The sequence below is a fragment of the Arthrobacter sp. SDR-2R genome (genome assembly GCF_057747955.1).
In genome coordinates, this window is record NZ_CM173231.1 from 3,644,804 (window position 1) to 3,755,205 (window position 110,402).

114 protein-coding genes and 1 pseudogene (2 of these 115 running past the window's edge) are annotated in these 110,402 nt (G+C 66.1%); 61 read left to right on the forward strand and 54 right to left on the reverse strand.

What is annotated here, in order from left to right; translation table 11 throughout:
- On the forward strand, nt 1-308 hold the final stretch of the coding sequence (locus AC3ANU_RS16770) for a PucR family transcriptional regulator (protein WP_134164626.1). Its footprint begins 1,312 nt before the window's first position; 308 of the gene's 1,620 nt are visible here — the last part of the coding sequence; its start codon lies beyond the left edge, outside the window; it ends in the stop codon at nt 306-308.
- A 6-nt stretch (nt 309-314) separates the two neighbouring features.
- On the opposite strand, the gene AC3ANU_RS16775 is transcribed toward AC3ANU_RS16770, so the two are convergent.
- A complete protein-coding gene (locus tag AC3ANU_RS16775; RefSeq protein ID WP_018770237.1) occupies nt 315-1,172 on the reverse strand; it encodes a nitrilase-related carbon-nitrogen hydrolase in 858 nt (285 codons plus the stop codon).
- Between the two features lie 239 nt (nt 1,173-1,411).
- On the opposite strand from AC3ANU_RS16775, the gene AC3ANU_RS16780 reads away from it, so the two are divergent.
- The 4 genes from AC3ANU_RS16780 to AC3ANU_RS16795 all read left to right on the forward strand — a co-directional run bounded on the left by AC3ANU_RS16780 (nt 1,412) and on the right by AC3ANU_RS16795 (nt 6,768).
- On the forward strand, nt 1,412-2,602 hold the full coding sequence (locus tag AC3ANU_RS16780; RefSeq protein ID WP_018770238.1) for an ROK family transcriptional regulator: 1,191 nt from the start codon (nt 1,412-1,414) through the stop codon (nt 2,600-2,602).
- Between the two features lie 131 nt (nt 2,603-2,733).
- Nucleotides 2,734-4,296: a multiple monosaccharide ABC transporter ATP-binding protein gene (mmsA, locus tag AC3ANU_RS16785; protein WP_018770239.1), complete on the forward strand. Its 1,563-nt coding sequence runs from the start codon at nt 2,734-2,736 to the stop codon at nt 4,294-4,296.
- Between the two features lie 44 nt (nt 4,297-4,340).
- Nucleotides 4,341-5,627, forward strand: coding sequence for a multiple monosaccharide ABC transporter permease (gene mmsB, locus AC3ANU_RS16790; RefSeq protein WP_018770240.1), 1,287 nt, complete (start codon nt 4,341-4,343; stop codon nt 5,625-5,627).
- Nucleotides 5,628-5,673: 46 nt separating this feature from the next.
- Nucleotides 5,674-6,768: a substrate-binding domain-containing protein gene (locus tag AC3ANU_RS16795; protein WP_026265927.1), complete on the forward strand. Its 1,095-nt coding sequence runs from the start codon at nt 5,674-5,676 to the stop codon at nt 6,766-6,768.
- A gap of 176 nt (nt 6,769-6,944) precedes the next feature.
- Here the strand turns inward: AC3ANU_RS16795 and AC3ANU_RS16800 are convergent, their stop codons facing one another.
- A complete protein-coding gene (locus tag AC3ANU_RS16800; protein ID WP_056393433.1) occupies nt 6,945-7,979 on the reverse strand; it encodes an AAA family ATPase in 1,035 nt (344 codons plus the stop codon).
- Nucleotides 7,980-8,123: 144 nt separating this feature from the next.
- On the opposite strand from AC3ANU_RS16800, the gene AC3ANU_RS16805 reads away from it, so the two are divergent.
- The 7 genes from AC3ANU_RS16805 (at nt 8,124) to AC3ANU_RS16835 (ending at nt 16,585) form a co-directional block, all read left to right on the forward strand.
- On the forward strand, nt 8,124-9,584 hold the full coding sequence (locus AC3ANU_RS16805) for an ABC transporter permease (protein WP_488314892.1): 1,461 nt from the start codon (nt 8,124-8,126) through the stop codon (nt 9,582-9,584).
- A gap of 2 nt (nt 9,585-9,586) precedes the next feature.
- A complete protein-coding gene (locus AC3ANU_RS16810; RefSeq protein WP_488314893.1) occupies nt 9,587-10,309 on the forward strand; it encodes an ABC transporter ATP-binding protein in 723 nt (240 codons plus the stop codon).
- A gap of 167 nt (nt 10,310-10,476) precedes the next feature.
- Nucleotides 10,477-11,547, forward strand: coding sequence for a Gfo/Idh/MocA family protein (locus AC3ANU_RS16815; RefSeq protein WP_056393428.1), 1,071 nt, complete (start codon nt 10,477-10,479; stop codon nt 11,545-11,547).
- A gap of 208 nt (nt 11,548-11,755) precedes the next feature.
- Nucleotides 11,756-12,724, forward strand: a complete 969-nt coding sequence (locus AC3ANU_RS16820; protein WP_488314894.1) for a hypothetical protein — start codon at nt 11,756-11,758, stop codon at nt 12,722-12,724.
- A gap of 88 nt (nt 12,725-12,812) precedes the next feature.
- On the forward strand, nt 12,813-14,510 hold the full coding sequence (locus AC3ANU_RS16825) for a hypothetical protein (RefSeq protein ID WP_488314895.1): 1,698 nt from the start codon (nt 12,813-12,815) through the stop codon (nt 14,508-14,510).
- Nucleotides 14,511-14,792: 282 nt separating this feature from the next.
- Nucleotides 14,793-16,076 (forward strand): serine/threonine-protein kinase, encoded by a 1,284-nt coding sequence (locus tag AC3ANU_RS16830; protein ID WP_488314896.1) that lies wholly within the window; start codon nt 14,793-14,795, stop codon nt 16,074-16,076.
- Nucleotides 16,073-16,585, forward strand: a complete 513-nt coding sequence (locus tag AC3ANU_RS16835) for a hypothetical protein (protein ID WP_018771791.1) — start codon at nt 16,073-16,075, stop codon at nt 16,583-16,585. The genes AC3ANU_RS16830 and AC3ANU_RS16835 overlap by 4 nt, the downstream gene beginning before the upstream one ends.
- A gap of 93 nt (nt 16,586-16,678) precedes the next feature.
- Here the strand turns inward: AC3ANU_RS16835 and AC3ANU_RS16840 are convergent, their stop codons facing one another.
- Entirely contained in the window at nt 16,679-18,898 is a 2,220-nt protein-coding gene (locus tag AC3ANU_RS16840; RefSeq protein WP_144600502.1) for an NADP-dependent isocitrate dehydrogenase, read from the reverse strand.
- Nucleotides 18,899-19,226: 328 nt separating this feature from the next.
- Between AC3ANU_RS16840 and AC3ANU_RS16845 the strand changes: the two genes are divergently transcribed.
- Together AC3ANU_RS16845 and AC3ANU_RS16850 are read left to right on the forward strand one after the other, a co-directional pair.
- Nucleotides 19,227-20,192 carry a trypsin-like serine peptidase gene (locus AC3ANU_RS16845; RefSeq protein ID WP_018771793.1) on the forward strand — a complete coding sequence of 322 codons (966 nt, stop codon included), beginning with the start codon at nt 19,227-19,229 and terminating at the stop codon, nt 20,190-20,192.
- Nucleotides 20,176-20,349 (forward strand): hypothetical protein, encoded by a 174-nt coding sequence (locus tag AC3ANU_RS16850; protein WP_166673078.1) that lies wholly within the window; start codon nt 20,176-20,178, stop codon nt 20,347-20,349. The genes AC3ANU_RS16845 and AC3ANU_RS16850 overlap by 17 nt, the downstream gene beginning before the upstream one ends.
- 61 nt (nt 20,350-20,410) lie before the next feature.
- On the opposite strand, the gene purH is transcribed toward AC3ANU_RS16850, so the two are convergent.
- Nucleotides 20,411-22,096 carry a bifunctional phosphoribosylaminoimidazolecarboxamide formyltransferase/IMP cyclohydrolase gene (gene purH, locus AC3ANU_RS16855; RefSeq protein ID WP_018771794.1) on the reverse strand — a complete coding sequence of 562 codons (1,686 nt, stop codon included), beginning with the start codon at nt 22,094-22,096 and terminating at the stop codon, nt 20,411-20,413.
- Between the two features lie 143 nt (nt 22,097-22,239).
- Between purH and AC3ANU_RS16860 the strand changes: the two genes are divergently transcribed.
- The gene (locus tag AC3ANU_RS16860; protein WP_488314897.1) at nt 22,240-23,592 is read left to right on the forward strand and encodes an MFS transporter; all 1,353 of its coding nucleotides are present in this window, start codon (nt 22,240-22,242) and stop codon (nt 23,590-23,592) included.
- A gap of 63 nt (nt 23,593-23,655) precedes the next feature.
- On the opposite strand, the gene AC3ANU_RS16865 is transcribed toward AC3ANU_RS16860, so the two are convergent.
- Entirely contained in the window at nt 23,656-24,384 is a 729-nt protein-coding gene (locus AC3ANU_RS16865) for a hypothetical protein (RefSeq protein WP_488314898.1), read from the reverse strand.
- Nucleotides 24,385-24,726: 342 nt separating this feature from the next.
- Complete coding sequence (purN, locus tag AC3ANU_RS16870) at nt 24,727-25,320, reverse strand: phosphoribosylglycinamide formyltransferase (RefSeq protein ID WP_018771797.1); 594 nt, start codon at nt 25,318-25,320, stop codon at nt 24,727-24,729.
- Between the two features lie 39 nt (nt 25,321-25,359).
- Here purN and AC3ANU_RS16875 point away from each other — a divergent pair, with 39 nt between their 5' ends.
- Nucleotides 25,360-25,791 carry a hypothetical protein gene (locus tag AC3ANU_RS16875; protein WP_056393416.1) on the forward strand — a complete coding sequence of 144 codons (432 nt, stop codon included), beginning with the start codon at nt 25,360-25,362 and terminating at the stop codon, nt 25,789-25,791.
- Between the two features lie 14 nt (nt 25,792-25,805).
- Here AC3ANU_RS16875 and AC3ANU_RS16880 read toward each other — a convergent pair whose 3' ends face one another.
- Nucleotides 25,806-27,122 (reverse strand): cell division protein PerM, encoded by a 1,317-nt coding sequence (locus AC3ANU_RS16880; RefSeq protein WP_488314899.1) that lies wholly within the window; start codon nt 27,120-27,122, stop codon nt 25,806-25,808.
- Between the two features lie 119 nt (nt 27,123-27,241).
- On the opposite strand from AC3ANU_RS16880, the gene AC3ANU_RS16885 reads away from it, so the two are divergent.
- Complete coding sequence (locus tag AC3ANU_RS16885; RefSeq protein WP_018771800.1) at nt 27,242-27,367, forward strand: hypothetical protein; 126 nt, start codon at nt 27,242-27,244, stop codon at nt 27,365-27,367.
- A 191-nt stretch (nt 27,368-27,558) separates the two neighbouring features.
- Here AC3ANU_RS16885 and AC3ANU_RS16890 read toward each other — a convergent pair whose 3' ends face one another.
- Entirely contained in the window at nt 27,559-28,413 is an 855-nt protein-coding gene (locus tag AC3ANU_RS16890) for a PRC and DUF2382 domain-containing protein (RefSeq protein WP_018771801.1), read from the reverse strand.
- Between the two features lie 258 nt (nt 28,414-28,671).
- On the opposite strand from AC3ANU_RS16890, the gene AC3ANU_RS16895 reads away from it, so the two are divergent.
- Both AC3ANU_RS16895 and AC3ANU_RS16900 read left to right on the forward strand, forming a co-directional pair.
- Complete coding sequence (locus AC3ANU_RS16895; RefSeq protein ID WP_488314900.1) at nt 28,672-29,829, forward strand: glycosyltransferase family 4 protein; 1,158 nt, start codon at nt 28,672-28,674, stop codon at nt 29,827-29,829.
- A complete protein-coding gene (locus tag AC3ANU_RS16900; RefSeq protein WP_488314901.1) occupies nt 29,826-31,196 on the forward strand; it encodes a UDP-glucose dehydrogenase family protein in 1,371 nt (456 codons plus the stop codon). The genes AC3ANU_RS16895 and AC3ANU_RS16900 overlap by 4 nt, the downstream gene beginning before the upstream one ends.
- A gap of 18 nt (nt 31,197-31,214) precedes the next feature.
- On the opposite strand, the gene AC3ANU_RS16905 is transcribed toward AC3ANU_RS16900, so the two are convergent.
- A complete protein-coding gene (locus tag AC3ANU_RS16905) occupies nt 31,215-32,078 on the reverse strand; it encodes an HAD hydrolase family protein (RefSeq protein WP_056393407.1) in 864 nt (287 codons plus the stop codon).
- Between the two features lie 275 nt (nt 32,079-32,353).
- Here AC3ANU_RS16905 and AC3ANU_RS16910 point away from each other — a divergent pair, with 275 nt between their 5' ends.
- From AC3ANU_RS16910 to AC3ANU_RS16925, 4 genes are all read left to right on the forward strand, one after another.
- A complete protein-coding gene (locus AC3ANU_RS16910) occupies nt 32,354-32,623 on the forward strand; it encodes a GlsB/YeaQ/YmgE family stress response membrane protein (RefSeq protein ID WP_018771805.1) in 270 nt (89 codons plus the stop codon).
- Nucleotides 32,624-32,827: 204 nt separating this feature from the next.
- Nucleotides 32,828-34,960 (forward strand): putative bifunctional diguanylate cyclase/phosphodiesterase, encoded by a 2,133-nt coding sequence (locus AC3ANU_RS16915; RefSeq protein ID WP_488315988.1) that lies wholly within the window; start codon nt 32,828-32,830, stop codon nt 34,958-34,960.
- 135 nt (nt 34,961-35,095) lie between these two features.
- Nucleotides 35,096-38,098, forward strand: coding sequence for a response regulator (locus tag AC3ANU_RS16920; protein WP_488314902.1), 3,003 nt, complete (start codon nt 35,096-35,098; stop codon nt 38,096-38,098).
- Nucleotides 38,095-39,003, forward strand: a complete 909-nt coding sequence (locus AC3ANU_RS16925; RefSeq protein ID WP_488314903.1) for a GGDEF domain-containing response regulator — start codon at nt 38,095-38,097, stop codon at nt 39,001-39,003. The genes AC3ANU_RS16920 and AC3ANU_RS16925 overlap by 4 nt, the downstream gene beginning before the upstream one ends.
- Nucleotides 39,004-39,006: 3 nt before the next feature.
- On the opposite strand, the gene AC3ANU_RS16930 is transcribed toward AC3ANU_RS16925, so the two are convergent.
- Nucleotides 39,007-39,411, reverse strand: coding sequence for a hypothetical protein (locus AC3ANU_RS16930; RefSeq protein ID WP_018771809.1), 405 nt, complete (start codon nt 39,409-39,411; stop codon nt 39,007-39,009).
- A gap of 222 nt (nt 39,412-39,633) precedes the next feature.
- Between AC3ANU_RS16930 and AC3ANU_RS16935 the strand changes: the two genes are divergently transcribed.
- Complete coding sequence (locus AC3ANU_RS16935; protein WP_018771810.1) at nt 39,634-40,185, forward strand: dihydrofolate reductase family protein; 552 nt, start codon at nt 39,634-39,636, stop codon at nt 40,183-40,185.
- Between the two features lie 2 nt (nt 40,186-40,187).
- Here the strand turns inward: AC3ANU_RS16935 and AC3ANU_RS16940 are convergent, their stop codons facing one another.
- Both AC3ANU_RS16940 and mmuM read right to left on the reverse strand, forming a co-directional pair.
- On the reverse strand, nt 40,188-40,538 hold the full coding sequence (locus tag AC3ANU_RS16940) for a DUF3846 domain-containing protein (protein WP_018771811.1): 351 nt from the start codon (nt 40,536-40,538) through the stop codon (nt 40,188-40,190).
- Nucleotides 40,539-40,592: 54 nt separating this feature from the next.
- Complete coding sequence (gene mmuM / locus AC3ANU_RS16945; RefSeq protein ID WP_018771812.1) at nt 40,593-41,537, reverse strand: homocysteine S-methyltransferase; 945 nt, start codon at nt 41,535-41,537, stop codon at nt 40,593-40,595.
- Between the two features lie 117 nt (nt 41,538-41,654).
- On the opposite strand from mmuM, the gene AC3ANU_RS16950 reads away from it, so the two are divergent.
- From AC3ANU_RS16950 to AC3ANU_RS16960, 3 genes are read left to right on the forward strand one after another with little or no spacing between them, the layout of a single operon-like run.
- Nucleotides 41,655-42,104, forward strand: coding sequence for a hypothetical protein (locus AC3ANU_RS16950; protein ID WP_018771813.1), 450 nt, complete (start codon nt 41,655-41,657; stop codon nt 42,102-42,104).
- Complete coding sequence (locus tag AC3ANU_RS16955; RefSeq protein WP_488314904.1) at nt 42,101-42,850, forward strand: cyclase family protein; 750 nt, start codon at nt 42,101-42,103, stop codon at nt 42,848-42,850. Before AC3ANU_RS16950 ends, AC3ANU_RS16955 begins: the two co-directional genes overlap by 4 nt.
- Before the next feature lie 30 nt (nt 42,851-42,880).
- The gene (locus tag AC3ANU_RS16960) at nt 42,881-43,657 is read left to right on the forward strand and encodes an IclR family transcriptional regulator (RefSeq protein WP_488314905.1); all 777 of its coding nucleotides are present in this window, start codon (nt 42,881-42,883) and stop codon (nt 43,655-43,657) included.
- Between the two features lie 7 nt (nt 43,658-43,664).
- Here the strand turns inward: AC3ANU_RS16960 and AC3ANU_RS16965 are convergent, their stop codons facing one another.
- Both AC3ANU_RS16965 and AC3ANU_RS16970 read right to left on the reverse strand, forming a co-directional pair.
- Nucleotides 43,665-44,438, reverse strand: coding sequence for an IclR family transcriptional regulator (locus AC3ANU_RS16965; RefSeq protein WP_488314906.1), 774 nt, complete (start codon nt 44,436-44,438; stop codon nt 43,665-43,667).
- Nucleotides 44,439-44,591: 153 nt separating this feature from the next.
- Entirely contained in the window at nt 44,592-46,037 is a 1,446-nt protein-coding gene (locus AC3ANU_RS16970) for an amino acid permease (protein ID WP_488314907.1), read from the reverse strand.
- Between the two features lie 285 nt (nt 46,038-46,322).
- On the opposite strand from AC3ANU_RS16970, the gene AC3ANU_RS16975 reads away from it, so the two are divergent.
- The gene (locus AC3ANU_RS16975) at nt 46,323-47,375 is read left to right on the forward strand and encodes a homoserine dehydrogenase (RefSeq protein WP_018771818.1); all 1,053 of its coding nucleotides are present in this window, start codon (nt 46,323-46,325) and stop codon (nt 47,373-47,375) included.
- Nucleotides 47,368-48,786, forward strand: coding sequence for an aldehyde dehydrogenase family protein (locus AC3ANU_RS16980; RefSeq protein WP_488314908.1), 1,419 nt, complete (start codon nt 47,368-47,370; stop codon nt 48,784-48,786). The genes AC3ANU_RS16975 and AC3ANU_RS16980 overlap by 8 nt, the downstream gene beginning before the upstream one ends.
- Here AC3ANU_RS16980 and AC3ANU_RS16985 read toward each other — a convergent pair.
- Entirely contained in the window at nt 48,770-49,285 is a 516-nt protein-coding gene (locus AC3ANU_RS16985; protein ID WP_018771820.1) for an Lrp/AsnC family transcriptional regulator, read from the reverse strand. The genes AC3ANU_RS16980 and AC3ANU_RS16985 overlap by 17 nt on opposite strands.
- Nucleotides 49,286-49,410: 125 nt before the next feature.
- On the opposite strand from AC3ANU_RS16985, the gene AC3ANU_RS16990 reads away from it, so the two are divergent.
- Complete coding sequence (locus AC3ANU_RS16990) at nt 49,411-50,046, forward strand: HAD hydrolase-like protein (RefSeq protein WP_488314909.1); 636 nt, start codon at nt 49,411-49,413, stop codon at nt 50,044-50,046.
- A gap of 100 nt (nt 50,047-50,146) precedes the next feature.
- Nucleotides 50,147-51,274 carry a 23S rRNA (uracil(747)-C(5))-methyltransferase RlmC gene (gene rlmC, locus AC3ANU_RS16995; RefSeq protein WP_488314910.1) on the forward strand — a complete coding sequence of 376 codons (1,128 nt, stop codon included), beginning with the start codon at nt 50,147-50,149 and terminating at the stop codon, nt 51,272-51,274.
- 12 nt (nt 51,275-51,286) lie between these two features.
- Here the strand turns inward: rlmC and AC3ANU_RS17000 are convergent.
- A pseudogene (locus AC3ANU_RS17000) lies at nt 51,287-51,910 on the reverse strand (FMN-binding negative transcriptional regulator).
- Nucleotides 51,911-51,929: 19 nt separating this feature from the next.
- The gene (locus AC3ANU_RS17005) at nt 51,930-52,856 is read right to left on the reverse strand and encodes a DMT family transporter (RefSeq protein WP_488314911.1); all 927 of its coding nucleotides are present in this window, start codon (nt 52,854-52,856) and stop codon (nt 51,930-51,932) included.
- On the opposite strand from AC3ANU_RS17005, the gene AC3ANU_RS17010 reads away from it, so the two are divergent.
- Nucleotides 52,855-54,264 carry an aminotransferase-like domain-containing protein gene (locus tag AC3ANU_RS17010; protein ID WP_478222178.1) on the forward strand — a complete coding sequence of 470 codons (1,410 nt, stop codon included), beginning with the start codon at nt 52,855-52,857 and terminating at the stop codon, nt 54,262-54,264. The two genes, AC3ANU_RS17005 and AC3ANU_RS17010, sit on opposite strands and share 2 nt — an antisense overlap.
- Nucleotides 54,265-54,395: 131 nt before the next feature.
- A complete protein-coding gene (locus tag AC3ANU_RS17015; RefSeq protein ID WP_155845660.1) occupies nt 54,396-55,163 on the forward strand; it encodes a hypothetical protein in 768 nt (255 codons plus the stop codon).
- On the opposite strand, the gene AC3ANU_RS17020 is transcribed toward AC3ANU_RS17015, so the two are convergent.
- The 4 genes from AC3ANU_RS17020 to AC3ANU_RS17035 all read right to left on the reverse strand — a co-directional run bounded on the left by AC3ANU_RS17020 (nt 55,160) and on the right by AC3ANU_RS17035 (nt 59,155).
- A complete protein-coding gene (locus tag AC3ANU_RS17020; protein WP_488314912.1) occupies nt 55,160-55,990 on the reverse strand; it encodes an SDR family NAD(P)-dependent oxidoreductase in 831 nt (276 codons plus the stop codon). The two genes, AC3ANU_RS17015 and AC3ANU_RS17020, sit on opposite strands and share 4 nt — an antisense overlap.
- Before the next feature lie 199 nt (nt 55,991-56,189).
- On the reverse strand, nt 56,190-56,717 hold the full coding sequence (locus AC3ANU_RS17025; RefSeq protein WP_488314913.1) for a hypothetical protein: 528 nt from the start codon (nt 56,715-56,717) through the stop codon (nt 56,190-56,192).
- Nucleotides 56,718-57,170: 453 nt separating this feature from the next.
- Nucleotides 57,171-58,574: a GntP family permease gene (locus AC3ANU_RS17030; RefSeq protein ID WP_018771829.1), complete on the reverse strand. Its 1,404-nt coding sequence runs from the start codon at nt 58,572-58,574 to the stop codon at nt 57,171-57,173.
- Nucleotides 58,575-58,609: 35 nt separating this feature from the next.
- Nucleotides 58,610-59,155, reverse strand: coding sequence for a gluconokinase (locus AC3ANU_RS17035; RefSeq protein WP_056393373.1), 546 nt, complete (start codon nt 59,153-59,155; stop codon nt 58,610-58,612).
- Nucleotides 59,156-59,347: 192 nt separating this feature from the next.
- Here AC3ANU_RS17035 and AC3ANU_RS17040 point away from each other — a divergent pair, with 192 nt between their 5' ends.
- On the forward strand, nt 59,348-60,082 hold the full coding sequence (locus AC3ANU_RS17040; RefSeq protein WP_026266159.1) for a FadR/GntR family transcriptional regulator: 735 nt from the start codon (nt 59,348-59,350) through the stop codon (nt 60,080-60,082).
- Nucleotides 60,083-60,139: 57 nt separating this feature from the next.
- Here AC3ANU_RS17040 and AC3ANU_RS17045 read toward each other — a convergent pair whose 3' ends face one another.
- The 8 genes from AC3ANU_RS17045 to AC3ANU_RS17080 all read right to left on the reverse strand — a co-directional run bounded on the left by AC3ANU_RS17045 (nt 60,140) and on the right by AC3ANU_RS17080 (nt 66,431).
- On the reverse strand, nt 60,140-61,096 hold the full coding sequence (locus tag AC3ANU_RS17045) for a plastocyanin/azurin family copper-binding protein (protein WP_488314914.1): 957 nt from the start codon (nt 61,094-61,096) through the stop codon (nt 60,140-60,142).
- A 963-nt stretch (nt 61,097-62,059) separates the two neighbouring features.
- On the reverse strand, nt 62,060-62,896 hold the full coding sequence (locus AC3ANU_RS17050; protein ID WP_224084482.1) for an IS3 family transposase: 837 nt from the start codon (nt 62,894-62,896) through the stop codon (nt 62,060-62,062).
- 14 nt (nt 62,897-62,910) lie between these two features.
- Nucleotides 62,911-63,381 (reverse strand): helix-turn-helix domain-containing protein, encoded by a 471-nt coding sequence (locus tag AC3ANU_RS17055; protein WP_478222907.1) that lies wholly within the window; start codon nt 63,379-63,381, stop codon nt 62,911-62,913.
- 127 nt (nt 63,382-63,508) lie between these two features.
- Complete coding sequence (locus tag AC3ANU_RS17060) at nt 63,509-63,712, reverse strand: cold-shock protein (RefSeq protein ID WP_009372930.1); 204 nt, start codon at nt 63,710-63,712, stop codon at nt 63,509-63,511.
- Between the two features lie 201 nt (nt 63,713-63,913).
- Nucleotides 63,914-64,261 carry a PRC-barrel domain-containing protein gene (locus AC3ANU_RS17065; protein ID WP_018770411.1) on the reverse strand — a complete coding sequence of 116 codons (348 nt, stop codon included), beginning with the start codon at nt 64,259-64,261 and terminating at the stop codon, nt 63,914-63,916.
- Nucleotides 64,248-64,658: a hypothetical protein gene (locus AC3ANU_RS17070; protein ID WP_488314915.1), complete on the reverse strand. Its 411-nt coding sequence runs from the start codon at nt 64,656-64,658 to the stop codon at nt 64,248-64,250. The genes AC3ANU_RS17065 and AC3ANU_RS17070 overlap by 14 nt, the downstream gene beginning before the upstream one ends.
- Nucleotides 64,655-65,881 carry an Nramp family divalent metal transporter gene (locus AC3ANU_RS17075; RefSeq protein WP_134164600.1) on the reverse strand — a complete coding sequence of 409 codons (1,227 nt, stop codon included), beginning with the start codon at nt 65,879-65,881 and terminating at the stop codon, nt 64,655-64,657. The genes AC3ANU_RS17070 and AC3ANU_RS17075 overlap by 4 nt, the downstream gene beginning before the upstream one ends.
- A 10-nt stretch (nt 65,882-65,891) precedes the next feature.
- Nucleotides 65,892-66,431 carry a hypothetical protein gene (locus AC3ANU_RS17080; protein WP_155845587.1) on the reverse strand — a complete coding sequence of 180 codons (540 nt, stop codon included), beginning with the start codon at nt 66,429-66,431 and terminating at the stop codon, nt 65,892-65,894.
- A gap of 192 nt (nt 66,432-66,623) precedes the next feature.
- On the opposite strand from AC3ANU_RS17080, the gene AC3ANU_RS17085 reads away from it, so the two are divergent.
- From AC3ANU_RS17085 to AC3ANU_RS17095, 3 genes are read left to right on the forward strand one after another with little or no spacing between them, the layout of a single operon-like run.
- Entirely contained in the window at nt 66,624-67,025 is a 402-nt protein-coding gene (locus tag AC3ANU_RS17085; protein WP_478222184.1) for a TfoX/Sxy family protein, read from the forward strand.
- 2 nt (nt 67,026-67,027) lie between these two features.
- A complete protein-coding gene (locus AC3ANU_RS17090) occupies nt 67,028-68,293 on the forward strand; it encodes a flavin-containing monooxygenase (protein ID WP_223994378.1) in 1,266 nt (421 codons plus the stop codon).
- A 24-nt stretch (nt 68,294-68,317) separates the two neighbouring features.
- Entirely contained in the window at nt 68,318-69,082 is a 765-nt protein-coding gene (locus tag AC3ANU_RS17095; protein ID WP_488314916.1) for an alpha/beta fold hydrolase, read from the forward strand.
- A gap of 46 nt (nt 69,083-69,128) precedes the next feature.
- Here AC3ANU_RS17095 and AC3ANU_RS17100 read toward each other — a convergent pair whose 3' ends face one another.
- Nucleotides 69,129-69,836, reverse strand: coding sequence for a hypothetical protein (locus tag AC3ANU_RS17100; RefSeq protein WP_488314917.1), 708 nt, complete (start codon nt 69,834-69,836; stop codon nt 69,129-69,131).
- A gap of 405 nt (nt 69,837-70,241) precedes the next feature.
- Here AC3ANU_RS17100 and AC3ANU_RS17105 point away from each other — a divergent pair, with 405 nt between their 5' ends.
- The 3 genes from AC3ANU_RS17105 (at nt 70,242) to AC3ANU_RS17115 (ending at nt 71,963) form a co-directional block, all read left to right on the forward strand.
- On the forward strand, nt 70,242-70,802 hold the full coding sequence (locus AC3ANU_RS17105) for a hypothetical protein (RefSeq protein ID WP_144600563.1): 561 nt from the start codon (nt 70,242-70,244) through the stop codon (nt 70,800-70,802).
- Nucleotides 70,803-70,815: 13 nt separating this feature from the next.
- Nucleotides 70,816-71,142, forward strand: a complete 327-nt coding sequence (locus AC3ANU_RS17110) for a hypothetical protein (RefSeq protein WP_134164607.1) — start codon at nt 70,816-70,818, stop codon at nt 71,140-71,142.
- A 134-nt stretch (nt 71,143-71,276) separates the two neighbouring features.
- Nucleotides 71,277-71,963, forward strand: a complete 687-nt coding sequence (locus tag AC3ANU_RS17115) for a response regulator (RefSeq protein ID WP_018770421.1) — start codon at nt 71,277-71,279, stop codon at nt 71,961-71,963.
- Nucleotides 71,964-71,978: 15 nt separating this feature from the next.
- Here AC3ANU_RS17115 and AC3ANU_RS17120 read toward each other — a convergent pair whose 3' ends face one another.
- The 5 genes from AC3ANU_RS17120 to AC3ANU_RS17140 all read right to left on the reverse strand — a co-directional run bounded on the left by AC3ANU_RS17120 (nt 71,979) and on the right by AC3ANU_RS17140 (nt 79,044).
- Nucleotides 71,979-73,658 (reverse strand): GAF domain-containing sensor histidine kinase, encoded by a 1,680-nt coding sequence (locus tag AC3ANU_RS17120; protein WP_488314918.1) that lies wholly within the window; start codon nt 73,656-73,658, stop codon nt 71,979-71,981.
- Nucleotides 73,659-73,781: 123 nt separating this feature from the next.
- Nucleotides 73,782-76,505, reverse strand: coding sequence for a magnesium-translocating P-type ATPase (gene mgtA / locus AC3ANU_RS17125; RefSeq protein WP_488314919.1), 2,724 nt, complete (start codon nt 76,503-76,505; stop codon nt 73,782-73,784).
- Between the two features lie 155 nt (nt 76,506-76,660).
- Complete coding sequence (locus AC3ANU_RS17130; RefSeq protein WP_488314920.1) at nt 76,661-77,341, reverse strand: class I SAM-dependent methyltransferase; 681 nt, start codon at nt 77,339-77,341, stop codon at nt 76,661-76,663.
- Nucleotides 77,342-77,429: 88 nt separating this feature from the next.
- Entirely contained in the window at nt 77,430-78,278 is an 849-nt protein-coding gene (locus AC3ANU_RS17135) for an esterase/lipase family protein (protein ID WP_142068195.1), read from the reverse strand.
- Nucleotides 78,279-78,639: 361 nt separating this feature from the next.
- Nucleotides 78,640-79,044: a GerMN domain-containing protein gene (locus AC3ANU_RS17140; protein WP_056393347.1), complete on the reverse strand. Its 405-nt coding sequence runs from the start codon at nt 79,042-79,044 to the stop codon at nt 78,640-78,642.
- On the opposite strand from AC3ANU_RS17140, the gene AC3ANU_RS17145 reads away from it, so the two are divergent.
- On the forward strand, nt 79,028-79,366 hold the full coding sequence (locus AC3ANU_RS17145; protein ID WP_142068197.1) for a hypothetical protein: 339 nt from the start codon (nt 79,028-79,030) through the stop codon (nt 79,364-79,366). The two genes, AC3ANU_RS17140 and AC3ANU_RS17145, sit on opposite strands and share 17 nt — an antisense overlap.
- Before the next feature lie 88 nt (nt 79,367-79,454).
- On the opposite strand, the gene AC3ANU_RS17150 is transcribed toward AC3ANU_RS17145, so the two are convergent.
- On the reverse strand, nt 79,455-80,237 hold the full coding sequence (locus AC3ANU_RS17150) for an SDR family oxidoreductase (protein ID WP_488314921.1): 783 nt from the start codon (nt 80,235-80,237) through the stop codon (nt 79,455-79,457).
- A 202-nt stretch (nt 80,238-80,439) separates the two neighbouring features.
- Here AC3ANU_RS17150 and AC3ANU_RS17155 point away from each other — a divergent pair, with 202 nt between their 5' ends.
- Nucleotides 80,440-82,029, forward strand: a complete 1,590-nt coding sequence (locus AC3ANU_RS17155) for an alkaline phosphatase D family protein (protein ID WP_488314922.1) — start codon at nt 80,440-80,442, stop codon at nt 82,027-82,029.
- Nucleotides 82,030-82,126: 97 nt separating this feature from the next.
- Entirely contained in the window at nt 82,127-82,852 is a 726-nt protein-coding gene (locus AC3ANU_RS17160) for an SRPBCC family protein (RefSeq protein ID WP_488314923.1), read from the forward strand.
- Here the strand turns inward: AC3ANU_RS17160 and AC3ANU_RS17165 are convergent.
- Complete coding sequence (locus tag AC3ANU_RS17165; RefSeq protein ID WP_488314924.1) at nt 82,830-83,720, reverse strand: alpha/beta fold hydrolase; 891 nt, start codon at nt 83,718-83,720, stop codon at nt 82,830-82,832. The two genes, AC3ANU_RS17160 and AC3ANU_RS17165, sit on opposite strands and share 23 nt — an antisense overlap.
- 199 nt (nt 83,721-83,919) lie before the next feature.
- On the opposite strand from AC3ANU_RS17165, the gene AC3ANU_RS17170 reads away from it, so the two are divergent.
- From AC3ANU_RS17170 to AC3ANU_RS17185, 4 genes are all read left to right on the forward strand, one after another.
- On the forward strand, nt 83,920-84,645 hold the full coding sequence (locus AC3ANU_RS17170) for a hemerythrin domain-containing protein (RefSeq protein WP_134165589.1): 726 nt from the start codon (nt 83,920-83,922) through the stop codon (nt 84,643-84,645).
- Nucleotides 84,646-84,653: 8 nt separating this feature from the next.
- Nucleotides 84,654-85,007, forward strand: coding sequence for a hypothetical protein (locus tag AC3ANU_RS17175; protein ID WP_478222195.1), 354 nt, complete (start codon nt 84,654-84,656; stop codon nt 85,005-85,007).
- 96 nt (nt 85,008-85,103) lie between these two features.
- Nucleotides 85,104-85,370, forward strand: coding sequence for a PfkB family carbohydrate kinase (locus AC3ANU_RS17180; RefSeq protein WP_018770434.1), 267 nt, complete (start codon nt 85,104-85,106; stop codon nt 85,368-85,370).
- Nucleotides 85,367-85,609: a hypothetical protein gene (locus tag AC3ANU_RS17185; protein ID WP_488314925.1), complete on the forward strand. Its 243-nt coding sequence runs from the start codon at nt 85,367-85,369 to the stop codon at nt 85,607-85,609. Before AC3ANU_RS17180 ends, AC3ANU_RS17185 begins: the two co-directional genes overlap by 4 nt.
- Nucleotides 85,610-85,618: 9 nt before the next feature.
- Here AC3ANU_RS17185 and AC3ANU_RS17190 read toward each other — a convergent pair whose 3' ends face one another.
- Together AC3ANU_RS17190 and AC3ANU_RS17195 are read right to left on the reverse strand one after the other, a co-directional pair.
- Entirely contained in the window at nt 85,619-86,077 is a 459-nt protein-coding gene (locus AC3ANU_RS17190) for a nuclear transport factor 2 family protein (RefSeq protein WP_488314926.1), read from the reverse strand.
- 13 nt (nt 86,078-86,090) lie between these two features.
- Complete coding sequence (locus AC3ANU_RS17195) at nt 86,091-86,531, reverse strand: nuclear transport factor 2 family protein (RefSeq protein ID WP_134165586.1); 441 nt, start codon at nt 86,529-86,531, stop codon at nt 86,091-86,093.
- A gap of 51 nt (nt 86,532-86,582) precedes the next feature.
- Here AC3ANU_RS17195 and AC3ANU_RS17200 point away from each other — a divergent pair, with 51 nt between their 5' ends.
- A complete protein-coding gene (locus tag AC3ANU_RS17200) occupies nt 86,583-87,224 on the forward strand; it encodes a TetR/AcrR family transcriptional regulator (RefSeq protein WP_488314927.1) in 642 nt (213 codons plus the stop codon).
- Nucleotides 87,225-87,235: 11 nt separating this feature from the next.
- Here AC3ANU_RS17200 and AC3ANU_RS17205 read toward each other — a convergent pair whose 3' ends face one another.
- The 4 genes from AC3ANU_RS17205 to AC3ANU_RS17220 form a co-directional block, all read right to left on the reverse strand.
- Nucleotides 87,236-87,568 (reverse strand): hypothetical protein, encoded by a 333-nt coding sequence (locus AC3ANU_RS17205; protein WP_488314928.1) that lies wholly within the window; start codon nt 87,566-87,568, stop codon nt 87,236-87,238.
- 107 nt (nt 87,569-87,675) lie between these two features.
- On the reverse strand, nt 87,676-88,671 hold the full coding sequence (locus AC3ANU_RS17210) for a metallophosphoesterase family protein (protein WP_478222198.1): 996 nt from the start codon (nt 88,669-88,671) through the stop codon (nt 87,676-87,678).
- 162 nt (nt 88,672-88,833) lie between these two features.
- A complete protein-coding gene (locus AC3ANU_RS17215; protein WP_488314929.1) occupies nt 88,834-89,238 on the reverse strand; it encodes a hypothetical protein in 405 nt (134 codons plus the stop codon).
- Nucleotides 89,239-89,283: 45 nt separating this feature from the next.
- On the reverse strand, nt 89,284-89,490 hold the full coding sequence (locus AC3ANU_RS17220) for a DUF4177 domain-containing protein (RefSeq protein ID WP_134165583.1): 207 nt from the start codon (nt 89,488-89,490) through the stop codon (nt 89,284-89,286).
- Between the two features lie 208 nt (nt 89,491-89,698).
- Here AC3ANU_RS17220 and AC3ANU_RS17225 point away from each other — a divergent pair, with 208 nt between their 5' ends.
- From AC3ANU_RS17225 to AC3ANU_RS17250, 6 genes are all read left to right on the forward strand, one after another.
- Nucleotides 89,699-90,688 (forward strand): 2-keto-3-deoxygluconate permease, encoded by a 990-nt coding sequence (locus AC3ANU_RS17225; RefSeq protein ID WP_018770443.1) that lies wholly within the window; start codon nt 89,699-89,701, stop codon nt 90,686-90,688.
- The gene (locus AC3ANU_RS17230) at nt 90,685-91,887 is read left to right on the forward strand and encodes a four-carbon acid sugar kinase family protein (protein ID WP_488314930.1); all 1,203 of its coding nucleotides are present in this window, start codon (nt 90,685-90,687) and stop codon (nt 91,885-91,887) included. The genes AC3ANU_RS17225 and AC3ANU_RS17230 overlap by 4 nt, the downstream gene beginning before the upstream one ends.
- Nucleotides 91,887-92,891 (forward strand): 4-hydroxythreonine-4-phosphate dehydrogenase PdxA, encoded by a 1,005-nt coding sequence (gene pdxA, locus AC3ANU_RS17235; RefSeq protein WP_056393322.1) that lies wholly within the window; start codon nt 91,887-91,889, stop codon nt 92,889-92,891. Before AC3ANU_RS17230 ends, pdxA begins: the two co-directional genes overlap by 1 nt.
- 135 nt (nt 92,892-93,026) lie before the next feature.
- Nucleotides 93,027-93,800 carry a DeoR/GlpR family DNA-binding transcription regulator gene (locus tag AC3ANU_RS17240; RefSeq protein ID WP_488314931.1) on the forward strand — a complete coding sequence of 258 codons (774 nt, stop codon included), beginning with the start codon at nt 93,027-93,029 and terminating at the stop codon, nt 93,798-93,800.
- 46 nt (nt 93,801-93,846) lie between these two features.
- A complete protein-coding gene (locus AC3ANU_RS17245; RefSeq protein ID WP_488314932.1) occupies nt 93,847-94,113 on the forward strand; it encodes a type II toxin-antitoxin system Phd/YefM family antitoxin in 267 nt (88 codons plus the stop codon).
- A gap of 35 nt (nt 94,114-94,148) precedes the next feature.
- The gene (locus tag AC3ANU_RS17250) at nt 94,149-94,502 is read left to right on the forward strand and encodes a type II toxin-antitoxin system VapC family toxin (RefSeq protein ID WP_488315989.1); all 354 of its coding nucleotides are present in this window, start codon (nt 94,149-94,151) and stop codon (nt 94,500-94,502) included.
- A gap of 18 nt (nt 94,503-94,520) precedes the next feature.
- Here AC3ANU_RS17250 and AC3ANU_RS17255 read toward each other — a convergent pair whose 3' ends face one another.
- From AC3ANU_RS17255 to AC3ANU_RS17265, 3 genes are read right to left on the reverse strand one after another with little or no spacing between them, the layout of a single operon-like run.
- Nucleotides 94,521-95,000 (reverse strand): nucleoside deaminase, encoded by a 480-nt coding sequence (locus AC3ANU_RS17255; RefSeq protein WP_488314933.1) that lies wholly within the window; start codon nt 94,998-95,000, stop codon nt 94,521-94,523.
- Between the two features lie 20 nt (nt 95,001-95,020).
- Entirely contained in the window at nt 95,021-95,911 is an 891-nt protein-coding gene (locus AC3ANU_RS17260; protein ID WP_488314934.1) for an NAD(P)H-binding protein, read from the reverse strand.
- Nucleotides 95,908-96,357, reverse strand: coding sequence for a nuclear transport factor 2 family protein (locus AC3ANU_RS17265; RefSeq protein ID WP_018770451.1), 450 nt, complete (start codon nt 96,355-96,357; stop codon nt 95,908-95,910). The genes AC3ANU_RS17260 and AC3ANU_RS17265 overlap by 4 nt, the downstream gene beginning before the upstream one ends.
- 98 nt (nt 96,358-96,455) lie before the next feature.
- Between AC3ANU_RS17265 and AC3ANU_RS17270 the strand changes: the two genes are divergently transcribed.
- Nucleotides 96,456-97,118: a TetR/AcrR family transcriptional regulator gene (locus AC3ANU_RS17270; protein WP_488314935.1), complete on the forward strand. Its 663-nt coding sequence runs from the start codon at nt 96,456-96,458 to the stop codon at nt 97,116-97,118.
- A 24-nt stretch (nt 97,119-97,142) separates the two neighbouring features.
- Here the strand turns inward: AC3ANU_RS17270 and AC3ANU_RS17275 are convergent, their stop codons facing one another.
- Nucleotides 97,143-98,234: a HoxN/HupN/NixA family nickel/cobalt transporter gene (locus tag AC3ANU_RS17275; RefSeq protein ID WP_051081400.1), complete on the reverse strand. Its 1,092-nt coding sequence runs from the start codon at nt 98,232-98,234 to the stop codon at nt 97,143-97,145.
- Nucleotides 98,235-98,244: 10 nt separating this feature from the next.
- A complete protein-coding gene (locus AC3ANU_RS17280; RefSeq protein WP_026265952.1) occupies nt 98,245-98,760 on the reverse strand; it encodes a cupin domain-containing protein in 516 nt (171 codons plus the stop codon).
- Between the two features lie 77 nt (nt 98,761-98,837).
- Here AC3ANU_RS17280 and AC3ANU_RS17285 point away from each other — a divergent pair, with 77 nt between their 5' ends.
- Entirely contained in the window at nt 98,838-99,476 is a 639-nt protein-coding gene (locus tag AC3ANU_RS17285; protein ID WP_478222204.1) for a TetR/AcrR family transcriptional regulator, read from the forward strand.
- A 78-nt stretch (nt 99,477-99,554) separates the two neighbouring features.
- On the opposite strand, the gene AC3ANU_RS17290 is transcribed toward AC3ANU_RS17285, so the two are convergent.
- Together AC3ANU_RS17290 and AC3ANU_RS17295 are read right to left on the reverse strand one after the other, a co-directional pair.
- Nucleotides 99,555-100,808: a M20 family metallo-hydrolase gene (locus AC3ANU_RS17290; protein ID WP_488314936.1), complete on the reverse strand. Its 1,254-nt coding sequence runs from the start codon at nt 100,806-100,808 to the stop codon at nt 99,555-99,557.
- Nucleotides 100,805-102,499, reverse strand: a complete 1,695-nt coding sequence (locus AC3ANU_RS17295; protein WP_488314937.1) for an amidohydrolase — start codon at nt 102,497-102,499, stop codon at nt 100,805-100,807. The genes AC3ANU_RS17290 and AC3ANU_RS17295 overlap by 4 nt, the downstream gene beginning before the upstream one ends.
- A gap of 157 nt (nt 102,500-102,656) precedes the next feature.
- On the opposite strand from AC3ANU_RS17295, the gene AC3ANU_RS17300 reads away from it, so the two are divergent.
- The 4 genes from AC3ANU_RS17300 to AC3ANU_RS17315 all read left to right on the forward strand — a co-directional run bounded on the left by AC3ANU_RS17300 (nt 102,657) and on the right by AC3ANU_RS17315 (nt 107,122).
- A complete protein-coding gene (locus AC3ANU_RS17300) occupies nt 102,657-103,850 on the forward strand; it encodes a helix-turn-helix domain-containing protein (protein ID WP_223994294.1) in 1,194 nt (397 codons plus the stop codon).
- A gap of 171 nt (nt 103,851-104,021) precedes the next feature.
- Nucleotides 104,022-105,353, forward strand: coding sequence for an MFS transporter (locus tag AC3ANU_RS17305; protein WP_018770459.1), 1,332 nt, complete (start codon nt 104,022-104,024; stop codon nt 105,351-105,353).
- Nucleotides 105,354-105,458: 105 nt separating this feature from the next.
- Nucleotides 105,459-106,751, forward strand: coding sequence for an ArgE/DapE family deacylase (locus AC3ANU_RS17310; RefSeq protein ID WP_018770460.1), 1,293 nt, complete (start codon nt 105,459-105,461; stop codon nt 106,749-106,751).
- Between the two features lie 68 nt (nt 106,752-106,819).
- Nucleotides 106,820-107,122, forward strand: a complete 303-nt coding sequence (locus AC3ANU_RS17315; protein ID WP_018770461.1) for a YciI-like protein — start codon at nt 106,820-106,822, stop codon at nt 107,120-107,122.
- Here AC3ANU_RS17315 and AC3ANU_RS17320 read toward each other — a convergent pair.
- On the reverse strand, nt 107,087-107,593 hold the full coding sequence (locus tag AC3ANU_RS17320) for an SRPBCC family protein (protein WP_051081402.1): 507 nt from the start codon (nt 107,591-107,593) through the stop codon (nt 107,087-107,089). The two genes, AC3ANU_RS17315 and AC3ANU_RS17320, sit on opposite strands and share 36 nt — an antisense overlap.
- 66 nt (nt 107,594-107,659) lie before the next feature.
- On the opposite strand from AC3ANU_RS17320, the gene AC3ANU_RS17325 reads away from it, so the two are divergent.
- On the forward strand, nt 107,660-107,890 hold the full coding sequence (locus AC3ANU_RS17325) for an HNH endonuclease (protein ID WP_231377438.1): 231 nt from the start codon (nt 107,660-107,662) through the stop codon (nt 107,888-107,890).
- 17 nt (nt 107,891-107,907) lie between these two features.
- On the opposite strand, the gene AC3ANU_RS17330 is transcribed toward AC3ANU_RS17325, so the two are convergent.
- The 3 genes from AC3ANU_RS17330 to AC3ANU_RS17340 all read right to left on the reverse strand — a co-directional run.
- A complete protein-coding gene (locus AC3ANU_RS17330; protein WP_488314938.1) occupies nt 107,908-108,756 on the reverse strand; it encodes a class I SAM-dependent methyltransferase in 849 nt (282 codons plus the stop codon).
- A 38-nt stretch (nt 108,757-108,794) separates the two neighbouring features.
- Nucleotides 108,795-110,048, reverse strand: a complete 1,254-nt coding sequence (locus AC3ANU_RS17335; RefSeq protein WP_488314939.1) for a S8 family serine peptidase — start codon at nt 110,046-110,048, stop codon at nt 108,795-108,797.
- Between the two features lie 192 nt (nt 110,049-110,240).
- Nucleotides 110,241-110,402 carry the 3' end of a beta-propeller fold lactonase family protein gene (locus AC3ANU_RS17340; protein WP_488314940.1) on the reverse strand. The gene runs 1,077 nt beyond the window's last position, so the window shows 162 of its 1,239 coding nt (coding positions 1,078-1,239); the start codon falls outside the window, past its right edge — the gene reads right to left on this strand; its stop codon occupies nt 110,241-110,243.

Consider the following 110,402-nt stretch of genomic DNA (forward strand, 5'->3'; position numbering starts at 1 on the left):
CGGGCCTGCTGGGCCGTGAGGCCGGAACCTTGCTGGCCGAGCGGCTCCTGCATCCTGTCCTGGCGCTCGAACCGGACCGGCGCGATCCGCTGCTGGCCGTCCTGCGTGGCTGGCTTGGCGAAAACGGCAGCTGGGATGGTTCCGCCAAGCTGCTGGGGCTGCACCGCAACAGCGTGCGGCGGCAGATCGGCGTCATTGCCGACCTGCTGGGGATGGACCTCAACCAGGCGCAGGTGCGGGCTGAGCTCTGGATTGCGCTGCAGTACACCGAAGGGCTGACCGGCGGGGCGGCGGGAAACGGCGCCTGAAGGCGGTCATCCGCCCTGCTGGCCTGCTTCCCGCGCCAGGCCGGCCTCCCACTCCCGGTAAAGCTCCGGCCGGCGTTCCCGCAGGTACGGCACCTCGTCCCTGGCTGCGCGCACCGCATCAGGGCCTATCTCCGCGAAAAGCACTGCAGGGGTGTCCGCTGCTTCGGCGAGGAGCCTGCCGTCGGGTCCCGCCACCACGCTTCCGCCGCCGAAAGTGTAGGCGTCCTCGACCCCACAGTGGTTGGCATAGGCAACATGAAGTTGGCTTTCCAGCGCCCGCGCCCGGATGAGTACCCGGGGCACGGCGTCGTAACCGGCCGACAGGGCAGTGGGGACCAGGAGCAGTTCCGCGCCGCGGGCCGCCGCTGCCCGGGCGGCCTCGGGGAACTCGATGTCGTAGCAGATCAGCAGGGAGGTGCGGACACCCTCGAAATCCACGACGGCGGGAGGTTGCGCGGCTGCCACGAACGCCTTGCGTTCCTCATTGCCGAACAGATGCACCTTGGCATACCTGAGGAGTTCGGTGCCCGTGGCATCAACCAGGGTCGCTGTAATGTGCCACGCGGGGCTGCCGGCGACCCCAGCGCCCGCACCGTCCCCAGCCGCTTCGGCGGGCAGGCTGTAGACAAGGGCAATCCTGTTACGGCGGGCGATATCAGCCAGCCGTTCGCGGATAGCGGGAAGGGTTGCCGGGTCCAGGTCGCCGCGCACCCGCAGCGGGGCGTAGCCCACGGGGAAAAGCTCCGGCGTCAGGAGCAGGTGGGCACCGGCACGGGCAGCCCGGGTGGCGGCGTCGTCGATGGTCCGAAGATTGGCCTCGACGTCCAGGACCACGGCGTTCGCCTGCAGGACGGACAGCAGCATCGTTACCACCTTCTGTATCCCCGTCCATCTGAAATGGCTGGGCCCGACTGATCTCTCGTTCCAGCCTAACCAGCCGCCAGCGGAGGATTGTGGGTCGTTTGGACCCGGGCGCGCGCGCGCCGGGACGGAATGCACAGATGCCGCGGAGGGTACTCATGACGGCCGATTTCCTGCATGCCCGTACAGGCCATGCGTTAACTTCTTGACTACAAGAGCAGCGATAGGGCAATCTTCTTAGCATGTCCGCAACCACGCGCTCAACGAGGAGCAAGCCCAAGAATCCGGGGTCCCAGTCCGCCCTGCGGCAACTGAACCAGCAGCGGATTATTGAGGCACTCATGGGCGGCCCGTCCACGCAGGCGGAGCTCGCCCGGCAGACGGGGCTCTCCACCGCCACCGTCTCGAACATCGTCAAAATCATGCTTGACTCCGGCCTGGCATCCACAGAGCCGATAACCAGTTCAGGGCGCCGGGCGCTGAATGTGCGACTGAACAGCAACGGCGCCGTGGCGGTCGGCATCGACTTCGGCCGGCGGCACCTGCGGGTGGTCCTGGCCTCGCTCAGCTACCACGTCATCGCTGAAGAATCAGTGCTGCTCCCGCTGGGCCACCAGGCGGATGAGGGCATCCATGCAGCGGTGGAACTACTGGAGAAACTACTCCGGGAAAGCGGGGTGGAACGCACCTCCGTGGTGGGCGCCGGCGTCGGTATTCCGGGCCCCATTGACCGGCGGACCGGGACCGTGGCCCAAGGGGCCATCCTTCCCGAATGGGTGGGCATCAACATCCTTCAGCACCTGGAGGAAACGTTGAGAATCCCCGTATTCGTTGACAACGACGCCAATCTGGGCGCATGGTCCGAGGTGACCTGGGGGCAGCACTCCGGCGTCAGCAACCTGATGTTCCTGAAGATCGGTTCCGGCATCGGCGCCGGCTTGATCCTCAACGGTTCGCCGTACTACGGCAACGTTGGAATCACCGGCGAAATAGGCCATGCCACCATCCACGAACAGGGCCTGGTGTGCCGCTGCGGCAACCGTGGATGCCTCGAAACCATAGCATCCACCACCACCATGATTGAGCTCCTCAGCCGGGGCGAGGACCGGCCATTGACGCCGGCGGATATTGTCCGCAAGGCCCTGAACAGGGACTCCGCCACCCTGCGTGTGGTGGACGATGCGGGACTGGCGGTGGGCCGGGCGCTGGGCAATGTTGCGAACCTGATCAACCCCGAGGTGATCGTGGTGGGCGGGCCGCTGGCAGGCCTGGGGGACATACTCCTGGACCCAATCCGGAGGGGGCTGATCCGGCATGCGGTGCCGGTCATCGGGGAGACCACCACCCTCACCATGTCCTCCCTGGGTGACCGGGCAGAGGCCCTCGGCGCGGCCGCCCTGGTCTTCCAGCATGCCGGGATCCGCAAGCCGTAGACCACATCGTTACCCAGCAATTGCGTTAAAGACTTGACGACAACAGCTGTGATCCAGTTTACTTTTGGTTCAGACGGCCCTGCGCTTTGCCGGCCGGACAAAGAAGTCATTGCATTGGAGGGTTAGGGTTCATGACGTCCCAGACCACGCATACGGATCCGATCATTCTCGAGATGCGGTCCATCACCAAGGAATTCCCCGGCGTTAAAGCCTTGTCGAACGTGAGCCTCCGGGTTAAGGCCGGCGAGATCCACGCCATCTGCGGCGAAAACGGCGCCGGCAAGTCCACCCTCATGAAGGTCCTGTCCGGCGTTTACCCGTACGGAAGCTACGACGGCGACATCGTCTACCAGGGGCAGGTTCAGCACTTCCGGGACATCAGGGCCAGCGAACACGCCGGCATCGTGATCATCCACCAGGAACTCGCGCTGATCCCCGAGCTGTCCATCATGGAAAACATCTTCCTGGGCAACGAACCCACCAAGCGCGGGGTGATCGACTGGGCTGAAGCCCGGCTGCGGTCCCTGGACCTCCTGGCGCGCGTGGGCCTGCGTGATGACCCCGACACCCCCATCAAGGAAATCGGCGTCGGCAAGCAGCAGCTGGTGGAGATCGCCAAGGCCCTGAATAAGTCCGTGAAGATCCTTATCCTGGACGAGCCGACGGCCGCCCTGAACGAGTCGGACTCACAGCACCTGCTGGACCTGATGCTGGGCCTGAAGGCCAAGGGCATTACCTCAATCATCATTTCCCACAAGCTCAACGAGATCGAGCAGATCGCCGACTCCATCACCATCATCCGTGACGGCCAGTCCATCGAGACCCTTGACGTCAAAGCAGACGGGGTTGACGAGGACCGGATCATCAAGGGCATGGTGGGACGCACCCTCGAGTCCCGGTTCCCGGAGCACACGCCCAAGATTGGGGAAGTGTTTTTCGAGGTCAAGGACTGGACCGTGGGCCACCCGGCCATCCAGGACCGCCTCGTCTGCAAGGGATCCAGCTTCTTTGTCCGCCGGGGCGAAATCGTCGGGTTTGCCGGCCTTATGGGCGCAGGGCGGACCGAACTGGCACGCTCCGTCTTCGGCCGGTCCTACGGCAGGTTCATCAGCGGCCACATCTACAAGGACGGCCGCGAGGTCACCCTCAAGAACGTCCGGCAGGCCATCGATGCCGGGCTGGGCTACGTCACCGAGGACCGGAAGTCCCTGGGCCTGAACCTGCTCGACGACATCAAGACCACCACGGTGGCGGCCAACCTGAGGAAGATCAGCCACAACTACGTGGTGGACCCCAACCAGGAGTTCACGGTTGCTGAGCAGTACCGCAAGTCGCTGCGCACCAAGACGCCGTCCGTGGAGGAAGGCGTGGCCAAGCTTTCCGGCGGCAACCAGCAGAAGGTGGTGCTCGCCAAGTGGATGTTCACCGACCCCGACCTGTTGATCCTGGACGAGCCCACCCGCGGCATCGACGTCGGGGCCAAGTACGAGATTTACGGCATCATCCAGCAGCTGGCCAACCAGGGCAAAGGGGTCATCGTCATCTCCTCGGAGCTCCCCGAACTCCTGGGACTGTCTGACCGCATCTACACGATCTTCGAAGGCGCCATCACGGGCGTCCTGAACAAGGACGAGGCCACTCAGGAAAGCCTGATGAAACTGATGACCTCCGCCGCGCCCCGAAAAGCCGCCTGACCCACTGGCCATTCCAGAACCTTCCGGACACAAGGACTGACACCATGAACGCCCTCAAAAAGCTGTTTGGCGGAAACACCCGCCAATTCGGCATGATCTTCGCCCTGGTGGCCTTGATCATCTTCTTCCAGATCGCCACCAGCGGCCGGACCCTCACCCCCGGCAACGTCATCAACCTCTTCAACGGCAACTCCTACATCCTCATCCTGGCCATCGGCATGGTGCTGGTGATCATTGCAGGACACATCGACCTGTCCGTCGGCTCTGTCGCGGCCTTCGTCGGCGTCACCGTGGCCCTTGCCATCCGTGACTGGGGCATCCCCTGGTACGCAGGGGTCCTGCTGGGTCTGCTGCTGGGCGCGGTGATCGGCGCCTGGCAAGGCTGGTGGACGGCGTACGTCGGAATCCCGGCGTTCATCGTGACGCTGGCCGGCATGCTCCTGTTCCGTGGTTTCAACCAGTTCGTTGGCAAATCCAACACCATCCCGGTCCCCGCCGATTTCCAATACCTTGGCTCCGGCTACCTCCCCGAGGTGGGGCCCAACCTGGGCTACAACAACCTGACCCTGCTGCTTGGCCTTGCCGCCGCCGTCTTCGTGGTTGTCAGCGAGCTGCGGTCCCGCTCCAGGGCCAATGCCCTCGGTGCCGAAGTTCCCGAAATGTGGGTTACGGTCCTGAAGCTGGTCCTCGTCTGCGCCGCCATCCTGTACGCCACGTACCTGTTCGCCACGGGCCGCCCTGGTACTTCCTTCCCCATCCCCGGCCTCATCCTGGCCGTCCTTGTCCTGATCTACGGCTTCATCTCCTCCCGGACGATCATCGGCCGCCACGTCTACGCAGTGGGTGGCAACCGCCATGCGGCAGAGCTGTCCGGCGTCCAGTCCAAGAAGGTCAACTTCCTGGTGATGATGAACATGTCCATCCTGGCCGGCCTGGCCGGCATGATCTTCGTTGGCCGTTCCACTGCATCGGGTCCCTTCGACGGCGTCGGTTGGGAACTTGATGCCATCGCCGCAGTCTTCATCGGCGGCGCGGCCGTTACCGGCGGCGTGGGCACGGTGATTGGGTCCATCATCGGTGGCCTGGTCATGGCCGTCCTGAACAACGGCCTCCAGCTTCTCGGCGTCGGCGCAGACCTGACCCAGATCATCAAGGGCCTGGTGCTCCTGATCGCGGTCGCATTCGATGTTTACAACAAGTCCCAGGGCAAGACGTCGATCATTGGCATGCTGACCAGGAACTTCAACCGCTCCTCCGGCGGCGGCCCCAGCAACCCTCTTCAGCCCGACGAAACCACCTCCACCAAGGAAGCGATCGCCAGGGAAGCCTGAGCTCTGCGACCTGACCTTTTAACACCAAATAGAGAGAGAACCAACAATGCGAATGATTGGTAAAGCAGGAAAGGCCGCGGCAGTCGCTGCCATCGCAGCACTGGCGCTGACGGGTTGTGGACGCTCCGAGTCCGGTGGCGGCTCCAGCGGCAGCGCAGGCGGATTCCCGCAGGACTCGTCCATCGGCGTGGCATTGCCCCAGAAGACCAGTGAAAACTGGGTTCTGGCAGAGAAGCTCTTCAACGACGGCCTCAACGGCGCCGGTTTCAAGGCCGATGTCCAGTTCGCCAACGGCGGCGTTTCGGAGCAGCAGAACCAGATCAGCGCCATGGTCACCAAGGGTGCCAAGGTCATTATCGTGGGCGCCATCGACGGCTCCCAGCTGGGAACCCAGCTCAAGCAGGCCAAGGACAGCGGCGCCACCATCATCGCCTACGACCGCCTGCTGCTGAACACCGAGAACGTCGACTACTACGTGGCCTACGACAACTTCAAGGTCGGTGTCCTCCAGGGCCAGGCCCTGCTCGACGGCATGAAGGCCAAGAAGCCGTCCGGTCCGTACAACATCGAACTGTTTGCCGGTTCCCCTGATGATGCCAACGCCAAGGTGTTCTTCGACGGCGCCATGAGCGTCCTGAAGCCGAAGATCGACGACGGCACCCTCAAGGTCCTGTCCGGCCAGACAGGTTTTGAGCAGGCTGTAACCCAGGGCTGGAAGGCAGAGAACGCCCAGCGCCGTGCCGACACCTTGCTCACGGGCAGCTATGGCAGCGCAACCCTGGATGGCGTGCTCTCCCCCAACGACACCCTGGCCCGCGCCGTCCTGACCTCGGTCAAGGCAGCTGGCAAGCCGATTCCGGTCATCACCGGCCAGGACTCCGAGGTTGAGTCCGTCAAGTCCATCCTGGCGGGCGAGCAGTACTCCACCATCAACAAGGACACCCGCAAGCTCGTTGAGCACGCCATCACCATGGTCAAGGACCTTCAGGCAGGCAAGAAGCCGGAGATCAACGATGACAAGTCCTACAACAACAAGGTCAAGACCGTTCCGGCATACCTGCTGGAGCCGGTCATCGTGACCTCTGCCAACGTCAAGACGGCCTACAAGGACGATCCCGTACTGGGCCCGATCACCAAGTAGCACAGCTTCTAGAACCAGCCGGTACACCCGGGGGCCGGGAAGCCCGGCCCCACCCTGAACTGCTCCCCGTAAGTTGGACTGAAGATTCAGTTCCGACTTACGGGGAGCAGTTTCGTTTTTTAAGGGCAGTCCGCTGTCCGGGGAGCAGCCCGAAGCCGCGGCGCCGGCAGATCCGGTCAGACCAGCCAGCGCCACCAGCGTGGCTGCTCCTGTTCCGGCGTCGGTTCCGGCTCCGGCTCCTCGCCCAAGGCCAGTGCGGCCCCGACGATGTCGTCCGCGGTGAGCGTCATGACGGCCTCACGATCGAGCGCGTCAAGACTTTGTTCCTCGTCGAGCGACAGCCGCAGCGCCTGACGGTTGAGCGCCTGCTCGAATAATGTGCGGGCGAACCGCGCGTTGCCGGAGTCCTCGCCCGCGTGCAGCCCGGTGAAAATGCGGCGCAGCATCTGGTCCGCACCCGGCTCCAGCCTGTACTCGTGCTGGGCCAGCATCCGGTGGAAGATCGTCTGGAGTGCGTCGACGGAGTAGTCGGGGAACGTGATTTCACGGGCGAACCGGGAGCGCAGTCCGGGGTTCGAGAGCAGGAAGGACTCCATCAGCCGCGGGTACCCGGCCACTATCACCACCAGGCGGTGGCGGTGGTCCTCCATCCGCTTGAGCAGGACCTCGATCGCCTCGGGGCCGAAATCCATCCGGCCGTCCTCCGGGGCCAGCGCGTAGGCCTCGTCAATGAACAGGACGCCGTCCAGCGCGCGCCGGATCACCCGGTCTGTCTTGATGGCGGTGGTGCCGACGTACTGCCCCACCAGGCCCGAACGGTCGACCTCGACCAGATGGCCTTTCTGCAGCAGGCCGACCGCGCGGTACATCTCGGCCAGGAGCCGCGCCACGGTGGTCTTGCCCGTGCCCGGGTTTCCGAGGAATACCAGATGCTGTGATGTGGCCACCTCCGGCAGGCCGTGCGCCTTACGGCGGGCCTGGACCTGGAGCAGTGCGACGAGCGCCCGCACCTGTTCCTTCACTGTCTCCAGTCCGACCAGGGCGTCGAGCTCGGCCTGCAGCTCGGACAGCGGCCGCGCCGGCCCGGGCCTCGCAGCCATGAGATCGCCCACCAGGTCGTCGACGCGCTCCGAACCGGGCAGCTTGAGCTGATCGGCCAGACGGCCGATGGTTTCGCGCAGGTCGTCAAGCGGATTGCGGCTGGCAGCCATGCATCCACTGTAGTACCAGCACTCGATTCCCGGCCCTGCCTTCACAGCCCAGACACAGGTGGGGCCGGATTGCTGCACAGGATGCCCAGCGAGGGTTGATGCGAAGCCGGCCCTCCGCGCCGGCACCTGAGTCATAGGAGTAACGTGAGCGTCCTTGCCCGAAGCGTAGGCAATGCCTTCAGAAACACGGTCCGCACCGCAGCTGTTGTCGCGGTGCTGGCCGTCGCCATTGGCCTTGCCCTGGCCATGCTGGTAGCCAACCAGGCGGTCGGGGCGAAAGTGCAGGAGCTCAATGCGTCCGTCGGCACCGTCCTGACCGTCAACCCCGCCGGCGGGCAAGGTTTCGAAGGCGGCGGTGAGCCGCTCACCACCAGCCAGGCAGCCACGGCCGCCGGCGTGCCCAACGTCAGTGCCGTCGTCGGGACATCCTCCCTGCGGCTGCGCAATGCCACCGAAGCGGCCGCACAGGCCGCGGCCGGGCAAACGGGACAGACCGGGCAGGCAGGGCCCGGAGGCCAGAACGGGCAGGGAGGCGCCGGCGGCCAGGCGGCAGCCACACTGACCACCAGCCTCACGGCGGCGGTGGACGCGGGCACCCTTGGCAACCGCAACCAGCAGGCCAACGGAAGCACGGGCTCCACCGGAACCACGCAGCAGCCCGTCCGGTCCCTGCCGATCACCGCCACCGGCATTGGCGCCGAAGTCGACACCACCGGCAAGGCACTGAACATCACGCAGGGCTCCGGGCTCGGCGACTACTCGGCAGCATCCACCAGTGCCCTGCTGGGCACCACCCTGGCAGGGAAGAACAACCTCACGGTTGGCTCCACCTTCACCATCAACGACCAGACCTACACGGTCTCGGGATTGTTCGACGCCGGCACCACCTTTGGCAACAACGCTGTGTATGTCACCCTCCCCACCGCCCAGACCCTGGCAGGCACACCGGGTGAACTGTCCAGCATGATCGTCACGGTCAACTCCATGGACAACGTGGCCAGCACCAAGACGGCCCTGCAGACGGCTCTCGGCACGGACAAGGCCGATGTCACCCAGGGCCAGAACCTGCAGACCGCGGTCAGTTCGCTGGACAGCGTCAAGAACATTTCCTTCATCGCCTTCATCGCCGCCCTGGGCACCGCAGGGCTCATCATCCTGCTCATCATGGTGATGCTGGTCCGCGAGCGCCGCAGGGAAATCGGCGTGCTGAAGGCGATCGGCGCGCCCAACCGCACCATCGGCCTGCAGTTCGTCCTCGAGGCACTGGTCCTGGCAGCCCTGGGCAGCGCCGTCGGTGCCGCCATTGCATCGTTCGCCAGCGGCGGCATCGCCTCGGCACTGATCAGCAGCAACACCACCAGAACCACCGCCGCCACGGGCCGCGGTGTCCCGGGCGGGGCCGGTGGTGGCGCGGGCTTCCCGGGCGGCCAGGGCGGACCCTTCGGCGGCGCTTCCCAGCTGTTGAACTCCGTGACCGCCAGCGCCTTACCGGGTGTGATCGCCGGTGGCATCGCTGCTGTGTTCGGTGTCGCCATCATCGGCGCCCTGGTTCCCGCGCTGCTCACCGCGCGCATCCGTCCCATCGAAGTCCTGCGAGGAGAATAGCCATGATAGAAGTCAAGAACCTGGTCCGCACCTTCAACTCCGGTGACCGCACCATCAAACCGGTCAACGACGTCAGCTTCGCCCTGGACCAGGGCACCCTGGCCTCGATCGTGGGCAAGAGCGGCAGCGGCAAGAGCACCCTGTTGTCCCTCCTTGGGGCACTGGACAAGCCCACCAGCGGAGACGTCGTCGTGGACGGCGTCAGCCTGGCGAGCCTGCCGGACAGCAAGCTGACGGAATACCGCCGCCGGGACATCGGATTCGTGTTCCAGCAGTTCAACCTGATCCCCAACCTGTCCGCCGTGGACAACGTCATGCTCCCCATGGAATTTGCCGGGGTGCGCAAGGCCGCCCGGCTGGAGCGCGCCAGGGAATTGCTGGAGCAGGTCCAGCTGGATCCGTCCAAGCACGAACGGCGCATCAACCGGCTTTCCGGCGGCGAACAGCAAAGGGTGGCCATTGCGCGGGCCCTGGCCAACGAACCGAAGCTCATCCTCGCCGATGAGCCCACCGGCAACCTTGACGAACAGACCGGCGACCACATCATCGAACTCCTCAGCTCGCTGAGCCGCGACCACGACACCACCATCCTGGTGGTCACCCACGACCGGGCCCTGGCGAACAAGACGGACCGCCGCTTCCGCCTCCAGCAGGGCAAGCTGACGGAGGAACCGGTCCGCGGCCGGGCTGCCGTCGCCGCTTCCGCCTCCAGCAGGGCAAGCTGACGGAGGAACCGGTCCGCGGCCGGACCGCCGTCGCCGCTTCCGCCTGACCTCAGCCAAGGGGCCAACGGTGGGGGACATCCCGTCCCCCACCGTTGGCCCCTTTATTGCCTGTCCCCGCCGCCGGCACGTCCCCGGTCCTCACCCGCCGCTGTGACAGGATTGCAGCTATGACTGCTCCCATCGCCACGCCATGGCTTTCCAGCCAGCCTGACCAGGATCCCCGCTCCGCCACCGGGGCTCCCCTGCGCTGGGGAATTATTGCAACGGGCAGCATCGCCCGCGCCGTGTCCCAGGATCTCGCGCTGCTTGAAGACGCCGAGCTGTACGCGGTCAGCTCCCGGGCGCAGGACAGCGCGGACGCTTTTGCCGTGGCCTATGACTTCGCAAAAGCCTATGGTGACGACGGCGGTGTCCCCGGCTACCAGCGGCTCCTCGCCGATGACGCCGTGGACGTTGTCTACGTCGCCACGCCGCACGCGCAGCACCACGAGATGGTTCTCGCCGCCCTCAACGCCGGCAAGCACGTGCTCTGCGAGAAGGCGTTCACCATCAACGCCCGGGAAGCATCCGAGCTCATCGATGTTGCCCGCAGCCGAGGTCTCTTCCTCATGGAAGCCATGTGGAGCCGGTTCCTGCCCTCGATGCAGCGCGCGTTCCAGATCGCAGCTTCGGGTGAACTTGGCGACATCCACTGGATTACCGCGGACCTGGGCTTCCCCGCCCCCTACTCCCCCACGGCCAGGTTGTGGGCGCGGAAGGACGGCGGAGGGGCGTTGCTGGACTTGTCCGTCTACCCGCTCCTGTGGGCGCTGGGCACCCTTGGCTTTCCCCACACCGTGAGCGCCACGGGCTTCGTCAACGACGACGGCGTGGATTCGCAGAACGCCATGACCCTCGGCTACGGCCACGCGGCCCAGGTCCAGCTCACCTCCTCACTCCTGGCACACGGTCCGCGCACGGCGACCGTCGCAGGGAGCCTGGGCTTCCTGCAGAGCGTGGGCTCCATCAACAACCCCCGCGAACTCCTCATCACCAAGGGGTGGGAAGACCGCCGGACGGAAACCTTCGACGTTGTGGGCAAGGGGTACACCTACGAGCTGCGCGAAGTAATGCGGTGTGTCCAGCAGGGAGTGACGGAGAGTCCGGTGATGCCGCTCGAAGACACACTGAACACCATGCGGCTATTCGATGGCGTTCGTGCCCAGCTCGGTGTGACCTACCCCAACGACGGCCATTAGCAAGAGGCGCCGCGAAAGATGCTCGACGCCGGCAAGGCGGCTTTCGCGGTGAGGTTGGGGCATGTGACTTCCTGCTTTCGCCCTTGACACCTTCAGTGCTTGTTCCCGCCCTTTGTAAAATCCCTTTAGCAAAGTCTGGACTTGCGGCAACAAGGAGTCATAGGCTTTAGCCAGCATTGATTGCACAGCTCACTGGGGGGTGGTACGCATGGCTAGCATGAGTTCGCCATGGCGTGCCCTGCGACCAGCGCTCCTTGCCGGGGCAGCCGCAGTTACTTGGCTGGCGCTTTCGTCAACTTCAGCATCCGCCGACGCCGGGCCTGGCTCCCCTTCCCTGCTCGGCAGCGTCACCGGCTCGGCCTCATCCTTGGCCTACGAACTTGCGGACACTGTTTCACCGGCTCCTGCCGCCTCCCCGGCCGGACCTGCTGCAGGCCCTGGACTGGTGCAGCCTGTCGTAGCCCAGGTCGCCGGCGTTGCCGACAAGCTCATTAACTCCGTTCCCGTGCTGGACCAGGTGATTCCGGCGGGAACCCTTTCCACTGTCTCGGCTCCCGTTGGGGAGATCGCCGACACAGTGACGGCCGGGGTGGTGCAGGTTGTTGTAGCCCCTGCAGCCGAGGCCGTCCCGGTAGTTGAACCGGCGCTGCAGCCCGTTGCCGATCTTCTGACCGGCACCGCTCCACTTCCGCTTCCCGCCCCGGCCGCTGACGCCGTGCCGGCAGATCTTCCTTCCGGGGTTGTCCCTGGTCCCGCGGCAGCTCAGCCCGTGGCCTTGGAAATCCTTCCGGATGGGGCCGGAACGGGGCTGGAACCGGGGCAGGAACCGGATGCGTCGCCCACGGCGCCGGTTGCCGGCGGCGGCGTGGCCTTGGCAACGGTACGCAGTGCAGCCCTGGCCAACACGTCCTCCCCGTGGGATGGCATGTCTGTCCCGGCTGACCCCGCGTCGGGGCAGCCCCTTCCCGTCGAGCCGGCACCGCTGCCTGCCCAGGTTCCTGCCGCACCGGGATCCGGCACCGGCAGCGCTGGATCATCCGGCGGTTCATCCGGTGCCGCAGCATGGCTTAGCCCTGCCTATTTTGGTTTTGAGCGGCCTGGCGCTGTTCCCGCCGGCGAGGCCTCCGAGCACGCCCCTGCGCCGGTGTCGTTCGACCCCGGTTCTTCCCCTGACTAGTTGAGGCCGTCTGCCCCCAACGGGCAGCACGTGGCTTTACGGGCAGCTGATAAGCGCCCGAACTACCTCAACTTCAGGAGTAACCATCATGAACTGCACCCTTCGCAGGGGGCTGCTTAGCACCCTCTTTGCCGGCGGCCTTCTGGCCTTCGGCTGCGCTGCCGCAAACGCAGCGGACACCACCAGCGGGACGGATCTTTCCGCTTCCGCCCTCATCTCGGCGGCGGCGCCCGCTGACTCGACGTCGTTGGGCCTGCTGGGTGACCCAACGCCGGCCGGCTCAACAGGCGTCGCCGCCGCAGTGGACGTAAACCTCGGCCTCGGAAGCACCGGCACCACCACCACGGACGCCACCACGGCAAACCTCGCCGTCGACGCAGCCGCAGACCTGGGACTCGGCGGCGTGAGTGCCGGCGATACCAGTGGGCTCGGCACTACCGACCTGGCCGCCGCAGTGGACGTAAACCTCGGCCTCGGAAGCACCGGCACCACCACCACGGACGCCACCACGGCAAACCTCGCCGTCGACGCAGCCGCAGACCTGGGACTCGCCGGCACCACCGACCCCACAACAACCGGCACCACCGACCTGGCCGCCGCAGTGGACGTAAACCTCGGCCTCGGAAGCACCGGCACCACCACCACGGACGCCACCACGGCAAACCTCGCCGTCGACGCAGCCGCAGACCTGGGACTCGCCGGCACCACCGACCCCACAACAACCGGCACCACCGACCTGGCCGCCGCAGTGGACGTAAACCTCGGCCTCGGAAGCACCGGCACCGACACCGGCACCACGGACGGCACCACGGCAAACCTCGCCGTGGACGCAGCCGCAGACCTGGGACTCACCGGCACCACCGACCCCACAACAACCGGCACCACCGACCTGACCGCCGCAGTGGACGTAAACCTCGGCCTCGGAAGCACCGGCACCGGCACCACCACCACGGACGGCACCACGGCAAACCTCGCCGTGGACGCAGCCGCAGACCTGGGACTCACCGGCACCACCGACCCCACAACAACCGGCACCACCGACCTGGCCGCCGCAGTGGACGTAAACCTCGGCCTCGGAAGCACCGGCACCACCACCACGGACGGCACCACGGCAAACCTCGCCGTGGACGCAGCCGCAGACCTGGGACTCGGCGGCGTGAGTGCCGGCGATACCAGTGGGCTCGGCACTACCGTTGAGGCAGTTCTCGACCTCACCATCGGTGGCGTCACCAGCAGTGATACATCGGGTGGAGTCGACGCAGGCATCGACCTTGGAGCCGGTGTGGACACCGGAACTGCGGACGCTGGCGGCCTGGATGCCGTTGTCGACCTTGGCATTGACCTGGGTATCGGACTCGGTAATGACAGCGGAACCAGCACTCCGGGCACCAACACACCCGGCACCACTGACCCGGGAACCACCACCCCGGGAGACGGCACCACCGGAGACACCGGCACCCTTGATCCCGGAACCAGCACTCCGGGGTCAGGCGACCCTGCCGGCAACGGCGGCTCGACTTCCGGCAATGACTCCACAAGCGGTACTGGTACTGCAGGAAGCGGCAACTTCACCGCTGCACCGGCAGGCTCCACCGCAGTGAGCGGGGCCATCGCCCCGGTCACCACACCGCGGAGCACTCCGACTGGCGGCAATCCTGCCCTTGCCAACACCGGCTCAGCCCACACCCGCCTGGCCAACACCGGCTGGGACGGAGCGCTGGTTCCCCTGGCACTGGTGCTTCTGGCAGGCGGACTCCTGATGCTCCGCAAGCGCAAGGTGTCCTGAGGCCTGAGTCCTGTAAGGAAACCGCCCGCGCACGCGCCTGAAGCGGCAGCACCCGGCGGGCTGACGAGAGGAGGACACCCACCGAACAACCAAGTAACAGTACAAAACATGTCATCAGCACACATGTCCTTGTAGCCAATGGTCCGGCGGCGAACGTGTTTGAAATCGCCGCCGGGCCGTCGGCGTGTCGCAACGCGAAACCCTAGGTCAATCGCTGGTTCCGCCGTCCCGCCCGTATAATTTGAGGTACGACAGTGCCGCAGCGCACCGGGAGGAACGGTCATGGTGGCGGAATCGCCTAGCTCCATCAAGAATGAAGTTGTCGGCGGTCGCTATCGTTTAGGTGAGGTCATAGGCCGCGGCGGGATGTCGTCGGTGTACTGCGCACGGGACGAAAAGCTGGGCCGTGACGTGGCGTTGAAACTCTTCGCCCCGCAGGCTCCGGATGCGGACGAGCTTAAGCGGCAGGAAGCCGAAATCCAACTTCTGGCCACCCTGAACCACCCCGGCCTGGTGACGCTCTTCGACGCCGGGATCGATGACCGCATTCCGGACGAGCCCCGGCCCTTCCTGACCATGGAACTCGTCGAGGGCCAGGACCTGCGCAGCCGCATCAGGCACAGCCGGGTACCCCTGGAAGAGCTGTCCGTGATCGGAGCCGGCATCGCCGACGCTCTGGCGTACGTTCATGGCCTGGGCATCATCCACCGCGATATCAAACCGGGGAACATCCTGCTGGTCCAGATCCGCCCGGGTGAGCCGCTGCGGCCCAAGCTCACGGATTTCGGCATCGCCAGGATCGCGGATTCCACCCGGCTCACGGCCACGGGCACCATGGTGGGCACGGCTGCCTACCTCAGCCCCGAGCAGGCCCTTGGCAAACCCCTTTCGTCAGCCACGGATATCTACTCCCTTGGACTGGTGCTGCTTGAGTGCATCAAGGGCACCGTGGAGTACCCCGGCAGCGCAGTGGAATCCGCCGTTGCCCGGCTCCACCGCGCCCCGGAGATCCCCGACGACGTTCCCCCGGAATGGGCGGACCTCATCCGTTCCATGACTGGCATCGAGCCGCTGGAACGCCCTGCGGCCGCCGACATCGAAACGGCACTCCGTCAGGCACTGGTCTCGCCGGCTTCAACGCCGGGAGAACTGGCACCGGAAACCACGCGGGTGCTTCCCGCCATGCCCTTCCACCCGCCCTCGATCACCGCTGAGGAATCGGTGGATGATGTGCGCGAGGCAGCGGCCTCTACAGAGGCTGCCGATCCCGCATCAGCCGCCCAACCTGCTGCATCGCCGGCTGGTTCCGGAGTGGAAACGAGCGGAGTGGCAACGGCCGGAGTGGTTGCCGGTGCATCCGCGGGCAAGGCTCCCCGCACACCCCGCCTCTCCCGGAACCAACGGATATGGCTGGTCGTCGTGCTTGGTGTCCTTGTCATTGCTGCAGCCGTGGCTGCGGTGATGATGAGCATCTCGGCCCGGCCCGCCGACGTCGTCCCTTATCCCACCGTGACCGGCGTCCTGGGCGACCATCTGCAGGAGCTGCAGAAAAGCGTGGAGCCGTGACGCCGCGGCAGACAATCCCGGGCCGGCTGGTCCTGGCTTTCTCGGCGGCCTTTCTGGCGGCAGGCTACCTCAGCGCCTGCGCGGCGCCGGGAAACGGCCTTCAGCGCGAAGCTGCGGCACAGCTCCAGGCACGCGTGCTGGAAGTGACGCAGGCGTCGTCCCAAAACGATCCTGCGTCGGCACTGAAGGCACTGGAAGGCCTTGAAGCCGACCTCACTTCACTGCAGGCAAAGGGCAAGGTCTCGGAGGAACGGCGCCGCAGCATCACCACCGTGGCCTCCGCTGTCCGGGCAGACCTGAACGAGGTTGTCGCCGCACAGCAGGCTGCGGCCAAAGCCGCCGAGGATGCCCGGAACGCCGCGCAGGCAGCTCAAAGCCCATCCCCCACCGCCGAGGCACCCGCGCCCCAGCCGGCTCCCGCCCCGGCACCGGCCCAGGGCAACGCGGGCGGCTCCGGCGCGGACACCGGCAAGAACAGCAACGCCGACAAAGGCAAAGGCAAGAACTAGCCCGCCCATACTATAAAGAGCACAAAGAGAGGCGGTGTCCGGAACGATCCGGCCACCGCCTCTCTTTGTCAGCTGTCGCAGCAGCGGCCGGTGCTAGGCCAGGCCGGCGATGACCTGATTAAGGGTGGCGGAAGGACGCATCACCGCGGAGGCCTTGGCATCCTCGGGGCGGTAGTAGCCGCCAATGTCCACGGGTGAGCCCTGGACCTCGGCCAGCTCGCCCACAATCGTCTCCTCCTTGGAGGACAGCTCCTTGGCGACGGAACCGAAAGCGGCGGCCAGGTCGGCGTCGTCCGTCTGCTTGGCCAGCTCCTCCGCCCAGTAGCGGGCCAGGAAGTAGTGGCTGCCGCGGTTGTCCAGCTCGCCCACGCGGCGGCTCGGGGACTTGTTCTCCAGCAGGAACGTGCCGGTGGCGCGGTCCAGGGTGTCGGCCAGGACCTGCGCGCGGGCGTTGCCCGTGGTGGTGGCCAGGTGCTCGAAGCTGACGGCCAGCGCCAGGAACTCGCCCAGGCTGTCCCAGCGGAGGTGGTTTTCCTTGAGCAGCTGCTGGACGTGCTTCGGCGCGGAACCGCCGGCACCGGTTTCAAAGAGTCCGCCGCCGTTCATCAGCGGAACGACCGAGAGCATCTTGGCGCTGGTTCCCAGCTCCAGGATGGGGAACAGGTCCGTGAGGTAGTCGCGGAGCACGTTGCCCGTGACGGAGATGGTGTCCTCGCCCTTGCGGATGCGTTCCAGGGTGAAGGCGATCGCCTTGACCGGGGACATGATCTGGATGTCCAGGCCGTTGGTGTCGTGGTCCTTCAGGTACTCGTTGACCTTGGCGATGAGGTTGGCGTCGTGGGCGCGTTCCTCGTCCAGCCAGAACACGGCCGGGGTCTGCGAGGCACGGGCGCGGGTGACGGCCAGCTTGACCCAGTCGCGGATGGCGGCATCCTTTGTCTGGCAGGCGCGCCAGATGTCGCCCTCGGAAACCTCGTGTTCGATCAGCACGTTGCCCGAGCCGTCCACGATCTGGATCCGGCCGGCTTCCTGGATCTCGAAGGTCTTGTCGTGGCTGCCGTATTCCTCGGCTGCCTGTGCCATGAGGCCAACGTTCGGCACAGTGCCCATGGTGGTGGGGTCGTAGGCACCGTTGGCGCGGCAGTCATCGATGACCACCTGGTAGATGCCGGCGTAGGAGCTGTCCGGCAGGACGGCCAGGGTGTCCGCTTCCTTGCCGTCCGGTCCCCACATGTGGCCGGAGCTGCGGATCATGGCAGGCATGGAGGCGTCCACGATGACGTCGCTGGGGACGTTCAAGGTGGTGATGCCCTTGTCCGAGTCCACCATGGCCAGGGCGGGACCGTCTTCCAGGCCCTTCTTGATCAGGTTCTGCACGCCGTCGCGCACATCCGCGGGAAGGTCCTCAAGGCTGCTCAGGATGGCGGCAAGGCCGTTGTTGGGGCTGATGCCGGCTGCCGAGAGCTGCTTGCCGTAGGTTTCGAAGAGTTCGGAGAAGTAGGCCTTGACCACGTGGCCGAAGATGATGGGGTCCGAGACCTTCATCATGGTGGCCTTCAGGTGTGCGGAGAACAGCACGCCTTCTTCCTTGGCGCGGGCCACCTGGGCCTTCAGGAATTCATCCAGGGCGGCGGCGCGCATCACAGTGCCGTCGATGACCTCGCCGGCCAGGACCGGGAAGGCCTTCTTCAGGACCTTCACCGAGCCGTCCTCGCGGACCAGCTGGATGGCGATGGTGCCCTCGGACTCGATGACCACGGACTTCTCGTTGGACCGGAAGTCATCCTGGCCCATGGTGGCCACGTTGGTCTTGGAGTCAGGGGTCCAGGCGCCCATGGAGTGCGGGTTCTGGCGGGCGTAGTTCTTGACTGACAGCGGGGCCCGGCGGTCCGAGTTGCCTTCGCGCAGGACCGGGTTCACAGCCGAGCCCTTGATCTTGTCGTAGCGCGAGCGGACGGCGGTTTCCTCGTCGGAGGAGGGGTTGTCCGGATAGTCCGGCAGCGCGTAGCCCTGGCCCTGCAGTTCGGCGATGGCGGCCTTCAGCTGCGGGATGGAGGCACTGATGTTGGGCAGCTTGATGATGTTGGCTTCCGGCGTCTTCGCCAGCTCACCGAGCTCAGCAAGGGCGTCACCGATCTGCTGCTCGGGGGTCAGGTAGTCACCGAACTGGGCGATGATGCGGCCGGCGAGCGAAATGTCGCGGGTCTCCACCTCCACACCTGCTGTCGAAGCGAACGCCTCGATGATGGGCAGGAACGAATAGGTAGCCAGCATCGGCGCTTCGTCGGTGTGGGTGTAGATAATCTTGGACATGCGCGGGCGTCTCCCTGTGGGTCGGCTTGGTTGTGAAAATTCGGTCTATTTCACCATGTACAACTTACCCGAGGACACCAGTTTGAAGCGTACCGGAGGCCCAGCGTTACCCCTGCCGTGGGCAGGATTACAGCGATGGAGAACGGCAGACGGCGGCAGGAAACCGGGTGCCCGCCGCGCCCGGGCACCCGGCCACCAGGGCTCCATCCCGGGACAATGCAGGCCATACATGATACGTCACTACTATTTACAAATCTGTCATGGAGGGATAAATTCGCAGGGTCACACTTGGCATTCCCACGCCTTTCCCCGTTCAGACAGGACAACAATGACAAGCACCAGGTCTCTGGCTTCCGCCCTCCTGAGCCTCTCCGCGGCCGCCGTTCTGGCTTTCACCAGTGCAGGTGCCGCCACCGCAACACCAGCAGCGGCGGACGACCACACGAATCCGTCCGTTACCAGTGCTGTCCTTGACGCGGCGGGTGCTGCCGACTACTGGACACCGGAGCGGATGCAGAGCGCCATCCCCGGCGACACCCTGGCCGGCAAGGCACTGGAACGCGGCAACCGCTCCAGCGCAGCCGTCGTGGAGAAGGGCAAACCGTCTTCCACCAAGGGCACCAAGAGCACCGGCAGCACTGCCAAGAGCGAAACGCCGGTCAGCCACATCGGCAAGGTCTTCTTCACCCTGGGGGGCGCCAACTATGTGTGCTCCGGCAACGCTGTCTCATCGACCAACGGCAGCACGGTTGCCACAGCGGGACACTGCGTTAACGAGGGGCCTGGAGCGTACGCCACCAACTTCGTCTTTGTTCCTGCCTATGAGAATGGCGCAGCACCGTATGGCAAGTGGTCTGCACGGGCCCTGTACGCGCCGAGCCAGTGGGTCTCAAACGGTGACATGACGTACGACACCGGCTTCGCCGTCATGAACCCCCTGAACGGCAAGAACCTCACCGCTGTGGTCGGAGGCTCGGGCGTGGCCTTCAACCAGGCCCGGGGCCTGACTTACAAGTCCTACGGCTACCCCGCCGCTGCCCCGTACAACGGTGAGACCCTCAAGAGCTGCACCGGCACGGCAACCAATGATCCGAACAACCCGCAGTTCAACAGCCAGGGCATCCCCTGCGACATGACCGGGGGTTCCTCAGGCGGCCCGTGGTTCATCGGGACCAGCTCCGATGGCGTGCAGAACTCCATCAACAGCTACGGCTACAACCGTTCTGCCGTGATGTACGGCCCATACTGGGGCTCAGTCATCCAGGCAACCTACGCCAGTGCAGCAAAATCCTAAGGAACCCGGGCCCGACGAGGATCCTGTCAGCCACGTTGACCTGACCCAGTCACACGAGGAAGTCCTCGAGTACTGGACAAAGCAACGAATGGCAGAGGCCAAGCCCCGGGAGATCCAACTTCCGGAGCCCGGCCCCGGTTCAGCTGACCAGGACTAAGCCGGCACAACGACGACTGCGCCCGCCCCCTTTGCTCAGGGGGCGGGCGCCGTCGTTTGTCCTAGTGGAAGAAGTGGCGGGCCCCGGTGAAGTACATGGTGATGCCGGCCGCATTGGCTGCCGCGATCACCTCTTCATCGCGCACGGATCCGCCCGGCTGCACGACAGCGCGGACGCCGGCGTCGATCAGGATCTGGAGGCCGTCGGCGAACGGGAAGAACGCGTCGGAGGCAGCCACGGCGCCGCGGGCCCGCTGCGGTGCGCCGGCAGCGCTGGCGTTGGAGGCACCGCCGGCACCTTCGACGTCGGACTCCACCGTGACGCCCAGCGTGTTGGCCCGCTCCACGGCCAGGCGGCAGGAGTCGAGCCGGTTGACCTGGCCCATGCCGATGCCCACAGCTGCGCCGTTCTCGGCGAGGAGGATGGCGTTGGACTTGGCGGCCCGGCAGGCTGTCCACGCGAAGGCAAGGTCCGCGAGGGTCTTCTCGTCCGCTGCTTCACCGGCTGCGAGGGTCCAGTTGGCGGGGTTGTCGCCATCGGCGTCCACCTTGTCGCTTACCTGGACCAGCATGCCCCCGGAGACCTGGCGGAACTCCGTGGGGTAACGGCCGTAGCCTTCGGGAAGGGCGAGCAGGCGGATGTTCTTCTTCTTGGACAGGATCTCCACGGCTTCCGGCTCGAAGCCGGGGGCGATGACCACTTCGGTGAAGATGTCCTTGACGGTGTTGGCCATGCCTGCGGTGACGGGGCGGTTTGCGGCGATGACGCCGCCGAACGCGGAGACGGGGTCGCAGGCGTGGGCCTTGGCGTGCGCGTCGGCGATGGGGTCTGCGGCGTCCTTGGAGCCGACGGCCACACCGCAGGGGTTGGCGTGCTTGATGATGGCGACGGCGGGCTCGCTGAAGTCGTAGGCAGCGCGCAGGGCGGCGTCGGCGTCCACGAAGTTGTTGTAGCTCATGGCCTTGCCGTGCAGCTGGTCCGCCTGGGCGATGCCCACCGGGGCGGCTTTGTCCACGTACAGTGCAGCCTGCTGGTGCGGGTTTTCGCCGTAGCGGAGGACCTCGGAGCGTTCCAGGGACAGGCCGGCGTAGGCGGGCCAGTCGATGACGCCGTCGCCGTCCTCGTCCAGGAACTGGCTGGCGGTCCAGGTGGCAACCGCGTTGTCATAAGACGCGGTGTGGGCGAAGGCCTTGGCGGCGAGGCGGCGGCGGGTCTTGAGGTCGAAACCGCCGGCGGCGGCGGCCTCCACCACCTGGCCGTAGAAGGACGGGTCCACCACAATGGCGACGGCGGCGTGGTTCTTGGCGGCCGAACGCACCATGGCGGGGCCTCCGATGTCGATCTGTTCGACGACGTCATCCTGGGCGGCGCCGGACTTGACGGTCTCCACGAACGGGTAGAGGTTCACCACCACCAGGTCGAAGGCTTCGATGTCCATGCTGGCAAGGGTTTCCATGTGGGCCGGAACGCGCCGGTCCGCCAGGATGCCGCCGTGCACACGCGGGTGCAGCGTCTTGACGCGGCCGTCCAGCATTTCGGGGGAACCGGTGACTTCCTCCACCTCCTGCACGGGGATGCCCGCGGCGGCGATCTTCTTTGCCGTGGAGCCGGTGGAGACGAGCTTCACGCCCGCTGCGTGCAGGCCCGTGGCGAGCTCCTCCAGACCGGTTTTGTCGTAAACCGAGATCAGGGCCCGGCGGATGGGTACACGGTCAATGGATACGCGCTCATGCTGCGTGAAGCTCACAAATGTCTCCGTCTTATCTCGCGGTACAGGGCCGCGGTTGGTGGGGATAGGGCCAGTTTATCGCGAAGGGCGGGGTTGCCCGGCGTGGACGCCGGAGTGTGAACGGGCTGGGGCCGGGCTAAAGTTTTGGACAGGAGGCGGCGATGAATACATACACCACTGTGCCCAGCGGCGAACAGGTGGTCCAGGAACTGCCCTGGCGATGGAAAGTCCAGGGCAGGATCTTCCTGATCGGAGGCCTCGGCTTCATGTTCGATGCCTGGGATGTAACCCTGAACGGCATCCTGATTCCGCTGCTGTCCAAGCACTGGTCCCTTTCCGCGGGGGAAGCGGCCTGGGTGGGCACGGCGAACCTGGTCGGAATGGCGCTGGGCGCCTTCATCTGGGGAACCATCGCGGACACCGTGGGGCGCAAGAAGGCCTTCACGGCAACCCTCCTGCTCTTCTCCGTGTTCACCGTGTGCGGCGCCTTCGCCCCCGACTTCATCTGGTTCTGCGCCTTCCGGTTCCTGGCAGGATTCGGCCTGGGCGGCTGCATTCCCGTGGACTACGCACTGGTGGGTGAGTTCACGCCGCGGAAGCAGCGCGGGAAAGTGCTTACGGCCATGGATGGCTGGTGGCCCATCGGCGCTGCCCTGGCGGGATTCGTCTCGGCCGGGCTGGTGGCCCTTTACGGCGACTGGCGGCTGACCATGCTGGTGATGGTCCTGCCGGCGCTGCTGGTTTTCTGGGTCCGGCGCAGCGTGCCCGAGTCCCCGCTGTTCCTGATCCGGAAAGGCCGGCGGGAGGAAGCGGCCCGGATCATCGACGGACTGGTGGAAGCAACCGGGGCAGAACCGCGTGCCTACAGCCTTCCGGACGCCAGGGATGTCCCGCGGCTCTCCGCCGGCAACGCCTGGACGCAGCTGCGCTCAGTGTGGCAGTTCAGCTGGAAGATCACCGCCGCCGCATGGTCCCTGTTCTTCAGCATCCTGCTGGTTTACTACTTGTCCCTGACCTGGATGCCGCGCATCCTCATCGGCGCAGGGTTCGCCGAGTACAAGGCGTTCGTCACCACAGCCTCCATGGCCGCCGTCGGCTTCCTTGGCGTGGTGGTGGCAGCGCTCTTGGTGGAGCGTGTGGGCCGCAAATGGATCCTGGCCATCACCGGCCCGCTGTCCGCTCTTACGCTGGTGATTGTGGCTTTCGTGGTGGACATCCCCACGGCCGCGGTGTTCTGGCTGCTGGTGTTCGGCTTCGTGGTGCAGGTGGCCATCCCCGTGCTGTATGCCTACGTGTCCGAGCTCTATCCCACAGAACTGCGCGGCACCGGCTTCGGCTGGGCATCCACGTTCTCGCGCCTCGGCGCAGGTTTTGGGCCGCTGATCTTCGCGAACTACTTCTGGCCGGAACTCGGGCTTGCAACGTCGTTTGCACTGGCGGGAGCCCTGGTACTGGTCTCCGTTTTGTGGATGGCGTTCTTCTCCCCCGAAACCCGCCAGCGCCGGCTGCAGTAGACGGTTCCCAACTGACTCGCAGTTGCTGTCGTTCTCGCACGTCAAAACGGCATCAACTGCGAGCTACTTTGGTACCCAGCCTCTACTGAGAAGCGCCCCGCGCACTTTCGAGAGGGCGGACAACGCCTGGTTTTGCATGTGGCGCTTTGAGATCCTCACGAGCAGCCATCCTCCTCGGCTGAAATCCTCCTCGCGGTCGATATCCCTAACGATCTGTTGTGGCTCGGAATGGCCGTCGCCGTCGTATTCCACCGCAATCCTGTACTCCGGATAGCTCAGGTCAGGCTGACGAATGACGCCGGGGCGAAGTTCGATGGGCATGTTCAGCATCGGCTCAGGCAGGCACGCGGCGTTCAGGGCAAGCCGAAGCCGCGTCTCCGGCGCCGAGTCCGAACCAACCCGCGCCAACTCCAGGGCAAGTCTTGCCTTCCGGATGCCGGGTGTACCTTTGTGTCGATCCAACATGTCGGACAACTGCCCAAGGGTACAAAACGGCTCCGTCCTGATTTCGAACGCAGCCCTCGGCACCCGCAGAAGATGGTCCGCCACTACTGTCAGCTCCTCAACGCTCATCCTTCGGGCATTGTCCAGCCATGTCCGGGGCCTGCTGGTTACCAGCACCCCTTCCACATGCACGATCTCGTCGTCGAAGAACTGTCCTACGTGGCCGACAACGCCCTTGCGGCGGGGAATAGCCATGGTGTCCGGACGGGAAATATGGATCAGCGGGTCCTCTTGACCGGGCAAAAAACCAGGAAAACTCCAGAACGTGAAGGCCGTGGCGTGGGACACCGCCGAAAACGAAGTGATCCTCGTAAACGGCCTCAACGCTTCAGACAGGGCCGTGCCCTCTCGACCCTAGCCCGAGCCGTCTTGCGGGACCCTGATGCCGCGGCTGGGTGCGTCCAGCCCTCCGTGGCGCAGCCGCCTAAGAGTTACGCCGGCGTCGACCGCTTCCTGGCACGTAAACGGCACCCGGGCGATCTCGGCGGGAAGTGGACGAGGCGTCTTCACGCGACCATAGTCGCAAACGCTTCTGCCATCTGCCGGAGTTATCCACAGCCAGCGGCGGCGATGATTAAGTGACTCGCAGTTGTTGTCGTTTTGACGGGTCAAAACGACAACAACTGCGAGCTAGTTGGGGGGCTGGGGGGACGGGAACGAGGGGTCTGCGGCGAGGGCCGCCAAGGTGGAGACCAGGAGCCGCCGCTCCACCACCTTGATGCGTTCGTGCAGCGTTTCCTCGGTGTCTGAGTCCTCGATGGTCACGGCCTCCTGGGCAATGATGGGGCCGGTGTCCACGCCCGCGTCCGCCCAGTGGACGGTGCAGCCCGTGACCTTCACCCCGTATGCCATCGCATCCCGCACGCCATGGGCCCCTGGGAACGCCGGCAGCAGCGCCGGGTGCGTGTTGAGGTACCTGCCGTTGAACGCGTCGATGAAACCGGGGCTGACAATCCGCATGAACCCTGAAGACACCACCACGTCCGGCTTGTAGGCGGCCACGGCTTCGGTCAGGGCGGCATTCCAGTCGGCACGGTCCGGGTAGGCCTTGAAGTCCACCACGAACGTGGGGATGCCGGCGGCAGCGGAGCGTTCGACGCCGTACGTTCCTTCGCGGTCCGCGCCCACCGCAGCGATTTCCACAGCGAGCCCGCCCGCCTTGACGGCGTCGATGACTGCCTGGAGATTGGACCCGGTGCCGGAAACGAGGACGACGATACGCATTGGTCCAGCTTAGGTGCAGGCTCGCGTACGCTGGAAAACATGAACAGCGAACCGGGCCGGAGCGGGCAGCAGCAGGTCAGGCCCCCGCTCAGCGAGGCGGCGAAAGCGTCCCTCGCCAAGACCCAGACCCTGTTCCGGATGTTCGTGGTCTCGGTGCTCGGCGCGTTCTTCGTCTACCAGCTGGATGTGGGCTACCTCTGGCTGACCACGGTGCTCACCGCCTCGGGCCTGGTCCTGGGAATTGTCCTGCTGGTCCGCGCAGTCCGGTTGAAGGAATCCAAGCTGATTCTCTTCGGCACCATTTCCGGCCTGGTGGTCGCTGCCGTCATGGTGCTGCTGATTGTCACCACCATGGTCCTCTTTGACCAGGTCCGCGAGTACCAGGCCTGCCTTGGCCGTGCGCTGACGGACCGGGCCACCCACGCCTGCATGGTGCAGTTCCAGGACGTCCTGCCCACCAAGGTGCGCTAGGCCCCGCGCAGGTCCTAGTGGACCAGTTCCGCGTCCCGTTCAGCAGCCGTGCTTTTCTCGCGTTCCAGCCATGGTCCGGCTGCGTAGCCAATCACGACGCCGGCAGCCACCTCGGCGGCCACCCACAGTCCCGTCCACAGCGGGTCAGGTCCAATGGCGGTCAGGCGGCCCACCCCGGCTGAGCCCCTGGCAACCCAGGCCAGGCACAGGGTCAGCAGCCCCGCGGCCACGCCGGCCAGCGCGCCAAGGGCGAGGGTGGAAACTGTCGCCGTGAACCAGCGGGCGTGGACCTTGATGGCAAGCCACTCATCAAAGTGGTTCTCTCCCTCCCGGAGGAACCACCACCCCGCCATGACACCGGCCAGCACCGGAACGATCATGGCCACGAAGGCGTAATCCAGGGGGCCCGAGGGGATGGCCGCCAGGACGGGGATGGACGGAAGCGGACCCACGGCGGTGCCCAGCGGACCCACCTGGGAGCCCACGCCCATGGCGAAGCCGGCACCGGATGTCCAGGCGAGGGCGAAGACCACAAGGTTGGGCAGGAAGCCGAGCTGCGCGATGGTGAGGACGGCACCTCCCACCGGGCCGGCGTCGAGCGCCTCATAGACAGACACCACAAGGTTCCAGTGGATGAACAGGTCAACTGCTAGCAGCGCTGCTGCCAACGCAAGCGCGGACACCACCGCCACGAATCCTGCCTTGGCCACCGACGCGAAGTAGGAACCGGCCCAGCGCGAATGCTGGCTGGTGCGCGAAATCCAGTCCACCGCGTCAACGCCGATGAGCCGGCTCCAGGATCCTGCTTCCCTGCGCGCGCCGATCACCATGCCCAGTCCGTACGGAACCAGGGGAACCAGCATGGCGTACCAAAGATTGATGACGACGTCGGCATTGCGGCAGACGAACCCGGTGGCGGCGCCGAAAGCCCCGTAGACCAGCCAGGATCCAAGCAGCGCCTGCCACAGCTGGTCCGTGTAGGAAGCACGGGCCAGCCGGCGGCCAGCCCGCCAGGCAAGGAGGAACGGGATCAGGGTCAGGCCCAGGGGAATCAGGCTGAGGACGCCGGTTCCGCCGTGCGTGGCCGCCTGCGGTCCCGCGCCCGCCAGTTCCAGCGGCACGCCGTGCACGAGGAGCCAGGACTGGCCTGCCAGCCGGGCCAGGACCTCGAACTGCCCGTTCTGGAAACCGGCGGTGGCCCAGACAGCAACGATGGGCGCCACCACCACCAGCGCGGAAATGATGGCCGCCTGCGCCGTTTCAAGGGCTCCCTGCAGCCACAACGGCATGGGAAGGCCACGGTCTCCGGTCTGGTCAGCGCGCAGTTTCATCGTGCTCCATGGTGTCACGCCGGGTGGGCTCTGCCCGCGAACGACAGGCTCCACGGGGGCGCGGATGATCAATCAAATGACCGGGACGCCGGCGCTTTTTCCTGGAGGCCGCCGTAAAATTGGTAGAAACCAACACCCGCTGCCCCGCCGAGGGCGTGCTGCGATTTCTGCTGGCCGCCGCCGTCACCCGGCGCCAGTTCGATGACCCGGATTCCGTAAACCGGGAAAACAGGAGCCGCGAATGAGAGATGAACCGTAAGTTCTGAAGATATTCGTCCTACTGGCTGGTGCAGCCACGTTTATGCGCGGCTGCACCAGCGTTTAAAGAGTGCGGCGCCGGGAGCCCCCAAGTAGGCTCCCGGCGCCGTTCACCGTGTCAGGGCCGCTGTTTCAGCCAGCCTGCCCGCGGAACGTAGGGACGAGTCCCCCGCACCTGTCAGCGGCGGCTGCCGCCGTCTGTTTCGATGTTTTCCTTGCGGACTTCCTCGTTGACCGTGACGTCGTCGCGGACAACATCCTTGTCCAGCCGGACCCGCTCCACGGGGACGGCTTCCTTCTCCACCACCGGGCGCTCCTCATGGAGGACCACTTCGTGCTCTTCCTCGCTGATGGCCGGTCCGCCCATGGCGGCACCGCGGTTGGCGTCCGTGATGGGCTCGCGCTCAATGCGGACTTCTTCGCGCTCCACCGGGATGGTCTTGGTGACGTTCTCGGTTGTGACGTACTTGCGCAGCCGCGCGCGGCCGGTGGCCTCACGCTCCGTGCCCACGTGAAGCTGTTCCTCCGACCGCGTCATGGCGTCATCGGTGGTGGGGCCGGAGGTGTCGTGGCCGACGGTTCCCCGTGTGGTGTCGCGGTCGGAGGTGCCGTGGCCTGCCGCCAGGCCTGCCGTGGGGGTGCCGGCGTTCAGGTCGGCGTCGCCCTGCAGGTCAACGTCCCGGTCAGTGCCGGTGGTCGCCTGCGTGTAGGTCCGGGCACCGCGTTCGTAGTAGGTGTAAAGACGGTCCTCTTCCTCGGGGGTGAGGTGGCCGTCCGCGTCCACGCGGGGCGCGTCCTTGACGTGCTCCTTGGTGTAGGGGACTACCAAGTCGTCGTCCTGGTGGCGTGCGCCTTCGACCGGGATGAACGATTCGGAAGTGCCGAAAAGGCCGGTCTTGACCGTGACCCAAGTGGGCTCACCCGTGTCGTCATCTGCGTACAACTGGCCAATCGAGCCGATCTTCGTACCATCGGAACCGACGACGTTGCCGCCCTTGGTGAGCAGGTTTTCAAGATTTTCCCTGTTGAGCATGACTCTCCTTGGATGTGTCGTTGCACTGGGTCTGCCAGCAATGGATGTCCTTGCGCGGGATGTCCCCGACGCCCGGTTTCCGCCCCGGCTGCTTGAGGCTCTGCGCTGACTACCCCCCTACCGTAAGCATGCTTAGCATCGAATGCCAAGCCTACTTAGTAATTTTTTTCGGGACTGGGTCCAGTTGTTCACCGGGCCTTTGCCTCCGGGTAATGCCTACTCCCCCGCCATTTCAGGGAGGCCGCGCACGGTTGAGGGGTGAGGATCGCAATAGTCGCCGAATCATTTCTGCCGTTGATGAACGGCGTCACCCACTCAATCCTGCGGGTCCTGGACCATCTGCAGGAGCGGGGCGACGACGTCATGGTCATTGCCCCGTCCGCGCACGACGGGGAGGCCGCAGTCCACGTCAACGGCGCCGAGGTCCACCGGCTTCCAGCGGTTCCGCTGGCAGGCTATACGAACGTGCGGGTGGCCGTGGGAGGTGTGTACCGGGTCAAGCGAATCCTTGCCGAGTACGCGCCCGATGTGGTGCATCTTGCCTCGCCGTTCGTGCTGGGCTGGCGCGCCGCCCAGGCTGCCGCGCAGCTGGGCATTCCCACCGTGGCGGTCTATCAGACCGAGGTCCCCAGCTATGCCGCCCGGTACGGTGTGCCCTTTTTGGAGAACTGGGCATGGAACCGGGTGGAGAACATTCATTTACTGGCCACCCGAACCCTGGTGCCCTCCACGTTCGCGCTGAACCAGTCGCGCGGCCGGGGCATTCCGCGGGTGCGGATGTGGCGCCGCGGCGTGGACACCGCGCGGTTTTCACCGGAAAAGCGCGACGGCGGGTGGCGGGCTTCGGTGGCCCCGAACGGTGAACGGATCATCGGCTACGTGGGCAGGCTCGCCGTGGAAAAACAGGTGGAGGACCTGGCCGCCCTCTCCGGCCTCCCCAACACCCGGTTGGTGATTGTGGGCGACGGGCCCCAGCGCACGGCGTTGAAGACGGTACTCCCCGGCGCGGTGTTCACCGGGTTCCTGGGCGGCGAAGAACTGGCCCGGGCGGTGGCGTCCTTCGACCTGTTCGTCCACCCCGGCGAGTTCGAAACCTTCTGCCAGACCATCCAGGAGGCCATGGCATCGGCTGTTCCTGTGGTGGCCACGGGGCGGGGCGGTCCGCTGGACCTGGTCGAGAATTCGCGGACCGGGTGGCTTTACGAACCGGGCGACCTGGCGGCCATGCGCGCCAGGGTGCAGGACCTGGTGGGCGACGACGCCAAGCGCCGGGCGTTCGCGGCGGCAGCCCACGGGTCGGTGCAGGACAGGACCTGGCCGGCGCTGTGCGCCGAACTGGTGCAGCACTACCGGGACGTCACCGCGGCGGTTCCCGGTCCCCCGCGGAAGGCGTCAAAGGCAGGAGCACCGTCATGAGGATTTCCGTAATAGGCTGCGGCTACCTGGGCGCTGTTCACGCGGCGGCCCTTGCATCCATGGGCCACTCGGTGGTGGGCATCGACGTCGATCCCGGCAAGGTGCAGCAACTGGCGCAGGGGGTGGCGCCATTCCACGAGCCCGGGCTTGACGAGCTGCTCCAGGACGGCCGCGCCACCGGAAGGCTGCGGTTCGCCACCGACCCGGCAGAGGCAAGGGGCGCGCAGGTTCATTTCCTGTGCGTGGGGACGCCGCAGGACAAGGCGTCCGACGCCGCCGACCTCACCTTCCTGGTCTCCGCCCTGGAAAGCCTGCTGCCGCACCTGGCCGCGGGCGCCGTCGTCGTGGGCAAATCCACCGTGCCGGTTGACACCGTGGACATGCTGCGCGGCATCCTGGCGCGACGGCCCGACGTGCTGCTCGGCTGGAACCCCGAGTTCCTGCGGCAGGGCACCGCCGTCAAGGACTCGCTGGTGCCGGACCGGCTGGTTTACGGCGTGGAGGGCGGCCGGCCCGCTGCCTTCAACCCGGCAACAGGTGCGCCCCTGGGGGTGGCGGCAGCACTGGATGCCGTCTATGAACCGCTGCTGGCCGCCGGGATCCCCCGCCTGGTCTGCAGCTTCGCCACGGCAGAGCTGATCAAATCGGCCGCGAACGCCTACCTGGCCACCAAGGTCAGCTTCATCAATGCAGTGGCAGGGCTGTGTGATGCTGCCGGCGCGGACGTGACGGAGCTCAGCGCGGCGATGGGGCTGGATCCGAGGATCGGCAGCAGGTACCTGCACGCGGGGCTGGGATTCGGCGGCGGCTGCCTGCCCAAGGACATCCGCAGTTTCCGCGCACAGGCCGCCACACTCGGCGTGCCCGCCGTGGAGGACTGGATGCGGCTGGTTGATGCGGTGAACCTTGGCCAGCGTGAACGCACGGTCGGCCTCGCCAGGGAGCTGTGCGGCGGAGCGCTGGCCGGACGCTCGGTCACTGTTTTGGGCGCCTCCTTCAAGCCTGATACGGACGACATCCGGGATTCGCCGGCGCTGGATGTGGCGGACCGGCTGGCCGCTGCCGGGGCGCACGTCACCGTCACCGACCCCAAAGCGGTCAATCTTGCCTGGCGCCGCTACCCGCGCCTGCGCTTCGAGGCGTCCACCGGGCGGGCACTCCAGGATGCCGAACTGGTGCTGCTCCTCACCGAATGGGACGAGTACCGGCGGCTGTGCCCCGCCGTCACCGGACAGCTGGTACGACGGCGGGTGGTCCTGGACGCGCGGAACGTGCTGGACGCGGCAGCGTGGCGGGAGGAAGGCTGGCTGGTGCGCGGCCTTGGCACCTCCGCCGGCACCTTGGCCACGGCAGGCGCGGTGGGCTGACGCCCGACAGGGGACGGCCTAGCCGAGGAGCCCCAGCTCAGCGAAGGCCAGGGCCACGCCGTTGCCGGCGGGTGCGGCAGTGGTCCTGTCCGCCACGGCAAGGACGGCGGGGTGGCCGCCTTCCACGGCGATGCCGACGGCTGCGTACTCAAGCATTTCGATGTCGTTGGCGCTGTCGCCGATGGCAATGATGTCGGCCCGGTCCAGGCCGAGCCGGGCTTCCACCACCTGGATGCCCACCGCCTTGTGCGTGCCGGCCATGAAGATTTCCCCTGCACGGTCGCCGAGCGCTGACAGGGAGCTCGGGATCAGCCCAACCTCCGGCCCGAAGGCCTCCAACAGGCGGGTCAGCGGCACCGGTGCATCGAAGCAGGAGATCTTGGCGTAGGAGGTGGCGCGGAGGTCATCGCCGTAATGCATTGGCCCCAGGATGTCCTCGAGCGGATCCACGTCCGTGCTGAGCACTCCGTCGTGGCGTGGACGCCCGGCGAAGATGGGGCCCAGCACCTCCCTCAGCCGCCGGTCCACACCGGTGCGGCCATGCAGGGCTTCCGGGGCCTCCAGGATGTAGGCGGCGTTGTGGGCATCCAGGGCCTCAACGATGCGTGCGGCCAGGCCGGGTTCAAAACGGGCATCCTTGAGGATCTCCCCGTTGACCTCCACCCTGGCGCCGGCGCCTGTGATGGTGCCGTCAAACCCAGCGTCCAGGATGTGGCCGGGGACCATGGACAGCGGGCGTCCGGTACAGACAAAGACGAGGTGGCCCCGTGCCCGGGCGGTCCGCACCGCGTCCACGTGGGCAGCCGGAGCCAGGCCGTGGTCGGCGTAGGTTCCGTCGATGTCGAGGAAGATGGCACGGGGCCTGGCGGTCTGGCTGGGCATGCCTGCGCTCCTTGGTCTGTTCGGGGACTTGCCATCCTATCGGCGGACGCCAGGCAGGCCGCACCCGAGAATGAACGTTCACGGGATGCCAAAGCCAGGCCACACGGCGGAAAACCAAGGACCGTCAGGACACCGATTGATAAAAGCACGGCATTACGCCTGAAACTGACAGTCATCCTGTGATATTCAAGGCCTTGCACAGTAGTAAGCCTGCTGATTGAATGATGGAACCGGAAATGGGGGCCCGGCACAACTTACTGACAAGGAGTGGCAACATGGGCATTATCGGATTTCTCATTTTGGGCCTGATTGCTGGAGCCATTGCAAAGGCAATCCTGCCGGGTCGCCAGGGCGGCGGCTGGGTAGTGACCCTGGTCCTCGGCGTCGTCGGAGCCATTCTGGGCGGCTGGATTGGATCACTCATCTTTGGCGGCGGACTGGCCGAATTCTTCGACCTCAGGACCTGGCTGCTGGCCATCCTCGGCTCCATCATCGTGCTGCTGATCTACGGGGCAGTCGCCAACCGCAGCGGCCGCAGGGTGTAGCCGCAGCACAAAGTCAACTGAACAAGAAGCGCCGGACTCCCCAAAAGGAGGACGGCGCTTTCTCTGTTCCGCGCCGCCCCAATTTGCCTTCCCTGGTGCGCACCCAATTCCTGCCAATGGCCTTTATGATGGCGAAGGGGTGGTGTAATGACCAGTTTTATGGGCCATGGCGATGATGTGGCATTACAAACTTTTGGCGTGGTCATGGATGCCAGCCCGGACGCACTGCTGGCTTTGACCGCGGACGGTATTATCCTTGCGGCCAATTCTGCAGCGTCAAGGCTCTTCGGCTTACCAAAGGAAGCTTTTGCCGGCCTGGACCACCGCCCACTGATTGCCGAGAATTTCCGCGACGAGGTAGGCCAGTTGTTCCTCCAGCTCCTTGCAGAGCCGGAAGGGCATCCGCTGCCCCGCGAGATCAGGGGACTCCGTCACGACGGCAGCGAGATCCCCATCGAAGTGGCGGCCGCACTCCTCCCCCAGCCAACCGAGGACCACGCCCGCGCAGAGCGCGGACCCGAAGGGCAATCGGAAGAACGGGCAGGGCAATCCGGAGCGCGGCTGCTGCTCTCCGCCCGTGGCACGGCACACCGCAAGGCGGCGGACGAGGATCTGCGCGAGGCCATGTCCTTGTTGACGGCCACCCTTGAATCCACTGCCGACGGCATCCTGGTCATGGGCAATGACGGCAGGGTGGCTGGGTTCAACGAACAATTCCTTGCCATGTGGCGCATCCCGCCCGAGTTGATGGAAGCGGACAGCGGAGAACCGGCCATGCAGCTCATCGTGGAGCAGGTGGCAGACCCAGCGGCCTTCACCGCCCGGCTGGGCGAACTTCAGGAAGACCCGGCCGCCGAGAGCCACGACGTGGTCGAGTTCAGGGACGGCCGCACCTATGAAAGATATTCCCGCCCCCAACGGGTAGAGGAAAAGATCGTTGGACGGGTGTGGAGCTTCCGCGATGTCACGCCCCGGCGAAAAGCGCAGGAGCAGGCGCACAGGGCCATGATGGACCTGGCCGTCCAGGCCGAAAAGCTGCGGGCCATGGCGTTCCAGGACCCCCTGACCGGGCTCGCGAACAGGGCCGTGTTCAACGACGCCCTGGCCGAAGCACTTCAGGAAGCCCGGCTGAAGACGGTGGATGTCCTGCTCCTTGACCTGGACGACTTCAAGGAGGTCAACGACATCCTTGGCCACCAGGCGGGTGATGACATGCTCATCGAAGTGGCACGCCGGCTTCGCGGCTGCGTCCCTACAGCTGACGTTGTTGCACGATTGGGCGGGGACGAGTTCGTGGTGCTGTTGACGGCGTGCCCGGATGCCGACGCCATCGCGGCGTGCATCGTGCGCTGCCTGCACGTCCCCGTGACCATCGACGGCACTGTCCTCCGGCCGAGCCTCAGCCTGGGCCTCGCCTCGTTGGGGCAGGACAGCGTTGGGCCCTCGGAACTCCTGCGGCATGCCGACATTGCCATGTATGCGGCCAAGGCGGCAGGCAAGAACCGGTTCCTCCGCTTCCACCCGGACATGATGCAGGCACTGGTGCAGCGCACCCACATGGAGGGCGGGCTGCGGCTGGCTGTTCCGCGCGGCGAAATCACCGTGGATTTCCAGCCGATCGTGTCGCACCGCATGGGGCAGGTGGTCCAACTCGAGGCGCTGGCCAGGTGGGACCGCGGCGGCGAGCGGGTGCCGCCGTCGATCTTCATCCCCCTTGCCGAGCGCACCGGGCTGATCGGCGAGATCGGGGCCGAAGTAATGGCCTCCGGCATGGTGCAGCTGGCGCGATGGCTCAGCGAGGATCCGGCGCGGTCCCTGGCGGTGAACGTCTCCGGGGTCCAGCTCCAGGAACCGGACTTCGCCGAGACCGTCCTAAGGCTGGCGGCAGCCAGCGGCGTGGCCCCCTACCAGCTGGTCATGGAAGTTACCGAGAGTGTGTTTTTCGACGCCGACTGCAGCCTGATCCGGCAACTCAGCACGCTGCGGGACGCCGGGGCCAGGGTGGCACTGGATGATTTCGGCACCGGCTACTCCTCACTGGGCCGGCTGCAGGACCTGCCCGTGGACACGGTCAAGATCGACAAGTCTTTTGTGTCCATGGTGCGGACCGGCAACGAGCGCCTGCCGATCCTCAGCTCCATGATCAACATGGCCCACAGCCTGGGGCTGACCGTCACGGCTGAAGGGATTGAGACGGCGGCGCAGGCGGATTATCTGGCCGCGCTGGACTGCGATTCGCTGCAGGGTTACCTGTTTTCCTTGCCGGAGCCAGGCGAGCGGCTTGGCCACGCATTGCAGAACGCGGAGGAAGCCCTCAATGCCTTGAAGGGGCGGTAATTTTCCGGCCCATTCCAAGGATGCGCGGGATATTATGAGGGGGCGTCTCCGCCGTGGTCTCCGGCGGCTCCGCCCCTGTTTTGGGGCATTGGGCGCAATTAGGGGGAAGGGGTCTCCGTGTCCCAGTCTGGTCTCTTGGAACACCGTGTCAACAGCGGTAGGTTGCGGCTGTGGCCGCAGATCGTGGCGGCAGCGTTGGTCCTCCCTGGACTCGGGGTGTTTTTGGCAGTGAACTGGGGCACTCCGGCCGCCCTTGTTACCGGCGACTTCCTCATTTTGGCCGCGTCCCTGGTGGCCGGGGTGAGCTGTGCGCGAGCCGGTGCCCGAGGTGGTGCGAACGCGAAGGCCTGGACCTATATGGCTGCGGCGTCCTTCGTCTGGGCAGCCGGAATGGCGCTCTACGCGTTTTACGGCCTTCTGAACGACCATGTTTACCCCTTTCCCTCCCTGGCAGACGCCCTGTTCCTTGGCTACTCGGTGCCCGCTGTCGTGGCGCTGTTCTCGTTCAAGCGGCGCGCCGGCACTCCCGTGGCGCTGTTTCGGGCGGTCATGGACGCCGCCGTCATTGCCGGCTCGGTGCTTGTGGTCAGCTGGTACACGGCCCTTGGCCCCGCCTTCAACGCTGTTGGGGACCCACTGACACGCCTTACCGGGATGGCCTACCCCGTGGTGGATCTGGTGATCACGTCCCTGGTACTGGTCCTGGCCATGCGGCGTCAGCCGGGCGAGCGCCTGCCCTGGCTCTGTTTCGGTGGCGGCCTGGTGGTGCTGGCCGTTACGGACAGCATTTACGTGCGCATGACGTTCGACGGCGTGACGGGAACCACCGGATCACCGCTTGCCTTGGGCTGGATAGGCGCCTTCCTCATCATCGCCATGGCTCCTGCTGCACCGTACGTGGAGAACACAGGCCCGGACCGGAAGGGGTACACGCTTGCACTGGAACTGCTCCCATACGTTCCCCTCCTCCTGGCTGTACTCCAATTCGCCGGCCCGCACCTGCAGGAGCTCGATCCGTTCCTTCTCGTAGTGGGAGCCACTGTCCTTGCCTCCGTGCTGGTCCGTCAGGTGCTGATCGTCTTCGAGAACATCAGCCTGACCGGCGGACTCGAGGATGAAGTGGCTGCCCGCACCGTGGAACTTGAGGCGGCCCGGGAGGCGGCGTTGGAATCCAGCCGTCTCAAATCCGAATTCCTGGCTACCATGAGCCACGAAATCCGCACTCCGATGAACGGGGTAGTCGGCCTAACCGGGCTCCTTCTGGAAACCGGGCTGGACGAGACGCAGCGTCAGTACGCCCAAGGGGTTAAGGGTGCGGGGGAATCGTTGCTGGCCCTTATCAATGACATCCTCGATTTCTCGAAGCTGGAGGCCGGAAAGGTGGACCTGGACGTCCGTCCCTTCGACCCCAGGGTCCTCGTCGAAGAGGTGGCCGCCCTGCTGGCCGAACCTGCACTGGCCAAGAACCTGGAGCTGATCGCCTACTGTGAGCCTGACGTTCCTGCCCGTTTGCAGGGCGACTCCGGCAGGATCCGGCAAATATTGCTCAACCTTGCCTCCAATGCCGTGAAGTTCACGGCATCCGGGGAGGTCTCCATCCGGGTCACGGCCAAGGACCCGGGCTACGGCCCGGGAAGCACCGCGGCAATTGAGTTCGAGGTCCGCGACACCGGCATTGGCATCAGCCCGGAACATCACGGCAAATTGTTTGAATCCTTCTCGCAGGCGGATGCTTCCACCACCCGCCGCTACGGCGGTACGGGTCTTGGCCTGGCCATCTGCAGGCGCCTGACCGCTGTGATGGACGGTGCCATCGGGATGGACAGTGCGCCGGGCCAGGGCAGCACATTCTGGTTCCGGCTGCCGCTGCCCATAGCACCCCCGTCCACGGATCCTGTGCCGGCCGCCGGATTCCTCACCGGTCTCCGCGTCCTGGTGGTGGATGACAATGCCACAAACCGACTGGTCCTCGAATCCCAGCTCCGTGGCTGGCGCCTTGAACCGCAATCCGTTCCGGACGCGACGGCCGCTTTGGAAGTGGCCCGCGCCGCGCGGCAGGCCGGGACACCCTTCCATTTCGCCGTTTTGGACTACTGCATGCCCGACACGGATGGCCTGGAGCTGGCCCGGCGCATCAAGGCCGACGCAGCACTTGCGGGCATGGAACTGATCATGCTGACCTCGACCATGCAGGTAGACCCGGCAGAGATTGCCGCCGCGGGTGTGCGTGAGTGGCTGATGAAACCCGTCCGCAGTTCCGAGTTTTACAACCGGCTGGTCCGCCTGATCTCGACCCGCGAGCCCACACCGGAATCCTGGAGCCGCCCAAGGCCCGCCCGAACCGCGCAGGCTGGGCGCGGCACGCCGCGCCGCGGGCAGATCCTGGTCGTTGAGGACAATGAGGTGAACCAGTTGGTGGCACGCGCAACAGTCGAAAAGTTCGGCTACGCGGTGGATGTGGTGTGCAACGGTGCCGAAGCGGTGGCGGCCGCGGCCGCGACAAGATACTCCGCCATCCTGATGGATTGCCATATGCCGGTGATGGACGGCTTCGAGGCAACCCGCGAGATCCGCCGCCTGCCCTCTGCAATCCGGGTGCCCATCATTGCCATGACCGCAGGCGCCCTCGATGGAGACCGGGAACGCTGCCTCGCCGCGGGCATGGACGATTACCTGTCAAAACCCGTGGACGCGGCTGCCCTGGAAGCTGCGTTGTCCCGCTGGGTTCCCGTGCAGCTCCCGCAGCCTCTTGCTGTCACCGGAGGTCCTTCCGCCGGAAGCCCCGGGCCCGCACTGGACCCGGACCGCCTCGCCGTCCTTAGGGACCTGGGCCAGGATGACGGAGGGGCATTGTTGCGGGCAACGCTGGAGGCGTTCCGACGGGAGAGCCAGGTGCGCGTGGCGGCGCTTCGCGCAGCGGTTCCTGGCGACAGCCAGGTCCTGGTGCAGGCTGCCCACGCCCTGAAGGGGTCCGCGGCAAACATCGGAGCCTCCGGCGTGGTTTCGGTCTGTGCCGAGCTCGAAGAGCTGGGCCGCAACGGGCAACTGGGCAACGCCGAGGGACTCGTCAGCCGGCTCGAGGCTGAACTGCAGCGGTTGGACGCCGAACTGGAGGCCGCAGTGAAGGGGGACCATTGAGAGTTCTCGTAGCGGACGATGATCCGGGGTCGCTCCTGGTGGCCAGGGCCGCCGTCGAACGTTCGGGGCATGACTGCATGACGGCTGCGGACGGTGGCGAGGCATGGGCCCTGTTCCAGGCACACCGGCCGGATGTGGTGGTCACCGACCGGATGATGCCCGTGATGGACGGATTGGAACTCTGCCGGGCCATCCGTGCAGAGGAGCCTGACCTGTACACCTACATCGTGCTGCTGACCTCGCAAGGATCGCGCGACGACGTTCTGTCCGGGCTCGAGGCCGGCGCCGACGACTACGTCACCAAGCCGTTGGACCCCTTTGTCCTGCACACCAGGCTCCTAGTGGCGTTGCGGATCACCACGCTTCACGCGGACCTCGCACACTACCGGAAAGTTCTCTCGGAGCAAGCGCGCACCGATCCCCTGACCGGACTTCACAACCGGTTGAAACTTTCAGAGGACCTGGAGCAACTGCACGCCCGGAGCGCCCGCCATGGCGAGGGGTACAGTGTGGCGCTGTGCGACGTGGACAATTTCAAGAGCTACAACGACCTCTACGGTCACCAGGCCGGCGATCTGGCCCTTCGGGCGGTGGCATCCACCCTCGCGGCAACGGCACGACGGACTGACGGTGTCTACCGGTTCGGGGGCGAGGAGTTCCTGCTGGTGCTTCCCCGACAGGGCGTGATCGGGGCCAGGGCCCTTGTGGAACGGGCGTTATGCGCCGTACGTGACCTGGCCATACCCCATGCCGGCGACCCATCGGGCCAGTTGGGGTTCAGCGCTGGAGTCTCCGGGTTCTCCGCGGGGCATGTGGTGAGTGCCGAAATGCTGCTAAATGAAGCCGACGCAGCCCTTTACGCGGCAAAGGCCGCAGGGCGGAACCAGGTGATGCTCGCACCGTAGGCGCTATGCTGCCTTTTTCCCGCCAGACTTCTTCTGCGGGGCCTTCTGACCGGACGGCCGCTGCTCAGCAACGGCTGCCGCATTGGCGGGTGTTTCTGCCGGCCGGCCAGCGTACGGCGTCACGGCTGTTGCGGAAGCAGCAGGTTCAGCGTGCACATCGGGTGCGGCGGCGCGGTTGCGGCGCCAGCGGCGGACCAGGTCGACGGCGGCCAGCAGGCCCGCGAGGGGGGTCAGCACAGCTGCCGCGTAGACGAACAGCATCCAGGTCAGGGTGGTGAGCGGTGGCTGGTTGTTGTTGAGCAGGGACAGTCCGCCCAGCATTCCAACAACCCAGAACAGCACTACGGCCGTCAGGACAGCGCCGGCAGGAAAATACTGGTTGGTCACGACTTTTTTCAGGGTTTCCATGCACTTCCTCCTGCCTGGCCGGGGGGACGGCGAAAGCCGCTCAAAAACAAGTATGGGGCCCGGCCGGCGCGAAACCGTGCAAGACGACACGGCGAGTGATCAAGCTAACGTAACCATCCGCCGTCGTCCGAATTCCCGGGCCAAAATAAGGTCCGGCGCCCTTCCCGGAAAGGCCCTGGGCGCATACCGTAATGCCTGTCCGCTCGAAAACTGGAGGTTCCCATGCGCAAAGTCACTGCCGGCCTGTTCCACTCCGTGGACGGGGTGGTGTCCGAACCCTTCAAGTTCCAGTTCGACAGCTTCGACGACGAACTCGGCGCGGGCCTGACCAAGATGATGAACACCGTGGATACCGTGGTCCTGGGCCGCGTCAGCTACCAGGAGTGGGCTGGTTATTGGCCCACCGCCTCGGCAGACCAGGACTTTGCCGCGTTCATCAACCCGGTGGAAAAGTTCGTTGCGTCACGCACCCTGACCGGGCAGCTGGAATGGCAGAACTCTCAGTTGATGGACGCTCCGCTTGAGGAGTTCGTTGCCGCCCTGAAGGACCGCGACGGCGGCGAGATCGCCGTGTGCGGGAGCATCTCGGTGGTGCGGCAGCTGCTGTTCGCCGGGCTGCTGGACTCGCTGCAGCTGATGACGCACCCGGTCATTGCCGGCAGCGGCCGCAGGCTGTTCCAGGACGGTGACCCGCTGACCCGGCTGGTGTTGCTTGACCAGTCCACCACCAGCAAGGGCAACGTGCTGAGCACCTACGGGGTCCGCGGGGACTAAGCCTACGCGGCCAGCGGGGCCCCGAAAAGCTCCTCCGCAAGCCGGGACAAGTGGTCCGGGATGTCCGCTTCGGCCCCGTGCTCGCCGCGGCCGAGGAAGACCGCGGTGCCACGGATCCCGTCAAGGTCCAGGCCGCATTCGTGCATCAACTGCCCGGCGCGGAAGTTGACCGGCAGGAGCATGGTGACGCTTTCGGCGTTGAGGTAGACATGCCAGTCGCCGCGGATCACCGACTCCAGCGGCCCGCCCACCAGGGCTTCCAAGGCCTGCAGGTCTGCCGGCACCTGCTCGATGCGCATGGGCTCGGAATTGCCGGCCGGTACAACAAGTGCTGTATAAGTTCTGTTGTTCATCGTTCATTTCTCCTTAGGTTTTAACACCGGTGGAGACGGCAGTGTTCCCGGTAACTATGCCTTCCCGGCCAACGCTGCGATGTCGGCGGGCGTGGTCCGGCAGCAGCCGCCCACGATGCGGGCACCAAGCTGCCGCCACTCAGGGGCACCTGTGCCGAGGCTGGAGGGAGCACCGCTGCCGGAAGCCGCCCGGTCCTGGCTCCACGTCTTTGTCGCGGGATGGTAGGTCTCTCCCGAATTGGGATAGGCCAGCAGCGGCTTGTCCGTGTGCAGGCCCAGTGCTGCGAGCGCGGGAGCGACCAGGTTGAGCGGGACGCAGTTCACACCCACGGCGGCGACGTGGGGCTGTCCGTCAAGGAGCCGGGCCACGTCGGCGAGCGGGGTTCCGTCGCTGATGTGCCCGCCGTCGCGCAGGGAAAAGGAGAACCAGGTGTCGACGCCGTGTTCCCGGCTGAGTGCCAGGAGGGCTTCGGCCTCAGCGAAGGAAGGCAGCGTTTCCAAGGCCAGGAGGTCCACGCCGGCGTCCACCAGCGCGGCGATGCGGGGGCCGTGGAAGTCCTGGAACTCTTCTGCGGTGAGGGCGTAGTCCCCCCGGTACTCCGAGCCGTCCGCAAGGTAGGCACCGTAGGGACCCACGGAACCGGCGACCAGCAGCGGCCCGGCGTCCGGGTGGTCCTCCAGATGCTGCCGCCGCGCTTCATCCGCCAGCCGGGCGGACAGCGCAACGAGCTCCAGGGCTTCCCGTTCGCCCATCCCCCGCGCCGCAAACCCCCGGGGCGTGGCCTGGTAGCTGGCGGTGGTGGCGATGTTCGCGCCGGCGGCGAAGTAGTCCCGGTGCACGTCCCTGATCAGCTCGGGCTGCTCCAGGAGGACCTTGGCGGACCACAGTGCGTCGTTCAAATCGCAGCCGCGGGCCTCCAGTTCGGTGGCCAGGGCGCCGTCAGCTACGAGGCCTGCGCCGGCGTCAAGCAGGGTGGACAGGGAACGGCGGCTAGGCATCGCACCTCCGGTCGATTGGTGGCTGTTTTGTTCATTATAGGCAAGTTTCCATGCTTGTAATGCATATCACCGTGTGCCACGATGACTGCAGCAACGACCATTACAGGAGGAATATTCGTGAGTGTGCACCTGAACAGTGTCCGCAAGCTACGGGTCCACTGGCCCATCAGTGCGGAAACCTTCGGCCGGATAGCCGCCGGAGACGCCAACGCCGTCCAGCAGGATCCGGGGCTGGCAGAACTCCTGCACACCGTTGGGCATTACCCGGACCTCGGTGATTTCGGGAACTACAAGCACGTCTTCGAATCCGGCATCGGATTCGAAGGATTCTCGTGCGGCGAAGGGGCGTCGCCCACGCTTGGCAGGGTGGGCGAGCAGACCCTCTCCCCCACGTTCGTCTTCACCACCTATTTTGATGCCACCCTGGACGAGGCCGTCCTGGAACGGGTTATGCAGGAACTGGTGGCCATCCACCCGTGGGAACTGCCTGTCATCGAGGTGACCGGTCCCGTGAGCGTGGCCGGTGGGCTGCACCGTAAAACCCCCTCGGCGGCGGCAGCATCATGACACTCACCACCACTGCCGCCTGGCCCGCGCTTCAGTCCGCCCTGGCAGGCAGGACGTTCACGGACCTCACCCATGCCTTCCATCCAGGCCAGCCCCGTTTCGCCGCCTTTCCGGACGAAACCCGGGAGGCTCTTTTCGACCTTGAAAGGGGCGACGGGTTTACGGCCCACCGGTATTCGATCGTTGGCCAGTGGGGCACGCATGTGGATCCGCCTTCCCACTTCATCCGGGGTGGACGCACCCTTGACCGGATTCCAGTCCAGGACATGATTCTTCCCCTTGTGGTCCTGGACATCACCCGGCGGGTGGAACGGGATCCGGATGCAACCCCCACCCTGCAGGATGTGCACGGATGGGAAGACCGGAACGGAAGAATCCCGGCTGGATGCTTCGTTGCCCTGAGGACCGGCTGGAGCTCACGGTGGCCGGACGGAGATGCCATGGCCAACAAGGATGCGGACGGAGTCAGCCACACTCCCGGGTGGTCCCGTGAGGTGCTGTCCTTCCTGGCGGAGGAACGCTGGGTTTCGGCCATCGGGCACGAGCAAACGGACACCGATCCGGGGCTGGCAACCTCGCAGGGGGACTTTGGCCTGGAAACCTACATCCTGGCGAAGGACCGCTGGCAGATAGAACTGATGGCTGATTTGTCCGGCCTCCCTGAATCGGGTGCCGCAATCGTGGCCAGCTGGGCCAAACCCTCCGAAGGGAGCGGCTTCCCGGCCCGCGTCTTCGCCATCTCCTGACCCGGGCGGGCGGTCCTCTAGACTCGGACCATGTCGAGGACTTCAAGCATGGGACGTGGCGTCATGGCCGTCCTGGCGGCCGGGGAACGCCACCTGCGTGGCCTCCCCGGCGGCACGGTTGCAGAGATCGCTGCGGACCTGGGCAGGGACCGAAGCCAGGTTTCCAGGAGCCTGCGGACAGCTGAAGGGGAAGGTTTCCTGCGGAGAACCCCCGAACGCACCTTCGCCCTGGACTGGAGCGTCCTGACCGACGCCCTCCTGCTGACCCGGCGCCGGCTGGCAACCGACGGGACCGCCGCCCTGGAACGCCTTTCGAGGGAGACTGATGAGGGGTGCTTCCTGGGGGTCCTCAGCGGCAGGAGCACCGTAACGGTGGGCGAAAGCGTCCCGGCGAGCAGCCGGCTGGTGGGCTCGTGGCTGGGCCGGCCCTACCCTGCCTACTGCAGCGACGCCGGGCAGGCACTTTTGTGGGAAACTCCGGACGATGAGGTCCGCAAAATCTTCGCGGGCGTCCAGTTCCAGCAGCACGGCCCGAACACCCCCGCGGACGTCGAGGATTTCCTGGCACGGCTCAGGGACGCACGGGTCCGCGGCTACTCCATCGTCGACGAGGAAGCGGAGCCCGGGCTCTACTCACTGGCCGCACCCATCAGGGATTTCAGGGGCGACGTGGTGGCGGCCCTGCAGGTGGTGGGCCTGAAGGGCCGCCTTGAACCCAGCCGGTCCCGGCACGCCGAAGCGCTCGTCCGCCAGGGCCGCTGGCTGGAAGGCATGCTGGGATGGCGGTCTCCGGACAGCAACCCCTAAGGGCCGCCTACCCTTCCGGCCCGGGATGGACCGAACCGAGCCTTGCCGCGGCCTCCGCGAGGACATCCGCCAATTCCCCTGCGCGGGGTCCAACGTCCGGCTGCCCGCCCAGCACACTCAGCGAAGCGACGATCCCACCGCCCGGATCCCGGACAGGCACGGCCACCTCCACGATGCCGTGTTCGAATTCCTCCGTGGCGACAACGAAACCATGGGGCTTGTCTTTGGCCATGAGTTCCCAGGCCTCCGCGCTGGAATGCGGTGCGCCGGGACCACCGACGCCGACAAAGTTCACGTCGGAAAGCAAAGCTTCAAACCCGCGCCGCTTATGGTCCCACAACAGCGCCCTGCCCGATCCGGTACACCACACAGGCGTCACCATGCCGGGCTGGACGAAGCTGCCCGCCTGCGAATCGTTGCTGGACGCCAGGAGCAGGATGACCCTGTAGCCGTCGCGGACCGAGACCCGGGCGCGCAGCCCGGTAGTGGCCACCAGCGCCTCCAGTTCCGCCGCCGCATGCCGGATCCACCCCGTATTGAGGGTGGCGGCAAGGCCGAAGAAGCCCGTCCCTACGCGGAACGGGCCGCGTTCGCGGCGCTCCAGCAGGCCAAGCTCACAAAGCTCCTGGGTCAAACGGGAGACGCGGCTTTGGTCCATGTCCAGCTCGGCGGCCAACTGGGAGACACCCATAAGCTGCTTCCCCGCCTTTTCCCGGTCAATGACCAGGCGCACTATCCGCAATCCCTGCGCCAGCGACGCCGCCTCCGGGGAGTTATCCACCCTGCTGCTCCTTCCGACCGGCAACCAGCCTATCCTCACACGTTGCGGCACCGCCCAGCGGGAAACACCAATCAGCCGGAAGCAACGCAGTCCCGGGCACGGCGATGGCCTGGCGCGGACGTTCGGCCGTCCGCGCCAGGCCATGGAAACGGTTCAGCCCTGCGCCGTCTTTTCGGCTGCGGCCCGGCGCCCGTACCTGATGTGGAAGTAACCGTAGCAGGCGGCGACGAAAGGAATCCCAAAGTACAGCGCCGCCGCTTGGGCCGGATCGAAAGCGATGCCCACCAGGGAGACTGTGCAGAGAGTGAATGCCAGGACCGGCACCAGTGGGAAGAGCGGCGCGCGGTAGGACAAGGTGGACACGTCCCCGCCGTTCCGGACAAAAGACCGCCGGTGGAAGAAATGCGAGGCGGTGATGGACATCCAGACTCCCACCACTGCGAAGCCCGCTACCGATACCAGCACCAGGTAGACGGTTTCCGGAGCAACCACGCTGCTGATGAGTGAGGCCAGCCCTCCGAGCATGCTCACCGAGAGCGCGGTCATGGGAATGCCGCGCTTAGTCAGCTTCTTAAGCGCCCGGGGTGCGTGGCCTTCGTCGGCCAGGGAGTACAGCATCCTGGCGCACGAGAACAGGCCACTGTTGCCTGCAGACAGCAGCGCCGTGATGATGACGAAGTTCATCAGATCGGCGGCAAAGGGAACACCCGTCGCCGTGAACACCGTCACGAACGGGCTTTCGTCGAGCCCAACTTCCTGGTACGGGATCGTGGCGGCGATGACGGCGATGGCTCCGACGAAGAACACCAGGAGGCGGATGACCGTACTGCGCATCGCTTTGGGAATGCTGGTGGCGGGATCCTTCGTCTCCCCTGCGGCGACGCCGATCAGTTCAGAGCCTGAGAAGGCATAGAAGACTGCGAGCGCCGTCACCAGAACGCCGGTGAAACCGTTGGGAAACAGCCCTCCCTCGGTGTTGAAGTTTTCGAACAGGAAGGGATGGTTGCCCGATGCGCTGAGCGGGTGGAAGCCCAGGAGGGCTGCCCCGCCCAGGACGATGAGCCCGATGATGGCGCCCACTTTGATGATGGCGAACCAGAATTCCGACTCACCGAAGAACTTGGATGACACGGCGTTGAGGCCGAACAACGTTGCGGCGAAGATCAGGCACCAGACCCAGACGTCAACGCCCGGGAACCAGCGCTGCATCAGCAGGCCCGAGGCTGTGAACTCCGATCCGATGGCGACCGCCCAGCACAGCCAGTAGAGCCAGGCGGTGGCGAATCCCGTGGCGGGACCAATGGACCGGGAAGCATAGATATGGAACGCACCGGAGACGGGGTAGGCGATGGCGAGCTCCCCCAAGCAGGCCATGACCAGGTAAACCACGAAGGCACCGACGAGGTAGGCGAGAACGGCACCCAGCGGGCCGGCCTGGGAAATGGTGTAACCCGAGCTGAGGAACAGTCCGGAACCAATCACGCCGCCCATGGCGATCATGACAAGGTGCCGGGGCCCCATGGAGCGGCGGAGCCCTGATTCCGTTGACGGCGGTGCGTCCGGCTCCGGCTTGAGGGTGAGGGGGGTCGAAGATTCCAAGTGGTGCCTCCAGTGGGGGATGGTCGGAAGGACGGCCGCGGTTCGGGTGCCGGTCCATGAAAGCTTTAAGCGCGTCGACAGTGACGAAAGTAACACAAACTGGCATTTTTAGTCATCAAAATCATATTCAAATGCGAATGTTGCACTTTTATTGCTGTTACTCCGTATGTCGATTTGCCCTTCAGATGGTCGTTTCGCCTCCCCGGCGGAGCGTTTGGACATGCCTCAACGGACACCGGGTGGGCACAGGATGGGAGCAACAACAACCACCTCAAGGGAGTAGCAATGACCACCTACGACATCGCGCTGATCGGGTTCGGCGGCGTCAACCGGACCCTGGCCGAACTGATTGCCACCAGAGGGGATGCGCTTGGCCGCACCCTCGGCTTTGACCTGCGGGTGGTTGCCATTACGGACCTTGGGCTGGGTTCCCTGGTCCAGGACGGGGGGATCGATCTTGACATGGCCTTGGGCCTGGATCCCGCCGTCGCGACATTTGCAGCGTACGGCGGGTCAGCGGACCCGGACAACGAGCGCGTGATCCGGACCTGCTCCGCAGGGATTATTTGCGAAGCAACGTTCACCAACCCTGCAGACGGCGAGCCTGCGGCTTCACACGTTCGCTGGGCGCTGGAGTCGGGAAAGAGTGTCTGCACCACCAACAAGGGTCCGGTCGCCCTGCATGGCCAGGAGTTGAGCCGGCTCGCGAAGCTTAAAGGGCTGCATTTCGAATTCGAAGGCGCGGTGATGAGCGGGACACCCGTCATCCGTTTGGCCAAACAACTGTTCCCCGGACTGGCGCTCAATGGCTTCGAGGGCATCCTCAATGGCACCAGCAACTATGTCCTGGGCAGGATGGAAGAGGGCCTCAGCTTTGAGGAATCGGTCCTCGAAGCCCAGAGCCGGGGGTACGCAGAGGCAGATCCCACGGCCGACATCGAGGGCCACGACGTCCAACTGAAAGTCCTGATCCTGGCCAATGAGCTGCTGGGGGCGGACATCACGCTGGCGGATGTGCAGCGCCAAGGGATGTCAACGCTGTCGCCCGAGGACATCAGGCGCGCCAGGAACGAGGGGCGGCGGTGGAAACTGGTGGGCTCCGCGCGGCGGAACCTGGATGGAAGCATCAGTGCCGGAGTTGCCCCCGTGGCGCTCCCCCTGGCCCACGGCCTCGCCGGGGTTTCGGGTGCCAACAATGCAGTGTCGTTCAACACCGATCTCCTCGGCCCGGTGACGGTGTCCGGACCCGGGGCCGGGCGGGTGGAGACAGCGTACGCCCTGCTGTCCGACATCATCGCCATGCACGCCGCACGGAACCAGGTGGCTGCAGATGCGTGAATCAACCCTTGCACCGCTGGATCACGCAACGGCCGCGATCCGGGAGGTGCTCAGCCCCTACGACGGCCGGGTGGTGGGAGCCGTGGCCCTGACCACGGCGGAGTCCGTGGACGCGATTATCCGGGCTGCCAGGTCCGGGGCGGCGCAGGCACGCGCATTGTCCCGCCATGCCCGGGGGAAGCTGCTGGACGCGGCTGCCGCACTAATCGACGCGCGCCACGCGGAATTCGCCCAGACCATCACAGCCGAGAGCGGCAAAACCATCCGCCAGGCACGAAAGGAGGTGCTGCGGGCAGTCAACACCCTGCGCCTGTCCGCCGCGGAGGCGCGCCGGAACGCCGGCGAGATCATTCCCTTTGACTCCTATGAAGGCTCCGAGGACCGCATGGGGTGGTACGCACGGGAACCGCTGGGCATCATTGCGGCCATCACCCCGTACAACGACCCCCTTAATCTGGTGGCACACAAGTTGGGCCCGGCAATCGCCGGAGGCAACGCCGTCATCCTCAAGCCGTCTGCGCTGACGCCCCTGTCCGCGCAACTGCTTGCCGAAGTCTTCGCCGAAGCTGGCCTGCCTGCTGGCGTCCTCACAGTGGTCCACGGGGACACGGACGTGGCGGAGGCGATCGTGCGGAGCCGGGAGGTCCGCATGGTGTCCTTCACCGGCGGATTCACGGCCGGCGAGGCCATTGCCAGGACCGCAGGCCTGAAGAAGCTGTCCATGGACCTTGGCGGGAACGCCCCGGTCATCGTCATGGATGATGCCGACTTGGATGCTGCCGTTTCAGCCTGCGTCTCCGGAGCCTTCTGGGCAGCCGGACAGAACTGCGTGGGGGTTCAGCGCATCCTCGTGGCCGCCTCCCGCTACCACGACTTCCGTCGGCGCTTCCTGCAGGAGGCGTCACGGCTGGTGGCGGGCGACCCCGCCGAGGAAGCCACCGACGTCGGTCCCATGATCAGTCCCGCCGCCGTGGATCAGCTCCAGGCCAAGATTGAGGCGGCGGTTGCCTCCGGCGCCGTGGTCATCGCCGGCAACACCAGGGTAAACAACGTGCTGCATCCGACGGTCCTGGAGAGAGTGCCCGCCGGCAGCAGGCTGTGGACGGAGGAGGTGTTCGGGCCGGTCGTCATGCTGCAACCCTTCACAACCTTCGACGAAGCCGTGGGGACCGCCAACGCCATCGACTACAGCCTTCACGCCGGGATCTTCACCGGCTCGCTGGACACGGCCCTGGACGCCGCGGGCCGCATCGACGCAGGCGGCGTCATGGTCAACGACTCGTCGGACTACCGCTTCGACGGCATGCCGTTCGGGGGATCCAAGTATGGCGGCCTGGGCCGCGAAGGCGTCCGCTTCGCCTATGAGGAGATGACCCAGCCGAAAGTGGTGTGCATCAAGCGCCAGGGCTGATCACCGGAAACGGAGCCTGGTCGAGAGCGTTTCCCGGCTGGGCCGGCTTCGCTGCCGCATCCCGCCGGATGTAGTTGGACAGGGTCATCGCCGTCACGGTGTCCGTCACGCCGGGCGTGGCCGCTATCTGCTCCCAGATCTCCTGGATGCGTTCAAGCGACCGTGCTTCCACCCGCACCAGCAGGTCGAAGTCGCCGCTGACCACATCGCACAGGACCACCTCCGGGATCGATTGCAGCACGGCGATGACGTCCGATCCGCGCACCCTGTCCTTCCGGTAGACCATCAGGAAAGCAGAGACTGTGCCGTGCCCCGGGGCGCCGGTCACCACGGTGTAGCCCTGGATGTAACCCTGCCGTTCCATCCTGTCGATGCGTTGCCGGACCGCATTGCGGGACAGCATCACCTTTGCAGCCAGCTCCGCGTGGCTGACCCGGGCATTGCGGGTCAGCTCCGCCAGGATGCCCTGGTCGATCCGGTCAAGACTCGCCCGATCCATGTTTCACCCTTCACTGCATGACGTCACAACAGCAGACACGAGTCGGCCCGGCTCCAGAACGAAAGCACACAGAGATGATACTTCGGCAGCAGCCGCTGCAGAGTCAGCGGAGAGCCTTCAGCTGCGTGCTGTTGGACATGGACGGGACGCTGCTGGATTCGGCGGCAGGCGTGACGGCGAGCGCCGCCCGGGCGCTTGCCGCCGTGGGGGCCGCTGTGCCACCGGCCGGGGACCTGGTCCGGCTGGTGGGGCCGCCCATGCTTGAGTCCTTCCGCGAGCACCTGGGACACGATGAGGTCCTTGCCCGGCTGGCGCTGCGGCATTACCGGAAGGCTTACGCGGATCACGGTGCACACCAGTCCGTTCCGTACACCGGGATCAGGGAACTGCTGGAACAGCTCCATCGTGCGGGCGTACCCATGGCGGTTGCCACCTCGAAGGCCGAAGACCAGGCGCTCCGGATGGCCCGCCTGTTTGGGATTGACCATTACTTCTCCGCCGTCTGCGGCGCATCGGACCAGGAAGCCAGGTGGAGCAAGGCAGATGTCATTGCCGAAGTGCTGGACAGGCTGAGGGCAGCCAAGGTGGATGTCTCTGCCCCGCTCATGGTGGGTGACCGCAGCTACGACGTGGCCGGGGCAGCCGTCCACGGCATTCCCACCGTCTTCGCCGGTTGGGGCTACGGCTCTGCAGGGGAAGAAGCAGGAGCCGCCTTCGTTGCGCCCTTCCCGGATGGGGTGCTGCCGGTTGCGCTGCCCTGACGGTACAGCCCTGAAAGGTACGACGCCGGCACTTCCCCAAGTGCCGGCGTCGGACCTGCACGTCGTGGCGGGGAAGGCAACCGGGTAAACTTGTCCGGTCATGCGCTGTTCCTACTTTGATGCCGGCACCTGCCGCTCCTGCACCCACATGGGCGTGCCCTACGGTGAGCAGCTGGCCGGCAAACAGCTGCACTGCCAGACCCTCCTGTCCGGTCACACCGAACTCGAATGGCTGCCGCCGGTGGCCAGCCAGGAGTCCGGCTTCCGCAACAAGGCCAAGATGGTGATCGGCGGGACCGCTCAGAATCCCACCATCGGGATCCTGGACGCCGATGGGCATGGCGTGGACCTGCGCAAGTGCGGCGTCTGCTCACCCGGCCTGCTCGCCTGTTTCCCCGTGCTGGCGAATTTCATCCGCCGGGTCCGTCTGACGCCCTATGACGTTCCCCGCCGGACCGGTGAACTCAAGCACGTCATCCTCACCGAATCCCCGGACGGCGAGGTCATGCTCCGGCTGGTCCTGCGCTCGGACCAGGTGGTGCCGCGCATCCGGAAGCACCTCCCGGACCTCCTGGCCGCCCTGCCGCAGGTGAAGGTGGTCTCGGTCAACCTGCATCCGGAACACAAGGCCGTGCTGGAAGGCGACCGGGAGATCCTGCTGACCGGCGAGTCCACCCTGAACATGCGGGTCAACGACATCAACCTGCACCTCCGCCCGCAAAGCTTCTTCCAGACCAACAGTGAGATGGCCGCGGCCCTGTACCGCCAGGGACGCGAGTGGGTCAACGAACTGGCGCCGGCCTCGGTGTGGGACCTGTACTGCGGCGTGGGCGGGTTCGCCCTGCACAGCGCCGCACCGGCCCGCACCGTCACGGGCATCGAAACCAGCAGCGAAGCGATCGTGTCCGCCCGCCTCAGCAGTGACGAGGCAGGCCTGGAGGGGATGGAGTTCCAGGCCGGCGACGCCACCGCGTTTGCCCTGGCCAGCAAGCAGTCGCCGGACCTGGTGATCGTGAACCCGCCCCGGCGCGGCATCGGCAAGGAGCTCTGCGGCTGGCTGGAGGCCTCGGACGTGCAGCACGTTGTGTACTCCAGCTGCAACGCGCAGTCGCTGGCCCGGGACCTGGCCGCGCTCCCGTCGTTCACCGCCCGGCGTGCCCGCGTCCTGGACATGTTCCCGCAGACCACGCACTACGAGGTGATGGTGCTGCTGGAACGGGCGGCTTAGGGCCCATAGGCGTCAGTTCCGGCGCGCGCGTTCGACGGCGGCCGCGCCGGCTTCACGCCCCCCGGCCCGGAGACCCGCTGCCACTCCTTCAGCATCGGCGTCGGAGCGGTTCTGGCTCAGTTTTTCCTTCGCCTCGATCCGGCTGATCACCAGCTCCACGCCCACGATCGCCCGCAGTTGCCCGGCAATGAACTTCTCCGGCGCGTCGTCCACGGCCCAGGGGTCTGCCCGGCCGTCCTCGTGCAGTCCGGTCAGGTGCCGGACGTGCCGTGCCAGCCAGCCGGCGTCGTCATGGATAACCAGCTCGCCGTACACGTGCGCGGTGCTGTAGTTCCAAGTGGGGACCACCCGCCCGTGCTCGGCCTTGGCGGCTTACCACGACGGCGAGATGTAGTCGTCGGGGCCCTGGATGATGGCCAGCGCCTCGCCGGCCGGCGCGGTGGACCACTGCGGGTTGGTGCGCGCCATGTGGGCCTGCAGCGCGCCGCGCTCCCCCACCGCCGGGTTGAAGGCGAAGGGCAGCAGTGTTGCCAGCAGGCCGTGGTCCGTCATGGTCACCAGGTTGGCGGCGCCGGGAGTCGTGAGGAGGTGCCGGACGGCATCGGGGCCGGCAGCAAAGTGGGCGGGAATGTACATGGGAAGTCCTTTCAGCAGTTCAGGGGGCCGGTTTGAGCCGGACGCGGACGGCCGCAGCGGCACAGAGGATCACGGCGAGGGCGCCGATCAGGGTGGTCCAGGTGAGCGCCTCCCCCAGCAGCAGCGCGGCCCAGCCGATGCTGAGGACGGGCTGGAGCAGCTGGATCTGGCTCACCTGCGCCATGGGGCCAATGGCCAGCCCCCGGTACCAGGCGAAGAAGCCAAGGAACATGCTGACCACGGCGAGGTAGGCGAAGGCAGCCCACTGGACGGGTGTGGCCGACGGCGGCTGGTCCAGGACCGACACTACGGCGAGGACCAGCATGGCCGGCGCGGCAAGGACCAGCGCCCAGGCGATGGTCTGCCACGAGCCCAGCGTGCGCGCCAGCAGGCCGCCCTCCGCGTACCCCACCGCGGCGCAGGCCACGGCGCCGAGCAGCAGGAGGTCCGCCCAGTGCAGGTGCCCCACGCCGCCTGACTGGAGGAATGCGAAGGAGATGGCTGCCAGCGAGCCGAGCGCCATCACCACCCAGAAGGCGGCCGGGGGCCGCTCTCCGGTGCGCAGGACCGCCACCGTTGCGGTGGCGGCCGGCAGGAGGGCGATGACCACGGCTCCATGTCCCGCCGGTACGGCAGTGAGGGCATAGGACGTCAGCAGCGGAAAGCCGACGACGACGCCGCCCGCCACGAGCGACAGGCGCAGCCAGGTGCGGGGCGGGGGCAGCCGCTGGCGGGTGATGGCAAGTGCTGCGATGGCGAGGGCAGCGGCCACGACGGCCCGGCCGGAACCGATGAGCAGCGGCGGGATGCCTGCCACGGCCACGCGGGTGAACGGAACGGTGAAGGAGAAGGCCGCCACGCCGAGCAGGCCCCACCAGATTCCGGTGGCCTTTCGCGGCGATATCACTGGGCGATTCAGGACAGTAGCGCTACTATGTTCTTTCATGAATAACGATAGCAGTTCGCGGATCGTTGCGGCACTCCGGCAATGGGTCGGCGGCGCGGGTCCGGGGGCCCGGCTGCCGTCCACCCGGCAGCTCGTTGCCGAGTACCAGGCCAGCCCGGTGACAGTGCAGAAGGCGCTGCAGGCGCTGACCGCCCAGGGGCTGATTGAAAGCCGGCCCGGCGTTGGAACGTTCGTGCGTGCCGTGCGCACCGCCCGTCCGTCCGACTATGGCTGGCAGACGGCTGCGCTGCGGTCGCCGTCGTCCCCGCTGCCGTCGTCGTCGGGCACCATGCGCAACGTTCCCGGCGATGCCATCTGGTTCCATTCCGGCTACCCGGACCGCGAACTGCTGCCGGAACGGCTGGTCCGCGCCGCGCTGGCCCGGGCTGCCCGGGGCGACGCCGCACTGTCGCGGCCGCCGGCGGCGGGCATGCCGGAGCTGCAGCAATGGTTCGCGCAGGAACTGGGGTCGGCCACCCCGGTGGGCATCACGCCTCCCACCCCGAATGATGTGGTTGTGCTGCCCGGAAGCCAGAGCGGGCTCAGCTCCATCTTCCGTGCGCTGGTGGGCGCGGGACAGCCGCTGCTGATGGAGTCGCCGTCGTACTGGGGCGCCATCCTTGCCGCCGCGCAGACCGGGGTGCGGGTGGTTCCGGTGCCCACCGGCCCGGACGGGCCGGATCCCGCGGACGTGGACCGCGCCTTTGCCGAGACCGGGGCGCGGGCGTTCTACGTGCAGCCCAACTATTCGAATCCCACGGGCGGGCAGTGGGCGGCAGGGCGCGGCGACGAGATCCTGGACGTGGCCCGCCGGCACGGCGCGTTCCTGGTGGAGGACGACTGGGCACACGATTTCGGCATCACCTCCGACCCCGTTCCGCTGGCAACCCGCGATGATTCCGGGCACGTGGTGTACATCAGGTCCCTGACCAAGAGCGTGTCCACCGCCATCCGGATTGCTGCCGTGATCGTCCGGGGACCGGCGCGCGAACGCATCCTGGGCCAGCGCGCCGCCGAGTCGATGTACGTCAGCGGGCTCCTGCAGGCCGCCGCGCTGGACGTGGTGACGCAACCCGGGTGGCAGACCCACCTGCGGAGCCTCCGGCAGCAGCTCCAGTCACGCCGCGACCTGCTGGCCACCAGCATCCGGGAGCACCTCCCCCAGGCGCACCTCGATGTCCTGCCGAAGGGCGGCCTGAACCTGTGGCTGCGCCTGCCCGACGCCACGGATCTGCCGCGCCTGGTGCGGGACTGCGAGGATGCCGGCGTGATCATAGCCGCCGGCACGGAGTGGTTCCCGGCCGAACCCGCCGGAGCCTTCATCCGGCTCAACTACTCGGGTCCGAATCCGGGCGCCTACCCGGAGGGTGCGCGGCTGATCGGTGGGGCGCTGGCCAGGCAGGGCTGACCTCCGCACAACCGGGATCTTCAAGGTTGGTGCAGGAATACATCAAGATTTGCGCTTAAACCGTTCCGGCCATCCCGGCGTAGCTACGCTGGCCGTGCACATCGCATCCAGCACACGCACTTGGGGGAACCATGCCTGCCGTCCAACGCTTTTCCGCGCCCCGCACCCGCCGTCGGGAACCCGCGCTGACCCCAGGAGCCGCCGGGCGGAGGGGCCCGCACAAGGTGCTGGGCGCCGGGGCCGCCGCCGTCGTGCTTCTGCTGACCGGGTGCGGTGCACCCCAGGCCTCCCTGAGCGCCGCTGCCGGACCCGCCAGCGAATCCGCCACCGCAACGCCCATTGCCGGTACGCCGTGCACCGCCGCAAACGGGCAGCAGGTTTCGGCCGGCACCACCTACGTCTGTACCAAGGACGGGTCGGGCAGGCTGGTGTGGCTGGAAGCCGCGGAGTCCAAGCGCGTCACGGAGAAGCTGGCAGCCGCTGCCGCAGCGAAGGCGGCCGCCGACCAGGCCGCGGCGGAAAAGGCAGCCGCCGAGAAGGCGGCAGCTGACAAAGCCGCTGCCGACAAGGCCGCGGCTGACGCAGCCGCCGCCCGGCAGGCCGCCGAGGCGAAGGCGGCGCAGGATGCTGCGGCAGCAAAGGCCGCCGCCGAAGCAGCCGCGAAGGCGGCAGCGCCGCCCGCTCCCGTTGCGCCTCCGGCCCCTGTTGCCCCGGCCGTTCCGGGCACCAATCCCGGCTGCGACCCGAACTACTCAGGGTGCGTCCCCATTGCCTCGGACGTGGACTGCGCCGGCGGAAGCGGCAACGGACCGGCCTACGTCAGTGGCCCCCTCCAGGTTATTGGCAGGGACATCTACGGGCTGGACGCCGACCACGACGGCGTTGCCTGTGAGCGTTAGGGCTGGACGAAGGCCTTGACCAGCTCATCACTCTTGTCCCACAGCCCGCGCGCCAGTTCGGCGTCGTAGGCCTGCGGGTTGGCCTTGGCCAGGGCCCGCTTGGCGTAGTAGGCCCCGGAGATCCAGTCCGTGCCGGGGGTGCCGTTGATGAGCCACAGCATGGTGTCGGCACCCTGGTCCGGGCTGAGCATGAAGCGGTTCAGCAGGGTCTTGTAGGCATGCCGGAAGGGGCTGGTGGAATCTGCCGCGAAGTTGGTGCGGACAACGCCGGGGTGGAACGCCGCCGTCGTGATTCCCCGGTCATGGAAGCGGCGGTGCAGCTCGGACGTGAAGAGGATGTTGGCGAGCTTGCCCGTCCCGTAGGCGCGGTGGGTGCGGTACCCCTGCTCGGCCTTGAGGTCGAAGAGGTCCATCTTTCCCGAGTAGTTTGCGGCGCTGGCGGTGTTGATGATCTTCGCGTTGCTGGCCGCCAGCGTGTCCATCAGCAGGGTGGTGAGCAGGAACGGCGCCAGGTGGTTGACCTGGAACGTCAGTTCGTTCCCGTCCACCGTGAGCGTTCGCTTGCCCATCATGCCGCCGGCGTTGTTCGCCAGGACGTCAATGCGGGGGTACTTTTCCTCAAGTTCCGTGGCCAGGGTCCGGACCTGCGAAAGGTCGGCGAAGTCGGCGAGGTAAAAGTCTGCACCAATCTCCTCCGCCAGGGCGCGGGTCTTTTCAGCGGAACGTCCGACGACGACCACCTGCTCCCCCGCCTTTGCCAGTGTCCGGGCGGCCGCAGCGCCGATGCCGTCGCTGGCGCCGGTGATCACGATGGTGCGAGGAGTCAAGGGGTGTCCTTCGGTTGGCGGGTGGCGCGCATGGAATGCACGCCATGGGGAACAACGACGGCGGGGCGGCCGGTGTTCCCGCCAGGGGCGGACCTGACGCATAAAGGGGCCCGGACGCGTTCCGCTCCGCAGGGAACTGGACTGGGTCCGGGCCCAATTTATTATGGGGGTGCCGATCGGCACCCTGCCGAATTACGCCTTAGCAGGAAAGTGCTACTGTCCCGGTGAGCCCGTTCGGGTCGGTAGCGGTGCAGCGGAAGATCCCTGTACCTACCGGTTGCTCGATCACGAGCGTGATGGACGTGACCGTCAGAACCGGGTTGATGCCTTTCCAGTTGCTGTTCGGGCATCCCGCTTCAGCCGCAGTGACCTCGTTCTTGGCGGTCAGGTCGACCGGGTTGGTCACGAGGGTCAGGTTACCGTTCTTGATCGCCGAACTATCGATGAAGGTGGGTTCGCTGACAGGCCCTTCCAGGACCTTGTTCTGACCCGGGGCAACGTTGCCGCCCTGGTTCTGGCACTGGTAGACGGCGAAACCGGAAACGGTGACCGTGGCCTTGAGATCGGAATTTCCGAGGCCCGCGAGTACGGCGCGACAAGTGGTGGTGGATGTTGACCCGTTGGCGGTCACGGTACAGACCGGTTCGCCGCCTTTTTTGAAGTGTGGACTGGCGGCTTGGGCGGAAAGCCCGGTCGTGAACACAATGACGATTGCTGCGAACAGCATGAACAGTGGTCGGAGATAAGATCTCATGATTGCCTCTAGGGTGGCGGTCCGTCTCCGAATGATCATCGAAGGCGGGACTTTAGTTGATGGCCATCGGACTCTTCGCTGATGGCGAGATGAGCCGCTCTGTTGACCCCCAGCTACCATGGGCAAAGCCCTGCGCCCCGCGTTACGCGGGGTCCCCGAAACGGCAACAGCAGCATCCTTACGCCTGCATGGATCTGCAATTGCAGCTAAAGGATACTGCCCTCGGCGGACAGCGTCCATGGCCCGGGCTCCCCTACAATCCCCCTTTTTTGGCGGATATTCCCCCTGTTAAGCCACTCGGATGGCCACCCGAAGCAAGCGCATTCGATTCAGGCTCCCGCCAGCTTCTCGCCTGAATGCAAGAAGCGCCAGCCTCCGGTCAGAGGCATCTGACCGGAGGCTGGCGCCACGTGTTTGGTGGGTTGCTTAGCCCCCTATACCGGCCACCATGAAGATGACCGCGGCGACGGCGAAGCCCATCACGCCGATCAGCGTTTCCATCACGGTCCAGGTCTTCAGGGTGGTCTTGACGTCCATGCCGAAGAAGCGGCCAACCAGCCAGAAGCCGGAGTCGTTGACGTGTGAGACCACTACTGAGCCCGCAGCCACGGCGATGACCAGCGCCGCCACCTGCATGCCCGTCAGCCCCGCGGTGGCCACTGCCGGGGCGATGAGGCCCGCGGTGGTGGTCAATGCGACGGTGGCCGAACCCTGGGCGATGCGCAGGATGGCGGAGATGAGGAAGCCGGCCAGGATCAGCGGGATGCCCAGGTTGCCCAGGACAGAAGCCAGCGCCGCGCCGATGCCCGAGGTGCGCAGGACGCCGCCGAACATGCCGCCGGCGCCGGTAATAAGGATGACAGAGCAGACCGGGCCCAGCGAGGACTCAAGCAGCTTCTCCAGGGCACCGGCGTGGGTTCCGCGGCGGGCTCCGAGGACATACATGGCCACCAGCACGGCGATCAGCAGCGCCACCGGCGTTTCACCCACGGTGCGAAGGAGCTGGAACCACTGTTCCTTCTTCACGGCGTCGGACAGCACACCGGAGGAGGCCAGGGTGTTCAGGCCGGTGTTGAGGAAGATCAGGACCAGTGGCAGGAGCAGCAGGCCAATGATGGTGCGGAACCGGGGCGGGTGGGACTCGGCCTCCGCGCTGGCGTGGCCCAGGATTTCCGGCACGGGCAGGACCAGCTTCTTGCCGGTCCAGAGGCCATACAGGTAGGCCGTGACGTACCAGGTGGGAATGGCGGTGATGAGGCCGGCGATCAGCACCAGGCCGATGTTGGCGTCAAAGAATGCAGCGGCCGAGACCGGCCCCGGGTGCGGCGGCAGGAAGATGTGCATGACCGAGAACGCGCCGGCGGCCGGAAGTCCATACCGCAGCACGCCGCCGCCAAGTCGGTGGGCTACGGCGAAGACGACGGGCAGCATGACCACCAGGCCGGCGTCGAAGAAGATGGGGAAGCCGAAGATCAGGGAGGCCAGGCCCAGGGCGAACGGTGCCCGTTTCTCGCCAAAGACGCCGATCAGGTAATCGGCCAGGACTTTGGCGCCGCCGCTGGTTTCCACGATGCGGCCGAGCATGGCGCCGAGGCCGACGAGCAGTGCCACGGTACCCAGGGTGGTGCCGAAGCCGTTGATCAGGACCGGAACCACCTGGTTGGCGGGGATTCCGGTGGCGAAGGCGGTGGCGAGGCTGATGAGGATCAGTGCCACCAGCGCGTGCATCTTCAGCCGGATGATGAGGAACAGCAGCACAAGAATTGCCGCCGCGGCGATGAGCAGCAGGGGGCCTGCACCCATCGTCTGGGTCCATCCTTCGATGGTCATGGTTCTCCTTTGAAACAGGGTTGGGGACTACGGGGTCAGGACGCTTTGGGCGCCTGGCCGGCGGGGAGGTTCAGGGCCCGGACGACGGCGGCGACCAGCTCTTCGGGTGAGTGCGAGATATCGAGGCGGAGGCTGCCGGCGTCGAGCTCTTCCTGGCTGAGCGGTTCAAGGGTGGCCAGCTGGCTGGGCAGCAGGGCGGGCGGCATGAAGTGGCCCACCCGGCCCTGCATCCGCTGGCTGATCAGGTCCGCGCCGCCGTCGAGGTGGAGGAAGATGACACGGCCTTCGGCGCCGGCGAGCAGCTCCCGGTAGCCGCGCTTGAGCGCGGAGCAGGTGAGGACGGTGCTCTTGCCGGCGGCGGCCTGCGCGGTCATCCAGCTGCGGATCTCATCGAGCCAGGGCCAGCGGTCCTCGTCCTGGAGCGGAATCCCCTGGCTCATCTTGGTGATGTTCGCTTCTGGATGGAACTCATCTGCTTCGGCGCAGGCCCATCCCAGCTGCTGGGACAGGGCGGCCGCAAGGGTGGATTTGCCGGAACCGGCAACGCCCATGACCACCAGGTGCGTGGCTGGATACTGCATGTCATACCTCCGGAGAAGACGTCTTTGGCTTTCGAAGAAGCTCGCTGCGGGTCCGGTGTTCATCGGACCAAGCGATAAGGTATCACCTTTTTGAGCAATAGATACTATCTATTCGTGTCACAAGTCATACCTTTGGCGGTTAGGGGGCTATTCTTGAGGGGCGCACCGGCGCGTAAGGGAACGGGGAAAAGAATGTCGACGGCGACAGTCCAGGACGGCGATGAAGTGCACGACGGCGGGCCTGCCCCAGCCACGCAGGGCCGGGTTATTGAGGCAGTGGGGGTAGCCATAGCCTCCGGGAAGCTGGCCCCGGGCACCCGCCTCACCCTTGAAGGGCTGCAGCACGACTACGGCATCTCCCGGACCGTTGCCCGGGACACCATGAAGGTCCTGGAATCGATGAACCTGGTCTATTCGCGGCGTCGCGTGGGCATCGTGGTGCAGGAACCGTCCCTGTGGAATGTGTTTGACCCCAACCTGGTGCGCTGGCGGCTGGCCTCGGACCGGCGGGACCTGCAGTACAGCAGCCTGACCGAGCTGCGCATCGCCGTCGAACCCATCGCGGCCGCTGGGGCGGCACGCCGGGCCAGCGCAGCCGAACGTGCCCAGCTCGTGGCCCTGGCCGCTGACCTCCGCAAGCTGGGCGAGGCTGGTGATCTTCAGGCCTTCCTGGCCGCCGACATCGCCTTCCACCAGCTGCTGCTGCGAAGCTGCGGCAATGAGATGTTCCGTGCGCTGGAAGGAATGATCGCGGAGGTCCTGACCAGCCGGACCCGGCAGGGGCTCATGCCGTTCAAGCCGAGGAACGAGGCGCTGAAGGCGCACGAGGACGTGGCCTCAGCCGTGGCCGGCGGTGACACGGCGGAGGCTGAACGGGCCATGCACCACATCCTCGATGAGGTGCGGGAGGCCATGGGACTGCACTGACCCGGAAAACGCAGGTCCGGCCGGGGCAACCGCCCCGGCCGGACCGTGTAGCCGGCGTTAGTCGACCACTCTCACCTTGCCCACCATGCCCATGTAGTCATGGAGTGCGCAGATGTACTCGAACGTTCCTTCGGACTTGAACGTTACTTCGAATGTGCCGCCACCGGGCGGGATGATGCCCGAACTAAGGTCGCCGCCGGTGAAATGCTCCGGGTCGCCGGACGGGGCGAAAATGTTCGCCGGTTCAGTGCCGAAGGTGACCGTGTGGGGTGCGCCCACGCCGTCATTGACGAACTCCACCGTCTCGCCCACGTGCACCGTCACGGTGGGCCGTACGAACCGCATGACCATGGCCACGCCGTCGTCACCGCCTGCCATCACCTTGTGGTTGGATGCCTCCTGTGCCAGGGATGCGTCCAGTTGGTGCCCGTCCCGGAGGATGGCCCGCTCCTGCGCCCGTGATGCCTTGTCGTAGTCAGCTTGGCTGTACGGGTAGTCGGTGCCCCGGTCGCGCACGTGCACGGTCCCCTTCATCATCGTGCCGTGGACCAGGCAGTAGTAGGTGAAGTTTCCTTCCCGGGGGAAGGACAGGGTGTAGCTCCTCGCATCCGGGAAGCCAGGGACGTCCACGTTGGCCAGGATGCCGGAGTTGTAGTACGACTTTCCGTCGTAATAATCCTTTCCGCGCTTCTGCAGCTCATCGTCGCTGAACGGATTGAACGGCTGCAGCGACTGGCCTGCCGCCAGGAACGTCACGGTATGTATTTCTGCGGAGTTTGCCTGCCAGGTGATGGTGTCCCGCTCATTGATGTAGATCTCTGAGGGAAGGAAGGCCATCCCCTGGATCTCCTGGTCGCTGGACTCAGAGCCCACCTGTACCTGCCAGGTCCGGTGGCCCCCTCCGTCGGCTGACGCGGGGCCGGCTGCAGCCAGGGAGGCGAGCAATGCGACAGCGAATGCCACAATCAATGCCAGCTTGTTGGATCTCGGTTTGATTCCCCGATAGTGCTTCATGGCGATGCTTTCTTGAACGGCGATCTGTTAAATGCCGATTTGCAGCTGCGGCCGATTCAAACCCATTGCATGACTGGCCCAACCGGCCACTGTTTTTTCGGAGTGAAGGTGCCGGCTGCCGATGCCGGGGAGCGCGGGCAGCCAGTGCCGGCCGGTGATCGGGGCCGGATATGCACCACCCCAACTGGTGCCGCGCAGGTTCAATTCTCTTCCCAGCCAAGGCGCTGGTTCCGCACGTCAGAGGCGTGCGCAGTACAAGAGTGCTCCTGCAATTCACATTTGTCGAGACGGTTCTTCCAAGGAAGATGCCCGCCCAACGCTCAGCCCTGGGGCAGGCCCAAGCCGGGGAACTGGCACACACGGGTTAAACAAAAAGCAGGGCCTGCCGATAATGAACTGGTCCCCGAAAGTTGGACTCGCAAATGCGATGTATCCACCTTAGCGGCCAGCGATCGGCTCTTCGCAGAAGTCCCCGTCCCATTTGGGGCGGGGACTTCTGCGTGTTTGTACTACCTGCCAAGCGAAGGGGTACGAGAGCTGCACCTGGGTTTAGCCCGTTCATTGACCTTCATGCCGTATTCGTGGATCGTTTGGTCCATGAGCCGGGGGACGCGAATCGCTTTGTCTTTGATGGTTTCCGTGTTGGTGCTGGCGGGCATTTTTGCCGGCGTCCGGCTATGGAACGTCCATCAACAGACATCGGACTGGGTCCTGTCGCCCAAGGAAGTTCCGTCCAAAGTGCACTTTGCCGACCGCGAATATAACTGTGGTCCCAACCCACAGCCCGCCGAACACGATGTATCCGCCCTAACCTCTCAAGGCAGGACAGCCGGAGGGGGCGAGATATTTGCTCAGGAGCCTTCTGCCGAAGCCAGAGTGTTTATCGTCGTGCAGACAGGCAAGGGCGCGTTCGGCTGCGGTCTAATGGGGGGACCCTAGTCCAGCTGTGCTTCTAATTGGGACCTAAGCCGCAAGCATCTGAGCACGGTACTGTGCCGGGCTCAAGCCCTTGAGCTTGGTGGAAATTCTTTCGGTGTTGTACCAGCTGATGTATGCGTGCAGCGCTGATGCGAGTGCGTCGGTGTTGAGGAACCGGACGCGGTGGAAGAGCTCTTCCTTCAGGTGTCCGAAGAAGTTCTCCATGACGGCGTTGTCGTAGCAGTTGGCTTTGCGTGACATTGATTGGACGGCGCCGGCGTTCTCCAGGAGTGTGCGCCAGGAGTTGTGCTGATACTGGAACCCTTGGTCTGAGTGGACGAAGGGTTTCTCCCCGTTCTCCAGCGTGGCCAAGGCGCCGCGCAATGAGGAGTTGGTCAGTTCCAGGTTGGGCGAGGTCCCAATGGCGTAGGAGATGATCTGCCGGTCGAACAGGTCCATGATCGGTGAGAGGTAGAGTTTCCTGTCGCCGACGCTGAACTCGGTCACATCGGTAACCCACTTCTGGTCTGGGGCGTCCGCGTCGAACTGGCGTTTCAGCAGGTTCGGGGCCACGATGCCATGCTCGCCCTGGTAGGAGTTGTACCGCTTCCTGCTTCGGACCTTGCAGACCAGCCGGAGGGAACGCATCAGCTTCAGAACCGTCTTCTTGGCGACCGTCCATCCTTGCTTCAACAGTTCAATATGGATCCGGCGATGCCCGTACCGGCCGTGGTTCTTCGTAAAAATGTCAGTGACAGCGGCCTTCAGGGACGCCCGTGGATCGGGGCCATTGAGTTTGGCTTGGTGGTAGAAGAACGTGGACCGGGCTAACCCGGCCACGTCCAGCAGAACCTCTAATCGGTGCTCAGCCTTGAGAGCGATGACAGCGCGAACCTTTAGCGCTGTTCCCTGTCCCTCAAGGCGTTTACTTTTCCCAGGAAAGCAACCTCTGCACGAAGGCGTTCGTTCTCACGTCGCAGCCGCTGCAGCTCCGGTTCCTGCTGCGGCGGGGTATCTGGGTTCTTCCTTGGGCGGCCTTTAGGTTTCGGACGGAGGCCTTCCTCGCCCTGAGCCCGGTACCGCATCGCCCACACGGCTATCAGGTGTGGCGAGGATAGTTCGAGCTCTTTGGCCAGTGCGACCCTGGTCTCGCCGGAGATATATCGCTGCACGGCGTTGAGCTTGAGCTCGAATGAATACACGCGGTTGCCTGGTTTGGTCACAAGAGCAGTATCTCCACGAACGCGCCATCTGTCGTGCAACCGGAGGATCGGCTTCCGACCCACCCCGAGCCTGGTTGCTACAGCTCTGGAGCCCCACCCGATCTCAAACAGCGCCACCGCGGCCTCGCGCTGTTCCTCGGACAACGAACTTCTTCCATGCATAAAACTGCTCCCCGTAAGTCAGAACTGAATTTTCAGTCCAACTTTCGGGGAGCAGTTCATAAACGGCAGGCCCTGCTAGGAAACCTAACGGTCCCGGAACTCTAAGGAATTAGAGAGCCTGGATGTTGGTGGCCTGGGGACCCTTGGGGCCCTGCTCGGTGTCGAAGGAAACCTTCTGGTTCTCTTCGAGGGAGCGGAAGCCGTTGGAGTTGATCGCGGAGTAGTGCGCGAAAACGTCCTGCGAGGAGTCGTCCGGGGAAATGAAGCCGAAGCCCTTTTCAGCGTTAAACCATTTGACGGTACCAGTAGCCATTATTTTTGTCCTTCGTGAAGGTGGAGGGAAAATCCCGACTTTCGGGCCCTCCGGCGTGGGGTGTTCAAAAACCGCTACTTCAGAAGAACACGGACTTTCGACCGCGCGTACTGCCTGAACTACCAACTGCATAAACACAACAACAGTCTCAACACTACAGGAGTTTCCGCCCACACCTAATCCCGCACCTGTTGGGCGCCGCTAAACCTGGCCGCCGCCTTCCAACGCCGTGCTGTAGCGGGTGTACCCCGGCCGGAGCCGGACTGAGTGCGGCCCCACCATCGATATGTCCTCCCACAGCACCAAAAACGAGCCGCGGTGCCGCCACCGGAGGATCCGGGCCAGCAGCCAGGGCCGGGTGAGGCCGTTCCGCTCGTAGCCCAGGAACGATGCGACACTGTGCGGGCTGACCACCAGCCCCAGCAGCCGCGGCTCCGCCATCAGCTGGTGCGGGGCTCCGTCCAGCACGAAACGGGCGTCGGCAACGCGGCCCAGCCGTCCGCCGTCGGCATCGTGGACCGGTGTGCCCAGCAGGTCACCGAGGATCATGGCGGCCTCCCGGTATCCGCGCAATGATCTTGTCCCGCACCCACCGTTCCACCCAGCTGGCGTCCAGCGGCTCCCCGCTCACGCCAAGGCGCACCACCACACCCACTTCCGCCACGTCCTTCCACGGGATGCGGATTAGCCGGGACGACGGCGGCCTGCCGCCAAAGATCCGCGTGGCCAGGACCGCGCCGGTCAGCAGGGCGGTGATGGCCGGCGGTGCCGTCCCCGCCGGAATCTCCACGTCCAAATCAGGCCCGCCCACCTCAAGGTCGTCCACGGTGGTGACCGGGACGCCGTCGTGGTCCAGGACCTGCCGGTCCATGAGGTGCAGTTGCGCGTCCAGGATGCGGCCGCTTACGCGCGGAACCGGCGGCAAAGGACCGGATGGCGATGTCATGAGCCTGCTCCTGTCACAATCATGAGCGGGATGGCGGCAACCGAGGCCACCAGGATGATCACCAGGTAAACCATTCCCAGCACGTTCACGGCCCTCCCGTTCACATGCTCGCCCATGTACTGGGGATCATTGGCCACGATGAGGACCGGCAGGTACGTGAGCGGCAGGGCGATGGCGGAGAACACCACCGAGTATTCGGTCACCAGCACCGGGTCCACGCCGGTGGCCAGGACGGCCATGCCCACCAGGAGGCACACCATCATCGACAGGTGGAACCGCGCGGCCTCCGCCGGCCGGCGGAACTTCCCCCAGGACCAGCCAAAAAACTGGGCCAGGGTGTATCCGGACGAGAGGGTGGTCTCCAGGGCGGCGCCGAACGTGGCGGCCACAATGCCCACCAGCACAAACGCCAGCCCGACCTTCCCGGCACCCTCCGCCACGGGCAGGACCACCTGGGACAGCGACGTCACCGAAATACCGGCGGGCAGGAGGACGACGGCGGCGCACCCGGCGATCGCCACGGACAGCAGGCCGCCCAGCGGGAAGCCGACCAGGACGTTGGTGCGCTCCTGCAGCAGGTCCTTCACGGTCCAGCCTTCCTCGACGGCCCCGGAGGAGAAGAAGAAGACCTCATAGGGGGTCATGGCAGCGCCGAACAGCGCGATCGCGTAGTAGCTGTAAGTCCATACCGTTTCCTGCGCCGGCACGGCCGGCGCCAGCTGCCCGGCGAGCGCACCCCAGTCCGGCTTGAGCAGGAACAGCGCCACCGCAAAGACAATCAGCGTCAGCCCCAGCAGGCCCGTGACGTTTTCCATGATGGAGAACCGCACCCGCCAGATCACCAGCCACACTGCCACCGCGGCAACGGGAATCCACAACAGGTAATACACACTGCTGGCCAATTGCAGGGCCAGGGCCACGCCGCCGATCTCCGCCGTGACCGTCATGAGGTTGATTAGGAACGACGCCGAGAGGTTGGCCAGCCCGGCCCGGGGCCCCAGGCGTTCGCGGATCACTTCGAACGTGGCGCGGCCGGATGCGGCCGCCACCCGGCCGGACATGTTGGCGAAGAGGCAGATGCCCAGTACGCCGACGGCCACCACCCACACCAGCGACAGGCCGAAGCGGGAACCGACAACGGCGTTGGTCACCAGGTCCCCGATGTCCACGAACCCGCCGATGGCGGTGAGGATCCCGAGCGCGACGCCGAGGAGCCGCTTCACGGTTCCGCCCTCATTGTGACCCCACCTTGCCTTCGAGCTGCTTCAGGGCGTCCTGCGCGTCCGCGAGCGCCTTGTCACCGTCCGCGAGGGAGGGGGCGCCGCCGTCGTTCCCTGCCAGGGCGGCGCGCGCCACGGCGAACCCCGCGGCGCAGTGGTCCAGCACGTCCAGTGCCTGCTTCTGGGTTTCGCGGTCCTCCTGCGTTGCCGGCGAGAGGTTGAGGACGGTGTTCCGGCTCCCCTGGACTTCTTTTAGCTCATCGTCGAGGGCGGTGGAGGTGGCGGCGCGGGTCAGCTTGCCGTCCATATCCTGCCGGAGCGCGATCCGGGCTGTGGCCACCGCGGAGGAGCTGTCCTTCACGGCGGTGGCCACCGACTGGCTGGTGCCGCCGCTGCAGCCGGTGAGGAGGGCGAGCGCGGCGAGGGCAACGAACGCGAGCCGGGGTGCGGTGGCGGGACGGTTGGCCGGGCGGCACCGGCTTCCTGCAGCCGGGGCGGAGGCCGGCGTGTTCAGCACCGTTGCCTCCAGCCCCCGGGACAATCCCGGATCCATGCGACCTGGCGGGGCAGCCACAAAATAGTTGCCTTGAGCTATATATAGCACTCCGCCGGGAAGTTTGACCTGCTCAGGACGCGATTTATTGCCGGCTGGGCGCATGCATCCCGGACCCTCGACCCCGCCTCCGAATAGGCATATCCTGCATCCAGATCCTGCGGATACACCCTGCCACCGGGAGATGAAGCCATGGAGATGCCCAAAGCCACCGAGGAAGACAAAGAGCGGTTCCGGCGCGTGGTTCCCGACCATCCGGGGGTGGTGGTGAAGCCGATGTTCGGCAACCTTGGCGCGTTCGTCAACGGCAACATGTTCGCCGGGCTGTTCGGTTCCACCATCGGCGTGAAGCTCTCCCCGAAGGACAAGGAGGTGCTGGAGTCGTCCGAGCGGACCGTGCCGTTCGGGCCGGCCGAGCGGCCCATGGGCGGATACACCGGGCTGCCGGAAATGTGGAATGAAGAGGGCGACGGCGATGACACCCGGGCGCGGGCCTGGGCCGGGAAGGCGCTGGACTACGTCGCGTCCCTGCCGCCCAAAGAGCCCAAGGAACCTAAAGCCCGTGCGTCCAGGACCTCAAAGGCGGCGCAGTAGCCATGTCCGCCCCCGCGGTTTCCCGCCATGAGACCAACACGGTGGTAGTGGGCGCCGGACAGGCAGGCCTGGCCACGAGCTACTGGCTGTCGCAGCGCGGCGTGGAACACCGGATCCTGGAGCAGCGGCCCGCCCTGGGCGGCGCCTGGCAGGACCGGTGGGATTCCTTCTACCTGAACACCCCCAACTTTTCAGTCTCCCTGCCGGGGAAGCCCTACGACGGACCGGAACCGGACGGGTTCATCGCCCGGGACGCCACCATCGACTTCTTCCGCCGCTACGCCCGGGACATCCATGCCCCGGTGGAGCTGGACACGACGGTGACCCGGATCGCCCCGGCGGATGCCGGGTTCACCCTCGAAACGGACCGGGGCACGTGGGCCGCCCGGAACGTGGTGCTGGCCAGCGGCGCCTTCCAGCGCCCACGGACCCCGCCTGCCGCCGTAGGCCTCTCCCCCGAAGTCCTGCAGCTGCACAGCCACGACTACCGCAACCCCGCCCAGCTCCCGCAAGGTGCGGTGCTGGTGGTGGGCACCGGGCAATCGGGCGGCCAGATCACCGAGGACCTGCTGGACGCCGGCCGCACTGTGCACCTGTCCGTGTCCAGCTGCCCGGAGGCGCCCCGGCGGTACCGGGGGCAGGACATCTTCCACTGGATCGTGGAGGTGAACGTCCACGGCCCGGAGTACGGCATCAACGCGCTCCAGGTGGACGGGCTGCCCTCCCCCGCCGGACGCTTCATGTGCAATCCGCTGCTGTCCGGCAACGACGGCGGCCACAGCGTGCACCTGCGCGAACTGGGCCGCCGCGGCGTCCGGCTGCACGGCCGGTTCGAGGGAATCGACGACGGCGTCCTCGTCTTCACCGACGACCTCGCCGAGCGCCTGGCACTGGTTGAGGCAGGGTTCGGGCAGCGGCTGGGGCGGCTGTCCGATGCGTACATCAAGGCTGCCGGGATCGACGCTCCGGCGGCGGACGTGGCGGAGGAAGACCACTGGCTGCCCGCAGAGCCAGGCGCCCGGCTGGACCTTAAGGCGGAAGGGATCACCTCCATCATCTGGTGCACGGGCTACGCGCTGGACTTCAGCATGCTGGACCTTCCCCTCCTGGACGAATGGAACTACCCGCGCCACACGAAAGGCGTGACGGAGCACCCGGGCCTGTACGCCGTCGGGCTCCCCTGGCTCACGCGCCATATCTCCGCCACCCTCGTGGGGGCGGGCCCGGACGCCGAGTACGTGACCGGACATCTGGCAGCGCGCCGCTGACCGGCGCCGGCGAAAGACAATGCCATGGAACCGCTCCGCGTGATCCTGCTTCCCGGCAGCGTCCTTCCCGCCGGCCCCGCCTACGGCGCGCTGCTGCAGGTCCTGGGACCCGGAGTGGACGCCATCGCCAAGGACCTGGAGCTCTACGCCGGGGATGCCCCGCCGCCGGGATGGAGCCTGGATACAGAGGGGGACGGCGTGCTCCGCGAGGCCGACGCCCATGGCTGGGACACCTTCCACCTGGTGGGGTATTCCGGCGGCGGGGCTGCCGCGTTGGCCCTTGCCGCCTCACATCCCGGACGGCTCCGCACCCTGGCGCTGCTTGAGCCGGCCTGGGCGGGAAACTGGGACTGGAGCCTTGCCCATACCGAACTGTGGCAGCGTTACGGCCAGTTGTCCGCCCTGCCGCAGGACGAGTTCATGCCGGCCTTCATGAGGCTGCAGGTAAAGCCCGACGCCGTCCTGCCGGCACCGCCGCCCGGCCCGCCGCCGCCGTGGATGGCCAAGCGGCCGGCAGGCATCAGCGCCTTCCTCCAGGCGTTCAACACCTATGACCTGGACCGCGGCCGCCTTGCCTCCTTCACGAAACCCGTGCTGTTCGTGCTGGGCGGCATGAGCAGTCCGGACGAGCAGGGCGACAACGCCGCCCGGCTGTCCCGCGTCTTTTCCGATTACAGGCTGGAAGTCTTCCCGGGCCGCCACCATTTCGACCCCCCGCACCGGGCTGAGCCGCAGAGGGTCGCCGCACTGCTGCGTGGGCACTGGACCCGGGCGGAGGCGCTCCTCTGATGGCCCGCATGGGCTCACCGGCCGGCCCACCGGCCCGCTGGCCCCCTTAGCCTGCCCGGGACCCGGGGCCGTGCGTCTTCTGCCGTCCGTCGCGGTGGGCGACGTAGGCGTAGACCATCAGCGTGATTCCCGCCAGGATCATGATGGCCGGGAAGGCGAAGTCCAGGGAAATGAACACCACCGTGGCCTGGAGCGCAAAGATCAAACCCATGACCGTCAGGACCGCCGCGGGGATCAGCGGCCAACTCATCCTTTCGCTGGGGTGGTCGGCAGCGTGCCCGGAGCTACGGACCGGGACCAGGGAGAGCGCGCCGAAGGTGGCTGCCAGGCCCAGGAACAGGACGGCCGCGGTCGGCATGCCCTGCAGTTCCTGCGGGAGTGCCACGATGACAGCAAGCGTCAACATGACGCCCGCCGGGATCAGGGCCCACCAGTTGGTGCGCTCGCGGAGGAACACGGCGGCGAACCCGCCACCCATGAAGAGGAAGAGGAAAGATGCACCCCATGCGCCGTTGGTGAGCTGCGTGGTGGTGATGACCGCTGCCAGGCCCAGGAACACGGACCCGGGGATGGCCGCCCACCAGTTCTCCCGGCGCTGGACGAACAGGGACAGGAACAAAACCCCTATGGCCGCGAAGATCAGCGGTGCGACAAAAGCTGCCGTGTCCATGACGCCGAGCCGGTCCAGCAGTAAGAGCCCACCCAGCCCAATAAGGACAAGGCCTGCAATAATGCTTGCGTTCGCCGATTTCACCGTGTGCCTCCCGGATCCGGCAGGCGGCCTTACGCCGCCCTGCTGATTTCAGGCTAGGGCGGCCCCGCAACCGGAAACAGGGCACAAAGCCCCCGCCTTCCAAGGGAACCAAATCTCCAAACCTTCCACGCGGGAATCTGTACCCGTCCTCCCCCATGACGGGACTTTCAGCCCTACAGCGGGACCCCAGACCCTTGGCATCCTTGTAGGGGCGCCGTCCGGGTCCTCAGGTTTGCGAGGCCGGAGTGGCTTTCCCCCTGACGCCCCTCCCTATAGACCCAGTTCCCTTGCACACAGTTCACTTGCACACACTTCCCTTGCCGCTGAGGCATTCCCGCAGTGTCACCGCAGATGATGCCCCCGCAGGCACATGCTGCAAGCTCGCTGCACTTGTAAAGGACCAGCATGCCTGACATCCGCACGCTCCGTCCCGCCCTGAAGGCGCCGCTGGAGCCCGCGCGGCTGTCGCGGGAGGACGCCTCCCGCCGTCGGGCGATGCTCCTGCATCCTGCCAATTTCAAACCCTCAACATCCCCGGGCAGCGAAGCCGGCGGGAGGGCCGGGGAGCTCAGCAGCAGGTTCGAATGCCTTCATGCGGACCTGGTGGGCCGCGGTTTGGCGGAGAAGGATGCGCGGACGGAAGTGGCCCGGATTGCGGCCCGGGAGGTTTGGGACGGGTTTGCCGCCCAGCTGCGCCGTCACCGGGCCGCGGGCCGGCAGCTGGACGCAAACGTGCTTGCTGTCGCACTGGCATCAATGCAGGGCATGACGCTCGCGCTGCTCCGGCACCAGGGCGACCTGGGATACGCCATCCGTGCCGTGTCCACCGCCCTCCGCCGCCTCCGCTACAACGGTGGCCTGCTGGAGCGCCTGCACCCGCATGGCAGCCCGGCCTTCACTGCCGCAACCATCACCCTCCAGTCATTGGAGGCGTTTCTCGCCCGCCCGCAAACCAAAGCTGCCTGATCAGGGAGGCACCGTGGCAACTTCTGAAGAGTACAGGGCCGTGTACGGTCAGGAAGCGCCTGGCGGCCAGGCCCCAGCGGAAATTGGCGATGGCGGGTGCAACGTCATTTTCAAGGACAACGGTGCCGTCGTGGGACGCTGGAGTTCCTGGGAGAAAGCCAGCGTGGCACTCAACCGGCTGCAAAAGCTTTCGGGCTGGCTTGAGTACCGGCTGGAGGAATCGCACCGGTGGGTCAGGGCAAAGGGGGCCGGAGACACCATGAGGTGCTCTGGCTGCAGCGCCCTTCGCCAACTTCAGGAGGCAGCCGGGCCATTGGCTCCCCGTGGCTTCGGCTGGTGACGAATCAGGAACGGACTTTTGGCCCTGCTGGCACAGCAGAGGGACGCGAAATGATTGAACGAGGATCCTTCCGACCGGGGCGGCTGCATCAGACGGGCAGCCGGGGAGGGCGTCGAATCAATGAGAGCGTCGTCATGGAAACACCCGCAGAACCCCGGGATGTCTTTCAGTCCCCAGCCGGGACCGCCCGGATCTTCATCCTCAATGACCATGAACTGGTGCGGCGGGGCCTGAAGGACCTGCTCGAAAATGATGGGTTCACGATTGCCGGCGAGAGCGGATCGGCCGCAGAGGCCCGGCGCCTGATCCCCAGCCTGAAACCCGATATCGCTGTGTTGGACGACAGGCTGCCGGACGGAACCGGGATCGAGGTCTGCCGCGACCTCCGCGCCACGGCCCCCGGGGTCCGATGCCTGATCCTGACCGGCTGGGACGAACAGCATGCCGTGCGGGCGGCGGTGCTGGCGGGCGCGTCCGGGTACGTCCTCAAGCAGGTGAGCAACAGCAAGGATCTGGTGGACAGCATCCGCTGTGCCGCCGCCGGCGCATCACTGTTCCGGCCGGAGGTCCGGGAAAGGGTTGCCGAAAGCTTGTACGCAGCCGCCTCTGCCTCTTGGCTGCAAGGCCTCACAGGGAGGGAGCGGAACGTGCTTGCCTTCATGGCCCGCGGCCTGACAAACCGGCAGATCGGGCAGGAACTGGTGCTCCCCGAAGATGCGGTGGTTGGCACTGTGTCCTCGGTACTGCAAAAGTTGGGATTCCGGCGCCGCAGCCCGTTGATCCCGGCTCCCATCCCGCGCGCGTGGGAAATGCTGTCCTGAGAGGGCAGGCCGCCGTCAGGCCGGAAGGGGTACCCGCCAGGTCACGCTGGTGCCTTGGCCGGGGGCGCTCTCAATGGTGCAGGTCCCGCCCAGCCGGCTGGCCCGGCTCTTCATGTTGTTCAGTCCGCTGATCCGGCCGGGATCGGCAAATCCGCAGCCATGGTCCTGGACGGTAAGGACCACGTCACCGTCCTGAACGGCGAGGAGGACGTAAATTTCTTCAGAGCCCGAGTGCCGCACGGCGTTGCTGACGCTTTCAGACAGCACCGGCAACAATTGTTCGGCCACCTCCTCGTCCACGATGTCATCCACCGGGCCCGAGAGCTGGATCCTTGGCAGGAAGCCACCGGCGTTGGCTGCTTCCTGCACGGCGCGCAGGACGCGGCCGCTGAGGAGTTCCCGGTCGGGTTTCCTGGCCTGCAGTGAGTAAATCGTGTCGCGGAGCTGGTGGATGCAGTCATCCAGTTCAGTGGTGATATCGGCGATGCGGCGCTCATGGGCAACGGGGTCCGAGGTGTAGCGGCGCAGGCCCTGGATGCTCAACCCGGCTGCGAACAGCCGCTGGATGACCAGGTCGTGCAGGTCCGCCGCAATCCGCTCGCGGTCGATGAACAACGCGTGCTCTTCCCGCAGCTGGTTTGCCTTGAGCAGGTCCAGCGTCAGGCCGATCCGCGAGGCAAACACGGCGCTCTGCTCAACATCCACGTCCGTGTAGCGGCTTCCACCGGTCCCCCGGGCCAGGATCAGCACACTGTCCCGGTGTCCGTCACTGTTGCTTCCCAGGGCGGCAACCAGGACCGGCCCGAGTTTCTCTGCCAGCTCATGGTCAAATACCAGGGACGGGTCTGCCAGCGCCCTGGACTCCCCGCTTTCCAGGACTTCGGATAACACGTCAGAGGCTGGCAATTCCTGGCCGCCAGGCATCGATTGCACGCCCACAGATGTACGGCACCTGACGGTTCCGTCCCCGCCCGCGGATGCGATTACCCCCAGGACCGAAGCGGAGGCCTTAACGGCCCGTTCCGCGATCATGTCCAGGTTTTCGGTATCCGAGCGTGGCCGGTCCTTCAGGCAGTCACTGACCTCCATGCCCGCCTCAAGCCATTTTTGGCGCCGCTTGCTGTCATCGAACAACTTGGCGTTTTGGATGGCCACGCCGGCAGCAGAAGCCAGGGCTACTGCCAGGTCTTCGTCTTCACCCGAAAAATCCTGGCCGCCGATTTTTTCCGTCAGGTACAGGTTCCCGAAGACCTCATCCCGGACACGGACCGGAACACCCAGGAACGTGCCCATCGGCGGGTGGTTGGCGGGGAAACCGACGGCAATGGGAAGTTCGCCGAGATCGTGGAGCCGCAGTGGTTTGGGTTCGCGGATCAGTTCGCCAAGCACTCCGTGGCCGGTTGGAAGGTCACCGATGAGGCGGGCTCCATCATCATCAATGCCTACGGTGATGAAGTGGCTGAGCTGCTGGTCATCACCGATGACGCCCAGAGCCCCGTAGCGCGCTCCCACCAGTTCGCAAGCAGACTGCACCACCCGGTCAAGCACTGCTTCCAGGCTGAGGTCTTCGGTCAGGGACACCACTGCACCGAGCAGGCCTTCAACGTGTTCCTGTGCCCGGACAAGGTCATCAGCCCGTTCTACGAACTCCCGCAGAAGTTCCCGGGTCCGCCGCCTGATCGGTTCACGCCACATGAGAGTACACCCCAAAGTTCGAACAGCATGATCCAAGGCGGCCTTCATCACCCTGCTTTGAACATCTCAGCGAAAGCCCCAGCTTCTCTCTCCTCCATGCTAACCCCGGCGTCGCCACAAGGGTTATGGGTTACGGACAGATCTCCCCTGCCGCGCCTTGCGCCGCCCAAGCCTTGGCACGCCTGAGGGGACCGCGGGCTTGGGGACCTTGACCGGGATGCTGTACCTGGAGGCCCTGCGGGCGATGTGGTGCGTGGCGTGCCGGCGTTTGACGGGAGGTGGCGGGGCGGGCAGTTGCTCGGCGCTGCGGGCAAAGAACCATCGTTTGGCCAGTTCCACCAGGACCAGATACACCACCACCATGCCCAGCAGGGCCAGGAAGAACGGGACAGGCAGCGGGTCGAAGCCGAGCAGGCCGGCCAACGGCGAGAGCGGCAGGAAGATCCCCAGCGCCACCACGCCGAGCGACGCGGCAATCAGGCCGGCTGACGGCCGGCTGCGCAGGAAGGGAACACGCCGTGTGCGGATGGCGAAGATGATCAGCGTCTGGGTGGCAATGGATTCGATGAACCAGCCGGCCCGGAACTCCCCCGGCGCAGCGGTGAACACGAACAGCATCAGGGCGAAGGTGGCGAAGTCGAACAGCGAACTGATGGGCCCGAAGAGAAGCATGAACCGGCGGATGAAGGCGATGTCCCAGTGGGACGGCGCCCGCAGCTGCTCCTTGTCCACCCGGTCCCCCGGAATAGCCAGCTGCCCGGAGTCATACAGCAGGTTGTTCAGCAGGATCTGGCCCGGCAGCATGGGCAGGAAGCTCAGCACCACGGAGGCTGCTGCCGCGCTGAACATGTTGCCGAAGTTGCTGGACGTGCCCATCAGCACGTACTTGATGGTGTTGGCGAAGATCCGCCGCCCCTCCATCACGCCGTCCGCCAGCACTCCCAGGTCCTTGTCCAAAAGGACGACGTCGGCCGCGTCCTTGGCAACGTCCGTTGCCGTGTCGACGGAGATGCCGATGTCCGCCTTGTGCAGTGCCAGGGCATCGTTCACGCCATCGCCCATGAAGCCCACGGAGCCGCCGCTGAGGCGCAGCAGGCCGATGATGCGCGCTTTCTGTTCGGGCGAGACGCGCGCAAAGATGGTGGCTGTCCGCGCGGCGGCGGCAAGGTCGGCGTCGGACATCTGCTCAACCTGGGCACCGGTGAGGGTGCCGCCGGAGATCACGTCCAGGTCGGCACAGACTTTCTCCGCCACCTTGGCGTTGTCCCCGGTGGCGATCTTTACCGAAATACCCAGGGCCTCCAGCAGGTCCAGGGACTGCCTGGCGTTGGTTTTGGGCCGGTCCAGGAAAACGAGGAACCCGGCCAGCGTCAGCCCATGCTCATCAGCCGGGGCCAGCTTCTCCAGGTCTGCAGCCGGACGGGTTGCCACGGCGACCACCCGGGAGCCGGCGTCGAACTGCTCGTCCAACAGCCTCTGCACCGCGGGTGGGGTTGGCCCACACAGGGCGAGGACGTCCTCGGGGGCGCCCTTGGTCACCAGGCGGGCGGGGCCGCCGTCTTCACGGACCAGAGCGGTGGTGCGGCGGCGCTGGTGATCGAAGCCGATCATGTCCAGGCGCTGATGACGCTTCGGTTCAAAGGCGGCGGCGCCGGGGCTGTCCCAGAGGGCGGCGTCCAGCGGGTTCTGCCCTGCCGGGGCTGCATTTCCTTCCGAGTAGTCGGCCTCCGTGGCGAGCAGGCCCAAAGTGAGCAGGTCGTCTTCGGAAACGTCCTGCGTCACCGGAAGCGCGCTGGTGAAACTGATCCGCCCCTCCGTCAGGGTGCCGGTCTTGTCCGTGACCAGGATGTCCATGTCCCCCAGGTCCTCGATGCACACCAGCCGCTTGACCAGCACTTTCCGCTTGGCCAGCTGCCGGGTACCGGTGGCCAGGGACGTGCTCACCACGGCGGGAAGCAGCTGCGGGGTGATGCCTACGGCGATTGCCAGCGAGAACAGCAGGGATTCAATGAGCGGGCGTTGCAGCAACAGGTTGGCCACGAAAATCAGCGTGGTGAGCACCATCGCCACCTGCAGCAACAGGAACGAAAAGCGCCTGAGTCCCAGCTGGAACTCGGTTTGCGGCTGCCTCTCCCCCAGGCCCAGCGCGATGCGGCCGAACTCAGCCCGGCCACCGGTGGCCACCACAACCCCGGTGCAGCTGCCGGACTGGATCACCGTGCCCATGAACACGCAGGAGGCGAGGTCGCCCAGTGCCGCGCCTGCGGCCACGGGAGCGGGGTCCTTGGCGGCGGGCTGGGACTCGCCCGTGAGGATGCTTTCATCGCAGAGCAGGTTGTTGGTGGCGAGGAGCCGGATGTCGGCGGGGATGATGGCACCCAGGGAGAGATGGACGACGTCGCCCGGCACCAAGGCGGTAACGTCCACTTCCCTGGTGGTCCCGCCCCGAAGGACCACGGCGCGGTGGGTGACACGGTCGTGCAGCGCCTCGGACGCCCGCTCCGCGCGGAATTCGTTGGTGAAGCCAAGGCCCACGCTGACCAGCAGGATCACGCCGATGACGATCGAGTTGGTTGCGTCACCCAGGAACAGGGACAGCCCGGCGGTGACCAGCAGAAGGATGAGGATGGGGCTGGCGAACTGCCGGCCCAGCACGGCCCAGGCGTTGGCGCGGTGCGTGCGGACGGCATTGGGGCCAAGGCTGCCAAAGCGGGCGGCGGCTTCCTCCTCCGGCAGGCCGTCCGGGCCGGAGGCCAGGCGCGCAAGCGTCTGTCCGGATGTCAGGCTCGCGGCGTCAGTGATCGGCAGCTGGAGGGAGCTCCGCTCCCGGACATTGAGCTCTGTCATGCCGCATCCGTTCGGACGTTTGCTTTCGTGGCGTTAGCTTAGGGCAAGGGTACGACGGCGTGGCCTCGCCAAGGGCCCAGGGTCGAGGTTGGCCAGGCGGGCCGGGGCGTTCAGGCGCTCAATGACATATCAGTGCGGCGCGCCAGCGGGGCGCGTCAGCCCGGCGGTCCGGGGCTGGTGGCCGTGCCCAGGATGTGGGCAAGCGGAGGGTTCAGCTGCTGCACGGCGAAGCCGAAGCGCTGGTTGTCCTGGATCGTGAAGCCTGCTGCGGTGATGGCGGCGAGGGTGTCCCGGTTGAGGTGGCATCCGCCCATGAACCGGCCCCAAAGCGGAGTCAGGAGGTCTTCTGCCCTGGCCAGGACCGGGTGCCGGGACCGGACATGCTCGTAGTAGGCCAGTGTTCCGCCGGGTCGCAGGACGCGGCGGATCTCCGCAAGCACGGCGGCCTGGTCCTTGACGCTGCAGAGAACCAGGCTGGCCACCACGGCGTCGGCGCTGCCGGTCTCCGCGGGGATGTTCTCTGCGGCGGCGGCAACCACCGTTACGGGGACGCTGGCCGTGGCGGCCTGTTTCTGCGCCAGGGCCCGGAGGTAGTCATCGGGTTCCAGGGCCAGGACGCGGGTGACGGCGGGAGGGTACAGCGGGAAGGAGGAGCCGGCCCCGGCCCCGATTTCGATGACTGATCCACGCAGGCCGGCCAGGGCGCGGCGGCGGTGGTCGGCTGCCCCGCGGCGGTCCATGCCGCCCACGGCCCGGGCAAATGCCCGGGCAAAGAATGGATGCTGCAGCGGGCCCGGCCCCACCCCGCCCTCCGTGCCGCCAGGTGTGCGGTCCATCCGGATACCTCCTTGGGACTGTCTGGCTCTCATCATGGCACGGCGCGTGGGTGCCGGGGCCGGGCGCGGCTGGTCAAGGCGGTACGGGCTACAGGCAGCTGGGCTGGTACGCGGGGTCCGCAGGGCCGGAGGCCTGGCCCAGCGCGTTCGCCACAAACTGGTGCACCACGGGATCGTTGGGTGTCTGGTCGTGTTCGAAGACATCGGCAGGACACTTGTCCTGGATGGTGATGTTGGTGACCTGCCTGGCCGGTCCCGCCAGGAACTGGCTGTTGTAGGGAATCACCACTTCGTCATAAACGGTGGAGATCACAGTGTAGGACGGGCCGGCGACAGTATCGCCCTTGGCGTTGAGTTCCTGCATGAACGCCGACCCGGCCTGCTGGTCCGCGCATGCTGCGCAGCCCAGGGTGGTGTAGGCGGGATCCGGGACGGCATCCGGCGGCGGCACGATCAGGCCCTGGGTGCCGTGGTTGGAAGGCGCAATTCCCACCAAGTGGTGGACGTACTTGGCGCCGCCCAGCAGGTGCATGTAGTAGCGCGGCATCATGCCGCCCTGGCTGTGGCCCACCAGGTCCACTTTCGGCGCACCCGTGGCGGCGCGGACGGCATCAACGAACGGCGCGAGTTCCTTCGCGGAGTCGGCCACCGGGGCGGTTGCGTAGACGCCGTTGGTCTCGCCGTAATTGAGGGCGAAGACGCAGTACCCGGCGCTCTTGAGGTAGGGCGAAAGCGTGGACCAGTTTTTCGCCATGCTTTCGAAGGTTCCGGGCACCAGGACCACGGGGTACGGGTGTTCGGCGGAGGGCTTGCAGGACCAGTCGTTGGCGCCCGGCGGCGCGATGTCCAGGGTGTCGGCCTGGGCGGGAGCCGCGGAGAGCGAGCCTGCCAGGACGGCGGCTGCGGCGACGGACAGGGCGCGTTTCAGCAGTGACATATAAACCTCTTTGTTCGCGTGTCAGCAGGGGTTCCGCGGCCCGAGGTGCCAGCGGCGGTGTGCCTGCCGGTGCCCGGGGTGCGGTCCTAGAAATGCTAGGCAGCCTGGACCCGCAGGTGGACCTGCCTGCACGAACGTGCGGGGAATTGGTCCGCGTCCGGCCCACCGCAACCCGGCCGGTCCCAGCACGCCGGGATATTCATTGTTACTGGTGAGTAGCTATTAAGCCCGGCCGAGACCCCCATGGCCTTTGGAGCCGGCACCGTTCCGACAGCACCGCCCCAACTGCACGAATGTGCAGATGGCGTGAGACTCTCGGCCGGGCGTACAGGTCTGCTGCCGTACGTTCTGCCCAGGATCGCTACTTGAGGCTCAGTACCTCGTCGATGGGACGGCCGTTGACGAACACCTGCGCGCTGGTGGCACCGGATGCCGTCATGGCCGTGTATTCCAGTTGGGCCTTGGCGCGTGGGATGTCGCACACGCCGCCGAGCATGAACTGCCCGGAAAGCCAGATGGTGATGGTGCTGCCGTTCAACTCGCCACCAAGATAGGTCAAGCTCGACTGGTACAGGACGTTGATGAGGCCGGACAGGCCGATGTCGCGGCTCTTGTTGGCCAGCAGGGTGTTGATGCTGGGGCCCACCTGGTCGGTGAAGCGGACGGGGGCCGTGGTGGTGGCCACCAGGCTGTCACCGCAGCCGATCGCGGGCCCGGAGACGCCGTTGTCACCCACGGCCACGTAGTAGATGGTCAGCGGGGCCACCTGCTCGGGCAGCCCGGTGGGCGTCGGTTCCGCCGTGGGCGGCGGGCTGGCAGGAGCGGACGACGGCGGAGCGGCGGCTGACGTGGTGGGTGCGGCTGAGGTGCTGGCAGGGGTGGTGGGGGTGGCCGATGCGGTGGGGCTCGCCGTCGTGCTTGGGGACGCGCTGCTGGGGCTGGCGCTGCTGGCGGTGGGGCTGGGGGCCGGGGAACTGCTGGAAGGGGCCGGGGCGGGAGGGCCGAAGCACCCCGTAAGGAGCAGCAGGCTGCTGAACCCGAGAATGCTGAGTGCCGAATGCCTGGGCCTGGTCATGACGCCCCCTTGACTGCTCGCCCCGCGGTTGCGGGAACCACTTTCAAGCTACGCCTGAGGGTTAGTCCAGAACAGGGACTAAAGTCCGAGTCCCCGGAGACTCACCACACCGAGTCGCCGCGCAGGACAACATCGCTGCCGCCGTCGACGTAGACGATCTGCCCGCAGAGGTGCGTGTTCTCCTCGCTGTTGAGCCAGGCCAGCAGGCGGGCCACCACAATGGGCTCGGCGATGCCGTTCAGCGGCATCGGGACCACTTCCAGCAGCGACCTTCGTTCCTCTTCGGTATCGATCAGGTCCGCCGTCATTGGGGTGGCGATGACGCCCGGCGCCACCGCGTTCAGGGGGATCCCGGTGCCGGCCCACTCTGCCGTTGCGGCCTGGCGGCGGACCCAGCGGGAGAGCGCCAGCTTGGTGGAGGCGTAGATGAGCTGGCCAATGGTCGCTGGTTCCTTGGCCATGACCTCGGCGCGGGCCATGGCCGCCGGTTCATCCCCGGCGGCCAGGAGTGCAACAAGCTCGCTGTCGCTGGCCAGGAGGGCGGCCATCGATGAGACCGCGACGGCGCGTGGCGCGTCCGACCCCGCCAGAAGGGGCCGGAGCCTTTCCAGCGTTGCCACCGTCCCGAAAAAATTGACGGCCACGGTGGCGGGGGCCGGAACGGCGAGGCCGGCATTGGCGTAGATGGCATCGATCCTGCCGCCGCTGACCTTCCTCACCGCATCCGGCAACGCGTCGCGTCCCTCGGCGGTGGACAGGTCGGCCACCACCTCGGCATCGTGGAGATCCACCCCGATGACGCGTTCGCCGCGCTGCTCAAGCAGTTCCCTGGTGGCTTTGCCAATGCCGGAGGCTGCGCCGGTGACGACGGAGGTGCGGGGCATGATGTCCTCTTTCCCTGGCCTGTTAGGGTTGTAAGCCACTCTGCCTGCGACCCCGCGTCGGGGCCAGAGTCCAAAGGCCCTGCGCCGCATCCCGCTCTGGCTCCAGCGTCGGCGGATCCATCAACAGGTTTTGTCACGCCGTTAACCGGCCATTCATATCCTCCTCGAAACCTGTCCAACAGCTGGAAATAGCGTGGAAGCCATGGACAACATCTCCCGCAGAACCCTCATCTCCGCCGGCATCGGAGCCGGCATCGTCGCCGCACTGCCAAGTGCCGCCGTCGCCGTTTCCACCGCGGACGACGCGGGCCTTCGCACCGATCCCTTCATGCTCGGCATCGCATCGGGCGAGCCGTGGCCGGACGGCTTCGTCCTGTGGACCCGCCTGGCCGTGAACCCGGTGGCCGAGGACGGGCTGGGCGGCATGCCGTCGCGCCCGGTGGCCGTGCAGTGGGAAGTGGCCGTGGACCAGGGCATGCGGAAGGTGGTGGCCCGCGGCGTGGAGCAGGCACGCACCGAGACCGCGCACTCGGTGCACGTGGAGCTGCGCGGCCTGCAGCCGGGCCGCGAGTACTTCTACCGGTTCCGCACCGGCAAGTACGTCAGCCCCGTGGGCCGCACCCTCACCAGCCCTGCCCTGCACGAGACGCCCGCCGCGCTGGCCATGGCGTTCGCCAGCTGCGCGCAGTATGAGCACGGCTACTTCTCCGCGTACCGCCGCCTGGCGGAGGACCACCCGGACCTGGTACTGCACCTGGGCGACTACCTTTATGAATACAAGAAGGGCAGCTACGTGATCGGCGGAGGGAACCCCCGTGACCACGAGGGCCCGGAGACCATCACGCTGGAGACGTACCGGCAGCGCCACGCCCAGTACAAGGCCGACGCCGACCTGCAGGCAGCGCACGCAGTCGCACCCTGGGCGGTGGTGTGGGATGACCACGAGGTGGACAACAACTGGGCGGACGACGTTCCGGAGAACCAGGACGCCGCCCAGTTGAACGACAGCGTGGAGCACTTCCGGCAGCGCCGCGCCGCAGCCTTCCAGGCCTACTACGAGAACATGCCGCTGCGCCCGTCCTCGCTCCCCGCCGGGCCGGACATGAAGATCTACCGCCGCATCCAGTGGGGCCAGCTGGCCAACTTCCACATGATGGATACACGGCAGTACCGGGACGACCAGCTTGCCGGCGACGGCTGGAAGAAGAACGTCACAGAGCGGCTCGCCGAAAACCGGACCATCACCGGCGCCGAGCAGGAGAAGTGGCTGCTGGACGGATTCAGGAACTCCACGCAGCGGTGGGACATCCTGGGCCAGCAGGTCTTCTTCGCCGAGCGCGACCGGAACAAGGCACCGGAGATCGACGACGTTTCCATGGACGGCTGGGACGGGTACGCGGCCTCCCGCCGCCGCATCACCCAGGGCTGGACCGACGCGAAGGTGCGCAACGCCGTCGTCCTCACCGGCGATGTGCACCGCCACTGGGCCAACGACGTGAAGGTGGACTACAAGGACCCCGCCTCCCCCGTAGTGGGCTCGGAACTGGTGTGCACGTCCATCACCTCCACGGGTGACGGCACGGGCTCCACCACGGACGCCACCATGGCCTGGAACCCGCACCTGAAGTTCTACAACGACAACCGCGGCTATGTGAACACGCGCATCACCAGGGACTCCATGACGGCGGACTTCCGCGTGCTGGACCACGTGACGACGCCGGGCGCACCCGTTGCCACGAAGGCCTCCTTTGAGATCCGCGACGGCGTGCCGGGGCTGCAGGCGCGGGCCTGACGCCTCGCGGCGGGCGTTTGCGTGACTTTCCTGCGTGGCCCGGGCGGCGGGACCTTCGGCACTTTGCGTGCCGGGGGTCCCGTGGCATGTTGCGGCTATGGCCGGACTGCGATATTTGCGACGGACGGACGGCGGAGCTAATCGGCGCAGGCGCCTGCAGCTCCTGGCGGCGTCGCTCGGCGTACAGATCACGGCATATCTGCTGTGGCGTCCGGCCATGCTGCGCTGGGGAACCGAGGGCACGGAAGCCGTGGAGCGGCTGCCCGGCGACGACCTTGAGCCCCAACCGGTGATCCAGAGCACCAGGGCCATCAGCATCGACGCCCCGCCCGAGCGCGTGTGGCCGTGGATCGTGCAGATGGGAATCTACCGCGCCGGGTTCTACACGCATGACCGGGTCGAGCGTGCCCTGTTCCATGCCCGGTACGTCGAGGGCAAACAGTCTGCAACCCGAATCCACCCGGAACTGCAGGACCTCAAGGTGGGCGACAAGGTACCGTATGGCGGGGGCGTGTACGCGACCGTCACCGCGCTTGAGCCCAACCGGCACCTGGTGGCGGGAGAACAGTTCATCCTGCGGCCCCTGCCGGGGAACCGCACCCGGTTGATCATCCGGTACCGCGGCAAGGGGTACCTGAGCGCCGCGGCGCGCGGTGCCGGGCCCGACGCGCCCATGGCAACCCGGGCTTTGGCCTTCACCCTCCAAAACGTTCCGGGCGCGATGCTGCTGGCACGCGCCGTCGACCTTTTCATTGGCGACCCGCTGCACCACTACATGGAAGTTGGCGTGCTCCGCGGGGTCAAGCAGCGCGCGGAGTCCTGAAGAACTCCATAGCTCTGCCGGAGACCAGTTCCGGCCGGTGGTCGGCGATGAAGTGCCCCTCACCCGGGACGATCTCGGTGGTGACGTTGCCGCCCCGGCCGCGGCGGTGGCCCATCCGTTGCAGGGTGGCCGATGGTTCCATGGATCCGATAAGGACGAGGGTGGGGACCGTGAAGTCGCGCCGGCCGTACACCCCGAAAATGATCTTCAGGAAGGCTGGCAGGATGGTGCCGCGGTAGAGTGCCGAGCCCGCTTTTGCCCTGGCAGGCTTTGCGGCTGCTGCGTTGTAGAGGTTCATGTCCGCCTCGGATACGCCCCCTGCGGGTTCAAATGCTGTGAAGAGGTGCTGCATCACCTTCCGGCTCCGCTGGATCCGCGGGCCGATAAATGGAACGGCAAGGGCGAAGGCGTGCCACAGCTTGGGAAAGACCAAAACCAGCCGGGCATTGGGCCTGATGTGGACGTCGGGGGCACCTGTAACGATGAGTGCCTCAACAAGATCAGGCCGCTGCATGGCGAGTAGCTGCCCCACGATGGCACCCCAGTCGTGGGTGAGGAAGCGGGCTCGGCTGATGCCAAGCTTTGCCATGAGTCCGATGACGTCCTCCACCAGCAACCCGGCTGAGTATCGGCCCTGTGGTGCATCACTCCAGCCGAAACCCCGCTGGTCCGGCGCGATCACCCGGTAATGTCTGGCCATCAAGGGCATCACGCCGTGCCATTCCCACCAGTTCTGCGGGAAGCCGTGCAGGAGAACCAGGGGATCCCCGCTACCTGCCTCAGCGATATGCAATCGGATGCCGCGGATGTTCATCCATCTGTGGGTGACGCCATCAAGCTCCGGCATCGCAGCGACCTTGCCTTCCATGAACCTAATTTACTACTTAAGTAGTACCGGTGTCAGGACCTGCCGCGCAGCCCCTCCGGGTGCACCCGGCCCTGCGCGCATTAAGGCCTGGTCCGTCGCCGTCGTACTTCCGCAAAGCCGTTGTGCGCCGTGGAGCCCGGGGCTACGATGCTCCCGGGGAGAGGTCCTTTGTCTCGCGAGACTGGAAAGGGCCACGCACATGACCGACTTCTTCACAATGCAGCCCGGCGAGACGGCGCCTCCCCTGCCGGCGGGACCCGTCCTGTGCGCGGGGACGGCAGCGATGCGGCGCATCCACCGGTTCTTCCTCTGGGCCTACGGCGAGGCGCCGGGACTGGTGCGCTCCGCCGCCGCCGGCGACACTGCCCGGGCAGCCTACGCGGGCGAAGTGCTGGGCAACTTCGACAAGGTGCTGCATATCCACCACGAAGGCGAAGACCTCCTGATGTACCCGCAGCTGAAGGAGCGGGCACCGGCATGCGCGCTGCATGTGGGGCAGATGCTTGAGCAGCACAGGCAGGTCACGCAGAGGCTGGAGGCCATCGAGCCGGTCCGGCTGCGCTGGATGCAGACGGCGGATGAGGAGTCCGGCGCGGAACTCGCCGCCCGCTATGAAGACCTGTCCGGCGTCCTCAACGTACATCTGCGCCGCGAGGTCACGGAGATGATGCCGGTTGCTGACAGGGTGATGACGGAGAAGGAAGCTGCCGCGGTGGGGCAGCACGGGATCCAGGAACTCGACAAGAAATTCCTGGTGGGCTACCTCGGCATGGTGCTGGCTACCAACCCGCCTGCGGACCGGAAAGAACTGTTCAAGGAAATCCCTCCCCCTGTGCGGCTCGCCTACCGCCTGGTGGGACGGCGGATGTACCGGAAACAGTACTCAACGCTGTTCCCCGGACGCCCGGTTCCCGAGACGCTGTAGGCGTTCTGTTGCGGCGCCAAGCTGCGGTGGCGGCGGTCAGGGCCGTCCACACACTGGCGTGGTTCTCCATCGAGTCCTGCGTCATCTACGTGCTCTACAGCGGCCTGGCCGGCCGCACGGACAGGCGGGTGGGGTGGGCGGCCGCCGTGGTTGCCGCCGAATCACTGGTGTTCGCCGGAAACGGGTTCCGCTGTCCGCTCACCGGACTCGCGGAGCGCTACGGCGCCGAGCGCGGCTCCGTCACCGACATCTACCTGCCGCGATGGTTCGCGCACAACCTGCCCGCCATCCACGTTCCGCTCCTGGTGCTGATGGTGTACCTCCATGCCCGGAACCTCCGGCACGGGCGCCCGCCGGGCTGAAGTAAGCCGCACTGCCTCCACGACGTCGCTGGCCCGCAGCAGATGCGTCGTTGCCTGGACCGCATCCCAGCGTCCGAAATTTGCCGGGCCCAGGAAGTGCTCCCGACTCCGCTCGAGATCCCTCCGTACGTCTGCCGGCCACTCCCTGAATCCCTTGCCCAGAACACCTGCACCATCGGCGCCGGGGACGCGTTCTGCGCCGCCCTGGTCCTGGCGCTGCAGCGGGGCCTGGACTACACCTCGGCACTTTCTGCTGCCAACCTGGTGGGTGCCGACGCTGTCGGCGACCCTTCCTCCCAGCCCGATTTGGCACGGCTGGGCTACTATCTGGAGCGGATTGCCCCGGCCGTGGACACACGGTGAGCGTGACACTGCGGCGGGCGGCGCCGTCGGACCTTCCCGAGGTCATGCGCATCACCCGGGACGCGTACGCCCGGCAGCTTCCTGGCATCGGGGCCATCAGCATCACCAGCGCCACGTTCATGGAGCGCGCGCACGCCCTGTACGGGTCGCTGGGCTTCCGCCGTGCGCCGGAACGGGATTGGCATGTGCCCGGCGAGGACGTGCTGCTGTGGGTGTTTACGCTGGAACTCGGTGGCTGAGCCTGCCCGCTAAACCCTCGTGGCCAGCTGGGAGTTTTGATCTGCCAGGAAATCAGAATGCCGGTGGACGATCCGCCAGGCACCCTCTTCGCGGCGGTAGATGTGCGTTGTGCGCATCGTGTAGACGGCGGGGATGCCATCCACCACGGCGCTGCTGTGCTCAAGGCCGACCGTGTAGGCGAGGCTTCCGCTGGCACCCGCGGCGACGAGCTCGAACTCAGATCCGGCAGATCCCGTGAACCGGCGGGCCTCCTGGCGGAACTTGGGTTCGAGGTCCGCCCAGCCTGCTCCGGAGATGTGTGCACCGAACAACGTCACGGGGGTCCGGTGTGACCACAGGGCCAGGCGGGGTGCCACGTCTCCCTTGTGCAGCGCCAGCGTCATGTCCCGCTGCTTTGGCAGGATCTCCGCCAGGAACGCGTCCGTTTCCTTGTGCATGGCTTCTTTGTGCATGACTTCCTTGTGCATGGCCCGCCCGCCTTTAGGTGCCGGTCCGGGCGCCAGGCAAAGGAACGGTGGCCTCCCCCGGCGGGAAGTCCGCATGCCGGTGCACGATCCGCCAGTTCCCGTCCTCCCGGCGGTAGACGTGCGTTACCCGCAAGGTGTACTGGCGCGGCGTTCCGTCGACGGTGGCGGAGGTGTGCTCGTAGCCCACGGTGTAGGCGAGGTCGCCGCTTGCTCCGGCAGCGATGATCTCCAGGTCGAAGGAGTCTGCGTGCGTGAACCACGAGGCCACACTGTGGAACATCGGCTCCACCTCGGCCCAGCCGGTGCCGCTGAGCCGCGCCCCGAAGAGCGTCACAGGATCGTCCTGCGACCAAAGCGCGATGCGCGGGGCGACGTCACCGTTGTGGATGGCGGCGTCCGCGGCCCGCTGGCGGGGAATCATTTCGGCCAGGAATGCATCCGTTTCGGTGGACATGACCAACTCCATTACAGTCATACTGTTTTGAATACAGCTATAATGCATCCAATGGAACGGAAGATCAAGAGGCAGTACGATTCCCGTCGCCGCCAGGAGCAGGCTGCAGAAACCCGGCGGACCATCATCGCGGCGGCGAACGAACTCTTCATTGCCCAGGGATACGGCCAGACCACCATCAAGCAGGTGGCCGCGCGCGCCGGCGTCTCCGTCGAGACCGTATACGCCACGTTCGGCACCAAGGCATCGCTGCTCAGGCACGTTTGGTATGTCGATTTCCGGGGGGATGAAGCGGACGTGGCGCTCTATGACCGGCAGGAGATGCAGTCCATCCTGGCCGAGCCGGACCTGTCGGAGAGGATCCGCCGCCACGCCGTCTTCGTGACGGCGAGCAACCGCCGCATCTTTCCGCTCCTGGACGCGCTTACCGGAGCTGCTGCGAGCGAGCCCGACGCCGCCGCCATGCTCGCCGAGTGGGCGGACCGGCGCCTGGACGTGGCCACCCGCTACGCGCACGCCGCGGCTGCGACCGGCCACCTGGGCGTCAGCGAGGAGGAATGCAGGGACGTGCTGTTCGCCACCATGGACGGCACACTGTGGGCCCAGCTGGTGGGGCAGCGCGGCTGGAGTGACGAGAGGTTCTCAACCTGGCTCGGCGCGACGTGGATCGGTGCGCTCGTCCGGGCAAAGTAGCGGTCAGGGCTTCAGCCGGCCGGTTTCCCTGCGGATCCTCCGGCGCGGCCTTTCCTCCGGAGCATGAACCTCGCAGTGAGCGCAGCGATGAGGCCGGCGAGAGTCACCAGCTGCACTTCGTCGAAGGACAGCCCGTCAATGTTCGGCTGCAGCTCCTCCTCGGTAGCCCAGCCGAACCAGGCTTCGCTGACCAGGATTCCGGCAACGAAATAGGCCAGGGCCGCGTAGAACCAGAGCCAGCGGGTCACGTGCCTGCCGACAATCAGGTGGGCCACCAGGCCGAAGGCGAGCGACATGGCCGCCAGCAATAACAGGCCGGCAATTCCCAGATCCCACTGCGGCACGGCGAGCCACCTCCCTGCTCCGCACTTCTTGCGCTCCAGTCTGCTTGCCAGGCGTCGGTGGATGTAGAGGCGAAGGTCACCGGGGTTCTATCTCCATGGGTGCAGCCCTAGGGTGCGGAGCGGGTTCCCGAGTCCTTGCTGGAGCCGGCGGTGGGGACGAAGTTCCAGTCGAAGGACCCGTCGCCGTGCAGAGTCAGCCGAAGGAAGCCGCGGGTGTCACTGAAGCGCTTGGCGATGTATTTTGGCTTGCTGATGAACGGGCGCGTATCGATGCCTCCGGTGGACACCTGGAATGCCGTCATCCCGTCATTGACGCACTTGTCCGCGTTGTTCACCGGGCAGGACCGTTCGTAGTTGTGCTGCGACCCCGACAAAGTCAGCCGGACCCTGTACTTCCACATCAGGTCGATCCACGGCTTCTGGTCACCGGCCCGCCCGTGCTCCTCCGTATCCGAGGTGAAGTAGGGCTCGTGGTACACGACAGCCAGGTACTTCCCCGCCTTTTGGGCGGCGGCGAGGTCCTTGTCCAGCCACGTGGTTGCAGCCGAAGCTTCCGCTTTGTCGTACCGCCACAGCGCGGACGACAGGAAGGCGAAGTGCCAGTTGCCGAAGTCCTTCGAGTACGGCTCGCCGTTCGGGATGAATCCACGCTCCTGGTTGATCGCCGCCTTCTCGGGAGATCCCGGGCATTGGCCGTTCATGAACTTCGCCAGGTCTTCGTTGCGGCCGGGTTCCCAGTCGTGATTGGGCGCGGAAACCCAATACAGCTTGGGTTTGGTGCCGCCCCACAGCGGTGTCCAGGTCTTCACGTAGTTGTCGCAATATCCGGTCTCGTACTGGAAGTCCCCCAGCCCCAGGAACGCGTCAATCTCATTGTTCTCCACAAGCTTGGTTATCGCCGCGCCGTTCCGCCCGGACGGGCTGTCAGGGTCAACGTTGTCGGCGGGGTTCATGTCGCCCACCGCGGCGATATGGACATCGGGCCCGGGAGGCGCGGGCTCCGGCGGCTTCGGCGTGCAGGCCGTGGCAGAGAGCGCCAGCAGGACTGCGGAAACTGCGGCTACATGCCGGAAGGGTTTGTGGCGAGGGAGTGCTTGCCGCATCCCGTATCCCCTTTCGAGCAGCGAAACCGCAGGTCGGCGTGCATTAGGCAGCCACGCGCACCGGCACCTTGATCCTCCTTACGCGTTGGACCGGCTGTCAAGGGTGGAGTGCTGTGAAACCTGCGGGGGGCGGTGCCCAAGAATGCCGAAGGCCTTTCCCAGCTATCCCCGTTGTCGGCGGCCCCGCGCCCAGATAACCTCAGCAACGCCACCCAGGGCCAGTGGGAACGCAACGACGGCGGCCAGGAAGCGCATCAGGTTGTAGGGCTCCGCCAGTGCCGCCCAGCCCACGAGCACACCCGGCAGCCCCACGCAGACCGTCACCCAGACGGGGTTGCCACGACGGTGCGACCAGATGGCGGCCGCGATCGACATCACGCATCCGCCGTAGGTGAAGCGGTTACCGACCCAGGACTCCTCCATCTCCGCCGGAGTGGGCAGCCAGAAATAGAAATCGGCGCCCACAATCCCATAGCCGATAAGGACCATCGAGGCGAGGACGAGCAAAAGCCACCCAATGGTTCCGGTCCATCGGCGGCGGGCCTCCCGGACAGCAGCCTGACTCATCGCGGCGGGCTATTCAGGGGTCGCGGCTCGATTGGAGGTGTGGGCTTACGCCAGGCTCTCGAAGACCATCGTTGCCTGGATGCGGTCACCGCCGCCAAGTCCCTTGCTCCCGCTGCTGGACGTGGTGATGGTGTGGAGCCGGTAGCCCTTTGCGGCCTGGTCGTTGATGGCTTTTTCCAGCGAGGTCAGGTTGCCCGAACCGGTTCCCCACAGTTTCTCCTTGAGGATCACCTGCATGACGACGTACTGCATGGCGCTGCTTCCTTCCGACGCTGGTCAAGTGGCAGCAATGCTACTCGCGGGAAGCGTGAGACATCGGAACGCCGCGATGCCGGCCTCCAACGTGCTGCGCGGTTCACGCAAGATAGCTTGCGCTAAACGCGCAATGCGGCATATGATCTACATCATGCTTCGAGCTGACTGCTCGGCCCCTCTCCCCCAACAACAATGAGGTTGATTCATGTCTGTCCCAATCAAGGCCACCATGGAAAAAGTTCCCGGCGGCATGATGCTGATTCCCCTGCTGATCGGTGCCCTTCTCGGCACCTTCGCCCCGGATTCCGCCAAGTTCTTCGGCTCCTTCACCGGCGCACTCTTCACCGGTGGCACCACCATCCTTGCGGTCTTCTACGTCTGCATGGGCGCCAGCATCGATATCAAGGCCACCCCGTACATCCTGAAAAAGGGCGGCGTCCTCTTCGGCAGCAAGGTCCTGTTCGCGATCATCATCGGCGTCATCGCCGGCAGGTTCCTGGGCGAACTACCCATTGACGGCGGGATCCTGTCGGGCCTTTCTGTCCTGGCCATCCTGGCTGCCCTCAATGACACCAACGGCGGAATGTACATGGCCCTGATGGGCCAGTACGGCAAGCCCAAGGATGTGGCGGCCTACTCCGTCATGACCCTGGAATCCGGCCCCTTCCTGACCATGGTGACCCTCGGCGTCGCCGGACTGTCCGCCTTCCCCTGGCAGGCCCTGGTGGGTGCCATCATCCCCCTGCTCCTCGGAGCCATCCTGGGCGCCCTGGATCCGGCCATGCGCAAGTTCCTGTCCTCCGCGGCCCCCGTCCTCATTCCGTTCTTCGCCCTCGCGCTGGGCTTCGGCCTGAACCTGGGACAGGTTGTCAACGCGGGACTGCTGGGAGTCGCGCTCGGCCTGTTCGTCCTCATCGCCGGCGGCGCCGTGCTCTTCCTTGCGGACAAGCTGACCGGCGGCTCGGGCATTGCCGGCCTGGCGGCAGCCACCACGGCCGGCAACGCAGCCACCGTTCCCATGCTGGTGGCGGCAGCCAATCCGGCCTACGCTCCCGCAGCCGGCCCCGCCACCGTGCTGGTTGCCGCCTCCGTGGTGGTCACCGCCATCGGCTGCCCCCTCATGGTCGCTTGGTACGCTAAGCGCCTGAAAGCCAAGCAGACCGTGGAGACTCTCGAGGTGTCCCCAGCAGTATGAACACCAACGCAGCCATGCGCTGGGCAATCATTGCCGACGACCTGACGGGAGCGGCGGATGCGGCCGCAGCCTACGGGCCCACGCACAGCAGTTCCGTCATCCTCGACATCGACAGCGCTTGGCCCGACGCCGGGATCCTCTCGATCAATACCGAGAGCCGCTACCTGCCTCCCGCGGACGCAGCCAAGGCCGTCATGACGGCGGCCGGCCGGGCCATGGGCCAGCACCGGCGGGTCTTCAAGAAGATTGATTCACTGCTGCGCGGCAACGTGGGCGTGGAAGTGGCGGCAACACTGGCGCGGCTCACCCAGGGCCGCGGCAAAGGCCTGGCCGTTGTTGCCCCCGCGTTCCCGGGCACGGGACGGACCACCCTCGGCGGCATCGTGCACGTCAACGGTGTTCCCAACACCGCAGGGAACTTTGACGGGGACATCGCCGCGGCACTCGCCGCCGGAGGCCTCACCGCCGAAGTCGCCGGAACAACCGGACGCACGCCGGAGGAAATCGCGCGGCACCTGCGGGACGTGCAGGAACGCGGAATTGACGCCGTCGTACTGGACGCCGTCTCCGACGATGACCTCAAGGCCATCGCGGCTGCCGCGGACCTGCTGGACTTTCCCGCCCTCCTGGTCGGTTCCGGCGGCCTGGCAGGGCACATCGCGGACCGGGAAGAACGTGCCGGTGCGCATAACGCGCAGGTTCGGCGCGTCAGCCGGACCCTGACCGTGATCGGCAGCTACTCCGCCCTTGCCCGGCAGCAGATTGGTGAGCTGGTCGCGGCCGGGGCTGAACACATTACCCTGGAGCACGCCACCCTGGACGGCACCGCGGTTCCGCGCCTGGTTGCCCAGGCGATGGCGCGGACAAACGTGGTGCTGACCCCGGACCCCATGGGCGCCGTGGACAAGTCGCAGGCACTTGTTGTGGCGGCGGCCCTGGCCCGTGCCACCGCGGCGGGCATCGGGCACTGCGACGCCCTGGTCCTCACCGGCGGGGAGACGGCCACGGCGGTCCTGAAAGCCCTCGGCGCCGGCAGCTTCACCGTCCTCGGAGAGATTGAGCCCGGCGTCGTGATGAGCCTGCTTCCCGGGTCACTTCCCCTGCTGGTCACCAAGGCCGGCGCGTTCGGCGACGCCGGGACCCTGGCCCGGACCACCAACTTCCTTACTGCCACCACGACTGAAATGAGTATCAAATAATGGGACGCCCGATTGTTGCCATCACCATGGGCGATGCGGCCGGCATTGGCCCGGAAATCATCGTCAAAGCGCTTGCCGACGCGGAGCTTCGGTCAAAGGCGCGGATGCTGGTCATCGGCGACCTCCGCCGGATGCGGCTGGCAGCGGACATCGTCGCCAGCCCGCTGACCCTGCGCCCGGTCCTGGAGCCGTCCGAGGCTTTGTTCGAGGAAGGCACCATCGACGTGCTGGACATCGACTGCATCCCGGAGGACCTTGCCTGGGGCGAGCTCTCCGCCGCCGCCGGACACGGGTCCTACCTCTTTATCGAGAAGGCAGTCCAGCTGGCCATGGACCGGCAGGTGGACGCCATCTGCACCGGGCCGCTGAACAAGGCGGCGCTGCACGCGGCCGGGCACAAGTTCCCCGGCCACACCGAACTCCTTGCCGAACTGACCGGCACCGAGGAAGTGTCCATGATGCTGACGGCGCCCAAGATGCGCGTCATCCACGTGACCACCCACATCGGCCTGATCGATGCGATCGCCAAGATCAACGGCGACCTGGTGTACCGGACCATCAAGCGGGGCTATGAACTGCTGCGCGCGTCCGGCATCGAGAACCCGCGGATCGCCGTGTGCGCCATCAACCCGCACGCGGGCGAGAACGGGCTGTTCGGCTACGGCGAGGAGGCGGAGAAGATCCAGCCGGGCATCGAGAAGGCCCAGGCGGATGGGATCGACGCCTTTGGCCCGCTCCCGGCGGACACACTGTTCTTCCTGGCCGGCCGCGGCGACTTCGACCTGGTGGTGGCCCAGTACCACGACCAGGGCCACGGCCCCGTCAAGGTTTTGGGCCTGGAGAACGGCGTGAACATCACGGTGGGCCTGCCCGTGGTGCGCACGTCCGTGGACCACGGCACGGCGTTCGACATCGCGGGCAAGAACATCGCGGACCATGAGTCGCTGCTGGAGGCACTGCGGCAGGCAGTGGACCTGGCGCCGTCGCGCGACGAGGCCCCCTAGCCGCACGGAGGAATCGGCCGGTCAGCGTAATATTGCTGACCGGCCGTTTTGCCGGCTCCGGGCTGCGGAACTTGCCGGAGCCGGAACTACCATGGTTAGCACTGCCACCGCCATGCCCACGGGAGGAGACCGGGAATGCTCAGCGCAAACGCGCGGCGCGAGGAGATCTACCACCTTGCCGTGACCACCGGCCTGGCCTCCGTCGAGGAACTCTCCGCCCGGTTCCAGGTGACAGCCTCCACCATCCGCCGCGACCTGGCGCTGCTGAACGGACAGGGCCGGCTGGCCCGCACCTACGGCGGTGCCATGGCACTGGGCGCCCACCCCGAGGCGTCGCTGCGGCAGCGCACCGGCGAGGCATTCGAGCAGAAGCACGCCATCGCCCGCTGGGCGGCGGCCGTGATCCGGCCCGGGGAGAACATCCTGCTCGACGCCGGCTCCACCGTGGGTGCCCTGGCCCACGAACTGCGCGGGTTCGGGAAGCTCGCGGTCACCACGCCGGGCATCAACACCATGCAGGAACTGGCCGAGTCCGAGGGCATCGAGGTGGACTGCCTGGGCGGCCGGCTGCGTAGCCTTTCGCAGAGTTTTGTGGGTCCGCTGGCGGAGGCGGCGCTGGAGCGGATGAGCTTTGACCGCGTGTTCCTGGGCGCCGACGCCGTCACGGCCGAGGACGGCATCTGCGAAGCCGACCATGCCCAGACCCGGCTCAAGGAGCTCATGGCCCGGCGCGGCCGGGAAGTCTATGTTTTGGCCGACTCCTCCAAGCTGGGGCTGCGCCCCTTCCACGCCTGGGTGCGGCTGGCGCTGCCATGGACTTTGGTGACGGACGACGGCGCCAACCCCGCCCAGGTGCAGAAGTTCCGGGACGCAGGGGTACAGGTTGAGGTGGCTGCGGTCAGTCGTTGAGTCCTAGGCTTCGAAGCGAATGCTACGATTGCTACGGAGGTGTGCCATGACAACAATCCCCCACCGCGAGCTAAGGAATCAAAGCAGCAAAATCCTGGAGCGGGTGAAAAACGGCGAAACCATCGATGTCACGAATAACGGCGAAGTTGCCGCCACCCTTATCCCGCCTGCAGCCTCACCCTTCGAGCGTCTGCTCCTGTCCGGCAGCGTGCGGCAGGCCGCGGAAAGCCCGGTCGACTTCCAGTTGCTCCAACGCGTGACGTCTGATGTTGGCACGGGCGACATAATCGCCGACCTCCGCGGCGACCGGTGATTCTGTACGTCGACACGTCGGCGGCCCTGAAACTGGTGGTCGAGGAACCTGAGTCCGGTCCCACTGCGGAGTTTCTTTCAACTGCGGCGCAGCGGGGTGACCGACTTGTTGCCTCGATGCTCCTTCACACAGAGCTGCACTGCGCCGCCAACCGCCGCGGCCTGCCGCCGGAACTGGTCAACGCGGTGTTGAACGGAATCAACCTGGTGGACCTGACGCGTTCAGACCTCGCGTACGCGGCCGCACTGCCAGGTAAATTGCGCAGCGCGGACGCGATCCACCTCGCGGCTGCGATCAGGCTTGAAGCAGACCGGTTGATCGCCTTCGGCAAGGAACTGCTGGGGGCAGCAACCCGAGCAGGACTTCACACGATCTCCCCGGGCAGCTAACCAGCTTGCCTCGCACCCCTACTCCGCGATGTCCTCGGCCCACAGCTCCGGGTGGTCGGACTGGAAGGTGCGCATCATGTCCACGCAGCGCTGATCGTCCAGCACCACCACCTCAACCCCGCGGGACCGCAGGAGCTCCAGTTCGCCGTCGAACGTGCGTGCCTCCCCCACCACCACTCGGGGGATCTTGAACTGGATGATGGTTCCCGCGCACATGGCACAGGGTGCCAGCGTGGTGTAGAGCGTGGTGTCCCGGTAGCTCTTTTGCCGGCCGGCGGCGCGCAGCGCGGACATCTCGCCGTGCGCGATCGGATCGGCGTTCTGGACCCGTTCGTTATGCCCGCTGGCAACCAGCACGCCGTCCCGGGCGAGCGCCGCCCCGATGGGGATCCCGCCCTCGGCCAGGCTCTTTTGGGCGGCCTGGTAGGCGGCTTCGAATGCGGGGTGGGCGGCGCGGTCCGGTTCCGGCGCGGCGGTTTCATGCTGCTCGTGGGTCATGGCGCCATTGTTGCACGCGGCTAGGCCAGAGATCCCGGAGCGCCGGACGCCTCGAGGACCTGCTGCAGCCCGGTGACCGGGATGTCGGGAAACTCGGCCCGCGCTGGACCAAACTCGAACGCCGCCGCCCCCGATTCCTCCCAGGCCGCGGCACCCGCCACCCGGGCAAGGAACGGTGAAAACGGCCTGGCCGCCACGGACAGCAGCCGGACGGCGGCGGCCGGAACCCGCTGGATTGATCCACGGCCGGCCCGGGCAAGCAGAGCCTCCGCCACCTCATGTGCGGTGAGCGTCTGCGAGCCCCATTCGATGACGCGGTTCCGCAGCGCCGGGTCGCGGAGGGCACGGACCACGACGACGGCCGCGTCCCGGACCGAGGTATAGGTCACCGGGGCGGACCCCGAGCCGAACACGGGCACCTTGCCCTTCGACTCAAGCGGCGCCGTCATGATCTCAAGCCGCTGTTCCAGGAGGGCGCCGATCCGGACGATCGTCCAGTCCATGCCGGAGGAGCGCACGGCGTCCTCGGCCGCGGCTTTGCAGCGCAGGAAATCGATGGGCCCGTCCGCGGCAGCGCCGGGCATGGACATCATCACCACGTGCCGCACTCCGGCAGCGGCCGCCGCTCGCACCAGCCGGATGGCGCCGTCGCGGTCAACCACGCGCGGGCTGGAGTCCTTGATCCCGAACCCCGACGCCGCGAACACCGCCTCACTGCAGCCAGCCACCGCTTGCCTGCAGTCCGCGTCAGAGCCGAGGTCCCCGTGAAGGAGTTCGACGCCGCCGCCCATCTTTTGCGGGAAGGGCTGGGACTTGCCCCGGGCCATGACGCGGACCTGTTGCCCTGCGGCAACGAGCAGGGGAACCACGGCGCGGCCAAGGCGGCCTGTACCGCCGACCACCAGGATCATGACCGGTCACCTCCGGCCGCACCATGGACTGCCTCCCGGACGGCCTGGTTCACGTCGCCGGAGTCCTGGTCCACGGGTTCGAGGTAGAACTGGGCGGCGGCGATTTTGTCGTCGCGGAGGGTGAAGATGGCCACCCCTGCGGCTTGCTGCACGGATCCGTCCGGCCGGGTGCCGCGGTTGCTCCATTCCATCCAGACCTTGCCGTCCGGTCCGGTGGCCGCGTCATGGACCGTCAGGGTGAGGTCCGGCAGGCCGGCAAAGAGTGCCGTCCAGTTCTTCCGGACCTGCGCGGAGCCCGTGAAGCTGCGGGCCGGGTGGACGGGGGTGGTGTTCCGGTAGTCCTCCGCGAACTGGGACACCATGGCCTCGAGGTCATGGCGGTTGGCCGCGGCCAGCATGCGCCGGACCGGGCCTTCGGGGACGCGCCCGATTCCTGAAGCGTCCATGATCTGCTCCTTAGGTTCCGTCGCGGGAGGCGGAGAGGCTGGTACGCTGAATTTGATACAGTCAGCTGTATCTAACTGATACAAGGAGCTTAAGCCCGATGGGACCCGCGGTCAATGGTGCGCCACCCCACTCCCGCAGCTACGACGCCCGGCGCCGGCAGGAGGCTGCCGGGGAAGCCAGGAAACGGGTGCTGGCCCAGTCCCGCGCGCTGTTCCTGGCCCACGGCTACGGCCGGACCACCATCGCCGCCATCGCCCACGCGGCCGGCGTCTCCAAGGAGTCCGTGTACAAGGGGTTCGGCGGAAAGCCTGGGCTGGTGCGTGCCATCTACGAACAGAGCCTGCTGGGCGCCGGCGGCCCGCCGGCGGAAGAGCGGTCGGACCGCGCCCAGGCCACGGTCACCGATCCCCGCGAACTCATGGAGCAGTTCGGCCGCTTCATTTCCGAGGTGAGCCCGCTGGGCTCCCCCGTCTACCTCCTCATCCGGGACGCCGCGGCGAGCGGAGACCAGGACATGGCCGCGCTCCTGCGCGACGTGGATGACGGGCGGTACCAACGGATGCTGCACAACGCGCGCCAGGTGCTCGGGAGAGGATTCCTGCGGCCGGGCCTGACGGCGGAGGAGGTGGCCGACGTCTTCTTCATGAGCACCTCGGCCGAACTCTACGAGACCCTGGTCCTCAAGCGCGGCTGGAGCGCGGAGCGCTTCGGGGCGTTCATGGCCCGTACCTTGGCGGCCAACCTCCTGCCGGAAGGCTGAGGCAAACGGGAACCAAAAGGCGGCTCACTCCTCCAGGCTGGCAGCACTGGGCGAGCAGCCCCGGAACCTCCAGATGAAGACCCCGGCCAGCCAGGCGAGAACAAACACGCCCACCACGGCGTAGCCAAGCCCCGTCAGATCGATGCCGCCGATGGCCGCAAAGACCCCGGAAACCGCTCCCGTATTCGCCGTAACCACGGACAGCAGTTCCACGGTCCCCACACCCAGCGCCACGGTGGCCGAGAGCCCGGTCAACAGCAGGTTGTACAGCAGCCTCCGGCGCGGATGCTCAAACGCCCAACCGTAGGCCGCATTCATGAACCATCCATCCAGGCTGTCAAGCAGGCTCATGCCCGCCGCGAAGAGGACGGGCAGGGTAAGGACGGCGTACCAGGGAAGTTCCACCGCCGCCGCTCCCCCGGCCACAACCAGCAGCGCCACCTCGGTGGCCGTATCGAATCCCAGGCCGAACAGCAGCCCCACCACATACATCTGGGCGGGCCGGGTGATGCTGCGCAGGACCGGGCGCAGCAGGCGGACCAGAAGGCCCGGGACCTCGACAGTCGTCCCCAATCCCGACTGCCCCGCCCGCAGCCGGAAGTCCTTGGCGACGCGGACCAGCAGGGCAAGGTTGAGGAAGGCCAGGAGGTAAAGGAACAGTCCTGAGATGGTGGCGCCTACTGGTCCCAGGACCTCCCGCCACCACGAGGCGCCATCTCCGAGCTGGTTTCCCAGGCTGCGGGCTCCCGCAGCCAGCAGCAGGCAGAGGCCAAGGACGATGCTGGAGTGGCCAAGGGAGAACCAGAAACCGACGGAGACGGGCCGAAGGCCCTCCCCCATGAGCTTTCGGGTGGTGCCGTCGATGGCCGCGATGTGGTCCACGTCGAAGGCGTGGCGCATGCCCAGCAGGTAGGCACCTAGCCCGATCCCCAGTCCGAAGACCTGGCTGGAGCCCAGGAGGAGGTTCTGCGGGACGACGCCCAGCACCAGCACTCCCCAGCCCACCACGTGCAGCAGAAGTACGACGGCGGCCATTCCGGCCAGCGGCGCGCCCGGCTTCTGCGCGGCGGGGCCACGTCGCCGTCCCGTTCGGTAAAGGGGAACCTGGAGGCCCATGGCCTTCCCGTCAGCCCATGGGTGGATTTAGCCCGTACCGGGCGATGATGTCCGGCAGCCATGGCGCCTCGCCGAACTGGAGGCCGTATTCTGCGGCCAGTTTGCCGATGGCTTCAGGGTCCGGCGGTCCACCGGCTTCAAGCTGGTCGGCCAGTCCCCAGAAGAAATGCTCGAACCCGGCCGGGCTGATGACTTCGATCATCCGCGCCGGAACTTTCCCCGCATTCCACATGGTGTGCAGTTCGCCGCGCGGCTTGGTGATGTAGCCCCCGGCACCCAGCACTGCCTCGCGCTCACCGGACCGGAATCCGATCTCGCCTTCCAGGACGATTGAGTATTCGTCCTCACGGCTGTGCATATGCACTGGAACCAAGGCCCCCACCGGAAACGGGTGTTCCACGATGGAGATCTGCTCGTTGGTGTGTTCACCGAACAGTTTGAAGACAACCCCGATACTTCCGAGACTGCCCTGGCGTCCCTCCCCAGGCTGCACGACTGTCAGCCGCGGAGCCTCCTCAGCGCCCATGGCATCCATCCCTTTCCATTTCGATATACAGTTGTGTATATCGAATTGTCAGCCCACGCAGGACCGGTGTCAATACTTTGAGTGAACAGCAGCGTTCAGCCAAAGCGCGCAAGTACCAGATGAACAAGCGTGCCGAGCAGGTGGACACCACCCGGCAGCGCATCGTGGACGCGGCGGTGGCGCTCCACGGGTCAGTCGGCCCTGCCCGGACCACCATTGCGGGCATCGCCGAGCAGGCCCAGGTCACCCGGCTGACGGTCTACCGTCATTTCGCCGACGAGGAAGCGCTGTTTTCCGCCTGCTCCTCGCACTGGCTTTCACAACAGCAGCTGCCAGATCCTTCGGCGTGGTGTGAGCACCCGGACCCCCTCCAACGCCTCCATGCCGGACTCACAGACCTGTACCGGTTCTACCGCGACGGCGAGCCAATGCTCAGGAACATCTACGGCGATTGGGCCGCCCTTCCGGAAAAGCACCGCACAGGCCTCCGGGAGCGCGACACGTTATTCCGTGACCGCCTCCTGGAGGCATTTCCGGAGCCAGGCAGCGCCAGGCTGCGCGCCGTCGTCGCCCACGCGGTGTCCTTCTGGACCTGGCGTTCCCTCTGCCACGAGAACGGGCTCGCAAATGAGGACGCCGTCCACGCCATGACGGACTTGGCTGGGGTGACGGCCGGCCTGCGGCGGGGCGCCGGCGCCCCCGTGCCAGGACAGTAGGGCCACCCAAGCGGGCAAGGCCCTACCGCTCATGCCTCTTAACCTTCCCCGAAACGCCTGGTTCGAAAGGCTACCGGCTCAGTCCTCTTCCAATTCGCCGCAGACAAGCCGCCGCGTGACGTCCGTCAACAGTTCGACGCCGCGCAACGCGTCGTCGTCGCGGGTGTACTCCGCTTCGTTGTGCGAGATGCCTTCGACGCTGGGAACGAAGAGCATGACGGTCGGAACCACATCCTTCATGTTGGTGGAATCGTGCCCGGCGACGGTCATCACGTCCCTGTGGCTGTAGCCCAAACTCTCTGCGCTTACCCTGCCCAAGGCCGCGCCCTTGGACTGGTAGGACACCACACCCCAGTTGTGCGTCAGGTCCAGGCGGATGTCCGTCCGGGAATCTGCCTCGGCGTCGACAATCCTCTTGCCCAGCCGTTCCATGGCGAGGCCCAGGACGGACTCGTCCGGTGAGCGCAGATCCAGGTTCATCAGGACCTGGCGGGCGATGGTGACCGGTGAGTTCGGCAGGACACACAGCTCGGATACCGATGTGTGCAGCAGCCCGGGCTCGAATTCCGCAGTCAGTTCACGAGCGGCGGCGATGACCAGCGCGGCCCCAAAGAGGGCGTCACGGCGGTCCTCCATGCGGGTGGCGCCAGTGTGTGACTGGGCTCCGTCCACGGTAACCCGGTACTTGCTGGCGGCCCAGGTGCGGTCCACGATCCCCACTTGGGTGTCGGTTTCTTCCAGGTTTCTGCCCTGCTCGATGTGGATCTCGGCATAGCGTGCAACCTCGGCGAGGACCGGGGCGTTTCCTTGCGAAGTGCTGTGTCCGGCGGCCAGGGCTTCCGCCACTGTGATTCCGGCAGGGTCTGCGGTGGCAAGCGCGTCCTCAAGCGGCAGCTTCCCGGTGAAGACAGAGCTTCCCATCATGCTGGGCGCGAAGCGGCTGCCTTCCTCGTTGAACCAGTTCACAACGGCCAGGTTGTAGGTCGGGCGGAGCTTTCCGGCCTGGACTTCCGCAGCGACGCGGGCGCCTGCATGGGCCGCTGCGAGCACGCCATAGGCCCCGTCGTATCGTCCGGCCAGCGGCTGGGAGTCCAGGTGTGAGCCGACCAGCACATAGGGGGCGCCGGCGACCAGGTCCAGGGTGCCGAACTGGTTGCCTGCCCCGTCCACTGATTCGGTATAGCCGTGCTGGGCCAGCCATTGGCTGAACCATGCCCGCGTGGCATGGTCTGCGGCCGTGCCGGCCTGCCGGTCCACGCCTCCCCCGGGCGTGGCGCCGAAGCCAGACATCGTGGCGAAGTCTGCGAGGAACTCGTCGTGTGCGGTGCTCATGGGGTTTCCTTCCCTGTCAATGCTGCCTCAAGGTCTGTGGCGCGGACCGGCGCCGGCAGATTTTCCTCGCCGAAACGGATTTGCCCGCCCACCATGGTGGCGAGCACGCGGGTGGCTGAGATGTTTGAGGGGTCCACGGCGGTGGGGTCCTGGTCCAGGAACACGAGGTCCGCCAGGTACCCCGGTGCCAAGCGGCCCTTGATGTGCCCGGCTCCCGTGGCGGCGGCCGATCCCGTGGTATAGGCTGCCAGCGCTTCGGCCGCGGTGATCCTTTCGGCCGGGCCGTACACGTCGCCTGAAGGAGTCAGCCGCTCCACGAACGACTGCATGACATCCAGGGGCCGGCCGTTGGAGACGGGGCGGTCTGAACTTCCCGGCAGTGTAACTCCTCGCTTCAGCAGGCTTTTGGCGGGATAGGACCACGAGGTGCGTTTGGGGCCCAGCAGGCGGGCCATACCGTCTCCAAACTCGGTGATGAAGTGCGGCTGCGGGACCAGCACGATGCCGGCCCGGGCTATCCGGTCAAGCTGATCGGGGCGGGCCACGCCGCCGTGCTCGATCCGGTTGGGCTGTGCGTTGGAACCGAACCTTTCCTGCGCCTCAGTGATGATGTCAATAGCGTGGTCGATCGCGTGGTCCCCGATGGCATGCATCGCAATCGCCCAGCCCGCCCGGTAGGCGCTGAGCGCCGACTCACGCAGCTGGTCCGCGTCCATTTGCAGGTAGCCGTGGTTGTGGGTGCAGCCGACATAGTCCTCGGTCATGTAGGCGGTACTGCCAAGGAGCGAACCGTCGCTGAAGATCTTCACCGGTCCCAGGCGCAGCCAATCGTCGCCCAAGCCGGTGCGGATTCCGGCGTCGAGGCTTATGGAGGCCGGGTCATCGGCGTGGCCGGGCACATCGTGGAGGGCATCCATAACCAGCATTGGCTGCATCCTGACGCTCAGCATCCCCTTGTCGCGGGCATTCTGGTACGCGGCGAACTCCCGCGGCGAATAGCCGATCCAGCCACCGGCGATGCCCGCATCCGTGACGCTGGTAATTCCTTCGGAGAGGTAGTGTGACGTGGCCAGATCCAGTGCGCGTTCAATGGTCTCCAGCGGATACGGCAGCAGGATGTCCTGCACCAATCGCATGGCGTTTTCCTCCAGCAGCCCCGTCGGCAGGCCATCTTCGCCCATGACGACGGCTCCGCCTTCGATCGGTGCACTGAGATCGGCCTGGGCGGCTACGAGCTCCAGTGCTACGCCGTTGAGCGTGCAGGCGTGGCCGGAGGAGTGTTTGATCCACACTGGACGTCCCCCGGCCGCCGCATCCAACCGGTCCCTGTCCGGTTGCTGGCCGTCGAGCAGCAGCGGGCTGTAACCGGATGCCACAACCCACTCCCCCGGGGCCATTTCGGCGGCGGCCTCGGCGATGATCTGGTACAGCCCGTCCAGATTTGCCGCTGCCCCTGCGTTGGCCTCCATGAGCCCCAGACCGAACCAGACACTGTGCGCGTGGACGTCATTGAACCCAGGGACAATCGTGGTTCCGGCGGCATCAATGGTCCAGAGGGCGTGGCCGCAAAGGCCGGCGTCGGGATCCACATCGAGGATTCTGCCGTCGTGAATGAGCAGGCTTGTCGCGGTGGGGCGGGAGGCATCCTGGGTCAGTATGCGTGCATTGCGAATCAGGAGATCGAAGGGCATGGATCCTCTTTGCTAGGGTCCCCGGGCCTTTCCGAGGAGTTAGGGCCGCGGCCTGAAAGTGCGGCTCCGTCCATTCAACTCTGTGATATCGCTGCCTTCAATGGATATAGAACGCTGTTTCATGGTCAAACTTTAGGCTTTTGCATAAAATGCCTGCATGACAGCAAATGATGGTGACGATGCGCGATCCTACGGTACGACCGCCAGGGAGTTCCGTCCCGGCCGTCCCACCGAGCCGGAATGGACCGAGTTGCTGGAGAGTCTCTGGAAGGATCGATCCCTGCTGGTGGACGACTTCCTGGAGCGTTTTTCCTCCATTTCCTATGGTGAAGCAGTGGTTCCCAAGGAGGACATCTACCGGACCGCAGCGGACACCATGGACATGTTCCTCTATCAGATGGCCGGGTTGGAGCTCCCCCCGGACCTGCAGACGCTTCCCCGCGAGGTGGCCGCCCGGCGCGCCCGCCAGGGCGTTCCCCTCGACGCGTTCCTGGTAGCCATCCGCAATGACTTCCGTGTTCTCTGGAAGGGGCTGGAACGGGTCGCGCGGGACAAGGGGATCGGTGTCCTGGTGGCCAACATGGACCGGGTCCTGGACGCCGTCGAAGGCTACGTGACCAGCATCCAACAGGCCTATGCCGAGGAAGAGGCCCGCCTGGCCCGCAACAAGCAGTTGTACCGCCAGCGCCTGCTTTCCCGGCTGTTCAATGCCGGACCTGGCACCCCACGTGAAGTCCAGGACCTTGCAGCGGCCCTCGAAGTGCAGGCCACCGGGACCTTCGAAGTGCTCGCAGTGACCTTGGACGCCGTATCCCAGGCCCAGCAGCAGTTCGAGTCCGACCACAGCATCTACATGTACGAGAACAGCGGAGTCCTGTATGTCTTCCGGCAGCAGCGGAAGGGGCTGACCTGGCGTCACGAACCGCCGGCCTTTCCTGCCGGGTACGTACCGGGAGTGGAGGGACTGGATGCCGTTCCCTCCGCTGCGGCTTCGGCACTTGTGCTGGCACAGCAGAAGCGCCGCGGCACCCGGCTGGCCACGATGGAGGACGCATGGATGGGAATCGCCAGCGGCCTCCTGGAGCAGAAGTTTCCAGGCTTTTCCACCTCCATAAAGAACGCTCTGGACAAGTGCACGCCCGTCGAACGCCAACGCCTGCTGGAGGTGGCACGCAGCTATGGGCGGACCGGATCCATCAAAGAAACGTCGGAGGAGCTGTTCTGCCACCGCAACACCGTAGTGAACCGCCTCCACAGCCTTCACGAGGCGATCGGCCTTGACCTCACAGTGCCGGGCGAGGCCGCGCGGGCACTCATCGCCCTCAGCCGCTACAGCGAGTTCACCGACTAGTTTGTGAAAATGCCTAAGAAAGGGGCCGAAAGTGGGTGGAAATTATCATTGTTTAGGGCGTTATCACTCACCTACTCTCGAATAATCACCGCAGCAGTGCAGGCCATCGCCCTTCGCCCGCCGCGGGACCCGAGATGCAAGAACTCAACCCCGCTCGAAAGGGCCCACGCAGTGACCACCTCAAATTCACTTTCCCCCGCCGCAGGTGCTCCTCCGGTGATCTCCGGCAAGGACGCAGGAAAGATTGCCCGTGCCGCCTTCGTCGGGACCGCGCTGGAGTGGTACGACTACTACCTCTTCGGCACGGCTGCGGCGCTGGTCTTCAACCGGCTGTTCTTCACCAATATGGACCCCACCGCGGCGCTGCTGGCCTCCTTTGCCACGTTCGGCGTCGGCTTCGCAGCCCGTCCGATCGGGGCCATGATCTTTGGCTACATCGGCGACCGTTACGGACGCCGGCCCGCGCTGCTGATGACCATCGTCATGATCGGCGCGGCCACGGCCTTCATCGGCCTGTTGCCCGATTTCGGCAGCATCGGCCTGGCGGCGCCCATCCTGCTCGCCGTCTTGCGGCTTGTCCAGGGCCTGGCTGTCGGCGGTGAATGGGGCGGTGCGGTAACCATGGCCGTCGAGCATGCCCCCGTTGAAAAGCGGGGCCGGTACGCCGCCTTGGTACAGGTCGGTTCGCCGGTGGCTACGCTGCTGGCCTCGGGCGCCTTCTCGCTCGTCCTCCTATTCCCGTCGGAAGCTTTTGACGCCTGGGGCTGGCGGATTCCATTCCTGCTGGCTTTCCCCATGCTCGGCATCGCGCTCTGGATCCGCCTCAAGGTGGAAGAATCCCCCATCTTCAAGGATCTGCTCGCCCAGGGTGAAACGTCCAAGGTTCCGGCGTTCGAGGTCTTCCGCCACGCCTCCGGCCGCTTGCTCGTGGCCGTACTCGCGGCCCTCCTCGGCGTGGGTGGCTTCTACATGATCACCACCTTCGCGGTGAGCTACGGGTCCAACACCCTGAAGGTGGACCGGAACGTCATGGTCAACGCAACACTGGTTGCCGCCGTGGCCCAGATCGGAGTCACGTTCCTCATGGGCCGGCTCGCAGAGAAGATCGGGCCGGGCAAGGTCACCATGTGGGGCGGTATCGTCAGCGCCGTCGCCGCTTTCCCCCTCTTCGCCATGATTGACACGAAATCCCCACTGCTGATTACGCTGGCAATCACCGTCGGGATCATGCTTATAGCGGTGGCGTACGCCGTCAACGGTGCCCTGCTGACCGAGCTGTTCCCGCCGAAGCTGCGCTACTCCGGTGTGGCCCTGGGCTATAACATCGCAGGTGCCACCAGTGGATTCATGCCCTTGCTGGCCACGGCCATGCTGGGCGTCTCCGGTAACCAGTCGTGGGGTGCGGCCCTGATCCTGGCGATCATCTCCCTGCTCACCGCCGTCGGCGGGTTCTTCGGCGAGCGCCTGCGGGTCCAGGACAAGAAGCTTGTCGCCGGCAGCTAGGGCCGGCCGCAGACAGTAGCCCAAGCTTTACCCTCTTTCGAATGCTCAACCACCAGAACGGGGAGCCGTCCACCGGACGGCTCCCCGTTTCGTTAGGAGACAAAATTGCTCAGTGACGACCAAACACTCCGCATCCTGGAGGCCGTCGACGCCGCCTTCGATGCCCAGCTGACCTTCACCCAGGACCTGGTCAAGCACCCGTCGCTGCGCACCCGGGAGGGCAGCGCCCAGGACCTGATGCATGCGGCCATGGCAGGCCGTGGCCTGGAGATGGACCGGTGGGAGCTGGACGCCGATGACCTGTCCGCCCATGAGGGCTACGGGCCCACAACGGTTTCCTATGCGGGCATGACCAACGTGGTTGGCACGTACCGTCCAGCCTCCGAGCAGGGCCGATCCCTTATCCTTAACGGCCACATCGACGTCGTCCCCGAGGGTCCGTCCGAGTCCTGGTCCCGCTACCCTTGGGACGCCCCCATCATCGACGGATGGATGTATGGCCGCGGCGCCGGAGACATGAAAGCAGGTCTCGCAGCCAACCTCTTCGCCTTCGACGCTGTCCGCGCGGCGGGGTTCGAGCCCGCCGGTCGCATCCACTTCCAGTCCGTCGTCGAGGAGGAATGCACAGGCAACGGCTCCCTGTCCGCACTGATGCGCGGCTATCGTGCCGACGCCGTCATCATCCCCGAACCAGAAGAAGACATGCTGGTGCGCGCCAACGTCGGCGTGCTCTGGTTCAGGGTCAGGGTCACCGGGAATCCGACCCATCCCCGTGAGATGGGCACCGGCTTCAACGCCATCGACGCAGCGTATACGGCAATCTCTGCGCTGCGGGAGGTCGAAGAGAAGTGGAATGCGGACCGCGGACAGCACCGCTACTTCGAAGACCTGGACCACCCCATCAACTTCAACTTCGGCGGCATCCAGGGCGGGGACTGGCCCTCCAGCGTCCCGGCCTGGTGCGAGTTCGACGTGCGCGCGGCAATATATCCCGGCATCCCCGCGGAGCAGGCATGGGCTGAACTTCAGGACTGCCTTGCCTCCCTGGGCCGGGGACCCGACCCGATCAACGCGGTCGGTGTGAAGACAGGCTTCTTCTCCGAGGGCTATGTGCTGGAGCCCGGAAGCGAAGCAGAGGCCATGCTGGAGCGCACCCATGAGCAGGTGTTCGGCAGTGAACTGCAAAGCTTCACCACGCCGGGCTACCTCGACGGCCGGGTCTTCACGCTCTATGCCGATACGCCGGCGCTGGTCTACGGCCCCGTTTCAGAGTCGATCCACGGGTTCGACGAGCGGGTCTCGGTCGAATCCATCCGCCGGATCACCAAGAGCATCGCCCTGTTCATCGCCGGCTGGTGCGGCATCCACGAACAGCCCGGGGTCCATTCGGAGCCCTGAGCAGCGCCAGCCATGGGTACGCTACTTCTACAACGAGCGAAACCACTCAACGAAATGGACGGAACCACATGCACGCCGTGCTCGAATACACCTACGAGGACAACTACCTTCAGACCCGCGGACAATACCGTTCAGACCACCTCAAGGCGGGCTGGGAAGCAGTGGAACGCGGCGAGCTTCTGCTGGGCGGGGCCGTTGGTGACGGACCCTTCACCGGGTTGCTGATCTTCACCGGCGAGAACGCACTCGAGGCGGCAAAGGCCTTTGCAGCCGCCGATCCCTACGTCAAAGCTGGCGTCGTGACGTCCTGGACCGCCCGCCCCTGGACAACGGTGCTAGGAAAAGAGGCGGCCACCCCCGTCCACCCCTGAATCCTCCGCAATCCGCTTGATAGCGGCGAGCGTTTTCGGAATGCCGTCCAGCGCCTGCTGGGTGCGGTCGGCGATCTGGGCGTCAGCCGCCTCACCGTACTTCTCCTTGAACATGGCTATTCCCTCCGGCAGGAATTCCCACGACTCGCTCAGGATGGTTCCGTCGGCTGCGGGGGTGAGCGTGAAGCCCCAGCGGACGAATTTGCCGCCCACCACCCAGGCGAACTCGCGGCCGCGTTCGGCAGCCACCACCTGCGAGCGGGTCTCCCAGGTCCGGTTCGGGAGCTCGTTATGCCCGGTGAACCAGGCGCCGGGTTGGCCAGCGCTGTCCTGGTCGTCCCACCAGCACGACGTGCAGACCGGGCTCCACTCACCGGTGCGGGTGACATCGGAGACCAGGTTGTAGAGGGTCTCGGCTGATGCCTTGATGGTGATGGATTCCTGGAATTGGCGGATGCTGCTCTCATTCATGGGTCCATCCTTACAGACAGTTTCTTCTTCTGACGGCGGCTGCCCCTGATCGGCGAAGTCCCCGGCGTGGCCGCCGTCGTTCTTGGCCCGGCCGAGCACGGCGACCACTTTTACCCGTGGTCCAAGGGCGGTTCCACCAGTCTGCAGAACTTCGTGGCGGCCTGCGCCAGGTGCAACCGGGCCAAGCGTGCGCATATTCCGTCTCCGGGCCAGCAGCGGCGGATGGAACGACGACGGCGTGAGTACCTGCCGCCGTCGTCCTCCGTCAGCGTGGGCGAACGGCAGCCGCTGCCCTGAGGCAGTTGGCGTGCGGGCTACGGCCCGCTCTCCGCAGCCTTGGCGAGCGTGAATATGCCATATCGCATCGCACCGGTGCGGTAGGCCAGGATCAGGCGGGGAATGCCCAGAAACGAGTTGCGGTTGCGTGCGCCAAGGGCGAGGCGGCGTGTCTCGCCGTCGGTGAGCAACAACTTCACGAGCCGGCCGGCGCAGATCGGCCAGGTCCGGGCGACGCGGCTGCTGACATCCTCATAGCCGGCGACCGCAAAGCCCGCCGCCCTTGCCATCGCCTCGTACTCCTCGCGCGTGCCCATCGAGGGCAGGCGCCCTTCGCGGCAGATCGGCTCCAGCAGGTGGCGGACCTTCCACCCGCTGGCATCGGTCTCGGCCAGCCACGCGCAGATGACCAAGCGGCCGCCGGGTGACAGCACGCGGTGCGCCTCGGCGAAGAACCTGGGCTTGTCCACCATGTGCTCGCTCGACTCGATCGCCCAGGCCGCGTCGGCCGAGGCGTCGTCAAGGCCGTTGGCGAGCCAGTCGCGGACCTGGATGTCCACGTCCGGTACACCATGCGCGGCGGCGTAGCGGGCCTGCGCAGCGGACAGCGTGAAGCCGGTGACCCGGACACCTCGTGTCACTGCGAGCCGCCTCGCTGTGGAGCCGTAACCGCAGCCGATGTCGAGGCACGCCTGGCCCGGCATCAGCCCCAGCCGGTCGCCAACTGTTTCGACCAGCGCCTCGACGGCCTCGCCGGGTGTCTCATGGCCGGTCACCCAGAGGCCGTGATGGACATGCTCGCCCCAGACCCGGCGATAGATGGGGTCTAGCTCGTCGTAGTGATCCGCCACCGCCACGGCGTTCTGGGAGATATCGGGGACGATCACGCCACGACCCTACAACGGGCTCCACGCCGCCGGAAGGGTCAACAACCTAGCGCCCCGACCACTCTGCAGGCGTTAACCCGGCCATGGGCCCAGTCCTTCCCGATGTCGCCAACCGCGTCGGTGGTGGATTCGACCTTTGCGCGGATGTCCGAGGTGGTGCCGCCGGGGTTGGCACTGCGGGCGAGCGCGGCCACCGCGGCGACAACAGGCGAGGACATCGAGGTGCCGCTGCCGATGTCATACCCCTGGGAACGGTTGTACTCCCTGGCAAGGGTAAACCGGTGGTTGGGGAAGGTGGAGTAAACGCTGACCCCCGGCGCTGCCACGTCCACCCACGTGCCATAGGTGGAGAATGTCGCCTTCGTGTCGTTGTTGTCGGTTGCGCCCACGGCAATGACATTGGCGTACGCGGCCGGGTAATTCATGGAGGTGTTCCCACCGTTGCCGGCCGCAGCAACCAGCACCACACCCGCGTTCCAGGCATTATTGACCGCAGTTTCCAGGGTGGTTGACGCGCCGACCGCCAGGCTCATGTTGATGACCTTCGCGCCGTTCTTGACGGCCCAGTTGATGCCGTTCGCCAGGCCTGAGCTTGATCCCATCCCCGTGTCGCTGAGGATTTTCCCGGCCAGGATGCTGCATCCCGGGCACACGCCGGCCACGCCCATGCCGTTGTTGGCGGTGGCGGCAACGATTCCGGCGACGTGGGTTCCGTGGCCGTAGTTGTCGTCGTTGCTCCTGGACGTGGTGAAGTTGGTCCGCGCCACGACCTTCGGGTTGATGTCGGGATTGTCCATCGCGACGCCGGAATCCAGGACAGCCACCCGGATCCCGGTACCTGTGGTGACGGTCCAGGCTTCGACCGCGTCCACGTCCGCGTCAGGTTTGCCCTTGCCTACGGTCACGGTACCGGCAGTGTTCGTGAATGACTGGCCTGTGTTCTGCAGCGCGTACTGGCTGGGGAAGTAGGTGTCGTCCGAGGCCGGAGTGACCACATAGTCCGGTTCGGCGTATTCCACCGCGGGGTTCCGGCCCAGCGCTTCGACCAGCTGCAGCTCCTTCCCTGCCGGCACGGTGATCAGGTGCGCGCCGGTGCTGCCGACGTCGGGCCCGTCGGTCAGCCCGTGCGATCTGAGGGCGCCTGCGGCGGCGGCATTGTCGCGGAACTTGACCAGGATCTGCCCTGCAGTGATGGCAGGGTCGGCCGCGGCGTTGCCGGGGACCACACCGCCCAGAAAGGAGCCAATAACCAGGAGAAGGGCGGCGAAGCTCGCCAGCACAAGCTTTTTCATGGGCTTATCTTCCGCGCGCGTGGCCCGGCTGGATAGGGGGAAAGCCCCTTGATATTTTCCCGGCCACCCGGGCTGTGGCCAGCAGGCAGGGCAGGAAGGACGACGGCGGCACTTGCGTATCGCCGTCGTCGTTCCTTCCAGCCCTGCGTCCGCCCGCCCTACGGGGCTGTTCGACGACCGTGGCGTGTCCGCTCAGCGGGCCTTCGCCTTGGTCACGGTGATTGTGATGCGGTCCGTAACCGCATGGGGGCTGACACCGTTGGCGGCGGTCACCCTGAACGTGAACTTGCCGGCCTTGGCCGGGGTGCCGGACAGGACACCCGTGGCCGCATCCAGGCTCAGGCCTGCAGGCAG

What these genes read in the sequence shown, in the direction of transcription:
- rlmC (WP_488314910.1), top strand. Translation starts at nt 50,147, where the DNA reads ATGCGCTGTTCCTACTTTGATGCCGGCACCTGCCGCTCCTGCACCCAC.
- AC3ANU_RS17015 (WP_155845660.1), top strand. Translation starts at nt 54,396, where the DNA reads ATGCCTGCCGTCCAACGCTTTTCCGCGCCCCGCACCCGCCGTCGGGAA.
- AC3ANU_RS17200 (WP_488314927.1), top strand. Translation starts at nt 86,583, where the DNA reads ATGGAACGGAAGATCAAGAGGCAGTACGATTCCCGTCGCCGCCAGGAG.
- AC3ANU_RS17260 (WP_488314934.1), bottom strand. Translation starts at nt 95,911, where the DNA reads ATGATCCTGGTGGTCGGCGGTACAGGCCGCCTTGGCCGCGCCGTGGTT.
- AC3ANU_RS17130 (WP_488314920.1), bottom strand. Translation starts at nt 77,341, where the DNA reads ATGGACCGCACACCTGGCGGCACGGAGGGCGGGGTGGGGCCGGGCCCG.
- AC3ANU_RS17275 (WP_051081400.1), bottom strand. Translation starts at nt 98,234, where the DNA reads ATGGGCCTCCAGGTTCCCCTTTACCGAACGGGACGGCGACGTGGCCCC.
- AC3ANU_RS17160 (WP_488314923.1), top strand. Translation starts at nt 82,127, where the DNA reads ATGGCCGGACTGCGATATTTGCGACGGACGGACGGCGGAGCTAATCGG.
- AC3ANU_RS17010 (WP_478222178.1), top strand. Translation starts at nt 52,855, where the DNA reads ATGAATAACGATAGCAGTTCGCGGATCGTTGCGGCACTCCGGCAATGG.
- AC3ANU_RS17225 (WP_018770443.1), top strand. Translation starts at nt 89,699, where the DNA reads ATGTCTGTCCCAATCAAGGCCACCATGGAAAAAGTTCCCGGCGGCATG.
- AC3ANU_RS16960 (WP_488314905.1), top strand. Translation starts at nt 42,881, where the DNA reads ATGTCGAGGACTTCAAGCATGGGACGTGGCGTCATGGCCGTCCTGGCG.
- AC3ANU_RS16935 (WP_018771810.1), top strand. Translation starts at nt 39,634, where the DNA reads ATGCGCAAAGTCACTGCCGGCCTGTTCCACTCCGTGGACGGGGTGGTG.
- pdxA (WP_056393322.1), top strand. Translation starts at nt 91,887, where the DNA reads ATGGGACGCCCGATTGTTGCCATCACCATGGGCGATGCGGCCGGCATT.
- purN (WP_018771797.1), bottom strand. Translation starts at nt 25,320, where the DNA reads ATGCGTATCGTCGTCCTCGTTTCCGGCACCGGGTCCAATCTCCAGGCA.
- AC3ANU_RS17270 (WP_488314935.1), top strand. Translation starts at nt 96,456, where the DNA reads ATGGGACCCGCGGTCAATGGTGCGCCACCCCACTCCCGCAGCTACGAC.
- AC3ANU_RS17190 (WP_488314926.1), bottom strand. Translation starts at nt 86,077, where the DNA reads ATGCACAAGGAAGTCATGCACAAAGAAGCCATGCACAAGGAAACGGAC.
- AC3ANU_RS16810 (WP_488314893.1), top strand. Translation starts at nt 9,587, where the DNA reads ATGATAGAAGTCAAGAACCTGGTCCGCACCTTCAACTCCGGTGACCGC.
- AC3ANU_RS17070 (WP_488314915.1), bottom strand. Translation starts at nt 64,658, where the DNA reads ATGACATCGCCATCCGGTCCTTTGCCGCCGGTTCCGCGCGTAAGCGGC.
- AC3ANU_RS17040 (WP_026266159.1), top strand. Translation starts at nt 59,348, where the DNA reads ATGTCGACGGCGACAGTCCAGGACGGCGATGAAGTGCACGACGGCGGG.
- AC3ANU_RS17265 (WP_018770451.1), bottom strand. Translation starts at nt 96,357, where the DNA reads ATGGACGCTTCAGGAATCGGGCGCGTCCCCGAAGGCCCGGTCCGGCGC.
- AC3ANU_RS17300 (WP_223994294.1), top strand. Translation starts at nt 102,657, where the DNA reads ATGACAGCAAATGATGGTGACGATGCGCGATCCTACGGTACGACCGCC.
- AC3ANU_RS16830 (WP_488314896.1), top strand. Translation starts at nt 14,793, where the DNA reads ATGGTGGCGGAATCGCCTAGCTCCATCAAGAATGAAGTTGTCGGCGGT.
- AC3ANU_RS16845 (WP_018771793.1), top strand. Translation starts at nt 19,227, where the DNA reads ATGACAAGCACCAGGTCTCTGGCTTCCGCCCTCCTGAGCCTCTCCGCG.
- AC3ANU_RS16985 (WP_018771820.1), bottom strand. Translation starts at nt 49,285, where the DNA reads ATGGATCGGGCGAGTCTTGACCGGATCGACCAGGGCATCCTGGCGGAG.
- AC3ANU_RS17120 (WP_488314918.1), bottom strand. Translation starts at nt 73,658, where the DNA reads ATGTGGCGTGAACCGATCAGGCGGCGGACCCGGGAACTTCTGCGGGAG.
- AC3ANU_RS17165 (WP_488314924.1), bottom strand. Translation starts at nt 83,720, where the DNA reads ATGGAAGGCAAGGTCGCTGCGATGCCGGAGCTTGATGGCGTCACCCAC.
- AC3ANU_RS16880 (WP_488314899.1), bottom strand. Translation starts at nt 27,122, where the DNA reads ATGAAACTGCGCGCTGACCAGACCGGAGACCGTGGCCTTCCCATGCCG.
- AC3ANU_RS17115 (WP_018770421.1), top strand. Translation starts at nt 71,277, where the DNA reads ATGGAAACACCCGCAGAACCCCGGGATGTCTTTCAGTCCCCAGCCGGG.
- AC3ANU_RS17320 (WP_051081402.1), bottom strand. Translation starts at nt 107,593, where the DNA reads ATGAATGAGAGCAGCATCCGCCAATTCCAGGAATCCATCACCATCAAG.
- AC3ANU_RS17035 (WP_056393373.1), bottom strand. Translation starts at nt 59,155, where the DNA reads ATGCAGTATCCAGCCACGCACCTGGTGGTCATGGGCGTTGCCGGTTCC.
- mmsB (WP_018770240.1), top strand. Translation starts at nt 4,341, where the DNA reads ATGAACGCCCTCAAAAAGCTGTTTGGCGGAAACACCCGCCAATTCGGC.
- AC3ANU_RS17155 (WP_488314922.1), top strand. Translation starts at nt 80,440, where the DNA reads ATGGACAACATCTCCCGCAGAACCCTCATCTCCGCCGGCATCGGAGCC.
- AC3ANU_RS17085 (WP_478222184.1), top strand. Translation starts at nt 66,624, where the DNA reads ATGGAGATGCCCAAAGCCACCGAGGAAGACAAAGAGCGGTTCCGGCGC.
- AC3ANU_RS16825 (WP_488314895.1), top strand. Translation starts at nt 12,813, where the DNA reads ATGAACTGCACCCTTCGCAGGGGGCTGCTTAGCACCCTCTTTGCCGGC.
- AC3ANU_RS17145 (WP_142068197.1), top strand. Translation starts at nt 79,028, where the DNA reads ATGGTCAGCGGGGCCACCTGCTCGGGCAGCCCGGTGGGCGTCGGTTCC.
- AC3ANU_RS16780 (WP_018770238.1), top strand. Translation starts at nt 1,412, where the DNA reads ATGTCCGCAACCACGCGCTCAACGAGGAGCAAGCCCAAGAATCCGGGG.
- AC3ANU_RS17065 (WP_018770411.1), bottom strand. Translation starts at nt 64,261, where the DNA reads ATGATCCTCGGTGACCTGCTGGGCACACCGGTCCACGATGCCGACGGC.
- mgtA (WP_488314919.1), bottom strand. Translation starts at nt 76,505, where the DNA reads ATGACAGAGCTCAATGTCCGGGAGCGGAGCTCCCTCCAGCTGCCGATC.
- AC3ANU_RS17290 (WP_488314936.1), bottom strand. Translation starts at nt 100,808, where the DNA reads ATGAGCACCGCACACGACGAGTTCCTCGCAGACTTCGCCACGATGTCT.
- AC3ANU_RS17315 (WP_018770461.1), top strand. Translation starts at nt 106,820, where the DNA reads ATGCACGCCGTGCTCGAATACACCTACGAGGACAACTACCTTCAGACC.
- AC3ANU_RS17210 (WP_478222198.1), bottom strand. Translation starts at nt 88,671, where the DNA reads ATGCGGCAAGCACTCCCTCGCCACAAACCCTTCCGGCATGTAGCCGCA.
- AC3ANU_RS17335 (WP_488314939.1), bottom strand. Translation starts at nt 110,048, where the DNA reads ATGAAAAAGCTTGTGCTGGCGAGCTTCGCCGCCCTTCTCCTGGTTATT.
- AC3ANU_RS17150 (WP_488314921.1), bottom strand. Translation starts at nt 80,237, where the DNA reads ATGCCCCGCACCTCCGTCGTCACCGGCGCAGCCTCCGGCATTGGCAAA.
- AC3ANU_RS16775 (WP_018770237.1), bottom strand. Translation starts at nt 1,172, where the DNA reads ATGCTGCTGTCCGTCCTGCAGGCGAACGCCGTGGTCCTGGACGTCGAG.
- AC3ANU_RS16820 (WP_488314894.1), top strand. Translation starts at nt 11,756, where the DNA reads ATGGCTAGCATGAGTTCGCCATGGCGTGCCCTGCGACCAGCGCTCCTT.
- AC3ANU_RS16875 (WP_056393416.1), top strand. Translation starts at nt 25,360, where the DNA reads ATGAACAGCGAACCGGGCCGGAGCGGGCAGCAGCAGGTCAGGCCCCCG.
- mmuM (WP_018771812.1), bottom strand. Translation starts at nt 41,537, where the DNA reads ATGCCTAGCCGCCGTTCCCTGTCCACCCTGCTTGACGCCGGCGCAGGC.
- AC3ANU_RS17230 (WP_488314930.1), top strand. Translation starts at nt 90,685, where the DNA reads ATGAACACCAACGCAGCCATGCGCTGGGCAATCATTGCCGACGACCTG.
- AC3ANU_RS16800 (WP_056393433.1), bottom strand. Translation starts at nt 7,979, where the DNA reads ATGGCTGCCAGCCGCAATCCGCTTGACGACCTGCGCGAAACCATCGGC.
- AC3ANU_RS17195 (WP_134165586.1), bottom strand. Translation starts at nt 86,531, where the DNA reads ATGTCCACCGAAACGGATGCATTCCTGGCCGAAATGATTCCCCGCCAG.
- AC3ANU_RS16815 (WP_056393428.1), top strand. Translation starts at nt 10,477, where the DNA reads ATGACTGCTCCCATCGCCACGCCATGGCTTTCCAGCCAGCCTGACCAG.
- AC3ANU_RS17135 (WP_142068195.1), bottom strand. Translation starts at nt 78,278, where the DNA reads ATGTCACTGCTGAAACGCGCCCTGTCCGTCGCCGCAGCCGCCGTCCTG.
- AC3ANU_RS17105 (WP_144600563.1), top strand. Translation starts at nt 70,242, where the DNA reads ATGCCTGACATCCGCACGCTCCGTCCCGCCCTGAAGGCGCCGCTGGAG.
- AC3ANU_RS17090 (WP_223994378.1), top strand. Translation starts at nt 67,028, where the DNA reads ATGTCCGCCCCCGCGGTTTCCCGCCATGAGACCAACACGGTGGTAGTG.
- AC3ANU_RS16930 (WP_018771809.1), bottom strand. Translation starts at nt 39,411, where the DNA reads ATGGAAACCCTGAAAAAAGTCGTGACCAACCAGTATTTTCCTGCCGGC.
- AC3ANU_RS16910 (WP_018771805.1), top strand. Translation starts at nt 32,354, where the DNA reads ATGGGCATTATCGGATTTCTCATTTTGGGCCTGATTGCTGGAGCCATT.
- AC3ANU_RS17240 (WP_488314931.1), top strand. Translation starts at nt 93,027, where the DNA reads ATGCTCAGCGCAAACGCGCGGCGCGAGGAGATCTACCACCTTGCCGTG.
- AC3ANU_RS16980 (WP_488314908.1), top strand. Translation starts at nt 47,368, where the DNA reads ATGCGTGAATCAACCCTTGCACCGCTGGATCACGCAACGGCCGCGATC.
- AC3ANU_RS16975 (WP_018771818.1), top strand. Translation starts at nt 46,323, where the DNA reads ATGACCACCTACGACATCGCGCTGATCGGGTTCGGCGGCGTCAACCGG.
- AC3ANU_RS16905 (WP_056393407.1), bottom strand. Translation starts at nt 32,078, where the DNA reads ATGCCCAGCCAGACCGCCAGGCCCCGTGCCATCTTCCTCGACATCGAC.
- AC3ANU_RS16795 (WP_026265927.1), top strand. Translation starts at nt 5,674, where the DNA reads ATGCGAATGATTGGTAAAGCAGGAAAGGCCGCGGCAGTCGCTGCCATC.
- AC3ANU_RS17005 (WP_488314911.1), bottom strand. Translation starts at nt 52,856, where the DNA reads ATGAAAGAACATAGTAGCGCTACTGTCCTGAATCGCCCAGTGATATCG.
- AC3ANU_RS16890 (WP_018771801.1), bottom strand. Translation starts at nt 28,413, where the DNA reads ATGCTCAACAGGGAAAATCTTGAAAACCTGCTCACCAAGGGCGGCAAC.
- AC3ANU_RS17095 (WP_488314916.1), top strand. Translation starts at nt 68,318, where the DNA reads ATGGAACCGCTCCGCGTGATCCTGCTTCCCGGCAGCGTCCTTCCCGCC.
- AC3ANU_RS17220 (WP_134165583.1), bottom strand. Translation starts at nt 89,490, where the DNA reads ATGCAGTACGTCGTCATGCAGGTGATCCTCAAGGAGAAACTGTGGGGA.
- AC3ANU_RS17245 (WP_488314932.1), top strand. Translation starts at nt 93,847, where the DNA reads ATGACAACAATCCCCCACCGCGAGCTAAGGAATCAAAGCAGCAAAATC.
- AC3ANU_RS17295 (WP_488314937.1), bottom strand. Translation starts at nt 102,499, where the DNA reads ATGCCCTTCGATCTCCTGATTCGCAATGCACGCATACTGACCCAGGAT.
- AC3ANU_RS17170 (WP_134165589.1), top strand. Translation starts at nt 83,920, where the DNA reads ATGACCGACTTCTTCACAATGCAGCCCGGCGAGACGGCGCCTCCCCTG.
- AC3ANU_RS16915 (WP_488315988.1), top strand. Translation starts at nt 32,828, where the DNA reads ATGGATGCCAGCCCGGACGCACTGCTGGCTTTGACCGCGGACGGTATT.
- AC3ANU_RS17080 (WP_155845587.1), bottom strand. Translation starts at nt 66,431, where the DNA reads ATGGATCCGGGATTGTCCCGGGGGCTGGAGGCAACGGTGCTGAACACG.
- mmsA (WP_018770239.1), top strand. Translation starts at nt 2,734, where the DNA reads ATGACGTCCCAGACCACGCATACGGATCCGATCATTCTCGAGATGCGG.
- AC3ANU_RS16840 (WP_144600502.1), bottom strand. Translation starts at nt 18,898, where the DNA reads ATGTCCAAGATTATCTACACCCACACCGACGAAGCGCCGATGCTGGCT.
- AC3ANU_RS17025 (WP_488314913.1), bottom strand. Translation starts at nt 56,717, where the DNA reads ATGCTGTTCGCAGCAATCGTCATTGTGTTCACGACCGGGCTTTCCGCC.
- AC3ANU_RS16900 (WP_488314901.1), top strand. Translation starts at nt 29,826, where the DNA reads ATGAGGATTTCCGTAATAGGCTGCGGCTACCTGGGCGCTGTTCACGCG.
- AC3ANU_RS16940 (WP_018771811.1), bottom strand. Translation starts at nt 40,538, where the DNA reads ATGAACAACAGAACTTATACAGCACTTGTTGTACCGGCCGGCAATTCC.
- AC3ANU_RS16955 (WP_488314904.1), top strand. Translation starts at nt 42,101, where the DNA reads ATGACACTCACCACCACTGCCGCCTGGCCCGCGCTTCAGTCCGCCCTG.
- AC3ANU_RS17060 (WP_009372930.1), bottom strand. Translation starts at nt 63,712, where the DNA reads ATGGCTACTGGTACCGTCAAATGGTTTAACGCTGAAAAGGGCTTCGGC.
- AC3ANU_RS17045 (WP_488314914.1), bottom strand. Translation starts at nt 61,096, where the DNA reads ATGAAGCACTATCGGGGAATCAAACCGAGATCCAACAAGCTGGCATTG.
- AC3ANU_RS16860 (WP_488314897.1), top strand. Translation starts at nt 22,240, where the DNA reads ATGAATACATACACCACTGTGCCCAGCGGCGAACAGGTGGTCCAGGAA.
- AC3ANU_RS17280 (WP_026265952.1), bottom strand. Translation starts at nt 98,760, where the DNA reads ATGGGCGCTGAGGAGGCTCCGCGGCTGACAGTCGTGCAGCCTGGGGAG.
- AC3ANU_RS17215 (WP_488314929.1), bottom strand. Translation starts at nt 89,238, where the DNA reads ATGAGTCAGGCTGCTGTCCGGGAGGCCCGCCGCCGATGGACCGGAACC.
- AC3ANU_RS17255 (WP_488314933.1), bottom strand. Translation starts at nt 95,000, where the DNA reads ATGACCCACGAGCAGCATGAAACCGCCGCGCCGGAACCGGACCGCGCC.
- AC3ANU_RS17030 (WP_018771829.1), bottom strand. Translation starts at nt 58,574, where the DNA reads ATGACCATCGAAGGATGGACCCAGACGATGGGTGCAGGCCCCCTGCTG.